The organism is Martinezella miluonensis (genome assembly GCF_900094545.1).
Taxonomy (GTDB): domain Bacteria; phylum Pseudomonadota; class Alphaproteobacteria; order Rhizobiales; family Rhizobiaceae; genus Rhizobium; species Rhizobium miluonense.
On record NZ_FMAH01000008.1, the window covers coordinates 1 to 113,337 of the forward strand.

General features: G+C 59.4%; 114 protein-coding genes, 2 tRNA genes and 4 pseudogenes (1 of these 120 only partly in view). 73 read left to right on the top strand and 47 right to left on the bottom strand.

All coding sequences use genetic code 11. The annotated features are described in order from the left end of the window. The coding region (locus GA0061102_RS33290) for a hypothetical protein (RefSeq protein WP_208858633.1) at positions 1–334 on the bottom strand (334 nt) is incomplete at its 3' end. Between the two features lie 3 nt (positions 335–337). Here GA0061102_RS33290 and virB5 point away from each other — a divergent pair. The 8 genes and pseudogenes from virB5 to virB11 all read left to right on the top strand — a co-directional run. Next, positions 338–880 (top strand): annotated as a pseudogene (virB5, locus tag GA0061102_RS09620) (P-type DNA transfer protein VirB5); the annotation flags it as partial. Continuing rightward, entirely contained in the window at positions 877–1,107 is a 231-nt protein-coding gene (locus GA0061102_RS09625) for an EexN family lipoprotein (RefSeq protein WP_092846310.1), read from the top strand. The pseudogene virB5 and the gene GA0061102_RS09625, both read left to right, overlap by 4 nt. Before the next feature lie 3 nt (positions 1,108–1,110). Beyond that, the gene (locus GA0061102_RS09630; RefSeq protein ID WP_092846312.1) at positions 1,111–2,043 is read left to right on the top strand and encodes a TrbL/VirB6 family protein; all 933 of its coding nucleotides are present in this window, start codon (positions 1,111–1,113) and stop codon (positions 2,041–2,043) included. 39 nt (positions 2,044–2,082) lie between these two features. Continuing rightward, positions 2,083–2,367, top strand: a complete 285-nt coding sequence (locus tag GA0061102_RS09635) for a hypothetical protein (RefSeq protein WP_092846314.1) — start codon at positions 2,083–2,085, stop codon at positions 2,365–2,367. Position 2,368: 1 nt separating this feature from the next. Beyond that, entirely contained in the window at positions 2,369–3,040 is a 672-nt protein-coding gene (locus GA0061102_RS09640) for a VirB8 family type IV secretion system protein (protein ID WP_092846316.1), read from the top strand. Beyond that, a complete protein-coding gene (gene virB9, locus GA0061102_RS09645) occupies positions 3,037–3,894 on the top strand; it encodes a P-type conjugative transfer protein VirB9 (RefSeq protein ID WP_092846318.1) in 858 nt (285 codons plus the stop codon). The genes GA0061102_RS09640 and virB9 overlap by 4 nt, the downstream gene beginning before the upstream one ends. Positions 3,895–3,902: 8 nt before the next feature. Beyond that, positions 3,903–5,078 carry a type IV secretion system protein VirB10 gene (virB10, locus tag GA0061102_RS09650; RefSeq protein ID WP_092846320.1) on the top strand — a complete coding sequence of 392 codons (1,176 nt, stop codon included), beginning with the start codon at positions 3,903–3,905 and terminating at the stop codon, positions 5,076–5,078. Between the two features lie 8 nt (positions 5,079–5,086). Beyond that, positions 5,087–6,097: a P-type DNA transfer ATPase VirB11 gene (gene virB11, locus GA0061102_RS09655; RefSeq protein ID WP_092846322.1), complete on the top strand. Its 1,011-nt coding sequence runs from the start codon at positions 5,087–5,089 to the stop codon at positions 6,095–6,097. 255 nt (positions 6,098–6,352) lie between these two features. On the opposite strand, the gene traG is transcribed toward virB11, so the two are convergent. The 4 genes from traG to GA0061102_RS09675 form a co-directional block, all read right to left on the bottom strand. Further along, positions 6,353–8,272 carry a Ti-type conjugative transfer system protein TraG gene (gene traG, locus GA0061102_RS09660; protein WP_092846324.1) on the bottom strand — a complete coding sequence of 640 codons (1,920 nt, stop codon included), beginning with the start codon at positions 8,270–8,272 and terminating at the stop codon, positions 6,353–6,355. Continuing rightward, positions 8,263–8,505, bottom strand: coding sequence for a conjugal transfer protein TraD (locus GA0061102_RS09665; RefSeq protein WP_092846326.1), 243 nt, complete (start codon positions 8,503–8,505; stop codon positions 8,263–8,265). The genes traG and GA0061102_RS09665 overlap by 10 nt, the downstream gene beginning before the upstream one ends. A gap of 140 nt (positions 8,506–8,645) precedes the next feature. Continuing rightward, positions 8,646–9,035: an SMa0974 family conjugal transfer regulator gene (rctB, locus tag GA0061102_RS09670; protein WP_208858630.1), complete on the bottom strand. Its 390-nt coding sequence runs from the start codon at positions 9,033–9,035 to the stop codon at positions 8,646–8,648. 272 nt (positions 9,036–9,307) lie between these two features. Continuing rightward, positions 9,308–10,294 (bottom strand): class I SAM-dependent methyltransferase, encoded by a 987-nt coding sequence (locus GA0061102_RS09675; protein WP_092846328.1) that lies wholly within the window; start codon positions 10,292–10,294, stop codon positions 9,308–9,310. Here GA0061102_RS09675 and GA0061102_RS09680 point away from each other — a divergent pair. From GA0061102_RS09680 to GA0061102_RS09695, 4 genes are all read left to right on the top strand, one after another. Continuing rightward, a complete protein-coding gene (locus GA0061102_RS09680) occupies positions 10,293–10,487 on the top strand; it encodes a hypothetical protein (RefSeq protein WP_092846330.1) in 195 nt (64 codons plus the stop codon). The genes GA0061102_RS09675 and GA0061102_RS09680 overlap by 2 nt on opposite strands. 65 nt (positions 10,488–10,552) lie before the next feature. Then, positions 10,553–11,443, top strand: coding sequence for an AraC family transcriptional regulator (locus tag GA0061102_RS09685; RefSeq protein WP_092846332.1), 891 nt, complete (start codon positions 10,553–10,555; stop codon positions 11,441–11,443). 49 nt (positions 11,444–11,492) lie between these two features. Continuing rightward, complete coding sequence (locus tag GA0061102_RS09690; protein WP_245297960.1) at positions 11,493–12,809, top strand: MFS transporter; 1,317 nt, start codon at positions 11,493–11,495, stop codon at positions 12,807–12,809. Continuing rightward, the gene (locus GA0061102_RS09695; RefSeq protein WP_092846334.1) at positions 12,806–14,215 is read left to right on the top strand and encodes a hypothetical protein; all 1,410 of its coding nucleotides are present in this window, start codon (positions 12,806–12,808) and stop codon (positions 14,213–14,215) included. The genes GA0061102_RS09690 and GA0061102_RS09695 overlap by 4 nt, the downstream gene beginning before the upstream one ends. Positions 14,216–14,355: 140 nt before the next feature. Here the strand turns inward: GA0061102_RS09695 and GA0061102_RS09700 are convergent, their stop codons facing one another. Both GA0061102_RS09700 and GA0061102_RS09705 read right to left on the bottom strand, forming a co-directional pair. Then, positions 14,356–14,595 carry a helix-turn-helix domain-containing protein gene (locus GA0061102_RS09700; RefSeq protein WP_208858631.1) on the bottom strand — a complete coding sequence of 80 codons (240 nt, stop codon included), beginning with the start codon at positions 14,593–14,595 and terminating at the stop codon, positions 14,356–14,358. Between the two features lie 235 nt (positions 14,596–14,830). Then, entirely contained in the window at positions 14,831–15,097 is a 267-nt protein-coding gene (locus GA0061102_RS09705) for a helix-turn-helix domain-containing protein (RefSeq protein WP_092846338.1), read from the bottom strand. A gap of 161 nt (positions 15,098–15,258) precedes the next feature. Between GA0061102_RS09705 and GA0061102_RS09710 the strand changes: the two genes are divergently transcribed. Continuing rightward, positions 15,259–15,738 (top strand): helix-turn-helix domain-containing protein, encoded by a 480-nt coding sequence (locus tag GA0061102_RS09710; protein ID WP_092846340.1) that lies wholly within the window; start codon positions 15,259–15,261, stop codon positions 15,736–15,738. A 331-nt stretch (positions 15,739–16,069) separates the two neighbouring features. Here GA0061102_RS09710 and GA0061102_RS09715 read toward each other — a convergent pair whose 3' ends face one another. The 6 genes from GA0061102_RS09715 to GA0061102_RS09740 form a co-directional block, all read right to left on the bottom strand. After that, entirely contained in the window at positions 16,070–17,317 is a 1,248-nt protein-coding gene (locus GA0061102_RS09715) for a type II toxin-antitoxin system HipA family toxin (RefSeq protein ID WP_092846342.1), read from the bottom strand. Next, a complete protein-coding gene (locus GA0061102_RS09720; protein ID WP_092846344.1) occupies positions 17,310–17,645 on the bottom strand; it encodes a helix-turn-helix domain-containing protein in 336 nt (111 codons plus the stop codon). Before GA0061102_RS09720 ends, GA0061102_RS09715 begins: the two co-directional genes overlap by 8 nt. A gap of 434 nt (positions 17,646–18,079) precedes the next feature. Beyond that, the gene (locus tag GA0061102_RS09725) at positions 18,080–19,315 is read right to left on the bottom strand and encodes a CapA family protein (protein ID WP_092846582.1); all 1,236 of its coding nucleotides are present in this window, start codon (positions 19,313–19,315) and stop codon (positions 18,080–18,082) included. Positions 19,316–19,420: 105 nt separating this feature from the next. Next, entirely contained in the window at positions 19,421–20,266 is an 846-nt protein-coding gene (locus tag GA0061102_RS09730) for a transporter substrate-binding domain-containing protein (protein WP_092846346.1), read from the bottom strand. A 16-nt stretch (positions 20,267–20,282) separates the two neighbouring features. Further along, positions 20,283–21,080 (bottom strand): ABC transporter permease, encoded by a 798-nt coding sequence (locus tag GA0061102_RS09735; RefSeq protein ID WP_092846348.1) that lies wholly within the window; start codon positions 21,078–21,080, stop codon positions 20,283–20,285. 12 nt (positions 21,081–21,092) lie between these two features. Further along, positions 21,093–21,752 carry an ABC transporter permease gene (locus tag GA0061102_RS09740; RefSeq protein ID WP_092846350.1) on the bottom strand — a complete coding sequence of 220 codons (660 nt, stop codon included), beginning with the start codon at positions 21,750–21,752 and terminating at the stop codon, positions 21,093–21,095. A 286-nt stretch (positions 21,753–22,038) separates the two neighbouring features. On the opposite strand from GA0061102_RS09740, the gene GA0061102_RS09745 reads away from it, so the two are divergent. Continuing rightward, positions 22,039–22,947, top strand: a complete 909-nt coding sequence (locus GA0061102_RS09745) for a LysR family transcriptional regulator (RefSeq protein WP_092846352.1) — start codon at positions 22,039–22,041, stop codon at positions 22,945–22,947. 213 nt (positions 22,948–23,160) lie between these two features. Here GA0061102_RS09745 and GA0061102_RS09750 read toward each other — a convergent pair. The 3 genes from GA0061102_RS09750 to GA0061102_RS09760 all read right to left on the bottom strand — a co-directional run bounded on the left by GA0061102_RS09750 (position 23,161) and on the right by GA0061102_RS09760 (position 24,662). Further along, a tRNA-Gln gene (locus GA0061102_RS09750) sits at positions 23,161–23,234 on the bottom strand. A gap of 239 nt (positions 23,235–23,473) precedes the next feature. Then, the gene (locus GA0061102_RS09755; protein WP_092846354.1) at positions 23,474–24,109 is read right to left on the bottom strand and encodes an NrsF family protein; all 636 of its coding nucleotides are present in this window, start codon (positions 24,107–24,109) and stop codon (positions 23,474–23,476) included. Next, positions 24,096–24,662, bottom strand: coding sequence for a sigma-70 family RNA polymerase sigma factor (locus GA0061102_RS09760; RefSeq protein WP_092846356.1), 567 nt, complete (start codon positions 24,660–24,662; stop codon positions 24,096–24,098). Before GA0061102_RS09760 ends, GA0061102_RS09755 begins: the two co-directional genes overlap by 14 nt. 242 nt (positions 24,663–24,904) lie before the next feature. Between GA0061102_RS09760 and GA0061102_RS09765 the strand changes: the two genes are divergently transcribed. The 5 genes from GA0061102_RS09765 to GA0061102_RS09785 all read left to right on the top strand — a co-directional run bounded on the left by GA0061102_RS09765 (position 24,905) and on the right by GA0061102_RS09785 (position 27,822). Beyond that, positions 24,905–25,171, top strand: coding sequence for a BufA1 family periplasmic bufferin-type metallophore (locus tag GA0061102_RS09765; protein ID WP_092846358.1), 267 nt, complete (start codon positions 24,905–24,907; stop codon positions 25,169–25,171). Between the two features lie 46 nt (positions 25,172–25,217). After that, the gene (locus GA0061102_RS09770; protein WP_092846360.1) at positions 25,218–25,502 is read left to right on the top strand and encodes a BufA1 family periplasmic bufferin-type metallophore; all 285 of its coding nucleotides are present in this window, start codon (positions 25,218–25,220) and stop codon (positions 25,500–25,502) included. A gap of 82 nt (positions 25,503–25,584) precedes the next feature. Beyond that, positions 25,585–26,439, top strand: coding sequence for an MNIO family bufferin maturase (gene bufB, locus GA0061102_RS09775; protein WP_092846362.1), 855 nt, complete (start codon positions 25,585–25,587; stop codon positions 26,437–26,439). Positions 26,440–26,449: 10 nt separating this feature from the next. Then, positions 26,450–27,205: an HvfC/BufC N-terminal domain-containing protein gene (locus GA0061102_RS09780; RefSeq protein WP_092846364.1), complete on the top strand. Its 756-nt coding sequence runs from the start codon at positions 26,450–26,452 to the stop codon at positions 27,203–27,205. 131 nt (positions 27,206–27,336) lie between these two features. Then, positions 27,337–27,822 carry a DoxX family protein gene (locus GA0061102_RS09785; RefSeq protein WP_092846366.1) on the top strand — a complete coding sequence of 162 codons (486 nt, stop codon included), beginning with the start codon at positions 27,337–27,339 and terminating at the stop codon, positions 27,820–27,822. 58 nt (positions 27,823–27,880) lie between these two features. On the opposite strand, the gene GA0061102_RS09790 is transcribed toward GA0061102_RS09785, so the two are convergent. Then, positions 27,881–28,837 (bottom strand): phytanoyl-CoA dioxygenase family protein, encoded by a 957-nt coding sequence (locus GA0061102_RS09790; RefSeq protein WP_092846368.1) that lies wholly within the window; start codon positions 28,835–28,837, stop codon positions 27,881–27,883. Positions 28,838–29,306: 469 nt separating this feature from the next. Here GA0061102_RS09790 and GA0061102_RS09795 point away from each other — a divergent pair, with 469 nt between their 5' ends. After that, the gene (locus GA0061102_RS09795; protein ID WP_092846370.1) at positions 29,307–30,227 is read left to right on the top strand and encodes a DUF1003 domain-containing protein; all 921 of its coding nucleotides are present in this window, start codon (positions 29,307–29,309) and stop codon (positions 30,225–30,227) included. 49 nt (positions 30,228–30,276) lie between these two features. On the opposite strand, the gene GA0061102_RS09800 is transcribed toward GA0061102_RS09795, so the two are convergent. Further along, positions 30,277–31,467: a TCR/Tet family MFS transporter gene (locus GA0061102_RS09800; protein ID WP_092846372.1), complete on the bottom strand. Its 1,191-nt coding sequence runs from the start codon at positions 31,465–31,467 to the stop codon at positions 30,277–30,279. Between the two features lie 74 nt (positions 31,468–31,541). Between GA0061102_RS09800 and tetR the strand changes: the two genes are divergently transcribed. After that, a complete protein-coding gene (gene tetR, locus GA0061102_RS09805; RefSeq protein WP_092846374.1) occupies positions 31,542–32,168 on the top strand; it encodes a tetracycline resistance transcriptional repressor TetR in 627 nt (208 codons plus the stop codon). Positions 32,169–32,197: 29 nt separating this feature from the next. Here the strand turns inward: tetR and GA0061102_RS34180 are convergent, their stop codons facing one another. Further along, positions 32,198–32,602, bottom strand: a complete 405-nt coding sequence (locus GA0061102_RS34180) for a flavin reductase (protein WP_483423564.1) — start codon at positions 32,600–32,602, stop codon at positions 32,198–32,200. Further along, positions 32,538–32,858, bottom strand: a complete 321-nt coding sequence (locus GA0061102_RS33445; protein ID WP_245297961.1) for a hypothetical protein — start codon at positions 32,856–32,858, stop codon at positions 32,538–32,540. Before GA0061102_RS33445 ends, GA0061102_RS34180 begins: the two co-directional genes overlap by 65 nt. Before the next feature lie 199 nt (positions 32,859–33,057). Here GA0061102_RS33445 and GA0061102_RS33870 point away from each other — a divergent pair, with 199 nt between their 5' ends. The 6 genes and pseudogenes from GA0061102_RS33870 (at position 33,058) to GA0061102_RS09840 (ending at position 37,255) form a co-directional block, all read left to right on the top strand. After that, positions 33,058–33,192, top strand: coding sequence for a hypothetical protein (locus tag GA0061102_RS33870; RefSeq protein WP_280949815.1), 135 nt, complete (start codon positions 33,058–33,060; stop codon positions 33,190–33,192). Between the two features lie 263 nt (positions 33,193–33,455). Continuing rightward, positions 33,456–34,040 carry an IMPACT family protein gene (locus GA0061102_RS09820; protein ID WP_092846376.1) on the top strand — a complete coding sequence of 195 codons (585 nt, stop codon included), beginning with the start codon at positions 33,456–33,458 and terminating at the stop codon, positions 34,038–34,040. A gap of 285 nt (positions 34,041–34,325) precedes the next feature. Then, complete coding sequence (locus GA0061102_RS09825) at positions 34,326–34,784, top strand: GyrI-like domain-containing protein (protein WP_092846378.1); 459 nt, start codon at positions 34,326–34,328, stop codon at positions 34,782–34,784. A gap of 232 nt (positions 34,785–35,016) precedes the next feature. Beyond that, on the top strand, positions 35,017–35,412 hold the full coding sequence (locus GA0061102_RS09830; RefSeq protein ID WP_092846380.1) for a cupin domain-containing protein: 396 nt from the start codon (positions 35,017–35,019) through the stop codon (positions 35,410–35,412). Positions 35,413–35,757: 345 nt separating this feature from the next. Then, positions 35,758–36,030, top strand: a complete 273-nt coding sequence (locus GA0061102_RS09835; protein WP_092846382.1) for a helix-turn-helix transcriptional regulator — start codon at positions 35,758–35,760, stop codon at positions 36,028–36,030. Next, a pseudogene (locus GA0061102_RS09840) lies at positions 36,027–37,255 on the top strand (HipA domain-containing protein). Before GA0061102_RS09835 ends, GA0061102_RS09840 begins: the two are co-directional and overlap by 4 nt. 384 nt (positions 37,256–37,639) lie before the next feature. Here GA0061102_RS09840 and GA0061102_RS09850 read toward each other — a convergent pair. Next, positions 37,640–37,729, bottom strand: a tRNA-Ser gene (locus GA0061102_RS09850). Between the two features lie 304 nt (positions 37,730–38,033). Between GA0061102_RS09850 and rplU the strand changes: the two genes are divergently transcribed. The 11 genes from rplU to modC all read left to right on the top strand — a co-directional run bounded on the left by rplU (position 38,034) and on the right by modC (position 47,638). Next, complete coding sequence (rplU, locus tag GA0061102_RS09855) at positions 38,034–38,351, top strand: 50S ribosomal protein L21 (RefSeq protein WP_004127263.1); 318 nt, start codon at positions 38,034–38,036, stop codon at positions 38,349–38,351. 32 nt (positions 38,352–38,383) lie between these two features. Beyond that, positions 38,384–38,653, top strand: coding sequence for a 50S ribosomal protein L27 (gene rpmA / locus GA0061102_RS09860; RefSeq protein WP_092846384.1), 270 nt, complete (start codon positions 38,384–38,386; stop codon positions 38,651–38,653). A gap of 128 nt (positions 38,654–38,781) precedes the next feature. After that, positions 38,782–39,417, top strand: a complete 636-nt coding sequence (locus GA0061102_RS09865) for a GNAT family N-acetyltransferase (RefSeq protein WP_092846386.1) — start codon at positions 38,782–38,784, stop codon at positions 39,415–39,417. Next, on the top strand, positions 39,414–40,001 hold the full coding sequence (locus GA0061102_RS09870; protein WP_092846388.1) for a GNAT family N-acetyltransferase: 588 nt from the start codon (positions 39,414–39,416) through the stop codon (positions 39,999–40,001). Before GA0061102_RS09865 ends, GA0061102_RS09870 begins: the two co-directional genes overlap by 4 nt. Positions 40,002–40,268: 267 nt before the next feature. Next, a complete protein-coding gene (gene obgE, locus GA0061102_RS09875; RefSeq protein WP_092846390.1) occupies positions 40,269–41,363 on the top strand; it encodes a GTPase ObgE in 1,095 nt (364 codons plus the stop codon). After that, the gene (proB, locus tag GA0061102_RS09880; protein ID WP_092846392.1) at positions 41,360–42,529 is read left to right on the top strand and encodes a glutamate 5-kinase; all 1,170 of its coding nucleotides are present in this window, start codon (positions 41,360–41,362) and stop codon (positions 42,527–42,529) included. The genes obgE and proB overlap by 4 nt, the downstream gene beginning before the upstream one ends. Further along, complete coding sequence (locus GA0061102_RS09885) at positions 42,522–43,805, top strand: glutamate-5-semialdehyde dehydrogenase (RefSeq protein ID WP_092846584.1); 1,284 nt, start codon at positions 42,522–42,524, stop codon at positions 43,803–43,805. Before proB ends, GA0061102_RS09885 begins: the two co-directional genes overlap by 8 nt. Positions 43,806–43,842: 37 nt before the next feature. Beyond that, positions 43,843–44,424, top strand: a complete 582-nt coding sequence (locus tag GA0061102_RS09890; protein ID WP_245297969.1) for a nicotinate-nucleotide adenylyltransferase — start codon at positions 43,843–43,845, stop codon at positions 44,422–44,424. Between the two features lie 556 nt (positions 44,425–44,980). Next, positions 44,981–45,778 carry a molybdate ABC transporter substrate-binding protein gene (modA, locus tag GA0061102_RS09895; protein ID WP_092846396.1) on the top strand — a complete coding sequence of 266 codons (798 nt, stop codon included), beginning with the start codon at positions 44,981–44,983 and terminating at the stop codon, positions 45,776–45,778. Positions 45,779–45,866: 88 nt separating this feature from the next. After that, positions 45,867–46,568 carry a molybdate ABC transporter permease subunit gene (gene modB / locus GA0061102_RS09900; RefSeq protein ID WP_092846586.1) on the top strand — a complete coding sequence of 234 codons (702 nt, stop codon included), beginning with the start codon at positions 45,867–45,869 and terminating at the stop codon, positions 46,566–46,568. Then, positions 46,565–47,638: a molybdenum ABC transporter ATP-binding protein gene (gene modC, locus GA0061102_RS09905; protein ID WP_092846398.1), complete on the top strand. Its 1,074-nt coding sequence runs from the start codon at positions 46,565–46,567 to the stop codon at positions 47,636–47,638. The genes modB and modC overlap by 4 nt, the downstream gene beginning before the upstream one ends. A gap of 7 nt (positions 47,639–47,645) precedes the next feature. Here modC and GA0061102_RS09910 read toward each other — a convergent pair whose 3' ends face one another. Next, entirely contained in the window at positions 47,646–48,017 is a 372-nt protein-coding gene (locus GA0061102_RS09910; protein ID WP_092846400.1) for a winged helix-turn-helix domain-containing protein, read from the bottom strand. Between the two features lie 173 nt (positions 48,018–48,190). Between GA0061102_RS09910 and GA0061102_RS09915 the strand changes: the two genes are divergently transcribed. From GA0061102_RS09915 to GA0061102_RS09950, 7 genes and pseudogenes are all read left to right on the top strand, one after another. Then, positions 48,191–48,490 carry a DUF1330 domain-containing protein gene (locus tag GA0061102_RS09915; protein WP_092846402.1) on the top strand — a complete coding sequence of 100 codons (300 nt, stop codon included), beginning with the start codon at positions 48,191–48,193 and terminating at the stop codon, positions 48,488–48,490. A gap of 162 nt (positions 48,491–48,652) precedes the next feature. After that, a pseudogene (rsfS, locus tag GA0061102_RS09920) lies at positions 48,653–49,095 on the top strand (ribosome silencing factor). Positions 49,096–49,380: 285 nt separating this feature from the next. Then, a complete protein-coding gene (gene rlmH / locus GA0061102_RS09930) occupies positions 49,381–49,863 on the top strand; it encodes a 23S rRNA (pseudouridine(1915)-N(3))-methyltransferase RlmH (RefSeq protein ID WP_092846408.1) in 483 nt (160 codons plus the stop codon). Positions 49,864–50,052: 189 nt separating this feature from the next. Then, positions 50,053–51,471 carry a murein hydrolase activator EnvC family protein gene (locus GA0061102_RS09935; RefSeq protein ID WP_245297962.1) on the top strand — a complete coding sequence of 473 codons (1,419 nt, stop codon included), beginning with the start codon at positions 50,053–50,055 and terminating at the stop codon, positions 51,469–51,471. Then, positions 51,461–52,789: a S41 family peptidase gene (locus GA0061102_RS09940; protein ID WP_092846410.1), complete on the top strand. Its 1,329-nt coding sequence runs from the start codon at positions 51,461–51,463 to the stop codon at positions 52,787–52,789. Before GA0061102_RS09935 ends, GA0061102_RS09940 begins: the two co-directional genes overlap by 11 nt. Positions 52,790–53,016: 227 nt before the next feature. Beyond that, positions 53,017–54,201 carry a divergent polysaccharide deacetylase family protein gene (locus GA0061102_RS09945; RefSeq protein WP_092846412.1) on the top strand — a complete coding sequence of 395 codons (1,185 nt, stop codon included), beginning with the start codon at positions 53,017–53,019 and terminating at the stop codon, positions 54,199–54,201. Between the two features lie 16 nt (positions 54,202–54,217). Further along, positions 54,218–54,757 carry an RNA pyrophosphohydrolase gene (locus tag GA0061102_RS09950; RefSeq protein ID WP_092846414.1) on the top strand — a complete coding sequence of 180 codons (540 nt, stop codon included), beginning with the start codon at positions 54,218–54,220 and terminating at the stop codon, positions 54,755–54,757. Between the two features lie 46 nt (positions 54,758–54,803). Here the strand turns inward: GA0061102_RS09950 and bfr are convergent, their stop codons facing one another. The 5 genes and pseudogenes from bfr to GA0061102_RS33450 form a co-directional block, all read right to left on the bottom strand. Next, a complete protein-coding gene (bfr, locus tag GA0061102_RS09955; protein ID WP_034511054.1) occupies positions 54,804–55,289 on the bottom strand; it encodes a bacterioferritin in 486 nt (161 codons plus the stop codon). Further along, positions 55,255–55,647, bottom strand: a pseudogene (locus GA0061102_RS09960) ((2Fe-2S)-binding protein). Before GA0061102_RS09960 ends, bfr begins: the two are co-directional and overlap by 35 nt. Before the next feature lie 60 nt (positions 55,648–55,707). Then, complete coding sequence (locus tag GA0061102_RS09965) at positions 55,708–59,175, bottom strand: error-prone DNA polymerase (protein WP_092846418.1); 3,468 nt, start codon at positions 59,173–59,175, stop codon at positions 55,708–55,710. Then, the gene (locus GA0061102_RS09970) at positions 59,172–60,599 is read right to left on the bottom strand and encodes a Y-family DNA polymerase (protein ID WP_245297970.1); all 1,428 of its coding nucleotides are present in this window, start codon (positions 60,597–60,599) and stop codon (positions 59,172–59,174) included. The genes GA0061102_RS09965 and GA0061102_RS09970 overlap by 4 nt, the downstream gene beginning before the upstream one ends. A gap of 40 nt (positions 60,600–60,639) precedes the next feature. Beyond that, the gene (locus GA0061102_RS33450; protein WP_245297963.1) at positions 60,640–61,605 is read right to left on the bottom strand and encodes an ImuA family protein; all 966 of its coding nucleotides are present in this window, start codon (positions 61,603–61,605) and stop codon (positions 60,640–60,642) included. A gap of 163 nt (positions 61,606–61,768) precedes the next feature. On the opposite strand from GA0061102_RS33450, the gene GA0061102_RS09975 reads away from it, so the two are divergent. Then, positions 61,769–62,206 (top strand): metallopeptidase family protein, encoded by a 438-nt coding sequence (locus GA0061102_RS09975; RefSeq protein WP_004127318.1) that lies wholly within the window; start codon positions 61,769–61,771, stop codon positions 62,204–62,206. Positions 62,207–62,273: 67 nt separating this feature from the next. Here GA0061102_RS09975 and GA0061102_RS09980 read toward each other — a convergent pair whose 3' ends face one another. Next, positions 62,274–62,480: a DUF1737 domain-containing protein gene (locus tag GA0061102_RS09980; protein WP_092846422.1), complete on the bottom strand. Its 207-nt coding sequence runs from the start codon at positions 62,478–62,480 to the stop codon at positions 62,274–62,276. A gap of 24 nt (positions 62,481–62,504) precedes the next feature. Further along, a complete protein-coding gene (locus GA0061102_RS09985; RefSeq protein ID WP_092846424.1) occupies positions 62,505–63,434 on the bottom strand; it encodes an HpcH/HpaI aldolase/citrate lyase family protein in 930 nt (309 codons plus the stop codon). 111 nt (positions 63,435–63,545) lie between these two features. On the opposite strand from GA0061102_RS09985, the gene GA0061102_RS09990 reads away from it, so the two are divergent. The 10 genes from GA0061102_RS09990 to GA0061102_RS10035 all read left to right on the top strand — a co-directional run bounded on the left by GA0061102_RS09990 (position 63,546) and on the right by GA0061102_RS10035 (position 72,884). Further along, positions 63,546–63,782 carry a hypothetical protein gene (locus tag GA0061102_RS09990; protein WP_004127322.1) on the top strand — a complete coding sequence of 79 codons (237 nt, stop codon included), beginning with the start codon at positions 63,546–63,548 and terminating at the stop codon, positions 63,780–63,782. A 197-nt stretch (positions 63,783–63,979) separates the two neighbouring features. Next, positions 63,980–64,588, top strand: a complete 609-nt coding sequence (leuD, locus tag GA0061102_RS09995; protein ID WP_092846426.1) for a 3-isopropylmalate dehydratase small subunit — start codon at positions 63,980–63,982, stop codon at positions 64,586–64,588. A gap of 508 nt (positions 64,589–65,096) precedes the next feature. Continuing rightward, a complete protein-coding gene (locus GA0061102_RS10000) occupies positions 65,097–65,915 on the top strand; it encodes a sugar phosphate isomerase/epimerase family protein (protein ID WP_092846428.1) in 819 nt (272 codons plus the stop codon). Positions 65,916–66,095: 180 nt separating this feature from the next. Continuing rightward, positions 66,096–67,208, top strand: coding sequence for a 3-isopropylmalate dehydrogenase (gene leuB / locus GA0061102_RS10005; RefSeq protein WP_092846430.1), 1,113 nt, complete (start codon positions 66,096–66,098; stop codon positions 67,206–67,208). A 203-nt stretch (positions 67,209–67,411) separates the two neighbouring features. After that, entirely contained in the window at positions 67,412–68,155 is a 744-nt protein-coding gene (lpxE, locus tag GA0061102_RS10010) for a lipid A 1-phosphatase LpxE (RefSeq protein ID WP_092846432.1), read from the top strand. An 89-nt stretch (positions 68,156–68,244) separates the two neighbouring features. Continuing rightward, a complete protein-coding gene (locus tag GA0061102_RS33455) occupies positions 68,245–68,646 on the top strand; it encodes a winged helix-turn-helix domain-containing protein (protein ID WP_245297964.1) in 402 nt (133 codons plus the stop codon). A gap of 159 nt (positions 68,647–68,805) precedes the next feature. Further along, positions 68,806–69,555 carry an SDR family NAD(P)-dependent oxidoreductase gene (locus tag GA0061102_RS10020; protein WP_092846434.1) on the top strand — a complete coding sequence of 250 codons (750 nt, stop codon included), beginning with the start codon at positions 68,806–68,808 and terminating at the stop codon, positions 69,553–69,555. 297 nt (positions 69,556–69,852) lie between these two features. Continuing rightward, positions 69,853–70,362, top strand: a complete 510-nt coding sequence (locus tag GA0061102_RS10025) for a Dps family protein (protein ID WP_092846436.1) — start codon at positions 69,853–69,855, stop codon at positions 70,360–70,362. A 377-nt stretch (positions 70,363–70,739) separates the two neighbouring features. Continuing rightward, positions 70,740–71,774: an aspartate-semialdehyde dehydrogenase gene (locus GA0061102_RS10030; protein ID WP_092846438.1), complete on the top strand. Its 1,035-nt coding sequence runs from the start codon at positions 70,740–70,742 to the stop codon at positions 71,772–71,774. 288 nt (positions 71,775–72,062) lie between these two features. Continuing rightward, a complete protein-coding gene (locus tag GA0061102_RS10035) occupies positions 72,063–72,884 on the top strand; it encodes a lytic murein transglycosylase (RefSeq protein ID WP_092846440.1) in 822 nt (273 codons plus the stop codon). A gap of 177 nt (positions 72,885–73,061) precedes the next feature. On the opposite strand, the gene GA0061102_RS10040 is transcribed toward GA0061102_RS10035, so the two are convergent. Both GA0061102_RS10040 and pdxY read right to left on the bottom strand, forming a co-directional pair. Further along, positions 73,062–73,703 (bottom strand): carbonic anhydrase, encoded by a 642-nt coding sequence (locus GA0061102_RS10040; protein ID WP_092846442.1) that lies wholly within the window; start codon positions 73,701–73,703, stop codon positions 73,062–73,064. Between the two features lie 72 nt (positions 73,704–73,775). Further along, entirely contained in the window at positions 73,776–74,651 is an 876-nt protein-coding gene (gene pdxY, locus GA0061102_RS10045) for a pyridoxal kinase PdxY (RefSeq protein WP_092846444.1), read from the bottom strand. 294 nt (positions 74,652–74,945) lie between these two features. Between pdxY and GA0061102_RS10050 the strand changes: the two genes are divergently transcribed. Next, the gene (locus tag GA0061102_RS10050; RefSeq protein WP_092846446.1) at positions 74,946–79,736 is read left to right on the top strand and encodes an NAD-glutamate dehydrogenase; all 4,791 of its coding nucleotides are present in this window, start codon (positions 74,946–74,948) and stop codon (positions 79,734–79,736) included. 49 nt (positions 79,737–79,785) lie between these two features. Then, a complete protein-coding gene (locus tag GA0061102_RS10055; RefSeq protein WP_092846448.1) occupies positions 79,786–81,177 on the top strand; it encodes an MFS transporter in 1,392 nt (463 codons plus the stop codon). 66 nt (positions 81,178–81,243) lie between these two features. Here the strand turns inward: GA0061102_RS10055 and purH are convergent, their stop codons facing one another. The 4 genes from purH to htpX form a co-directional block, all read right to left on the bottom strand. Further along, complete coding sequence (gene purH, locus GA0061102_RS10060) at positions 81,244–82,860, bottom strand: bifunctional phosphoribosylaminoimidazolecarboxamide formyltransferase/IMP cyclohydrolase (protein ID WP_092846450.1); 1,617 nt, start codon at positions 82,858–82,860, stop codon at positions 81,244–81,246. 95 nt (positions 82,861–82,955) lie between these two features. Next, complete coding sequence (locus GA0061102_RS10065) at positions 82,956–84,659, bottom strand: heparinase II/III family protein (protein ID WP_092846452.1); 1,704 nt, start codon at positions 84,657–84,659, stop codon at positions 82,956–82,958. 192 nt (positions 84,660–84,851) lie between these two features. Continuing rightward, positions 84,852–86,267 carry an RsmB/NOP family class I SAM-dependent RNA methyltransferase gene (locus GA0061102_RS10070; RefSeq protein WP_425348524.1) on the bottom strand — a complete coding sequence of 472 codons (1,416 nt, stop codon included), beginning with the start codon at positions 86,265–86,267 and terminating at the stop codon, positions 84,852–84,854. Further along, the gene (htpX, locus tag GA0061102_RS10075; RefSeq protein ID WP_092846456.1) at positions 86,258–87,244 is read right to left on the bottom strand and encodes a zinc metalloprotease HtpX; all 987 of its coding nucleotides are present in this window, start codon (positions 87,242–87,244) and stop codon (positions 86,258–86,260) included. Before htpX ends, GA0061102_RS10070 begins: the two co-directional genes overlap by 10 nt. A gap of 110 nt (positions 87,245–87,354) precedes the next feature. Between htpX and GA0061102_RS10080 the strand changes: the two genes are divergently transcribed. After that, positions 87,355–87,573 (top strand): DUF1674 domain-containing protein, encoded by a 219-nt coding sequence (locus GA0061102_RS10080; RefSeq protein ID WP_092846458.1) that lies wholly within the window; start codon positions 87,355–87,357, stop codon positions 87,571–87,573. A gap of 130 nt (positions 87,574–87,703) precedes the next feature. Here the strand turns inward: GA0061102_RS10080 and acs are convergent, their stop codons facing one another. Then, complete coding sequence (gene acs, locus GA0061102_RS10085) at positions 87,704–89,662, bottom strand: acetate--CoA ligase (protein ID WP_092846460.1); 1,959 nt, start codon at positions 89,660–89,662, stop codon at positions 87,704–87,706. Positions 89,663–89,886: 224 nt separating this feature from the next. Between acs and GA0061102_RS10090 the strand changes: the two genes are divergently transcribed. Continuing rightward, entirely contained in the window at positions 89,887–90,594 is a 708-nt protein-coding gene (locus tag GA0061102_RS10090; RefSeq protein WP_092846462.1) for a DUF1013 domain-containing protein, read from the top strand. Between the two features lie 67 nt (positions 90,595–90,661). On the opposite strand, the gene GA0061102_RS10095 is transcribed toward GA0061102_RS10090, so the two are convergent. Then, on the bottom strand, positions 90,662–91,321 hold the full coding sequence (locus GA0061102_RS10095; RefSeq protein ID WP_092846592.1) for a YggS family pyridoxal phosphate-dependent enzyme: 660 nt from the start codon (positions 91,319–91,321) through the stop codon (positions 90,662–90,664). A 199-nt stretch (positions 91,322–91,520) separates the two neighbouring features. Here GA0061102_RS10095 and leuS point away from each other — a divergent pair, with 199 nt between their 5' ends. From leuS to holA, 3 genes are read left to right on the top strand one after another with little or no spacing between them, the layout of a single operon-like run. Then, entirely contained in the window at positions 91,521–94,151 is a 2,631-nt protein-coding gene (gene leuS / locus GA0061102_RS10100) for a leucine--tRNA ligase (RefSeq protein ID WP_092846464.1), read from the top strand. Beyond that, a complete protein-coding gene (lptE, locus tag GA0061102_RS10105) occupies positions 94,141–94,662 on the top strand; it encodes an LPS assembly lipoprotein LptE (protein WP_092846466.1) in 522 nt (173 codons plus the stop codon). The genes leuS and lptE overlap by 11 nt, the downstream gene beginning before the upstream one ends. A gap of 13 nt (positions 94,663–94,675) precedes the next feature. Further along, positions 94,676–95,713 carry a DNA polymerase III subunit delta gene (gene holA / locus GA0061102_RS10110; RefSeq protein WP_092846468.1) on the top strand — a complete coding sequence of 346 codons (1,038 nt, stop codon included), beginning with the start codon at positions 94,676–94,678 and terminating at the stop codon, positions 95,711–95,713. Positions 95,714–95,735: 22 nt separating this feature from the next. Here holA and GA0061102_RS10115 read toward each other — a convergent pair whose 3' ends face one another. From GA0061102_RS10115 to hemE, 8 genes are all read right to left on the bottom strand, one after another. Then, a complete protein-coding gene (locus tag GA0061102_RS10115; protein WP_092846470.1) occupies positions 95,736–96,620 on the bottom strand; it encodes a ParB/RepB/Spo0J family partition protein in 885 nt (294 codons plus the stop codon). A 30-nt stretch (positions 96,621–96,650) separates the two neighbouring features. Continuing rightward, the gene (locus GA0061102_RS10120) at positions 96,651–97,448 is read right to left on the bottom strand and encodes a ParA family protein (RefSeq protein ID WP_004127412.1); all 798 of its coding nucleotides are present in this window, start codon (positions 97,446–97,448) and stop codon (positions 96,651–96,653) included. A gap of 21 nt (positions 97,449–97,469) precedes the next feature. Continuing rightward, positions 97,470–98,087 (bottom strand): 16S rRNA (guanine(527)-N(7))-methyltransferase RsmG, encoded by a 618-nt coding sequence (gene rsmG / locus GA0061102_RS10125; protein ID WP_092846472.1) that lies wholly within the window; start codon positions 98,085–98,087, stop codon positions 97,470–97,472. 27 nt (positions 98,088–98,114) lie between these two features. After that, a complete protein-coding gene (mnmG, locus tag GA0061102_RS10130; RefSeq protein ID WP_092846474.1) occupies positions 98,115–99,995 on the bottom strand; it encodes a tRNA uridine-5-carboxymethylaminomethyl(34) synthesis enzyme MnmG in 1,881 nt (626 codons plus the stop codon). A gap of 108 nt (positions 99,996–100,103) precedes the next feature. Next, positions 100,104–101,423: a tRNA uridine-5-carboxymethylaminomethyl(34) synthesis GTPase MnmE gene (gene mnmE / locus GA0061102_RS10135; protein ID WP_092846594.1), complete on the bottom strand. Its 1,320-nt coding sequence runs from the start codon at positions 101,421–101,423 to the stop codon at positions 100,104–100,106. Positions 101,424–101,575: 152 nt separating this feature from the next. Beyond that, positions 101,576–102,841 (bottom strand): transcription termination factor Rho, encoded by a 1,266-nt coding sequence (rho, locus tag GA0061102_RS10140; RefSeq protein ID WP_028753790.1) that lies wholly within the window; start codon positions 102,839–102,841, stop codon positions 101,576–101,578. Between the two features lie 200 nt (positions 102,842–103,041). Continuing rightward, positions 103,042–103,581, bottom strand: a complete 540-nt coding sequence (gene hemJ / locus GA0061102_RS10145) for a protoporphyrinogen oxidase HemJ (protein ID WP_092846476.1) — start codon at positions 103,579–103,581, stop codon at positions 103,042–103,044. A gap of 5 nt (positions 103,582–103,586) precedes the next feature. Next, positions 103,587–104,621: a uroporphyrinogen decarboxylase gene (hemE, locus tag GA0061102_RS10150; RefSeq protein ID WP_092846478.1), complete on the bottom strand. Its 1,035-nt coding sequence runs from the start codon at positions 104,619–104,621 to the stop codon at positions 103,587–103,589. Between the two features lie 400 nt (positions 104,622–105,021). Here hemE and GA0061102_RS10155 point away from each other — a divergent pair, with 400 nt between their 5' ends. Genes GA0061102_RS10155 through dnaQ form a run of 5 tightly spaced genes read left to right on the top strand, consistent with a single transcriptional unit; the run spans position 105,022 to position 108,660 of the window. Further along, a complete protein-coding gene (locus tag GA0061102_RS10155; RefSeq protein ID WP_092846480.1) occupies positions 105,022–105,843 on the top strand; it encodes a pyruvate, water dikinase regulatory protein in 822 nt (273 codons plus the stop codon). Between the two features lie 33 nt (positions 105,844–105,876). Next, complete coding sequence (locus GA0061102_RS10160) at positions 105,877–106,476, top strand: Maf-like protein (RefSeq protein ID WP_092846482.1); 600 nt, start codon at positions 105,877–105,879, stop codon at positions 106,474–106,476. Beyond that, positions 106,469–107,326: a shikimate dehydrogenase gene (locus GA0061102_RS10165; protein ID WP_092846484.1), complete on the top strand. Its 858-nt coding sequence runs from the start codon at positions 106,469–106,471 to the stop codon at positions 107,324–107,326. Before GA0061102_RS10160 ends, GA0061102_RS10165 begins: the two co-directional genes overlap by 8 nt. A gap of 1 nt (position 107,327) precedes the next feature. Then, positions 107,328–107,927 carry a dephospho-CoA kinase gene (gene coaE, locus GA0061102_RS10170; protein ID WP_092846486.1) on the top strand — a complete coding sequence of 200 codons (600 nt, stop codon included), beginning with the start codon at positions 107,328–107,330 and terminating at the stop codon, positions 107,925–107,927. Between the two features lie 16 nt (positions 107,928–107,943). Continuing rightward, on the top strand, positions 107,944–108,660 hold the full coding sequence (gene dnaQ / locus GA0061102_RS10175; protein ID WP_092846488.1) for a DNA polymerase III subunit epsilon: 717 nt from the start codon (positions 107,944–107,946) through the stop codon (positions 108,658–108,660). A gap of 80 nt (positions 108,661–108,740) precedes the next feature. On the opposite strand, the gene secB is transcribed toward dnaQ, so the two are convergent. Both secB and GA0061102_RS10185 read right to left on the bottom strand, forming a co-directional pair. After that, the gene (gene secB / locus GA0061102_RS10180; protein ID WP_004127443.1) at positions 108,741–109,223 is read right to left on the bottom strand and encodes a protein-export chaperone SecB; all 483 of its coding nucleotides are present in this window, start codon (positions 109,221–109,223) and stop codon (positions 108,741–108,743) included. Positions 109,224–109,317: 94 nt separating this feature from the next. Beyond that, on the bottom strand, positions 109,318–109,836 hold the full coding sequence (locus GA0061102_RS10185; protein WP_092846490.1) for an FxsA family protein: 519 nt from the start codon (positions 109,834–109,836) through the stop codon (positions 109,318–109,320). Between the two features lie 146 nt (positions 109,837–109,982). Here GA0061102_RS10185 and GA0061102_RS10190 point away from each other — a divergent pair, with 146 nt between their 5' ends. From GA0061102_RS10190 to gyrB, 5 genes are all read left to right on the top strand, one after another. Continuing rightward, positions 109,983–110,684, top strand: a complete 702-nt coding sequence (locus GA0061102_RS10190) for a Tim44/TimA family putative adaptor protein (protein WP_092846492.1) — start codon at positions 109,983–109,985, stop codon at positions 110,682–110,684. After that, entirely contained in the window at positions 110,681–111,799 is a 1,119-nt protein-coding gene (mltA, locus tag GA0061102_RS10195; protein ID WP_092846494.1) for a murein transglycosylase A, read from the top strand. The genes GA0061102_RS10190 and mltA overlap by 4 nt, the downstream gene beginning before the upstream one ends. Beyond that, positions 111,799–112,383, top strand: coding sequence for a Smr/MutS family protein (locus GA0061102_RS10200; protein WP_092846496.1), 585 nt, complete (start codon positions 111,799–111,801; stop codon positions 112,381–112,383). The genes mltA and GA0061102_RS10200 overlap by 1 nt, the downstream gene beginning before the upstream one ends. After that, a complete protein-coding gene (locus GA0061102_RS10205; protein WP_092846498.1) occupies positions 112,380–112,745 on the top strand; it encodes a helix-turn-helix domain-containing protein in 366 nt (121 codons plus the stop codon). Before GA0061102_RS10200 ends, GA0061102_RS10205 begins: the two co-directional genes overlap by 4 nt. A gap of 147 nt (positions 112,746–112,892) precedes the next feature. After that, positions 112,893–113,337: the beginning of a DNA topoisomerase (ATP-hydrolyzing) subunit B gene (gyrB, locus tag GA0061102_RS10210; protein WP_092846500.1), read on the top strand. 1,991 nt of this gene lie beyond the right edge of the window; the window shows 445 of its 2,436 coding nt (coding positions 1–445); the start codon lies at positions 112,893–112,895; the stop codon falls past the right edge of the window.

The following is a 113,337-nucleotide window of genomic DNA, read 5'->3' on the forward strand; positions in this document are numbered from 1 at the left end:
TTCCCATTCCCCCCACAAAGGCAGCCTGACGAAGGGGCGCCAAATACAAAGGAGAAAGGTTTAATTCCATCACGCTGCTTATTGTTGGGCGTGGCGGCCGGTCAGGGCAACCCTCGTTGTGATTCTGCGAGCCTGAAACGGCAACACGCGCCATGTGAGACAGAGGAAGGCCCGAGACGAACCACGGTCCTGCGGTATTCAACCCGCGCATCAGAGTCTGATCAACCGTCGTCTCAATGCCGCCGCGTCCTGCAATAGGCAGCATATTTGTCCCTCGTCGACGCTGAAAAAGGCGACGCGAAAAACCTATGCCCAAACTCTTGAAAACGGACATGAGAATCAGCAGCTCCAACAGGCACAGCAGCTTTATGGTTCGCTGAACAAGATCACCAACATGGCCGACGTCGCCAGTCTGCTGAACGATCCTTCAATCCGCCATGCGCTTCCGCAGGACTTCAATGCCATCGAGGGCCTGTTCAAAGGCTCGGGGACCGGTGTCTTCGGTACCTCCGCCTCGAAATTCCTCCAAGACAATTCCACCTATCGGACCGACGCGAATGATTTCTATGCACAGGAGCTATCGCGCATCCAGAACCAGAACGCCGGACAAATGAGCCTTGGCCGGCAGATCTATGACGCCGCCACCAAGCGCATCGACGGCATCGACCAGCTTCGCCAGCAGATATCGAGTGCCGCCGATGCCAAGGATATCGCCGATCTGCAGGCGCGCCTACAGGCCGAAACCGCCTTCCTGCAAACCGACGTCCTTCGCATGCAGGGCCTGCAGATGGTCCAACAGGCGCAGGTCCAAGTCGACGAGCAGCGGAAGGCCGAGGACTGGCGCCAGCGTATGGACACGATGGGAGCGGCACTCAAATGAAGTGGTTTGTTTTCTGCGCTATGGTGCTTGCGCTATCGGCCTGCTCTCCTGGCGACAAGGTTTACACCGTCGATGAACTTGTCGGCGATGAGGTTTTGCTGACGAAGATCATCGGCGAATGCCGCAACAATCCTGGCGAGCTGCGGGATACCCCCAATTGCCGTAACGCCGAGGCCGCCGACGGGAAGCTCCGTCTCGAACGCATGCGCAAGTCGCTCGGAGGCTGACCAATGTATCAGGTGTTCAGCTTCGTCGACGGGCAATTCAAGGCACCGCTTGAAAACTTCATCTCCTCCGGCACCTCGAACATCGCCAATTGGGTAGCCGGCCCACTGACGGCGGCGCTGACGCTCTATGTCGTCCTCTACGGCTATCTGGTGTTGCGCGGCTCGGTGCAGGAACCGATCCTCGAATTCGCCTTGCGGGCGATGAAGCTCGCCATCATCGTCATGCTGGTGAGGAACGCCAGCGACTATCAGACCTACGTCACCAACGTCTTTTTCGACATCCTGCCAAAGGAGATTTCGCAGGCGCTGAATTCCGGGACGGCGCCGAGCGCATCCACCTTTGATAGCCTCCTGGACAAGGGTCAGAAATGCGCCCGTGAGATTTGGTCCCGCGCCTCGTGGCCAATCGATATCGTGACCGGGGTCGGTGGCCTGCTTGTCATCGGCGCGAGCTTCCTTGTCGCCGCGATCGGCTACATCGTCTCGCTCTATGCGCGCCTCGCGCTCGCCATCGTGCTCGCGATCGGTCCGATCTTCATCGCTCTCGCCATGTTCCAGTCGACGCGGCGGTTTACCGAATCCTGGATCGGTCAGCTCGCGAACTTTGTTATCCTCCAGGTGCTGGTCGTGGCTATCGGCTCCCTGCTGATCACCTGCATCGACACCACTTTCACCGCGATAGAGGGATACAGCGACGTCCTGATGCGCCCGATCGCACTCTGCGCCATCTGTATCGCCGCTCTCTACGTCTTCTATCAATTGCCCGGCATCGCCTCCGCGCTTGCCGCAGGCGGCGCATCCCTGACCTACGGTTATGGCGCAGCTCGTGATGCGCATGAAAGCACGCTCGCCTGGGCTGCCTCCCATACGGCCCGGGCGGTCGGTCGCGGAACTCGAGCCGTCGGCCGCCGGCTGACACCGAGCCGGACGGAGTGACAGCCTCGATATCAATGGAATTGGACAGGTTATTTTTAGATGATCCGTATGCTTTTGTCGCTTTTGCTGACCGCGAGCCTCGCTGGCTGCAGCTCGATCTCCCATCCTCTGCCTAAGTGTGACGGCTACTCCCGTCGTCCGCTGAACCGCTCCATGTGGCAATGGCAAGACAACGGAAAAACGGATCGGTCAGCCACCGGCGCCGTCGACCCGGGTCCAACAAACCGTGCCGCCTCCTTTGCAGAGGAACCGGCCACCACAATGCCTGCTGCCTTTGCGCAGTTCGACATCGCCGGCTCCTATCGTCCATGCGAGGGCAAATGACATGGTGAGCACCGATAGTCTGAAGAGCTATTTCGAGAAGGCCCGCCGGTTCGATCAGGACCGGCTGATCCAGGTCGAGCGCTCCGCTCGCATCGCCTGGTTCGTCGCCATTTGCGCCAGCATCATCGCCGTCGTCTCGGTCTTCGCCATCGCCGGCCTCACGCCTTTGAAGACGGTGGAGCCCTTCGTTGTGCGGGTCGACAATTCGACGGGGATCGTCGATGTCGTCTCCGCGCTGACCTCGACCGCTGGCACCTATGATGAGGCCGTGACGAAATATTTCGCGGCAAAATATGTGCGCGCCCGCGAAGGCTATGTGTCGAGCGAGGCCGAAGACAATTTCCGGACCGTGGCGCTGCTGTCGACCCAGCCCGAGCAGACCCGGTTTGCCGCCGCCTACCGCGGCAGCAATCCGGATTCGCCGCAGAATATCTATGGCAGGAGCTCAACCTCGCGGATCAACATCGTCTCGATCTCGTTGATCAACGCCAATGTGGCTTCCGTCCGATACATGCGCACCGTCACGCGCGGCGACGACGTGCGCACCACGCATTGGGTGGCGACGCTCACCTTTTCCTATGTCAACGCTCCGATGTCTTCCACAGACCGGCTGGTCAATCCCCTGGGCTTCGTCGTTAGTGACTATCGCGCCGATCCGGAGGCCATCAATTGAGAGCGCATTTCCTCATTTCCATTGCCCTGGCTGCTGGGACTTTTTCGCCGGCGCTTGCGCTCGACACGCCGCGTAGTGCCTCACAGGATAGCCGCGTCCGCTTTGTCGACTATCAGCCCTACAACATCACGAAGATCGTCGGCACGCTCAGATCGTCGGTGCAAATCGAGTTTGCAGCTGACGAGGAGATCGCTCATGCGGCGCTCGGAAACAGCGTCGCATGGGAGGTAGCGCCGGCAGGCAACATCCTGTTCCTCAAGCCCAGGGAAAACCAGCCAGTGACGAATATCTCGATCGTAACGACCAGACGCGACGGCTCCACCCGCAGCTACCAGATGGAACTCACTGTCCGGGACGGAAGCGTCGAAGCCGGGCAGAACACCTACTTCTATGTCAAATACCGTTATCCAGCCGATGAAGCGGAGCGGCGAAAGCTGGAAGCCGCCGCCCGCGTCCAGGCAGCGCAAGCCGGAGAAGCCGATCGCGTCCTTTCCCTGCACGAGGCCCATGGACCGCGCAACTGGCGATACTCGGCGCAAGGCGCGCAGGCGCTTGAGCCGCAAGCCGTCTACGACAACGGCAAGGTCACGACCTTCGCCTTTGTCGGCAACCAGGAAATGCCGGCGATCTACATGGAGAATTCCGACGGCACCGAAAGCCTGGTCCCAAAGTCCGTCGACGGCAATCTCGTACTGGTCCACGCGATCAGCCGTAAGTTCATTCTGCGCCGGGGTGGCGATGTTCTTTGTGTCTTCAACGAGGCCTATGACCGCATCGGCATCGATCCTGAGACGAATACGACGTCGCCGTCGGTCGAACGCGTCGTCAAGCCAGAGCCCCGTGCGGCGCAATAGGAGGTGTCATGGCCGAGGAAGAAATCACCCAGATTCCTGGCGAGCGCGCCGAGACATCGACCGGTCGACGCCTCGACAACAATCCGATCCTCAAGCGTGGCGCCGTCGCTGTAGCGATCGTTGCCTTTGTCGCCTTTGCCCTCTGGTCGATGCGCGGGCAGAACAAGCCATCCGACGGCACACAGCCGGAGCGGGTCGTCATCCGTCAGACATCAGATTTCGAGCCGGCCAAGGAACCGGTCCAGCCGGTAACGGCGCCGGCGGAGGTCCAGCTTCCGACACCTGGCGTCAGCGAGAAGGCGCCCACCAAGGACGACAAGCTGCTGGACGCCGCGCGTCGCGCCCCTGTCATGGCCTATGGCGCGGAAAAGACACCGACCGCCAGACGACAGCGGGATGATGCCAGTACCGACCCCAACTCGAACTATGTCCCGCTCGGAAACACGCCAAGCAGCTTTACGGGGCAGGGCGAAAACGAAGACCAGCGGTTCAACCGCATGCTGACGCCGACGCAATTGCAGGGGTCGCGCGCCGGCACGCTCGGCAATCGCGACTTCATCGTCGCAATGGGGACCTCCATCCCTTGCGTGCTCGAGACGGCGCTCTCCTCGGATCAGCCCGGCTTTACCAGTTGCGTCATCAACCGCGACGTCCTGTCGGACAATGGCCGCGTCGTGCTGATGGAGAAGGGAACACAAGTCGTCGGCGAATATCGCGGCGGTCTCCGCCGTGGCCAGAAGCGTCTGTTTGTCCTTTGGAACCGGGCCAAGACGCCGAAAGGGGTGATCATCACCCTGGCCTCGCCCGCAACCGATGCTCTTGGTCGCGCCGGCGTCGATGGCTATATCGACACGCATTGGTGGGAGCGCTTCGGCAGCGCGATCCTTCTGTCGATCGTCGGCGACGCCAGCTCTTACGCCAGCAGCCAGCTGCGGGATAGCAATGTCGAGGCACAGAATACGACGAGTGCCGGTCAACAGGCGGCGGCCGTCGCCGTGGAGCAATCGATCAACATTCCGCCAACGCTCGCGAAGCACCAAGGCGAGCTTGTTTCCATCTTCGTGGCACGCGATCTCGATTTCTCCAGCGTCTACCGGCTTCGGGTCACGGAACCCCGCAATCGCATCTACGATCGCGCGGCGCTTGGCGATTTTAGCCCAGCTTCGACGCTTGTGACAAAGTAGGGACCGCGATGACTGAGGCTGCAGACTCCGGCGTCGTGCGAGAATTGTTGCTGCCGTTCTCGCGGTTCCTTCGCGACAAAACGCTTTATGAGATTATCGTCAACCAGCCCGGTAAGGTCGTAACTGAGGGATCGGACGGATGGCAAACCCACGACGTGCCGGACCTATCTTACGACAGGTTGATGCGCCTTGCGCGTGCGGTCGCGAGCTTCTCGAACCAGTCGATCGATGAAGTCAGGCCGATCCTCTCCGCGACCCTGCCCGATGACGAGCGTATCCAGGTCGTGATCCCGCCGGCGACGACGAAGGGTACCGTCAGTATCACTATCCGTAAGCCGTCGTCCGTATCGCTCAGCCTCGAGGACCTCGATTTCGGAGGGTTGTTTGCCAAGGTCTCACGCGCGGCAGGCAAGAACGAGAGGACGGATCAGAAGCTGTTGGAGTTCTATCGGATCGGCGCCTACAAGCAGTTTCTTCGGGAGGCAGTGCTTGCGCGGAAAAACATCATCATCTCCGGCGCGACGGGATCGGGCAAGACGACGCTATCCAAGGCGTTGATCCGGTATATCCCGGATAACGAGCGGATCATCTCTATCGAGGATACGCCGGAGCTGGTAATCCCGCAGCCCAACCATGTCCGGCTCTTCTATTCGAAAGGTGGCCAGGGAACGGCAAAAGTCGGCGCCAAGGACCTTCTCGAATCCTGCCTGCGCATGCGGCCAGATCGGATCCTTCTGCAGGAGCTTCGCGACGGAACTGCCTTCTACTACATCCGCAATGTGAACTCCGGGCATCCCGGCTCGATTACCACAGTCCATGCTGACTCTGCGCGCCTCGCCTTCGAGCAGCTGACATTGCTGGTGAAGGAGTCGGAAGGCGGCGGCGGCCTCGAACGGCACGACATTCGTGAAATGCTGACGATCGCAATCGATGTCATCGTCCAATGCGGACGGATCGACGGACGGTTTCGGGTGACCGAGATCTATTTTCGGGATGCAGTGGCAATCGATAGCGCTTAATCCGGGCTCTGACGCAGATTGTAGATTTAAAGCCCTTGACGCAACTGCGCCGAATAGAGAAGAGCCTTATTTTGATCCCTTCAAATGGCTAAACTCACGCAAAAAAAATAGTCTGCTATTCCGCAACTGTCAGAACCTCCACGATGTCGCGTGCTCTTGGTGCTCACGTTAATACATTGCAGTGGAATGCGACTGACCTTCCCACAAAGTGGCCGACCCAGCCCGAATACAACATCACCGAGCGGGCCTGACCCGTTAAGGATCGAACTTGACGAAGCGGTTGGCCTTGGCGGCCGCATTCATGTCTCTTCGCCGAAAGTAGATCGCCCTCCCGCAGCGGATCGGGCTATGTCCTTGCAGGATGATAATCTGCTCATCCTTACGCATCGACTGAGTGATCTCGTGCGGCATAATCAACGGCCGACGCTGAAAGCTGAGGCTCTCCGATTTCCGCGACGCGCTGTTCTTCGTGTTCCAGCCGATGTTGCGGGAACTCCCCTTCACCTCCACGGTCATCTCGCCGCATTGCGCCGACACGTTGCGGGCCGTGTCGAGCGCCTTGATCGCCGCGTAGGAGGCGAAGGCGCAGCCATCGATCCAGGACGTTGCGCCGCCCTTCCCGAAATGTCGTTCCAGCTGACCGACCGACTGGTACATCAGCATCATGGAGATCCCGTACTTGCGGCCGCGGTCGCGTGCCTCCTCCAGAACCCGCATGTAGCCCAGCAGATCGACTTCATCGAGCATGAACAGCGCCCGACGCCTGAACGCGCCATCAGCCTGGATCATGGCATTGATCAGAGCACCGATAATGACCCGGCCGATGCCCGGATAGGACCGCAGGATCGATGCCGGGATATTCAGGAACACGTCCTTTCTCCCAGCGACGATATCGCTTGACTTGAAGGCATTGCCGCAGACCAAAGCCGAGTAGCTGTCGAGCGAAAGCCATTGCGTATCCTTCGACGCCGTCGAATAGACGCCGGAGAACGTCTGCTCGGTCATGTTGGTGAATACGCCCAAGGTTTCGCGGATAAACGCCGACGCCGAGTTCTCCTGAATGTCACGCAGCATCGCCAGTACTGACGGCTCGGGCTCGGACACAATCTGGCGCAGGCTGCGTAGGTTTCGCCTTCCGGCATATTCCGGCGATAACATGACGTGGGCGAGCAGTCCTGTCAGAAGATTGTGCGCCTGGCTCTGGAAGTATGAGCCGGTCGAGCTTTCGAAGCGCACGCTCTCGGACAACAGCATGTGGGCAACGCCGACGATGTCTTCTTCTTTCTGTTTCGAGGTCTCGATCCCGTCGAGCGCGTTGAAGCCCATGATCGGGTTCGTCGGATCGAGCACCATGACCTCGCGCTTCAGGACGCGGCTGCGATACTCGACCACCATTGGCGCGACCTCGGTTGACGGATCGAGGCAGATCAGCGGACCGGTGTAGCGCAGCGCCGTCGGCACGACATTGCTGGTGGTCTTGTATCCGCCCGATCCGGCAAAGAAGAGCATATGGGTGGAATCGAAATCCTGCCTGTAGGTAAGCAAAGGCGCCTTGCCACCCTGTCCCCAGGTCGACGGATCGTTCGGATCGAAGGGTAGCTCATGGACGATTTCCTTGTCGACGCGATAGCGCTCGCCGACAACGATCTCGCCATCGGCCGGAAAGAGTTTCCCCGCCGCTGACATCGAAAGCCAATCGGCGTCGCCGAAGGTCGCGCGCCGTGCGCGTTTGACCTGTTCGGGAACGACGGTAGAGATGCGCGCCGAGACCGCCACCGCCAAGAAGCCGCATAGACCGCCGATCACGACAACCATGTCGAGATACGACAGGGCATAGTCCCAGGTGACGACACCGCGCCGTACGGACGGAGCAAGCCGTCCATATTCTCTGAGGCCATAGAAAACGATGACGCTCAAAAAGCACAACAGGCTTGCCATGGCGACCGGCCGTCGGCGATGCATAGGCAAGGCCCAAACCGCCAACAGTCCGGCGAGCGGCCCAAGCAGAAGGGCCGGCAAAGGTGCTGCACGCAGGAACCAATATTCGGTCTTGCCCGGCATGCCGGCGGCCAGCTCCGCCCATCGCCAGCCGACGGTGTAGACGGTGATCGCAGTTGCCGCGATCGGCACAAGGGCGAGCAAGAGGCTCGGATGCAATTTTCCCTTCATTGCCATACCAGCATCTCCTCGGCATGCGTGACCTCACCATCCAGCGAAGGCGCCTTGAACGCATCTTCGCCGATATCGCGCAGCCGCCGGTGTTCCGGCGAGTCTGACACCACTCTTGCCAGTTCGAGCAGACCGCCGAGAAGAAATGCCCGGTCGGCCTGCGACAGACCTGCTTTCATGAGTATGCAGCCGAGCAGGAATTTTTCGCGGGCTTCCTGTTTGCGATCAGCCCGGAGCAGGGCGCGACGTTACGCCATGTCCATGAGCAGGTCCGCCCCATCCAGGATCGAACGGTACGGCAGAGTCGCAACCAAGCTCAGACCAACCAGCTCGATATCCGGCGGTAGTCTTCGGAAACGTTTCTGATGGGCTGGCTGAACTACGGTTTTTTCATCCTGCCGTGTCCGTAGGTCAAGCGCTTGTCGACTGCACGAAATGGAATGCCTTTCGCGAGAAGCCACTTGATGGATCTCGCGGAACTGGAGGCGAATTTCCACAAGCTGCCCTCGATGAGCGTCCGAATCCCATAGACGGTGACGAGATCCCGAGCGGAAACCCGAAAGAACAGACCGTCGGCGGTCAATCTGATGTTTGCGCAGCCGTCCTTAAAAGTCAGAAGCCGGTCAGATCCCTCAGTGCCTATTGCAATGCTGAAACCGGCGATCCGCGTGCAGATCTTATCCGCAACAAGCGGTGCGTTGGCGACTGCGACGAAGGCTTCGGCAACATATTGGTACATTTGAAATCCCTTTCGGTCGCCCTCGCGCAACTTCGTCTTCAATCTTGGTTCTCGGAAAGGCGCCCGGCGTATGTGGGTAGCTATTCGAAAGCTTTTGTCTTCAGACGCATTCGGGCCAGGACGTGCAGTGAAATCTCGAAAATTCCGCAGTACATTGGCAATTCTTGATAGCCGTCGGTTTGCCTGAGCTCATCATGTTCGGTGTCAGCACGCACATGAATATGCATCATGCTAAGATCGCTAATCTCTGGATACTCCATTCCGGATGACACTATCTCTAGGTGATTGGGTACCCGGATCTCTTACTTCTTCTCTTCGTCATTGACGAGAAGAAGGGGCAGCGTTTCATAGACATATTCTGTGGGGATCGCTGGTTTGATCAGGCCCGACATGAAGCGTTCGATGTTCGATAGGCTGTTGCTCGCCACGAGTGTGCAAAAATTCCCGCTGTTCCAGGTCACGTAACAGTGGCGAAAACAGCGCTTGACGGCATCCGACATCGCCGCAAGCGTAACCTCGTTCCGGTTCATGACGGTCAGCACTTTCGCCTTCTTCGCCATGATTTCGATTGGGTCGAAGAAGCGTGCCTTGAAGCCATGATCTTTCTGCAGTTCGCGGCGCTGATATTCATCGATTTCAGCGTTTTTGAATTTTTCGACGAAGAGGAACAGGCCATCATCCTTCAGATGCTGCGAGACGAATTCGATCTGATCGGGCCGATTCGGCGAATACATCTGGAACGTCGTATCCTCGAGAATGACGTCGAAGCCGGAAGCGAACTTGGCCAGATCCCGTCGCGAACGCAGCAGATCTCTCCTTAGACGATGGAAGGGGCCATGAAAGAAGGCGGCATGCGGCGGATCGCCGTAGGCCATGAAGCTTTGATGATTCTCGACATTGGGGCTGCATGACAGGCTTTCGACATGCCCTTCAGCCAACTCGGAGATCGTCCGCGCCATTGTGCCTTCGGCTGTGCCCAGCGAATAAAGGTTGAGCGGTTCGGACATGTCCTGCCCATATCGGAGGATCGCGTGTCCAAGACGGCATTCCTCCTCCAGCCGGTAGGGAATACTTGCATGGTAATGCTGGTCGAATGGTCCGCGGCGCTGTTCATGTAGGCTGATGAAGCGGTCGAGAGCCTTGTCATTGCCCAGTAGTCTCCGGTCGACCTGCGGCTGAGTGATCGGATTTCCCGACCGGCCGGCAGCCGTGGCCGCAAAGAAGCCGGAGAGTTCGTTCAAACGCGGACCGCGTTCGCATTCTTCGAAGAACAAGGAGAAGTCCCGCATGTCGTGCTCCATTGGTTCGGCACGCATCGATGCTCCTGCTTCAAAAGCTGATGGCTGCTCCATAGAGAAGAACGAGCATCGTGCCGGGGTACAATTGCAGGAGGCTTCGCCTCCCGCCGTCACAATCCTGCTGTTCTTTCAGAAACTTGGCATGAAATTTTACGTTGCAGAAGAAATGAAAATCCCACCATAATTTAGGGTAGTAGATGCCACCGGTGAGCGCGCGTTCGTGCGCCTATCGATTGAAAGGAGTTTTGGATGGTCGGTCCTGCAGCGTTTGACCCTGGCACAATCAGACGCGCAGACCATTCCGCATTTTCCCATGAGTATGGCTGTTGGCGATCCGTGCGCGCGGACCTCGTCCGCAGGAGCGGCGTTGGGCGGCAGGAAACAAACATTACCGCGGACAACTATGCGATCCTCCTGAACATCCTCGGTGCCACAAAAGAGGGCGAAGATTATCTGGATGGCCGCAGGGTCGCATTTACGCAAAGGCAGGCCGGATCGCTGTCGTTTATTCCGGCAGGCCATAGCTGGAGCGGTTGGGACGATGGCGATCCGACGGCGTCCTACCTGTTCATCACCATTGGTAAGAAGTTTATTTTGGATCACTTCGAGAGTATGCCCGGAGTGGATCTTGATCGGCTCGTGCCGGCGCTCGGTTTTGAGGATCCGTTGATCCAATATGCCGCCAGAAGCATCCGCTCTGAGATTGGCCAGCGGGATCCCTTGAGTCATATGATGGTCGAGAACCATGCGAGGACGATTTTCGGGCGCCTGTTCCGTCGCTCGGGTCAGAGGGGGCACTATGTCAAAGGCGGGCTTTCCCCCGCGGTCCTGAAGCGTTTGATCGACAGGATAGAATCCTCATTGGACGGTTCTTTGAGCCTAACCGAACTTGCACAGCAGGCGGGTTTGAGCGAGCATTTTTTGTCGAAAGCGTTTCGGCTTTCGATGGGTTTACCACCGCATGCATTCATCATTCGAAGACGATTGGAGCGGGCAAGCGAAATGCTTCGATACTCCAGCCGTCCGATAACCGAGATCGCCTATGCGTGCGGGTTTTCCAGCCCCAGCCATCTTGCCGCGGCCTTCCGTCGTGTGATGGGGATGACGCCAAAGCAATATAGGGCCGACTGGAAGATATAAGTCCGCCAAAGCATCCGAGCGGATTACAGCAGGATTTTGAAAGTGCCGTTTGACGGCATCCTCTAACTTCGCCGCCGCGCAAGCGATGCGTCTCCATTTTGGCGGCACCCACATGAATCAAGATGCCAACATTGCACCGGACCTCGGCCCAGGCCGCAGCGGATCGCGCCCCGCGCGGCGCTTCTTTCTGCTGAGCGCATTCTTTGCGGCAACAGGGCGCAACGCCTACTATGTCGGTGCAATTTGGATGCTAGCGGCATCGGGCGGCAATGCCGGCTCCATTGCCCTACTCCTGGCCCTCGGTAGCATCTCGGAGTTTCTGGCGAGTGCGCCGGCCGGATATCTCGTCGATCGCTTTGATCGCCGGCGACTCTGTATGGTGAGCGACGGGCTCAGGATCGCAATCTTGCTGATGACATCCGCTGCACTTGTCCTGCACGAGCCCGACTACGCTCTTTATGGCTCAGTGATTTTCTACGCGATGGCCGACAGGCTGTATCTTACGGCCTCTTCGGCAATCGTACCGTCGATTACGCGATCCGAGAGCCTGGTGGCCTTCAATTCACTGGCGTATGTCGCTATGCAGGCAGGCAACATGATGGCAGCAATAGCGGCTGGTTGGCTGCTCAGTGTCGCGCCTGAGACATCGTGCTTTCTCTTTGCTACCGGCACATTTGCGATTTCGATGTTTTGCATGTCCCGGACCGCTATACCCTTTCGAACCGTGCCGGTCGATCATTGCCGCCCTATGCAAGCTTCCATGGAAGCGGCGGAAGGCGAGGAGACAAGCCACGTGCCGCCGCGTCTTGTTGTCAGCTATGTGTTGATCTACGCGATGGGCATGCTGGTCAGCGCGCTCATCTCGGAGTTTGTGCTCGAGGAACTCCAAGGGACATCCCTGGCGTTCGGCATGCTGGAATTCTGCTGGTCAGCCGGTGCGATCATCAGCATGCTGATCTTGACGCTCGGGCGGTTCAGCAAGGCCAGTGGCCGTGTCATTCCGATCATCGTTCTTTTGTCGGGCGCGGCGATGGCAGTCTTCTATCCAACGCGGAATCTTGACGTTGCCATCGTATTGATGGCGCTCCTTGGCGCCGGCTATAATTTGTCGCGAGTCCTGATCGATGTCGAGATACAAAGGCTGGTATCAGGCAGGAAGCTGGGGCGAGCGAAAGGGTGGGTGCACGCCGCCTGCATGGGCTTCAGTCTACTTGTCTATGCAGGTCTTGCCGTTTCCGGAAATACGCTAACTCCGTCGGCGGTATTCCTTGCTTTTGGGAGCGGAATGATCGCGGTCATTGCCGCCGGCCATGTACTGATTTTCGTGAAAAATAGAGCCTCATCACGCCGGAGAGTGCCGTCATGACCGAGCCAATGGATGCTGAGGTCCCGCAGCTTACAAAGCATGTTGTGTTGGAATTGATTGGTGAACTTTTTCCATGGATCGCCGAATACCGGCAACGGAGCCTGTCGGACTATGCTCGGGCGGCGTTCGATGTCGAACCACGTCCAAACAACTGTGCTGTCCGACGCCACGCGATGTTGCTTCTTCAGCGATGTATCCGCAGGGCGGCCAGAAATGCGGGATTTGCAGACGACCGTGCCCGCCTCATTGCGGCAGAAATCGCGAATGCCCCGGTCATGCAAGCCGGCCCGCACCTGCATTTGTTGATCGAGCCGGATGCCTATTACACGCATCTCTTCAGCCTGATGGGGCTGAACGCGCACCGTCGTTCGGCCTATGTCTCTTATGCAGTATCGACGGTCAAATTCGTCGAGAGAGGTCGAAAGGGACCCGGTTGGCTAAAACTCGGCGATGATGCGATCAACGTCTTTGGGCTCAGCCGGAGCCAGATGATCCCCTACAGCATTCTTGCACAAAATGGCCCTTATCGCTTTGCTCTTAAAAACGTCGATCGTGCGGGGGATGATGGAGATCTGGTTGCGCGGCTCCGGTCCATACTGCCCCAAGGTGAGTTTGCGTCCGCCGCGGTCGCGATCAAGCAGGCCAATGCAGAATTGTGGTGCCGATATTTCGACCGAGGTATCGATTTCCTGCAGATCGATGATGAAGATGTGGTCGACCTCGTGGTCGAACATCTTCAGGATAAATCATCCTGGCTGGCTCGAAATCTGTTTGAGGAAACTGGATTCGTGCAGTGTGTGCTCTCCTCCATCGAAGCCCTTGCAGGTGGTCACTGGCAGGGCTGGCTCAAGAATGCCACAGACCTGTTTTGGGGCAGCGATCGCGGCCGCCTCTTTCCCTTGCGGCTGGCGGGTTCCCGGCTTGAGGCAAGAGGGCCAGAGGACTTTTCGCTTGAGTTTGTGGCGGATGCTGTGATCGAGGCGCTGCAGGCACGCAAGATCATCCCGAACCTTTTTTTGATGTTCATCGTCACGGCCATATTGCCGGGCATACGTGTCCTCGGTGGTAGTCGGCACATCGTGTACTACCCTCTCATGCGCTATGTCTTTTGTCGCGGACTCGATATGAACCGAGATGAGGAACTATCCGCGACGATTGCCGCTGACCAAAAGCCGGGCATCTGGGGACATCGCGTACTTTTGGAGGATGCCGAGCCCTTCTCGGAACTCGATATGCTGGGGTCGGGCAATATCCAGGCGGCGCTGAGGAAATATGGCAGGCTGCCACTCGAGGGAGCCTGCGGTACGCTCGAAAGTTTTGCTGGCGATTCCTTATGGGCCTCGCTCAAGGCTCGCCATGATGAAGGGGCAGTGGGCGCGAACAATCCTGAGTGGGCTTTTTCGTAGCGTACTTCATCCTCAACGGTTAGCTTCAGTTTTCTGCGTCATCTATAATAAGCATCCATAAGCCAATACTTCGGATATAAGCCTATGCGGCTGGCGCGTGATGTGCGTGCAACGAGGTCTAATGCCGTCTCGAGAACGGCCTATTCAAAACGCGATATGGTCCACAGGGCTTTGTAGGGATCGAAATCTAGAATCTCCGACAGTTCCAAGAATTCTATGACATCAACTCTGCGTTGGCCGCTCTCCAGCCGAGCTACGAAGGACTGATATTCTCCAAGTTTTCTGGCAAGCTCAAGCTGCGTCAGGCCTGCAGCTTCACGCTTTTCAGTTAAGAGCGCAATGAGCGCTTTATGCCGTTCCGTGCCGAGTGTCTTCGCCACGTGTTCCACCCACCAGCGATTGAGATGGGCTCTTTCGTTATATCTGATTTTCAGTTATCTTAAATTCAGATATTTTGGACCTGCTCTGTGGCATTAGGCGCGGCCAGCTTTGCTGCTGGATGATGCCTGCGTCGCTGGTCGCATAGATCAAGGAATCATGTGCGATGCATGATCGAGTAAAAACCGTAGGCGAGAACGTGCCGTTATACTTAGCAAGACTGCAATCTCGAAGGGTTCAGGTAACCTTTCGCTTCCGCCCAGAACGAAGAGACGGCGGTCGCGCGCTTTTGGGGTCAACCTCCGCAAAAAGCTCAGAAACATTTACTGACAAAACTCTTGCGAGGGCTTCCAACGTCGCAACGGTGACGTTCTCTCTGCCTCTCTCGACTCGACCAACGTATGAACGGTCGATTTCTGCTTCTAATGCCAAGCGCTCTTGCGAGAGGCCTCTATCCACCCGAAGTCGCCTAAGATTCCAGCCGATGGTCCGTCGCACGTCCATCGTGCAACAGATGCATATTGGAGGCTTGACAATCGACGGACTGATAGTCCCTAATTAATTCTAGCTGGGCGCGAAATTTGCCGAAGATTGGTCTTAGTTCCGGCGAAGAACGCAATCGGCGTTGCAATGCATGAGACTCTCTAAAGTGGAGATACACAGCAATGCATGACCGGGTGGCAAAGAGGTCCGCGAGCAACTCTCGGGGCAACGCGTTTCGGGCTGGAGCGGAGAGCAATCAAGCGTCGCACCCGGTCGACATCCATGTGGGGCAGCAGCTTCGCATCAGGCGAGTTCATTCCAACCTGTCGCAAACCGAACTTGGTCAGAAAGTTGGCCTGAGCTACCAGCAGGTGCAGAAATATGAGAGTGGCAAGAACCGCATAAGCGCGTCGATGCTCTACGATATCGCCAGCGGTCTGAATATGCCGGTGCGCTGCTTTTTCGACGGGCTGCCGCAACCGGGTTCAGGGGAGGGGGCGACGATCGCTCCCGAGGCGGATGAACGGATTGCCTATCTCGCCACCGCCGAAGGGCGCCGCTTTGTCGAGGAGATACTTCGTCTGCCGCCAAAGCTCAGAACCCGGACGTTGGCGGTGATCAGGGCGATCGCTGGAGATGAAGACAACGGCGAGAGTGATTGAAGCGGCTCATCAAGGAAGCTGCTTCTGAAAGGTGATTGAGAAGGAATGGTTCGGGCCTATCCAAGGGTAACCGTGACCCCGCGACCTTGTGCAGTGACATTGATCCGTCCGGCTTGAGCCCATGTTCGGTCAACTGCTGGCGGCCGCCGATCGAGATCAATCGTTCGGCTGCCGAGATTGGGTGAAGGTCGACTACGTACCGTTGGTTGCGCCCGAAGTCTACAGCGCTTCCCGAATGCCAGCATCCTCGATGTCTGAAACGTCCAGATCGACGGTGACACCGGTGATGAGGCTCTTTATCACTGGCCCAAGCTGTGAAGGAAAGTCCTCGTCATAGCGCCAGCGCCCGTGTGAGGTCGTTGTGCTCGAACGCGCTGGCCATGCGGGTTATTTCGGCTGACCGGGCGCCAACTGCTTTTGCGGTTTCGCGCCAAGTCGCGGTCACCATCGCAACTTCTTTGATGACCGCGCGGGCCTGAGTCAGTGTGAGCGCGAAATACTCCGACGCCTGTTCGAGCAGATCGAGCGAGCAGGTACCCTCGTCGAGGTCGATGTTCGTCGTCAGCACACGTGCCTTGAGATCTGTCGGCACTGGATTGAGGTCGTAAGCAGGCGAGAGGGACCATCCAGCCTTGCCGAGCCAGAGGAAGCCGTGGTTGCGCAGATGATCGTCGATGTTGGAGATCAGCACATTGAAGACAACGCGCCGATAGCGCGCGTGGGCGTCCGTCTTTCCCCGCGCGCCATACTGCGCCAAGGCGTCGACAATCTCGGGGTAGCTGCCACGGTCATCATCCTTCGCGCCCAGCATCGCCATTGCGGACAAGAACGGGATGCGGATCGCGCCATCGCGATCGAAGCGTCGCGCGAGCATCAACGACTTGCCGGCGACTTCGACAAGTTCGTGTTGCGGGGTGGCGATGCCGGCTTGGCCCGCCAGCCTCAGCGCAATTTCCTCCCAGGTTTCCATGCTATAGTCGTCGGTCTCCTTCGGAAACTTCGCGATGGCGAGATGGCCATGTTGGTCGATGACCGACGCCTTCGGCCGCGCACCGCCGAGGGAGGAGCCGGGCGCAAAGATGAGTTGAAGGTCTTCGTCCGTTTCCTCGTCCCGGAGAATCCGCTCGGTGATCTGAAGCAGACGACCAAGCTCAATCAAGGCTGGCACACCGGCCCTTATCGGCGCCTGGAAGGTCTCATCGCCGACCAAGCGGAACCGTAGCGCGCCGAGCCGCGTTTCATCTGCCACCCCGAGTAGGTAGTCACTTTCTGCGAGCGTACGAACGGTGCGGTTCTCGCGTTCGGCAAGACGACGCTCGGCGCGCTGCATGAGGCGGCGGCCCCAGGTATCTGGTGCGGAGTCCCCGATCGAACCGAAGGTGGTCAGTCCGGCAGGAGGAGCGAAGGCGCCACGCGTCAAAGCAAGTGCTGGTTCGAGCGAGAAGCGATGCGGATCCTCAAGCCATGCACTGTCGTACTCGAAGAGAATTGTTTCCGCGCCGCGGACGCGATTGCTTCTCGCCAATCCGATCGGGCGCGTGCGGCCGTGCAGATCAATATGCACCTCGAAGTCAGCCATCGCGGGACGATCCGGCTGGTCGTTTAAGATGAACGTGCTTGGGCAGATCGGCATTAGCCAGCGCCTGTCCGACGCTGTCGTTACTGATGTCGGCCAATTGGCTCAGACCTTCGAGCAGACCGAGAGCCTGAAGCACACCTGCATAGATGCCGATACTGACATTGGTGTCACCGGCTTCGACCCGTTGCAGGGTAGAGCGGGATGTGAAAGCACGCTCCGCCACGACCGCCATAGGCAGCTTGCGACGGCGGCGGGCGTCGTGGATGTCCGCGCCGAGCTTCCGCAAGGCGCGGCGTACGGCTGCCGGTGGGGTATGTGGAGTAGGCATTTGCTACCTTCGCACTACAGATTAGACGAATATGTAGCACGAAGATTACAATCTATCCAGCCCAGACTAAAGTCGGTCCCGATGTTTACTAGCAGCGGGACTAATGGTTCCGCCAGAAAGCTAGCGGCAAAGCGTAGGGGCTGTCGACGCGCCCGAGTCCACCTCTCCAGCACGGCATCGTGCTGGAGTCCGCTAGCAACATCTGAGGCGACCACGACCAATGGGCAGGAATTCTCAATCGGGCGCGTGAAATCCGCTATAGAGAGATGACGGTATTTTTCGGCGGGCCGCAGAGCGACATTAGGCAGCCGAAAACCCGTTTCGATAGGCGATCGACTTCGATAGATACCGAAACCGCGCACAAATATTTCGTGCTTTTTCCCTTTAGGTGCGGCATCTCTAAAGCAGTCGAAACCCGTGCTCTATACCTGCTCTCAGCCAACGCAAATTCTGCCCAACGGACCATCGCGCTTGATGAGGGTGCCAAATGCAGCCGAGCGTTCGGCGAGATCGTCGATGATCTGCGCTCCTGTCTTGCCGCACGCCACCATCGGTGCATGCCGCTCATGGAAGTCCAGCTCTTCGAGCTGTTCCTCTCCACCGAGTACGATGGGTAGAAGGTCGATCTGCAACGATCCTGTCGGGCCGAAGATACAGGTGGCGACCACGCTCTTCCAGACGTCCGGCGAGCTCCATTCGGTTTCACCCTTTTCGGTGTGGAAGAAGAAATTCCCAAGGCCGAAGAAGATCGGGGCGCGTTTGTAGATCTCGATTGGCTGCAGGACCGGTGTCCCGTGGCTGACGAAGGCGCAGGCACCGGCGTCAATACAGGCATGGGCAAACGCCCTGACCCAGTCCGGCACGTCGCGCCAGTTCGGCTCCCAGTGATGATGATGGAGATAGGCGATGACGAATTGCCCGCGAGATCTGGCCTTCGCAATTGCCGTCAGCTGATTGGAAGCACTATCGGGATCAATGGTGATTACACGCCGATTGCCGTTGGATCGACGGAAAACGGTGCCGTAGAAATCGATTTCCCTGTCATCCTCGAGGACCGGAGGGTCGTCGGGCTGGGCATAGTTGGCCCGCTCCAGCGTGGAGCTTTGAAACGTCGCCTGAATTGTCTCCAGCATGTTGAATACGGCGTCATCCGCCTCGAAAATCCTGGTCACATCCAATTGATTCACACCGGGTTTGGCCGGCCGGCGGTAGCGTGCATTCTCCGCATACATGTTTCGAGGTCCGGGGCCGGCATCCATTGCCACCAAGGCTACAAGACGGCGGCCGAAGGCGGCCGCGCCCGGCGCCGCGGCATGATCGCGGTCAAGTCCAATACCGGCGTGGAGGAAACCGCGCGTACGAACCTCCTCTATCGTAGACAGGATGCCCGGTGGACCAAGATCGAAGGCATGATTGTTGGCGAGCGCCAGGGTATTGAAACCTGTTTGTTTCAAGGCATCCAGGACAAAGGGGTCTGAACACCCGAAATATGAACCTTTCATGGGAGAGCCACCGTGGCGCCCCAGAATGGTCCCTTCGAAGTTGGTGAAGGCGACATCGGCCTTTTTCAGGATTTCCACGATTTGTAGAAAGCCGGGATCACGGCAAATTCTGATGTCACGATGGATGAGCGACTGGCCGGTCATGGCCACGGTAAAAGGGGAGGGCATCGGTTTACCTGCGATGTTCAATTAGGATTTCAACCGGGAACTCTGATGTCCTGATCCAGCAGTTGGCCGCTGACAGGACTTCTCGTTTCAATCAGTCGCGCCGTCTCACGGCGTCGCCGATGGAGAAATATCGATCCCGAACCATTTCAGGCTGAGCGCCTTCAGTGTTCCATCTTTGATGCAGTCATCGACGGCTTTGTCGAAGGCCGCGACGAGATCGGCATTCTCTTTGCGGATGCCGACCCCGACGCCTGGACCCCATAACCCGCCCGACAGTTCCGGGCCATAAAAGGCAGCCGTCTCACCATCCTTGCCGTCGAGAAACGTCTTCCATGTGAAATAGTCGGCAAGACCGCCATCAATGCGGCCGGCGGCGAGATCCAGATGAAGATTGTCCTGGGTATCATAGCTGCGGATTGTTGCAACTTTACCGAAGAGCTCGTTGAGGACGGCTTCCGAATTCGAAGACCTGAGCACGCCCAAAGTCCTGCCGGAAAGCGCCGATTGGAGCTGCCCGAGGATTGCCTGCTGCGCGGCGCCAATGCTTGTGAGGTTGATTTTGGCTTTGGTGTCGGTTGCGGGCAGCTGCAGGTCCTTTCGCATGACCAACTGGTTGAAGCCGCCGGCATAGGGTTGCGAAAAGGCGATCGACTTCTTGCGCTTTTCCGTGATCGCCATGCCGGACATGATCGCATCGAACTTGCCGACGGTCAGCGCCGGGATCATCCCATCCCAATCCTGCGCGACGAACTTGCATTCGACCGCAATGCGTCGGCACAATTCGTTGCCGACTTCGATGTCGTAGCCGACCAGCTTTCCTTCTGTATCGATCATGTCCCAGGGCGGAGAGGCGCCCTCGGTCGCAATCGTAAGGACTTTGCGATCCATGGCATGGACGGCGGTCTGGCCCATGAGAGCAATGAGCGATGCTAAGAGAATGGATTTGAGCATTTGCTGTTTCCCTTTTTTATGGTGAGTTGGTGGATGGCTGATTGCCGTGTTTCGTGTGGGCTCGCCTGCTCATCGCCTTTCTCAGGCGCAAAAGCCTCGAAGCCATCGGGCCGGCGATGATGTTCCTTGAATTGCTGGTGGGCGACCGGGCGAGATGCATCTCGAGCATTCGGAAGAATGCCGAAACGATGAAGTTCAAGAGCAGATAAAGAAGACCTGCCGCCAGGAAGACTTCGTAGGGAGCGAATGTCTCCGAGACCATCCGGCGGGCCAGTCCCGTGATTTCCAGGAGTGTGACGGTGCTTGCCAGCGAGCTCGCCTTGACCAAGCCGATCACTTCGTTCGCATAGGAGGGGAGCACGGTCCTGAAGGCCAAAGGGAATATGATCAGCCGGATCTGCATCAGTCGTGACAGGCCGAGGGCCTGGGCGGCTTCGACGATGCCGCGTGGAACCGCCAATATGCCGGCCCTGAATACTTCGGTGGTGTAAGCGGTGCTGTTCAACGAGAAGGCGGCGAGGGCGCACCAGAACGGTTCGCGCAGCAACGGCCAGAGGATGCTTTGCCGGACGACCGCCAACTGGCTGAGGCCGTAGTAGACCAGGAAGAGCTGTACCATCAACGGTGTGCCGCGGAACACATAGGTGTATGCCAGCACCGATCCCGAGAGGGCTCTATTCGGCGATGCCCTGAGAAGGCTGAGTGGCACCGATAGAATGAAGCTGATCACGAGCGACAGAAGTGTCAGGGCAAGGGTGAGGAAAACACCATGCGCAAGCACGGAAATACTTTCGACGATCAGGTTGATGTCCATGTCTACACTCCCTCAGTGACCGGGGATCTGGATGCGCCGCTCCAGGGCGCGAAACGACGCGAGCGACAGGCTGGTGAGGGCGAGATAAAGTGCCGAGGCCATCAGATAGAATGTGAGCGGTGCCCTCATCGATCCCGCCCCGATAAAGGCCACGCGCATGATGTCGGTCAGTCCGATGACCGACACGAGGGATGTATCTTTCACGAGGGAAATCCAGAGATTGCCGTAAGCGGGCAGGGCGACGCGCATCATCTGCGGCAGGATGACGAACAGCCAGATCTGCCATGGTTTCAGGCCCAGACTGCGCGCGGCTTCCGCCTGTCCTTGCGGAACACTCAGGATCGCACCGCGGAAAATCTCGGCGCAATAGGCGCCGAAGACGATCATCAACGCCGCCACGCCGGCGGCAAAGGCATTGATTTCGACATAGCGACCAGTCAGCGCAGTGATGGCCGCCGTTCCTCCGAAATAGACGACGAGAATGACGAGCAGCTCAGGCAGGCCGCGCACGATCGTCGTATATGCCTGTCCAACGAGGGCTGAGACACGCAGCTTCGATAGTTTGACCACGGCGACAAGCAGACCAAGAAGAGAGCCGAGCAGGCCGCTGACGAACGCCAGTACAACGGTGATCTGGAGACCATTGAAGAATTGAAGCGCAAAGCTAAGCACGCAGATCCTCTCCGCCTTAAGTCGGAGTGCTGCCGAAATAAGGTCGCCTTATATCTTATTTTCTCATCTAGGATGCGGATACTACCGGAAATAGTATTTTAAATACTTATAATCCTAAGTAATATTTACATATAACCAAGATTTATACTTTAACTGTCCGGCGTCAATCTATAAGGTTCTCTTAATTAACATAAGCCCAGCTTATATGCCGTTGCCCGCCAGCGTTGGGGAACCTCACTTCGACGGCGACGACGTTCGGGTCGGCCAAAACGACGGGACCGGAAAGATGGTAGCCAAAACCACGACGGGCGTGACGCTCCGGCAGCTACAGATTTTTCGTGAGGTTTTGCGCACGGGATCGGAACGGCACGCCGCGAAGATCCTCAAGATCACCCAGCCGGCCGTCAGTCAGCAGATCAGGCAGCTTGAGCTTGAGGTCGATCTCGCGTTGTTTGCGCGGGAGAATAATCGGCTGGTACCGACGGACCGTGCCTGGGATCTGTTGCGCAGCGTCGACGGAGCCCTGCAGAGCGTTGACCGGATCGAGAAATCGATTGCTGCCTTGCGTAACGAAGAGGCGGGCTCATTGAGCCTGGCTGCTCCGGGCGTTTTCTGCCTGAACGCCATCCCCCAGGCTATTAAGGCCGTCCGCAAGAGCAATCCCCTGTCGTTTCAAATCAGGTCCGGCAGCTATCAGCAGATCGCGGAACACGTTCTCAATGGCAGGGCAGATCTGGGAGTTTCGCGCCTGCCGCTCGACGAGCGTGCCTTCGAGTGGGCACCGGCCGCCACGGCCAGGAACGTCTGCCTGTTCCAGGCGGGACATCAGTTGGCCGCCAAAGACGTGATCACGCCGGAGGACATTATCGGCGAGGCATTGGTGGATATAGAACCCCAGTTTGCGGCCCATCAAATGAATATCAATGCCTTGCGATATCGGGGCGTGGAGCCGGAGCTAGCTGTTGAATACGACGCCAACGGTCATGACGTAGGCTTCGTCGCGGCCGGCGTCGGAATTTCGATCATCAATAGCCTGATTGCCCAGGAATATCGGCAATTCGGCCTCGAGTTCAGGCCGTTCGAACCTGGCGCCGTCTATCATTACGTGGTGTTCTGGCAACGAGGGCGCCAATTGACCGGCGGCATGCGACAAACCGTCGATGAGCTGCTCGTCGCGTTCGGAGCGTCGGTCTAAATATGTTTAAACGAGCGGGCGTCATAAACACCGACTGTTGCGCTGAGAGGTGACCCCAAGGGGTGAAATCACGACGCAAATGAACAGTCTCTTGATTGACACTGTCCCGTCCGAGACCTGGATGAAACAGCACGCAACACAGCGCAACATGAAAACAGCGAAATCGCCAAATTTTCAATTACCTAAGCTACTGATTTTCTTAAGGAAAGTGATTGGCTGGGGAACCTGGACTCGAACCAAGATTAACGGAGTCAGAGTCCGTCGTTCTACCATTGAACTATTCCCCAACGGCTGCCAAGCGATTGAGCGTTAGCAGCGAAGGTTGCGCCTCTATAATCGAATTTGCCGCGGATGCAAATACTTTAACGCGGACAAGTCCAATTTTTTGAAAGTGAGTCGGCAGCGTCCGGGATAGTCAGTGGATGCGCACGCTCTCAAGGGATTAGGCGAATATCATCGCCTGCGTCGCTTGGGGCGTCTGATCCGAAATACGCGACGTCTCGTCAGCCTCGCATACGCCGTCAGCTCACCAGCGCAGGATACGCTTGCCGAGGATATAGCCGATTCCCGTTACGATCGCGATCGCGATCGGATACCAGAGCAGCACGAAGAGCGGGCTGTCGTCCGTGCAGTTGGAGGCGTAGAAGGTCGCGGCGATGCCGCTAGCGGCAAGTCCGGCGACGGCTCCGGCAACGCCTGGCCGCTCCGGCGCTCCTTGGCGCAAGGCAAACAGGAAGCAGGCAAGTGGGCCGATCGACAACAGCGGAATAAGCGTCAGGCAGAAGCGGGCATTGTGCCCGATCATGCGAGCTCCCCAGCTATCAGCCGGCATGACGGCCAGTTCGGCGGCAACGGCCGCAAGCAAGAGTATCGGCGCCGCCAGAAGCATCCAGCCCCAAAGGCGCAGGGGGGCGCCTGGCCGGCCGATGCGGAAGACGACGGCACAGGCGGTCACAGCGAGCGCGATCGTCACGACGAATTTGAACAGGAAGCGGACGGTCGCCATCGCGGTGTCGATGTCGGCGCGAAAGCCGATCATGGCGAAGAAAAGACCGCCGCTGATCAGCACGCCCGCGATGACCGCCAGAGTCAGGGCCTTGCCGATCCGCATGCGGACCGGCGCGTCCTGCGCCAGAAGATTGATTAGGTCATCGGTTTTCACTGGTCTCACTCCGATAAAGGGCTGCAAGCGCCTTCAACGCGCGGTGCAACGCCACACGCACCGCCCCTTCCGTCATCTTCAGCCGATCCGCCGTTTCCCGGACGCTGGTTCCCTCGACGGAAATCGAGCGCACGATCGTTTTCTGCGGATCTTTCAACTGCTCCAGCATGCGATCGACATCGAACCGATCCAGGGCATCAGTATGCTCTTCTGCCTCCAGGAAATCGATCACGTCGTCGATCGGTACGCTCATATGTCGTCCACGCCGCCTCAGGCTGTCGATGAGCTTGTTACGCACGATCGTCGACAGCCAAGGTCCGATCGGACGCGAGGAATCCCATGTGCCGCGCTTCAGATGGATGGCCAGCAGCACTTCCTGAACCACATCCTCGGCCTCGCTTGCCGGCGTCCCCAGCCGATCGCAGCGCCTTCGCGCCATGGCGCGCAGATGCGGCGTCACTGCGGATAGGAAACGGTGATATGCCTGCGCATCGCCGCCGATGGCGTCGCGCATCCATACTGCCCATTCCTCTTCGCGCGCCGAATGATTCACCCGACATCTCCTCTACGCAGGACCGCAGGATTTCGTTACCGGCAATGGCCATTCTTTTTCAAGTCTTTTCGGTTTCAGGCAAAAGTCGTCGTGCCGCAGGCTGATCGAGCGAGACATATAGCCGGCGCAGATTATTTCAGCGCCGATAAAAAATTTCGCGCCGGCTGTAACATCGCGGCGACAGGCTCCGTAGACCCTGATGCAAGCCAATGACGGCTCGCATCCATTTAGGAGACAGATCCATGAAGAACAGCATCATCACCCTGGCTATCGCAGGCTCGATCGCATCGGCACTTGCATCCATCGCCGTCCCGGCATCGGCAGCCGACTCCAAGGAAAAATGCTACGGCGTTGCCCTCAAAGGTCAGAACGATTGTGCCGCCGGCAAGCATGATTGCGCCGGCAAGTCGGCCATGAGCTATGATAAGATGTCCTTCAAGCTCGTGCCGGCCGGCACCTGCACCTCCATGAAGACCCCGCAGGGCCATGGCTCACTGACCCCGGCCTGATCTGAAGTCCGATCACCGATCAATTAGCTGATGTAAGGAGTTTGTCATGAGCAGGATTTCCGCAGTCGCCCTGGCCGCATCGGTCGCAGCGGCGGTGACACTGGCCGCCGGCGTCACCACCGCTTCGGCCGCCGATGCCAAGGAAAAATGCTACGGCATCGCCCTCAAGGGCCAGAATGATTGCGCCGCCGGCCCCGGCACGACCTGCGCCGGCACATCGAAGATCGATTATCAGCGCAACTCGTGGAAGCTCGTTCCCGCCGGAACCTGTGAAGCGATCAAGACGCCAAACGGCCATGGCACGCTGATGCAAGGTCCGGCGCCTGTCTGATCGAATGCGGTGACGCAGGGCGGCGCATGGTCCCCGCGCCGCCCTCCTTCCAGGATCGAGCTTATCCAAACGGAGGCCTGCCATGAAACCGTCAGAACTTCCCCGCCGTGCCGGGGTCGGCTTCAAGCCGGAACATTTTGCGGCGATCAACGTCGCCAGCCAGCCGATCGGCTTCTTCGAAGTCCATGCGGAAAACTATATGGGCGCCGGCGGCCCACCGCATGCCCAGCTCGGCAAGCTGCGCCAGGATTATGCTTTGTCTATCCATGGCGTCGGCCTTTCCATTGGCTCGATGCAGCCGTTGGATACGGAACATCTCGCCCGCCTGAAGATCGTCTGCGATCGCTATGAGCCTGAGAGTTTTTCGGAGCATCTCGCCTGGTCGACCCACGACACGACCTTTCTCAACGATCTGCTGCCGCTGCCCTATACCGAGACGACCCTTGCGCAGGTTTGCGCCCATATCGACCGGGTTCAGACCATGCTCGGCCGCCAGATGCTGCTCGAGAATCCGGCTACCTATCTGCTCTTCGAGGAGAGCACGATTGAGGAGACGGAGTTTCTGGCCGAAGTCGCCCGCCGTACAGGCTGTGGCCTGCTGCTCGACGTCAACAATGTTTTCGTCGCCGCCACCAACCATCACATGGATCCGCGGGCCTATCTCAAGCGCTTCCCGGTGCAATGGGTGCGCGAGATACATCTGAGCGGCCATTCGGAGACCATAGACGATGCAGGCGCGCCTCTGCTGATCGACAGCCACGATACGCCGGTGAAGGATCCTGTCTGGGTGCTTTACGAGGAGCTGATTGGCCAAACCGGGCCGATCGCCAGCCTCGTCGAGTGGGATAACGACGTGCCGGAATGGCCGGTTTTGAGAGCGGAGGCGGAGGCTGCCGAGGCCATCTTGAAACGCGCGGCCGAACGCCGGGCAGCCTGAGGAGAAGACCATGTCGCTCGCCACGCAAAGCCGATTCGCTGCAGCCCTCATCGATCCGGACCTCGCCGTTCCCGAGGGGCTGACGGCCTGGAATGGCCCTAAGCCTGCACGGCGCTTCGGCATCTATCGCAACAATGTCGCCATCGGCCTGATCGGTGCGCTCGCTTCGCGCTTTCCGGCAGCGGAAAAGATCGTCGGCGAGGAATTCTTCGCGGCCATGGCACATGAATTCGTCCGGCTGCATCCGCCGCGATCGCCTCTGTTGCTGGCTTATGGCGATGACTTCCCCGACTTCGTCGAGAGTTTCGAGCCGGCGGCGGAAATCCCCTATCTGCCCGACGTCATGAGATTGGAGGCAGCCCGGGGCCGAGCCTATCACGCAGCCGATGCAACACCGCTCGATGCAGCCTTGCTGGCGACCGTCGAGCCGGCGGGCTTGGCTGAGCTGGCCTTCGTGCCGCATCCTTCCGCCTCCATAACTCGCTCCGCCCATCCGGTCGTCACCATTTGGGCAATGAACACCGGCGAAATCGAGCTTGCGGATATTGCCGATTGGACTGCCGAGGATGCCCTCGTCGTCCGCCCGCAGATGATCGTCGAGGTGCATCGTCTACCGCCGGGCGGCGCGACCTTTCTGGAACAGCTCTTTGCCGGCGCCGATCTTGGCCAAGCCTTCGAGGCGGCGCTTGCCGACGCTGCCGATTTCGATCTTTCCGCCAATCTTGCCGGTGCACTCGCCGCCGGCGCCTTCTCGGACATTCACTGAGCACTAGAGCCGGATGATTTCAGGTCGAACCGACCTAAAATCTGAATCCGCTCTAAAATCAAAGAAGTAGAGCATGATCTCGTCCGAAAACCGCTGACACTTTTCGGCATCGTGCTCTAAGGAGAACCGACATGCAAAACCGGATGACGACGGCTGCCACGGCCGAACGCGAAACCATGGCTGAAAGGCTCTATCGCGCCCTCAGGCTTCTCGACCATATTCCGCATGACCTGATTGCGCTCGTCGCGCGCCTCTCGATCGCTGCCGTCTTCTGGCAGTCGGGCCAGACCAAGGTGGATGGCTGGCATGTGACCGACAACGCCGTCTATCTCTTCCAGACGGAATATAAGCTGCCCTTCGTCGATCCGTGGATCGCCGCCCATATAGCCGCCTTCAGCGAGCATTTCTTCCCCGTGCTGCTGATCATAGGCTTTGCAAGCCGGCTCTCGGCCCTGGCATTGCTCGGCATGACGTTGGTGATCGAGATATTCGTCTATCCCGATGCCTGGCCGACGCACGGCACATGGGCAACCTGCTTTCTGGTGATCATCGCCGGGGGACCTGGGCGCATCGCGCTCGATCATCTGATCGCCAAACGGTTTGGCCGCGCGTCCTGAGTTGAGAAAGGTAGGAGCGCCGCCGCACGGCGCTCCTTAGCGTACGGCTAGGCGGGGCTTAGCGCAGCACCGGCTCCCCGTGGAAGCGACGGCGCGAAGGTGCCGAAACCCCGAAGCCAACCTCCATCATCAACCGAGGCTTCTGCGTGGGCACGGTGCCCATATGGAAGCCGAAGGGATCTTCGACAAAGCCGGACCCAGCCTTGCCGGTCAGCGTCAGCGCATTCGCCTGACCATAGTAATCGAGCACCTCGTTTGCCGGGTGCCCTACAAGCAATGTCAGCTGATGCCGGACCCGGCGGCGCTTGTGGCTTCCCTTGATGAAAACGTGCGGGCCAGTGCCCTCATCTACGTCGACCAGATTGAAGAAGAATTTCAGCATTCGCCAATCGTCGAGGTCGAAATGGTATTTGTCGAGCGAAGCGAGGCTTCTGTCTGCCTCAGAAGCCTGCGTTGGAAAACTCCACCAGATGCGGGTGGTGATCACTTTGGCTTGCCCGCCGAGATAGTGTCGGGCGACATCGATCAGCAGTGGATCGCGCTGCACCGCCATGACGGCATCGCAATCCAGCGAACGCTCAAAGAAGTGCCCGCTCAGGATCGGACGCTCGAAGCGGGATTCCGCTTCTTTGTGGTCTCCCGCGACGAATTCGAGCTTGCGGCTGAAATTGCCGAAGCAACCGGTGATGCGCGCAAACTCGGCGATCTCGCGATGGATATGGTCGGGTAGCATCAGGCTCGGATAGATCCCGTCCGACCGCAATGCGTCGACGACATCTTCGCGCTCGACCCCGGCAAACATCGAGGTGCCGGAAGCGGGAAGCGTAACGCGTCGCTTGGTGGCAAACCAGTGCATGCGCCGAAACGGCAGCGTTCGCGCGAGGAGGAACATCGGCAGCCAGGCCGGGTTTTCTCTAAGATCGGTTAGGTAGGTGGGTATTCTGACTGCCATGCGCTTGAAGCGGCCACCTTGCCGGGCGACGGACTCCAAGTCTCCTGCTGGGAAATTGTGCATAGTTATCCTCTCTGCACATGTGCAAGTTGCGGCAACAGGCCCAACACTCTGTTGTATTAAATCATTGAGACTTCAGTATTTATTCGCAGCAGCGAATGTGCTGTGCAGCGCAGCAAATAGAAGCCCGCCGCCTTCGGTCAAGAGGGGTGGGAGCTCATAAATCGCGGTAAGTCGATAGAAACTGCCGTATCGACACGCTGGGCTTTCGGAGATGCTCCAACATCGTGGGATGGTTGTTTTCTGAGAGGATGGCCGGGGCAGCGCAAACGGAGGCCGGAACGACCCATCCCATTTGCCGTTAGTTAGGACAATGGCATTATAAGACATTTAACGGCTTCAAATAGAACGGCGGCAACGAAACCTCGCGACAACGCTTGATGGCGACTTCGATTTGACAGTCTTGTAACAGTCACATTCCTGTTGGCATTGTTGGCTAAATGAGCAGGAATACACGGAAGAGGTCCCCTATATGACAGACCCCAAGACCCTCGATCCCACGGAAGGCATAGTCGATTTCGATGCTGGCGAGGGCGAAGCCGCGACCATCGTGGAGATGGACGACTATACCAAAAGCCTTGCCCTGGCGAAGGCCAAGTCTGTCAAGCTCGTCGATGCCATTACCGGCCAGGCGCTGAAGAAGAAGGATGCGGTGCACGTCGACGACCTCCGCCCCTCGCTCGCGGATTTCATGCGGCTGAAGCATCCCGAGCTTCGAGCCGACGACTATGTCAGTCGCAAGGTCATGGACGACTATCGCGCCCAGTATATCGCCGAGCTGCTGACGGTGGAGCGCGGCGAGCTTTCCAACCTCGAGGACGAGGTCGTCGAAAGCCTGAAGACGCATGATACGCTGGCCGAAAACATCGAAGAGGATTATGAGGACCACCGTTCCATCGGCGACCGGATGGCCGATGGCGTCGCCTCTTTCGGCGGCAGCTGGGTCTTCATCATCTCTTTCTGTCTGTTTCTGGCCGTGTGGATGGCGGTCAACGTCGTCATGGGCGAAAAGCAGGCATTCGACGCCTATCCCTTCATTCTCCTCAATCTCGTCCTGTCGACGATCGCCGCGCTGCAGGCGCCCGTTATCATGATGAGCCAGCGGCGCCAGGAAGAGAAGGATCGCCTGCGTGCGCTCAACGATTACAAGGTCAACCTGAAGGCCGAACTGGAAATCCGCCATCTGCATGAAAAGGTCGATCACCTCCTCAACCGCCAATGGGAGCGACTGACCGAAATCCAGCAGATCCAGATCGAGATGATGCTGGAACAGGCCAAGGCCGCGACGCGGGCGATTAAGGCCAACAAGGCAACGAAAGCCAAGACCAGTGCCCTGAAGAGCCTCTTCGGCAAGGTCAAGGATGATCCCGAGCCGGACGATTCGGTGAATTGATCCGACGGGCAGGCGCGGCGCGAAGAGCCCTCTTCTTGCCGCCTGCAACTCACGCCTCTGCCGGCTTCCTTCGGGCCGCGAGCAACATCGGCACGCAGGCGAGATAAAGCAGCGCGCCGAGAATCCAGATCAAGCCGGGAAATACGGATCTGGACGCAAAATAGATCTCGCTGATCGCCAGGGGCGCGATGACGGATGCAAGGCTCGTCAGACTGCCCAACACGCCCTGCAGGCGCCCCTGATCGTCCGCGCTCACGCGCTGCGTCACTAGAGACAGCAATGCGGGCTGGCCGATCCCGCCGAGGCAAAAGAGCGGAAAGAGCAGGAAGGCAATGAAACCGCGCGTGGCGAAGGCAATTGCGATATAGGCGGCGCTGTCGCAGACGATTGCGACGATAAGCGCACGCCGCTCGCCCCAGCGCTCGCTCAAGGGGCCGGCAACGAAGGCCTGGGCGAGCGCATGGAAGAAGCCGAAACCGGCCAATGACAGGCCAACGGTCGCCATATCCCATCCGAACTTGTCCTGGCCGTAGAGCACCCAGACGGTGCCGCCGATCTCGCCGATCATGCTGAGAATGACGGACATGAACAGCAGCGGCAGCAGCGGCAGCAGCGCCGGAAACGCACCGATCCAGCGCAAAGGCGCCAGCGGATGAAAAGCGGCCGGATCGATGCGCTCCGGCTTGAGGCTGCGCGTCTCCGGCAGTGCGATGAACGCGAGAATGAAATTCAATAGGACAAGCACGCCGGCCGCCACGAACGGCGCGCGAAGGGAGATCGCGCCGAGCACGCCGCCGATGACCGGCCCGAGAATGAAGCCGATGCCGAAACAGGCGCTGAGGAGCCCGAAGGCGCGGGTGCGTTTATCCGCTGGGGTGATATCCGTCAGGCATGCCGCCGCAACGGAGGCGTTGGCGGCCGTCAGGCCCGCAACGGCGCGTCCTAGGAACAGCCACCAGAAATCCGGCGCCCATGCCATGAAGGCATAATCGATCATCCCGCCAGCCAGCGAAACAAGCAGCACCGGCCTCCGGCCATAGCGATCGCTCAATGTTCCGAGGATGGGAGAAGCGAGAAACTGCAGGGCTGCATAGAGCGACAGGAACGCACCGTAGCGCCAGCCGAGATCGGGCGTATGCGCCACGCTCCTGAGAAGCTGCGGCAGGATCGGCATGACGAGGCCCGTGCCGGCGGCATCGAGAACCACGACAGCCAGAATGGTCAAAAGCATCTTGTTCATTGCGAAAATTTATCGTTGATAAGTGACTTTATCGCCGATAAATTATGCGAGCGGAACTGTCAATCGGAGAGTCCATGAAAATCGACCGGAACCAGATCGTCGATACGGCGCTGACCATCTTGAACGAGGTGGGTATCGACGGCCTGTCGACGCGGCTGATCGCCCAGCGCCTCGGCGTTCAGCAGCCGGCGCTCTATTGGCACTTCAAGGGCAAGCGGGCTTTGCTTGCGGCTATGAACACCGAGATGCTGAAGCGAAGCCATACGCGCCGCGCGCCGCTTGCCGGCGAAACCTGGCAGGAATTCCTGCGCGCCAACGCCCGCAGTTTCCGCTCGGCCTTGCTGGCCTGGCGCGATGGCGCGCGCGTTCACGCCGGGACGGAAGCAGATCCCTCCGATCTGGAGACGATCGGGGCCCAGCTCGACTGTCTGTGCAAAGCCGGCTTCGCGCCGGGCCAGGCCCTGGAAATTCTGATCGCCATCGGCCGCTATGTCGTGGGCTGCGTGCTGGAAGAACAGGCCGACGCGGCAGAGGCATCGGACCGATCGGATCTCAACACCGCGGCGGAAAGCCATCCGAATCTGGCTAAGGCAATCGTGCATTATCGGGTAAGCGGGCATGAGGCATTTTTCGAAGCGGGCCTGGAGCTGCTGATCGGCGGCGCCGAAGTCGCACGCCGGCAGCTCAAAGCGCCCGGATGAAGGCGACGAATACCGAACCGGCAATCTCATCACGCCTCTGCCTTGAAGGTGCGGCCGAGATCCGGCCCGATACCGAAATAATGCCGGAACACATAGAGCAGCGGGCTCCACCGACCGGTATCGATGTGGTTCGTTCCCGGTATGACTATATCCCTATGCGCATGAACCCGGATCACCCTCGTTTCGATGATCCAGAACGCCTCCTGCCGCTCCGCGGGCCATTCGCCGGGTGCGTGCGTGGCGACGACCTCCGCTTCAAGTTGGATCGGACATTCGGCTATGCGCGGCGGCCGGACAAGGTCCGACGCCTGCGGCGTAAAGCCGGATACATCGAATTTATCAGCCTCGAAGCGATAGCCGATTTTTTCCTTATGGGGGGGGAACGGGGTTGCGGCCAGTAGTCGGAGCCAGAGCCTCGATCTTCGGCCAGAGATCCGGAGAAGGGAAGTTCAACACCAGCTGCCGCTCGCGCATGGCATTTTCCCGCCCCTTGCTGGTGGATGTCAGGCCGAGAACCATGCGGTCGAAAAGCGCCCAGGCCGAGGACATGGGCGAGATATTCGTGGTGCCGTCCGGATTGATGCTCGTGATCAGCGCGACGGGCGTGCCGACATAAAGCACGCTGGGCTTGATGACGATATGCTCCCGATCATCTGCGGCTAACGTGAATTCGGCTGTATGGGTCATCATTGCAAAATCTCCTTTTGGAGCTGCAGTGTAACCGAGCAGGTGCATGCAATAGTTCGGCCATGGCCGAACTATGAGGCATCGAGATCAGATCGCCAGAAAGGCAGGACGACAATTCTTTAGGGACACATGCTTGGCTCGCTATAGCCTATAACCTGATGGCATTGACCGCGAGTAGGCAGCCCTGAACGAGGGCCTGCTTTTGCTCAAACAGGCACCGGTGCCTTGCAGCAAATTCGTCTTCGCGCTGACCTCGCGCGAACTCGTCGCCTCAATCGTACTGGCGCCCGTCGGCGTGCAGACCATTGCGACCTTCATCTGGCGGCAATTCGAGTAGGGATCGATCGGCCTCGGCATGGCCCTCGTGGCGATCATCATCGCCACGCTCATTCCGCTGACGTTCCTCGCACTTCTGCTCCGCAGCGGTTTCGTCTCCGAATGGCGAGGCTCGCTCGATTTGTGATTTGCCGGCTACCGGATTGCAGGCACTTTCTCCGCCGGCGGGCGGCATGACGCTATTCGGGCGCCCACCGCATCTCACTATAAATCGCCAGAACCCGCCCGTCGGAAAATTGACATTTTTGCGCTAAGGAGCAGTTCATGTTTACGCTCGCGACCGCCATCAGCCATTCCCAGGACATCAAACGCAGCCGCTTTCTCGCGATAGCCGGGCCTGCGTCGGACGAACAGGCGGCGAAAGACTTTATCGCGGCGCACGCGGCCACCGACGCCAACCACAATTGCTGGGCATGGCGGATCGGCCAGAACTATCGGTTCAACGACGACGGGGAGCCGAGTGGCACCGCCGGCAAGCCGATCCTTCAGGCGATCGACGGACAGGAGCTGGACTGCGTTGTCGTCATGGTGACGCGCTGGTTCGGCGGCATTCTGCTCGGCAGCGGCGGGCTGATCAGGGCCTATGGTGGCACCGCCGCCCTCTGCCTTCAGGCTGCGGAAAAGACGAAGATCGTACCCATGGTCTCCTTCGCCATAGAGGTGCAGTTCTCCGATCTCGCTTTGCTGAAATCACGCCTTTCCTCGCTGCCGGACACCGTCATCACGGCAGAACAATTCGTCGCCACCGGCGCCCTGCTGACCCTGAGCATCCCAGCGGCAAACGCCGACGACATCCTGCGGATGGTAACGAACCTCACGAGCGGCCGCGCTGTGATCGACAGGGGCTGATGGACCATGGGTTCGAACGCCCGGTGCGTCGGAACGGGAAGTGCAAAGCAAACGACAGCTTCCCTTAAACGAAATGGCAGATACCGCGAACGATGACGGCGGGCAATTTCCTTACGCCGTGGCCCTGTCGTTACTATCGATCAGGAAACAAGGTAAGCATTTCTCCAAAAGACACCATTTCCCTCCATCTTTAGCATTTCATTCCGGTTTTCGATTTGCAGGCTTCCCTTTATCGGCCTACCTCACCTGAGCTCTTCTTTACCTGACATCTCGAAGGAAGGTGTGATGGAAATCAAGGAAACGCCTGATCTGTGGGTGCTGCGCGCCAAAAGACGCTTGCGCATTCCCGATATCAAACAGGCCGCGATTGAATATGCTCCGCAATTCGAGAAGCAGATCGCCGAATCCGGGCTAAGGGTCGCCGGCCCATGGCTGTTTGTCTCACACAACCTTCCCAGGGATAGCAAGACGTTCTTCGATTGGGAAATATGCCGTCCGGTGGAAAAGCCCGAACGCTATGACGGCGCGATGGAGCTCCACCATTTCGAGCCGATCATCGTTGCGAGCAAGGTGCATCATGGATCGTTGAGGACCCTGTTCACACAGGGCTATGTCCCTTTGGTGGCCGAAATCGAGATGTCCCGCCACATCTTTTCGGGCGAGAGCCGGGAAGTCTACCATGGATGGAACGGCCCCGGAGCATCTTACCATCAGGTCGAAATTCAGTTCGGCCTTGCGCGCTGATCTCTTCAGTTGCCGCAGGATATCGACGATTTCAGGCGTGCCCGGTTCTCCACACCAGTTCTCTACGGAAGTGGCGGAGCGTGGGATTTCAATCCGCGATATCCTTGCAGGCATGCTTCATTTCGAAGTGCGGTGCGTTCAGACACGCCGCCAGCCGATATCAGTCCGATTGACATTCTCTGTCGTTGTGACACCGTTCGGCATCGTTGCTGACTCAGTGTTTTGAGGCAAAATGACAAAACGATCGCAAGCAGTTATCACCACGGCCGAAGAGCGCCCGCGTGACGGATGGAATGACCCTCTCCATGGCTCCATCTTCTGGCACACGCTCTTGAGCAGCGACATCACCCCCACCGATAGCATGAGCGCCGGCATCGCGGACCTTGCACCCGGCGGCGAGCTCAAACCGCATCGGCACGATCCATCGGAAATCTATTTCATCTTCGAAGGAACCGGCATCGTCCGGATCGACGGCCTGGAAACCACGGTCAAAGCCGGCACAACGGTCTTCATCCCCGGCAATGCCGAACACGGCATCCGCAACGAATCATCCGCCAACCTGAAATTCTTCTATGTCTTCCCAACGGAATCATTTGCGGACGTGCTCTATCGATTTCCGGAAAATTGAGGCGCTTTTGAGCTGATTGCCAGCGAATCTGCTTGCTCGACCGGCCCGCAATAAAGGCCAAAATGGCGGAGAGGGTGGCACTCTCTGCCAATTTGGCTCGCGATACCTGAGAAAGCTGGGTTTTCTCTAACCCGCTGCTCTCATTCTGAAAATTACGATACCAGCAGGTGTACCACGCGCGATACCCGGATCTCAAGGACCTCGGTTTTCGACAGGGTGCGGACGCGCGAAACTTCCCGACCGGGGTGATTTTTAAGCCTATCGAGATTTGCTTCCCGTTCGGTAAGGTTAGCGTTGATTGCCGAGAAATCTACCTTTACGGTAAGCCGTCTCGGGAGATGTTTCATGTTCAGGTCCGCACGTGATTTCGGCGCCGCCATTCGGGAGAAACGCAAGGCCCTCGGCTGGACCCAGACCGAGCTTGCCGCCCGTTCCGGCACTGGTGAGCGCTTTATCGTCGAGCTCGAATCCGGCAAGCCAAGCTGCCAGCTCGAAAAATCCCTCATCGTGGCGCGCACCGTGGGGATCGAGATCGGTGACCTCAAGGCGGTCCGATCTGTTCCGGCATCACCGGATGACGACCTTGGCTTCCTGCCGAACTTCGGTGACGGGCGATGACGACGATCTTTTACGAGAGCCTGCCTGTCGCTCATCTGACCTTCGAAGGCGAATGGCGGCTTGATTATGATCAGACCTGGGACGCGCGTCACTCGGCGTTTCCGGTGTCACTGACCATGCCGTTGCGCTCAGGCCCTGTTACGGCCGACAGGCTGCTGCCCTGGCTCGCCAATCTGCTTCCGGAAACGCATCTCGCCGAAATTGGTCAGCGGCTGAAAGTCTCGCCCCAGGATATCGTCGGTCTGCTCAGCCATATCGGGCGTGACACAGCCGGCGCATTGTCGATTGGCAACCCCCGTAAGCCCGGTATCCACCTGCAGCCCGTGCCGGATGCGGCGGCGTTGGAGCATATCCTGGACGAGCTTCCTGCAAAACCCTTCCTCGTCGGTGAACGCGGTGTCTCGATGTCTCTTGCGGGTGTTCAAGAGAAGCTGCCGGTCTTCGTGGATGAGGGCGGTGCGATCTCCATTCCGGTCGATGGAACACCCTCAACACACATTCTTAAGCCGGACACGAAACGACTTGCGGGCAGTGTCGAGAATGAAGCCTTCTGCCTTACCCTTGCGCGCGCCTGTGGTCTGGAGGCGGCCGAAGCGACGATCGGTGTCGCCGGCAACCGGCGGTATCTGCTGGTTAAGCGCCATGATCGCTTTACTGATCTGCAGGGCGAGATCCGTCGACTGCATTTTGTCAGCTCACGGGCCACTTCCCATCGCAGAAATACGAGCGCCCCTCCACAGGACGTGGCGTGACGCTGAAAATGATGTTCGACGCCGTCAGCGACTTAGTTTCGCCTGCCGAGCGCTTGAAGCTGCTCGATGCGGTAATCTTCAACGTGCTGATCTGCAATTCGGATTCGCACGCCAAGAATCATTCGGTCCTGCTTGGTGCTGGCGGCTCGGCAAGGATGACGCCGCTCTATGACCTGATGTGTGCAGCGGTTTGCCGCCAGGTTGACCAGAGCCTGCCGCAGGGGATTGCAGGTCGGTTTAACGCTCCAGATCTCCGGCGGGCGGACTGGCAGACGCTGGCCGATGAGATTGGATTGAGCGGTGCATCGACCATGAGACGCGTCGAGGAACTTGCCGAGCGTGTCAGCTCTACGTGTGAAAGCATCGCGCCGGATTTCGGTCATATGGCTGGGGATCCATCGAGAGTGGTGGAAAAGATTACGCACTGCATTCTAAAGCGGTGTCGACGAATTCAGGCGCAGTGCCGCGGATAGTCACGGCTGATTGGGTATTGCCGCTGCTCGCCCCTTCAACTCAGCGAGCGATCTGTACGCGGCGGCGAGTGCCTTGAAAACTTCGATGGTTTCTAAGCCACGAGGCGATGTCAGATCGGGAAGCTGGTAGGACGGATTTAACATGTGCGACCCGATATGTTAAAAAAGCTGGATTTCTTTAACATGTCCGTCGCAACATGTTAAATCCGCATCCATGGTTGTCAGTGCAAGACAATCCAAGATCTGAATTGAATTCTAAGAAGCAGATTCGCCGGCCAGCGCCTTCAGCGTGGCCCTGTGATCAATCGTGATCGCAGACAGTCAAAACCCGCGACACTTGTCACAGGCATAAACAGCGTAAATTTATGATAACACGCATGTTTATGGCGGAGAGGGTGGGATTTGAACCCACGATACCCTTGCAGGTATGCCGCATTTCGAGTGCGGTGCATTCGACCACTCTGCCACCTCTCCGGTTATGCTGGTCGGCGCGTTTTGAGCGCGGGCTGTCTCATAGCGACAGAAGAGGGGGATGGCAAGGGCGAATATGAAAGCTTTTCATCCTTTTGCCTTGACAGATCAGGGACGCTTATATATCCCGTGCGGCGCAATAGGTGTGGATAAGTCCGCGCCTTGCCAGCCCAGCTTCCAGCAGGGCTTCACCGGCAGACCTTTTTGAAGGCTAAGGCCTTTGGATCCCTGCTAAACCTAGACTGATAAAAAGACGGCCGCTCGTCCTCTTGGCGAGAGAGCCGGAACGAACATGAAAGGATAAAAAATGTTCGCAGTCATCAAGACCGGCGGTAAGCAGTACCGTGTGGCAGCCAACGACGTGCTGACCATCGAGAAGCTCGAAGTCACCGCCGGCGGCACCGTAGAATTCACCGAAGTCCTCGTTATCGGCGAAGGCGCCGACGCTGCGATTGGTGCTCCCTTCGTCAAGGGCGCTTCCGTCAAGGCCGAAGTGGTCGAGCACAACCGCGGCAAGAAGGTCATCGCCTTCAAGAAGCGCCGTCGTCAGAACTCGAAGCGTTCGCGCGGCCATCGCCAGCACCACACTGTTGTCCGTATTACGGACATCGTGGCTGCCAAGTAAGTAACGGGATCAGGGTTTAAAGGAGAACTCCAATGGCACACAAAAAAGCTGGCGGTTCCTCGCGCAACGGTCGCGATTCCGAATCCAAGCGCCTTGGCGTGAAGAAGTTCGGCGGCGAAGCCGTCATCGCAGGCAACATTATCGTGCGTCAGCGCGGTACGCAGTGGCATCCGGGCACCAACGTTGGTCTCGGCAAGGATCACACGATTTTTGCGCTTACGGCGGGCAACGTGAACTACCGTACGAAGGCCAATGGCCGCGTGTACGTATCTGTAATGCCGAAAGCGGAAGCAGCGGAATAAGCCGGTAGCGCTCTAAAACAGCCGGCGTCTCATCGACCCGGCTGAGCGCATCAGGTTCAGTCCAGAAAAAGGGGAGATGGGGCGCCATCTCCCCTTTTTCTTTACCCTCAACCAAGGAGGACTGAACCATGCAAGGCGAATTGTTAAGGGAAGACCAATCGAGGTCTCCCGAAGAACGGCTGAGGCCGGATAGGTTAAGGACCGATTGCCCCGTCTTACTGTCGGAAAGGCTCGTTCTGCGCGCGCCCCACGAAGAAGACATCGACGCCCTTGCCCATCTCGCCAACAACGCCAATGTCGCTACTATGGTATCGCGTATGCCGCACCCGTATACGACCAATGATGCCGCCGATTTCGTGCGACGCACGAAGCTTGGCGAGATTGGCAAGTGCGTCTATGCGATTACGAAAGCCGACAACGGCGCCTTTCTCGGATGCTGCGGCGTCGAGCCGACGGCCGATCCGAACACCGTCGAGATCGGTTATTGGCTGGGCGAACCCCATTGGAACCGGGGTTATACGACGGAAGCCGCCCATGCGCTGATCGACATGGTCTTCCGTACCCGCGAGAACGTCGCCCAGATCGATGCCCGCTGCAGGGTCACGAACGTCGCTTCGAGGCGGGTCGTGCAGAAGTGCGGCTTCCAGTTCCAGGGGTCCGGCCTCGCCGCTTCCCTGGCGCTCGGCAGCACCGTATCGGTCGAGTGGTACAGGCTCGATCGCAAGACCTGGATATCCTTGCGTAGCTGGGGAGGCATGAGATGAACGCGCTCGCCCTCAACCGCCGCAACGATCGGATGCTGACGCCCGGCCCGACGGCGGTCATCCAGACCGGACGGCTGACCCTGCGCCCGCACCGGCTCAGCGACGCCGACGCGATCGCGGAATCGCTGTCCGATTTCGCGATCACCCGCATGCTGGCCCGGGTGCCGGCGCCCTATGACCGGCAGGATGCGCTGGACTGGCTGGTCCAGCACACCTCCGGCCTCGGCATCGATTGGGAACTGGCCATCACCGAGCGGGATGATGTCCACATCGGCTGCATCGGCCTCGAGCTCCGGCATGGCCGCTGGCATCTCGGCTACTGGCTGAACCGCTATTACTGGCGGCAAGGCATCATGACCGAGGCGGTCAAGGCAGCGCTTGAGCGCTTTGCCCGCCGCATGCCCGATGTCGCCGTCCATTCCGGCGCCTTCGCCGACAATCCGGCGTCATTGAAGCTGCAGCAGAAGCTCGGTTTCGAGATCATCGGATGCTCGGAGCTCTACAGCTTCGCTCGCAACACCATGGTTCCGCACATCGAAACCGTGTTGAGGCCGGGCGCGCTGCGGCTCTCGCAGGCGGCGTGAAACCTTGAAACCTGCTATCGTCGGTCTCGCCGGCGATAGCACCGCATCAATCGCGTTGTTCTTGATGTTCTGGCATGCAGACAGCACGATATTCTTTGACCTAAGCCCGAAGCGCCTATATCGAAGGCGACATGACGGGTAAACAGCCGGCCGGTGTGCGTCCACGGATGCGCAAAGGGCGGCGGAAATCGATAAAGAGCGCATAGGCTTTTCCGACTCCCATTCGATCCGAAGGGATATGCGCCGACACCGGGTGACGGACGTAAGATGAAATTTCTCGATGAAGCAAAAGTCTATATTCGCTCAGGCGATGGCGGCGCGGGCAGCGTCTCCTTCCGGCGCGAGAAATTCATCGAATTCGGCGGCCCGGATGGCGGCGATGGCGGCCGCGGCGGCGATGTCTGGGTCGAGGCCGTCAACGGCCTCAACACGCTGATCGACTTTCGCTACCAGCAGCATTTCAAAGCCACGATCGGCATGCACGGCATGGGCAGGAACCGCGCCGGCGCCAAGGGTGCGGACGTCACGCTGAAGGTTCCTGTCGGCACGCAGATCTTCGAGGAAGACGGCGAAACCCTGATCTGCGATATCACGCAGGAAGGCCAGCGCTTTCGCCTGGCGCCGGGCGGTAATGGCGGCTTCGGCAACGCCTATTTCAAATCCTCGGTCAACCAGGCGCCGGACTGGGCCAATCCCGGCCTGCCCGGCGAAGAAAAGACCCTCTGGCTGCGGCTGAAGCTGATCGCCGATGCCGGCCTTGTCGGCCTGCCGAATGCCGGAAAATCGACCTTTCTTGCTGCCGTCAGCCGCGCGCGGCCGAAGATCGCCAACTATCCGTTCACGACGCTGCATCCCAATCTCGGCGTCGCCACCATCGACGGCCAGGAATTCGTGCTGGCGGACATTCCCGGGCTGATCGAGGGCGCGCATGAAGGCGTCGGCATCGGCGACCGCTTCCTCGGCCATGTCGAGCGCACCCGCGTGCTGCTGCATCTGGTCTCCGCCCAGGAAGAAAAAGTCGGCAAGGCCTACAAGACCGTCAAGCACGAGCTTGAGGCCTACGGCAACGACATCCCCGACAAACCGGAAATCGTCGCGCTATCGCAAATCGACGTGGTCGACGAGGAAACGCTGAAGAAGAAGACGCGCGAGCTGGCGCGCGCCTGCGGCAGAACGCCCTTCCAAATTTCCGCCATCACGGGGCGTGGGATGACGGAAGTGCTGCGCGCGCTGCGCGACGTCATCGTCGAAGCCAATTCAGGCGAGGCCGACAAGCCGGCCAAGGCGCCCAAGGTGCGGCACCGCGACATGCAGCTCTCCGACGACGTCGGTGAGGATGAAGACGAGGACCAGCAGGGATGACTGCCCGCAAGCCGCTCGACCGTTACCGCCGCATCGTCATCAAGATCGGCTCTGCTCTTCTGGTCGATCGCAAGACCGGCTTGAGGAAATCCTGGCTCGACGGCATGTGCGCCGACATCGCGGCGTTGAAGGCCAAGGGCATCGATGTTCTGGTCGTCTCCTCGGGCGCCATCGCGCTCGGCCGCTCCGTGCTCGACCTGCCGTCCGGCGCACTGAAGCTGGAGGAAAGCCAGGCGGCCGCGGCCGTGGGCCAGATTTCGCTGGCCCGCGCCTGGTCGGAAAGCCTGTCTCATGACGATATCGTCGCCGGCCAGATCCTGCTGACGCTCGGCGACACAGAAGAGCGCCGCCGCTACCTCAACGCGCGAGCCACCATCAACCAGCTTTTGAAGATCGGCGCCGTGCCGATCATCAACGAGAACGATACGGTCGCGACAAGCGAAATCCGCTATGGCGACAATGATCGCCTCGCTGCCCGCGTCGCCACCATGACCGGCGCCGACCTTCTCGTGCTGCTCTCCGACATCGACGGGCTCTATACCGCACCGCCGCATCTCGATCCGCAGGCGAAGTTCCTGGAAACCATCGCGGAAATCACGCATGAGATCGAAGCCATGGCCGGCGGCGCCGCTTCCGAGCTGTCGCGCGGCGGCATGCGCACGAAGATCGATGCCGGCAAGATCGCCACTGGTGCCGGCTGCGCCATGATCATCGCCTCCGGCAAAACCGACCGCCCGCTGCACGCCATCGAAAGCGGCGCCCGTTCCTCCTGGTTCGCGCCGTCTGGGACACCCGTCACCGCGCGCAAGACCTGGATTGCCGGACAGCTGCAGCCAGCCGGCGAATTGCATGTCGACGAAGGTGCCGTCACCGCTCTCGGTGCCGGCAAGAGCCTGCTGCCGGCCGGCGTGCGCAATGTCGTCGGCCATTTCGGCCGCGGCGATACGGTGGCCGTCATCGGGCCATCCGGCCGTGAAATCGCTCGTGGCCTTGCAGGCTACGACGCCGAAGAGGCTCGCCAGATCACCGGCCGCAAGTCGGCGGAGATCGAGGCAATCCTCGGCTATGCCGGCCGCGCCGCCATGGTGCATCGCGACGACCTCGTCATGACCGCGTCCGTCAAGGCGAAGGCCGAGAAATTGAAGAAGGATGAAGCTCATGCTTGATGCTGTCGCACAAAGCCCCGACATCGATGCGCTGATGAACGATATCGGCCGCAAGGCCCGGGCTGCGTCGCGACCGTTAGCCTTTGCTTCAACCGAAAGCAAGAACAAGGCATTGAATGCCATGGCGGACGCCATTCTGGCCCGCAAGGATCATATCCTTGCGGAGAACGCCAAAGATTTGAAGGATGTCGAGGGCACGGATATGCTCGCCTCCTTCGTCGATCGCCTGACGCTGAACCACAAGCGCGTCGCCGAAATGGCCGAAGGCATTCGCGCCATCGCCGCCTTGGCCGATCCGGTGGGCGAAGTCATCGCCGCCTGGGATCGCCCGAACGGGTTGAAGATCGAGCGCGTTCGCACGCCGCTCGGCGTCATCGGCGTCATCTTCGAAAGCCGGCCGAACGTGACGGCCGATGCAGGTGCACTGTGCCTGAAGGCCGGCAACGCCGTGATCCTTCGCTGCGGCAGCGATTCCCGCCACTCCTCGCAGGCAATCCATGATTGCCTGGTCGAAGGCTTGAAGGCTGCGGGCCTGCCGGAATATGCCATCCAGCTGGTACCGGTCAGCGACCGTGCCGCCGTCGGCGCCATGCTGCGCGGCCTGGAAGGCAATATCGACGTCATCGTCCCGCGTGGCGGCAAGAGCCTTGTCGCTCGCGTACAGACAGAGGCTCGCGTACCGGTCTTTGCCCATCTGGAAGGTCTTTGCCACCTCTATATTGATGCCTCGGCCGATCTCGACATGGCAAAATCCATCGTCGTCAACGCCAAGATGCGCCGCACGGGCATCTGCGGCGCGGCCGAAACGCTGCTGGTCGATTCCAAGGTCGCCTCCACCCATCTGAAGCCGCTGCTTGACGGACTTGCCGCGGCGGGCTGCGAAATCCGCGGCTCTGCCGATGTGCTAAAGCTTGAGCCCAACGCAACGCCGGCAACGGAAGAGGATTGGTCGACGGAATATCTGGCGCCGATCATCTCGGTCGCGCTGGTCGATGGCATCTCCGGCGCAATCGCCCATATCGGCAAATATTCGTCGAATCATACCGAAGCCGTGATCGCTGAGGATCCAGCTGTCGTCGAGCGTTTCTTCACCGAGATCGATTCGGCAATCCTGCTGCACAATGCTTCCACCCAATTTGCCGATGGCGGCGAATTCGGCATGGGCGCGGAAATCGGCATTGCCACCGGCAAGATGCATGCGCGCGGGCCGGTCGGCGTCGAGCAGCTCACCTCCTTCAAATATCGCGTGCGCGGCACCGGACAGATACGGCCCTAACGTGCTGAAAGAAGAAGTCGATCAACGCTATCTGCGCATGCCCCATGCCGAGCGCGGCATGGTGGTCGGTCTGTTCGGCGGCTCGTTCAATCCGCCGCATCGCGGCCACGCACTGGTGGCCGAGATCGCCATTCGAAGGCTCGGCCTCGATCAGCTCTGGTGGATGGTGACGCCGGGCAATCCGCTGAAGAACCACAATCACCTGGCGCCGCTCGCCGAGCGCATCGCCCTCAGCGAACAGATGCTGCACGATCCGCGCATCAAGGTGACGGCATTCGAGCAAAGGCTGGGTATGAGCTACACGGCCAATACGCTGGCTTATGTGAAGGCCCGCAACAGCCATGTCCACTTCATCTGGATCATGGGCGCCGATAGCCTGAACACATTCCATCGCTGGCAGAAATGGGAAGAAATCGCCCGCACCTTCCCGATCGCCGTTATCGACCGGCCAGGATCGACTCTCTCCTACCTCTCGGCCAAGATGGCCAAGACCTTCCACTATGCCCGCGTCGACGAGGATGACGCCCGCGTGCTCTGGAAGAAGCGTGCGCCCGCCTGGACTTTCATCCATGGACCACGCTCGGCGCTCAGCTCGACAGCCTTGCGCGCCGCACAATAACCAACTGATTTTTCGGGAAGATCAAAAAATAAAAAGCCCGACGCGGGAGGAGGATGCGTCGGGCTTTAAACCTGATCAGCAACTGGGAGGAGGAGGGTTGCTGATCCATATCGAACGGCATTGGGAGGAGGAGATCGCCGTTTCGATGATTATGTTTTACCAGATTTTACCGATTGATAAACGGCCGATTTCGCAATGCAGCAATGCATAAATTGCATAACAATGAAATCCTTCTGCCCAAAAAACGCTTCTTTGCAGATATGTCGCGCTCTGATTTTCAAGTGCTTGAGCAGCATAAGTGGCGCAATGTGCCATAAACGCACGGTTCGTAACGTTGCTTCTCACTTCGTGAGCGTTCGCCAATTCGATGGGCGAATCCAGTCATGCATTTTCGCAATAGCCGTACCGTCTCATATGTGATGTAGAACTGAAAATCCATAAAATTCGTAGGGTTAGGTGGCGATATCACGCTATATTTTTAGAAACACATCCCTAGCCAAGCCTCGCGCATCGTTATATCTCTCGAAACATGTCGACATCTTTGGGGAGATATTAGATGGCCAACAATCGCCGCCGATGGATCAAGCTTGCAACCGCCGCCCTTTCTGCCGCTTGGCTCGGCCTTTCGGTCACGCCTACACCGGCCCTTGCCGCCGAGAAGATCGTCGTCTTCGCCGCTGCTAGCATGAAGAATGCACTCGACAATGCCGATGCCGCCTTCACGAAGGAAACCGGCAAGGAGGTTACCGTCTCCTTTGCCGCAAGCGGACCACTCGCCAAACAGCTTGAAAACGGCGCACCGGCCGACATCTTCATTTCCGCCGACACGAACTGGATGGACTATGTCGCCGGCAAGAAACTGATCAAGGACGAAAGCCGCGTAAACCTGCTCGGCAACAAACTCGTTTTGGTCACCGCCAAAGACAAGGCCAAGCCGGTCGAGATCAAACAAGGCCTGGATCTTGCCAGCCTGCTCGGCGATGGCCGCCTGGCGATCGGCCAGCCGGAATCGGTGCCGGCAGGCAAATATGGCAAGGCGGCGCTGGAAAAGCTCGGCGTTTGGGCCTCCGTTGAAAAGAAGGTCGCCGGCGCCGAAAGCGTGCGCGCCGCACTCGCGCTGGTTTCGCGCGGCGAAGCGCCCTATGGCATCGTCTATCAGACCGACGTCTCGGCCGACCCGGGCGTTACGGTCGTCGGCACCTTCCCGGCAGACAGCCATCCGCCGATCGTCTATCCGATCGCCATCACCAGCAGCAGCAAGAACCCGGACGTGCAAGCCTATTTCGACTATCTGAAATCGGCTAAGGCTGTTCCCTTCTTCGAGCATGAGGGCTTCACTGTTCTGAAGCGATAAATATCATCGCAACGCATCCGGTATAGGGAAGACAGGAACCCAGGCTCGCCGGTCCATGGCGGGCCTGACTTGTTTCAAGGGGCGGGAATTGGACGCATTGGGTTTGAGCAGTGACGAATGGACGGCCATAGAGCTCAGCCTGCGCGTCTCCATTGTCGCCATGCTGGTGAGCCTGCCCTTTGGCATCGCAGCCGCGTATCTGCTCGCGCGTGGCCGGTTCTGGGGCAAATCGATCCTCAACGGCGTCATTCATCTGCCGCTGATCCTGCCGCCTGTTGTCACCGGCTTCATCCTGCTCATCCTCTTCGGCCGCAAAGGGCCGATCGGCTCGCTTTTCGAGCAATATCTCGGCCTCGTCTTCTCGTTCCGCTGGACGGGGGCCGCTCTTGCCTGCGGCGTCATGGGCTTTCCGCTGATGGTTCGAAGCATCCGCCTGTCGGTCGAAGCCGTCGACCGCAAGCTTGAAGAAGCCGCCGGCACGCTCGGCGCCAGCCCCGTTTGGACCTTCGTCACCGTAACCCTGCCGCTGATCCTGCCCGGGATCATTGCCGGCATGATCCTGTCCTTCGCCAAGGCGATGGGGGAATTCGGCGCCACGATCACCTTTGTTTCCAATATTCCCGGCGAAACCCAGACCTTGTCTTCGGCCATTTACACCTTCACCCAGGTTCCCGGCGGCGATGCCGGCGCCATGCGCCTGACCATCGTCGCCATCATCATTTCCATGGTGGCCCTGCTCGCTTCGGAATTCCTTGCCTATCTCGCCGGCCGGAGGGTGGATTTCGAATGACGCTCTCGGTCGATATCCGCCACCGCCTCGGTGCCTTTTCGCTGGAGGCCGCATTCACCTCCGATGGCGGCGTGACGGCCCTTTTCGGCCGCTCCGGCTCCGGCAAAACCTCGATCGTCCGCATCATTGCCGGCCTCACCCGGCCCGATCACGGCCGTGTCAGCCTCGGCGAAACGGTGCTGGCCGATACCGAGAGGCAGATTTTCATTCCCCGCCACCGCCGCCGCTTCGGCTACGTCTTCCAGGAAGCGCGCCTGTTTCCGCACCTCTCCGTGCGGCAAAACCTCAATTACGGCCGCTGGTTCGCCCCGAGAAACGAGCGTAGCGAAAGCTTTGACGGCGTCGTCGATCTTCTGGGCATTTCGGCCCTGCTCGACCGCCGGCCGGCAAAACTCTCCGGCGGCGAAAAGCAGCGCGTCGCTATCGGCCGTGCTCTTCTATCGTCGCCACGCCTCCTGCTGATGGATGAGCCGCTCGCCGCACTCGACGAAGCCCGCAAGGCGGAAATCCTTCCCTATCTCGAGCGGCTGCGCGACGAGACGAAGGTGCCGATTATCTATGTCAGCCACTCCATCGCCGAAGTGGCGCGCCTCGCCAACCGCGTCGTCGTCATGCGCGACGGCAAGGTCGAGACGATCGGTGCTGCCGTCGACATCTTCAGCCAGCTATCCGGTCCGTTGGCGGCAGACCGCCGCGAAGCCGGCGTATTGCTGGAGGGTCAGGTCGAGCAGCTTGACGGCCAGCATAGGCTGACGGTCGTGGCTTTAAAGACTGCAAAGCTCGTCGTGCCGGGACAGGCAGCCGGTGTCGGCAAGACAGTGCGCGTCCATATCCCTGCCCGCGACGTGATGCTGGCCACAGCAAAGCCCGAGGGCCTGAGCGCGTTGAACATCATCGAAGGCGTGGTGCGCGATATCGGCATGGCGGCCGATGGAACAGCGGAGGTGACGGTCGATTGCGGTGGCAACATCGTGCTTGCACGCATCACGCAATTCTCAGCCGAGCGATTGGGGCTTCGGGCCGGCATGCCGATCCATGCGGTCATCAAGACTGTGGCGCTTGAACACTAGAGATCGATCAGGATGGATCGGCCGGGCTGCGATTGACCTCAAGCCAGTTCAGATCGTCGGCTATCGCGGCGCGCAGTGTCGCTTCCATGCTGCGAAAGCGCCGTAGTAGCTCCTCGCCAAAGGGAGTCAACGCCGCTCCGCCACCCTTCTGCCCGCCACGCTGCGATTCCACGACCGTCTCCCGGAACATGTGGTTCAATTCGCTGACGAGCAGCCATGCCCGGCGATAGGACATATCCATGGCGCGGCCTGCGGCCGAAATCGAGCCAGTCTCCCGGATATGCTCGAGAAGCTCCATCTTGCCGCGCCCAAGCCGATCCTGCTCCGAAAAGCTGATGCGGAGGATGGGCTTCAACGATGGCTGCGGAGCGTCTGTCATGGCATCTGTAACGATTTGGTCTGCATAGTGTATACGCGGCCTTCGTGCGGCTGTACATGCCGACGGGAAATGGACAAGCAGTAGAGTCGACCTATCTGATCTTCAATATAAAAGCGCTTTCGCGCGCCGCGCTAGGAACGCGCGAGCCTTGATCGTAAAGGATTGGAGACACGATGCCGGCCTATATCATTTCCGATATCACTGTCAGGGATGCCGAAGCCTTCCAGATTTACCGGACCCGCGCGGCCGCCTCCATCGCCCAATATGGCGGGCGCTATCTTGTCCGCGGCGGCCCGATCGAGCAGTTAGAGGGCGATTGGTCGCCGCGAGCGATTGTGATCGTGGAATTTCCGGACTTGGAACGGGCGAGAGCCTGGTATCGTTCGCCGGAATATGCACTCGCTCTCGAAGTCCGCGATCGGGCACTCAGCCGCAATCTCATTCTTGTCGACGGAGTGAGCCAGGAAGGCTGACTTTAGCCTTCGGCGCAGATATTCACCCATATTTGGTGCAAAAGAGCCCTATTCAGACACAAATCCTTGTCTTCAACGCCTCAAGATGGCCGTCTGCGTCTTGAAACCTTTATACAATGATGCCTATCTTTATGGCGTGATCGACTCAGATCGCGTATGTGCATGTTCTGTTACTCAAGGAAGGAAGAGCACTGACAACAGTACACGCCAAGGGAAGAACGCCTGTCGTTATCCCGAAGAGCCCGGAACGTGGCGCCGATGCCGCTGCCCGCGCCCTGCAAGCCGTCCTCGTAAGCCTCGAGGACTCCAAGGCCGAAAATATCGTCACCATCGACATTGCTGGCAAATCTGCGCTTGGAGACCACATGGTCGTCGTCTCCGGTCGATCGAGCCGCCATGTCTTGGCGATTGCCGACCATCTCATGACCGATCTTAAGGACGAGGGCTTCGGCAATGCCCGCGTCGAAGGTCTGGATGGTGGCGACTGGGTGTTGATCGACACCGGCGACATCATCATTCATGTCTTCCGACCGGAGATTCGCGAGTTCTACAACATCGAAAAGATGTGGGCAGCACCCGATCTCGACGAAGGCACGCTGCACTAGAGCCGGATAATTTTAGGTCTGCTCGACCTAAAATCTGAATCCGCTCTAGAATCGAAAAAGTCGAGCATGATGTAGTCCGAAAACCGCTTACACTTTTCGGCATCATGCTCTGGCCGAGCGACTGCATTTCCAGGAAAAGTGCGCAGCGGTTTTCCGTCCGGAATGCGAAAATGCTCCAAGGGCGCTTTCCCGGCCCTGGTTGGCAGCTTCACATCGCCGGAGATGAACCTCCGGCAAGAGTTTCGTTTTGTGCCGCCATGACGGCGGATATGCTTGGGAGCGGGAATGCGGATAGGTCTTTTTGCGGTGGGACGGCTCAAAGCCGGCCCTGAAAAGGATCTTGCGGCTCGCTACCTCGACCGTTTCGCCAAGGCCGGGCCGGCCATCGGCCTGGAAATGGCGCGCATGACCGAGGTTGCCGAAAGCCGCGCTTCCAATAGCGAGACCCGCAAGCGCGAAGAGGCGGGCCTGCTGCAAAAGGCGCATCCGGAAGGCGGCATCCTCATCCTTCTCGACGAACGCGGCAAGGCGTTGGACAGCGAAGCCTTCGCCGCCATGCTCGGCACGTTCCGCGATCAGGGCAAGCGCGATCTGACGATTGCGATCGGCGGCGCCGACGGCCTCGACCCATCCCTTTACGACAAGGCCGACATGACCGTTTGCCTCGGCAAGCTGACCTGGCCACACCAGCTCGTGCGCATCCTCATTGCCGAGCAGCTCTACCGTGCCGTTACGATCCTTTCCGGCCACCCCTACCACCGGGTGTGACCGCCTTATCCGGCTTCGAAAACAGTTTGGCTTTCGATCTTTTTGCGTTAACGAAACGCTCACACAGGCGTGTTTTGATTCCCGCCCTGAAAATGACGATGCTTCCTAGCTGATCGCGGCAAATCAGCCTATTTTCACGCGATCTGAAGTGACCAGGCCCGAACCGACTGGATGAAAAAAGCCCCGCCCATGCTTTCGCGTCTCATGCTGCCAGCTTTGGCGGCATCTCTCGGCATGGGCGCTTATATGGCTGGTCCTTTCTCCTTGAAGGACGTGGCCGTCGCGCAGGAAGCTGACGCCAAAGCGCCAAAAGCGCCCGACGATCGCCCCTCGGCGCAACAGGCGCCGGATCCGGCAGCGGACCTTGCCCGCAAGCGCGATGAAACGCGCAGCCAGCTGGAGCAGCTGTCGAAGACGATCAACCTCTCGTCCGACAAGACGAAGGAGCTGGAAGACAGTATCGCCTCGCTCGACAAGAACACCGCCAGCCTGCGCCAGGCTCTGATCGACAGCGCCGCCCGCCGCAAGGAGCTGGACCGCGAGATCCAGCAGAGCGAGAAGACGCTGACGGATCTTGCCGTCAAAGAAGACAAGATCCGCGCATCCCTGCACGAGCGCCGCGCCCTGCTGGCCGAGGTTCTCGGCGCGCTGGAGCGCATGGGGCGCAACCCGCCGCCGGCGCTGCTGGTGACACCGGACGATGCGCTCGGCTCGGTGCGCAGCGCTATTCTTCTCGGCGCCGTCGTGCCCGGAATGCGCAAGGAAACGGACAAGCTCATCGCCGACCTCACGGATCTCAGCAAGCTGCATGCGGACGTAGCCGCCGAGAAAACCAGCTTCACCACCACCATGACCAATAGTCTGGAGGAGGAGCGGCGCATGGATCTGCTGATTGCCGAAAACGACAAGCACAATAAGGAGAATGCCGCCCAGCTCGGGACGGAGCGCAAGCGTGCCGAAGAGCTGGCGGGCGAGGCGACCAGCCTGGAAGGGCTCGTGGCCTCTCTCGAAAGCCAGATCGGCTCGGTGCGCGATGCCGCCGCCGCTGCCCGCGCGGAAGAGGCACGCCGGGCGCAGATGACCGATCAGCAGCGCGAGCAGGCGAAAGCCCTCGCCGACAGCGGCGTGCCCGATAAAAACCGCATTACGCCCGCATATGCCTTTTCTGACCTGAAGAAAAAGTTGGAGCTGCCCGTGGCGGGCGATACTCTCCGCCAGTTCGGCGACGACGACGGCACCGGCCATACCGCGATGGGATTGACCATCGCGACCGGCCCGGATGCGCTCGTCACAGCTCCCGCCGACGGCACGGTCGTCTATGCCGGCGCGTTTCGCAGCTACGGCCAGATGATCATCTTGGATACGGGCGACGGCTATCACATGGTGCTGTCAGGAATGGACGCGATCAAGACGCGCCCCGGCAGATTCGTCTTCGCCGGCGAGCCACTGGCCACAATGGGCCAAAAAAGAGTCGCGAGCGCGACCGCATTGGCGCTGGAAACGGATCGGCCAACGCTTTACATTGAATTCAGAAAAGATGGGAAGCCGGTCGATTCTCGACCGTGGTGGACCTCCAAAGACACTGGAAAGGCACGCAATGATACGTAGGGCTTCTCTTGTTCTCGTCGGCGCATTGATGGGTGCGACCGCGATGAGCGTTATCTACTCGGCGGTGGCGCCGGCGGAAGCCGCAGGAACTTCCACCTACAAAGAGTTGTCGATTTTCGGCGACGTCTTTGAGCGCGTCCGTGCCCAATATGTGACGCCGCCCCAGGAAGACAAGTTGATCGAAGCAGCCATCAACGGCATGCTGTCCTCGCTGGACCCGCATTCGAGCTATATGAATGCCAAGGATGCCGAAGACATGCGCACCCAGACCAAGGGTGAATTCGGCGGCCTCGGCATCGAAGTTACGATGGACAACGACCTCGTCAAGGTCATCACCCCGATCGACGATACGCCCGCCGCCAAGGCCGGCGTGCTGGCTGGCGACTACATCACCGCCATCGACGGCCAGTCCGTCCGTGGCCTGAAACTGGAAGACGCCGTTGAAAAGATGCGCGGCCCGGTCAAGACCCCGATCAAGCTGACGCTGCTGCGCAAGGGCGCGGACAAGCCGATCGAGCTCACCATCATTCGTGACGTGATTGCTGTTGCCGCCGTCAAGTCGCGTGAGGAAGGCGGCAATGTCGGCTACATCCGCATCATCTCCTTCACGGAGAAGACGACCCCGGACCTCGAAGCCGCGATCGCCAAGATCAAGAAGGATATCCCGGCCGACAAGCTGAAGGGCTATGTCCTCGACCTGCGTCTCAATCCGGGTGGTCTGCTCGACCAGGCGATCAACGTTGCCGACGACGTGCTCGAGCGCGGCGAAATCGTTTCGACCCGCGGCCGTAACCCGGACGAAACCCGCCGCTTCAACGCCACTCCGGGCGATCTGACCGATGGCAAGCCGATCATCGTGCTCACCAACGGCGGCTCCGCTTCCGCTTCGGAAATCGTCGCCGGCGCCCTGCAGGATCTGCGTCGCGCCACCGTTCTCGGCACGCAGTCCTTCGGCAAGGGCTCCGTCCAGACGATCATCCCTCTGGGCGATGGCAATGGCGCGCTGCGCCTGACGACGGCGCTCTACTATACGCCCTCGGGCCGCTCGATCCAGGGCACCGGCATCACGCCTGACATCAAGGTCGACCAGCCGCTCCCCGACGATCTGAAGGGCAAGCTGACGTCCGAAGGCGAATCCAGCCTGCCGGGTCATATCAAGGGCCAGAGCGAAACCGACAAGGGCTCCGGCTCCTCGGCCTATATGCCGCCGGACCCGAAGGACGATATCCAGCTCAACTACGCGCTCGACCTCCTGCGTGGCGACAAGACGGATCCGGCCTTCCCGCCTAACCCGGAAAAGGCGGTTTCCTCCAAGTAAGGATATGGCGCCGGGCTGGAAACAGACCCGGCGCTTTCATAAGAAGTGAGCGGAACTTGCGTATCGTTCCGCTCGCCTCGATCGAACGGGCGTGCTTTCGTTCGAAAACTGTTTCGTTGATGTTTTGATACTTTGAGCCTGAAGCCCGATTTTCCATTGTGGTGACAACGGGAAAGCGGAATGCTCAGCGCCGGAACAAATTCCCGTTTTTGGGGTGGATACGGACTTTGGGAACGGATTTGCATGCACCGCTGGGACAGAATCGCGGCCCCGGCCGTCAGCGGAGACTCCCGCCCTTCGGGCGCATTCTCGGCGGTCTCTGCCTGATCGCGATTGCCGGCTTTTCTCTTTATTCGGCGCTGCTGCGCGACGATCTCAAGAAAACCCAGCCTATCGAAACGGCCAAGAAGGAAGATCCGGCTCCGCCATCTGAAACCAAGCCGGCCGCGGCCGGCCATACGGGTCTGACGCAGGTGGATCCGCAGTCCGGCGCCAATACCACCCGCGTCGTCACCGACGACGGTTCCGTCGTTACCATGTTCAGCCCCAACAATCGCGATGGCAATGGTCCGGTCTTGATCAACGCCAATCAGGTAGGCCAGGATCCCCGCATGGCGGCAACGCCGAACGACAGCCTGCTGGAGGATTCACCCTTCGGCAAGTTGCCGATCACCGGGCCGAGCGGCCTGCGGCCGATGGACCAATATGCCAGGCTGTGGTCCGGCGCCCGCGGCATCCGCGTCGCCATCGTCGTCAGCGGTCTCGGTCTCAGCCAGACCGGCACGCAGCGCGCCATCGAGAAGCTGCCGGAAGAGATCACGCTCGCCTTTGCCGTCAGCGGCAACAGCTTGCAGCGCTGGATGCAGGATGCGCGGCGCGGCGGCCACGAAATCCTCATCCAGGTCCCCTTCGAGCCTTTCGATTATCCCAGCAACAATCCGGGACCGGACACGCTGCTGACCTCGCTGTCATCAGCAAGGAATGTCGAAAACCTGCACAAAGCGATGGGCAGGATCACCAATTATACCGGCGTGATGAACTATCTCGGCGGTCGGTTCCTTGCCAACGCCAACGCCATGGAACCGGTGTTGCGCGATATCGGCAAGCGCGGCCTGCTTTTCCTCGACGACGGCTCTTCGGCGCAATCCAAGTCGGGGACACTCGCCAAGACGCTGGAAGTGCCGCACGCCTTTGCCGACGTCCAGCTTGACGGAGAATTGCAGCAGGACGCCATCCTGAGGAAGCTCGATGAGCTGGAGCGCATTGCCCGTCGTAATGGCTCTGCGGTCGGCGTCGCTTCCGCTTTCGACGAGAGCGTCGACGCTATCAGCAAATGGAGTGAGGAAGCTGCCATGCGCGGTATCGAAATCGTCGCGGTCTCGGCACTTGCGGATGACCCGAAACGTCCCTGATTCTTTGGAGAACCAAATGAGCACGCCCCAAGCGCCCGTAAAAGCCGAAGACCTGCCCTATCGCCCCTGTGTCGGCATCATGATCCTGAACCGGGATGGCCTGGTCTGGGCCGGCCGGCGTATCCCGGACGGCAATTCCGAATATGACGGCTCGCCGCAGCTTTGGCAGATGCCGCAAGGCGGCATAGACGACGGCGAAGACCCTTTGAAAGCAGCCTATCGCGAGCTCTATGAGGAAACCGGGATGAAGACGGTGACGCTGCTGGCGGAAGCGAAGAACTGGATCAACTACGATCTGCCGCCGCAGCTGATCGGCATCGGCCTCAAGGGAAAATATCGCGGCCAGACGCAGCGCTGGTTCGCCTTCCGCTTCGACGGCGACGAAAGCGAAATCGCCATCAACCCGCCGCCGGGCGGTCATGAACCGGAATTCGATGCCTGGGGATGGAAGCCGATGGTTGAGCTTCCGGATCTGATCGTTGCCTTCAAGCGATCGGTCTATGATCAGGTTGTCGCCGAATTCCAGCATTTGGCAAGCCTGAAGGCTGAAGACTGAACGAGAAGGATCCGGCCGTCGAAAGGACGGCCGGATCGGCAATTCACTATTCGGCGGAGTCCGCAGAATCGGCGTTGAGCTGGCCATATTTGGCTTCGCCGATCTTTCCGAGCAGTTCAAGCTGGGTTTCCAGGAAGTCGATATGGCCTTCCTCGTCTGTCAGCAGCTCTTCGAACAGCTTCATCGAGACATAATCGCCTGCATCGTGACAGATATCGCGTGATTTCTTGTAGGCGGCGCGGGCGTCATATTCGCCTGCAAGATCGGCCTCCAATACTTCCTTGACATTCTGGCCGATGCGCAGAGGCGCGAGCGTCTGCAGGTTCGGGTGCCCTTCGAGGAAGATGATGCGCGCAACCAGACGGTCCGCATGCTGCATCTCTTCGATGGATTCCGCACGCTCCTTCTTGGCAAGCTTGGTGTAGCCCCAGTCCTCGAGGAGCCGGTAGTGAACCCAATATTGGTTGACTGCGCCAAGCTCGAGGAACAGCGCCTCGTTAAGCCGCTCGATGACTTTTTTGTCGCCTTTCAACGTCCGCTCTCCTGTTTTCTTCATGGAATTTTTTCAGGCGGGACATGAAATCAAATATTTCTGCTTCCGTCGAGTGGCGACGGGCATGATAATCCTCGGTTGTCTGAATAATAATATCAACCACATTCGGGAAGCAGCCGCAGCAGCGACCGCGCTTCGACATGGCGTGATAGACTTTTGCCGGAACGATAAGCTGCCAACAGTCCTGATCGAGGAGTTCGGTGATGACCTCCCGGATTTCCTTGTCGGTGATGTAATTACAACTGCAAACCAGCATTCTTCGCTCAGCCCGCCAAACATGACATCCGCTGTCTTGTTATCTGCTAAAGAAGACGCTCTTTGTCAAGAAAGAAACGATTCGTTTTGATCCACCCAGGGGCAGCCGGCTTTCCGCCCCTGAGATATCAAACACGGATTCCTAATGAAAATTGCGGCCTCGCGGTATGACTCTCGCCGTTTCCACGCCATTGCTGCGACCTTCCGCCTCGGCCTCGGCACCGGATGCACGCAAAAGCAAGGCCGGTTTCTTCTTCTGCCTGTGATCCATGGTCGGCCGTAATGCTTCATCTGCCCGGTCGCTGACACCGAAACGCCTTGCCTCGCGCTGGAGAATGCCGAGTGCCGGCGTCATGTCCTCGATATGATCGGCCACCACATGGATGACGCCGCTTTCGCTCTGCAGGCGGCCACGGATTTTCACCAGTCGCGCCCCCATGACGATGGCGCGGTATTTCTCGAACTTTTTCGGCCAGACGATCGCGTTGGCGACGCCGGTCTCGTCCTCCAGGGTCATAAAGATCACCCCATTGGCCGATCCCGGCCGCTGGCGCACCAGCACCAATCCGGCAATCGTCACCATCCGGCCACTCGCGACATTGGGCAGATCCCGGCTCTGCACGATGCCCATGCGCGCGAAATCGGCTCGCAGGAAGGAAACCGGATGTGCCTTCAGGGATAGCGACAGATAGCGATAATCCTCGATGACCTGCTCGCCGGGCAGCATTTCAGGCAGCGTAACGGCCAGCTCGACCTGCAGCTCCGTGTGATCGTTGAGATCGAAGAGGGGAAGTTTTTCGGCGGCACTGCCGGCATCGAGCGCCCGCACCGCCCATAGCGCCTCACGCCGGCTGAGACCGATCGAGCCGAATGCATCCGCATCCCCCAGGCGCTCGATCTGCGCCTTGGCAAGCCCGGAGCGCAGCCAGAGATCGCGCACGGATCGATAGCCATCGCCACGACGCGTGACAAGCAGTTCTATCTCCTTATCCGATAGGCCTTTAACCTGCCTGAAGCCGAGACGGACTGCACATTGCGTCTTGATATCGTCGCGCATCGACGCGTGGCGCCGCTCGATCGCACCCGGATCGAAACGCGCCTTCTCCAGCAGGCAATCCCAACTCGAACGATTGATATCCACCGGCCGAACCTCGACGCCATGCTCGCGCGCATCGCGCACCAGCTGCGCCGGCGCATAAAAGCCCATCGGCTGGGCATTCAGGATCGCCACACAGAAGACGTCGGGATAATAGGTCTTGAGCCAGGAAGAGGCGTAAACGAGAAGAGCAAAGGAAGCCGCATGGCTTTCGGGAAAGCCATATTCGCCGAAGCCCTTGATCTGCTCGAAGCAGTTCTTGGCGAACTCACGGTCGTACCCCTTCGCGGCCATGCCTTCGACCATCTTCTCTTCGAAGGTGTGGATGGTCCCGGTGCGCTTAAAGGTCGCCATGGCTCGTCGCAGCTTGTCCGCCTCCGCAGGCGTGAATCCGGCCGCCGTAATGGCGATCTGCATTGCCTGTTCCTGAAACAGCGGAACGCCTAGCGTTCGCTTCAGTACCTCCTTCAGCTCCGGGCTCGGATAGTCGAGCTCCTTTCCCGCCCGCTCGGCCTCACGTCGCTTGAGATAGGGGTGCACCATATTACCCTGGATCGGGCCAGGCCGAACAATCGCCACCTCGATGACCAGATCATAGAATCTGCGAGGCCGTAAACGCGGTAACATGCTCATCTGCGCCCGGCTTTCGATCTGAAAGACGCCGATCGTATCGGCACGGCAGATCATGTCATAGACCGGTTTGCCGTCGGGATAGTTGGCATAACCAAGATCGGCGAGCTGCTTCTTCACATCGTAATGCAGCAGCAACAGATCGAAAGCCTTGGCAAGACAGGTCAGCATGCCAAGCGCCAACACGTCGATCTTCAATATGTTGAGATTGTCGAGATCGTCCTTGTTCCACTCGATCATATAGCGACCATCCATCGCCGTATGCATGATTGGTACGACCTCATCCAGCCGATCCCGGGTGATGACAAAACCGCCGACATGCTGAGTTAGATGCCGCGGAAATCCCATCAGCGTCGATGCATAGGAAAGGACATTCCGCGTCGTCTTGTCGGTGAGATCGAGGCCGGCAACCTTCGCTTCGCGCTCGGACAGTTCCTCCGTCGACCAGCCCCAGACGCCGCTTGCAAGAGCTGATTGCACATCCTCCGACAGGCCGAAGGCCTTGGCTACTTCGCGGCCAGCGGAACGCGCCCGATAGCTGGTGACCGCCGCCGTCAGCCCGGCATGTTCGATTTGGTAATGGTCATAGATAAACTGAATGACCTCTTCACGCTTCTCATGCTCGAAATCGACGTCGATATCAGGCGGCTCCTCGCGCTCCGTCGAGATGAAACGCTCGAACAGGAGCATCGTAATCTCCGGATTGACCTCAGTAATCCTGAGGCAGTAGCAAACCGTCGAATTGGCAGCTGATCCACGCCCCTGGCACAGGATATTCTCACTGCGGGCAAACTCCATGATCCGATGCACCGTCAGGAAATAGGGCTCATATTGCCGCTCGCGGATGAGCTTGAGCTCATGCTCGATCTGCTTTGAGACCTTTTCGGGAACCTCCCCGGAATAACGCCATTTCGCGCCCTCCCATGTCAGCCTCTCCAGCGTTTCCGAAACGGTTTCGCCATCGGTGCTTTCGTCGGGATAATTGTGCTTCAACTCATCCAGTGAGAAAGAAAGCCGGCTAAAAAACTTCTGCGTATTGGCGATCGCTTTTGGGTAATCCCTGAAAAGACGCGCCATTTCCGCAGCATCCTTCATATAGCGTTCGGCATTAGCCGCCAGCTTGAAGCCGGCCTCGGCAATCGGCACATGCTCGCGGATCGAAACGACGATATCGGCAAGCGGCTTGCGTTCGGTCGTATGATAGAGCGGCTGGTTGCTGGCGATCAACCGCACCCCGTTGCGCAGCGCGATGGTGGAGAGCGTGGCAAAGACCAGCCGATCCCGGCCGTCATAGGTCGGCGACAGGACCATATGCAGCTTCCGGCCGAAGCGCATCCATAGCCGCTTCAGGCATTGCTCCAGCTTTTCCTGCCCCTCCTGCGTCTCGACGCTTTCCGCATCTGGAATGAGCGCCAGCATTATCTCGTCGCCCCATTTCTCAAGGTCGCTTTCCTTGAGAACGCAGACACCTTTTTCGCCGCTCAGATTGCCGGCACTCAACAGCCGACAGAGATGCGCCCAGCCTGTGCGGTTCTCCGGATAGGCAAGAATATCCGGCGTGCCGTCCGAAAACACCAACCGAGCACCGGGCTGGAAAGGGACCGGCTTTAGGAGCGGTTTTTCCGGCTTGCCCGTAGCTCGAAGCTCCAGATTCTTCTTAGCGGCCTCTTTGTATTTTTCCGAGAGAACTTTGGTATGCGCATGCGCCTTGACCACGCCGGCAACCGAATTGCGATCGGCAATTCCAAACCCGGACAGTTTCACGATAGCGGCTTGCGCCACGATCTCTTCCGGATGCGAGGCGCCTTCGAGAAAGGAGAAGTTCGTTCTCACCCCGATCTCGAAGAAAGGGGGAGGTTCGTGAAAGCTCGGGCGCGCGTTCATGCGAAGACCCCGTGCATATACCAATCCGGTCCCGTTCCGCTTCGGCCGTAGAGACCCTTGCGGAACAACCAGAAGCGATGGCCCTCTTCATCCTCGATCTGAAAATAATCGCGGGCAGGCTCCTCCTTTTCCTCAAGCCACCATTCCGCCGAAAGCCGTTCCGGCCCCTCGGCCCGCTGCACGCGATGCATGACCCGCCGCCAGCGGAATTGCCGGGGAGGACCGTCGGGCACCTCGGCAGCGACAGTTTCGATCAACTCCGGCATACGAAATAGCCGCAGCGGCCGCTCGCCGCGGAAAAAGCCGTGGCCGGCATAGTCGCTGCCCGTCCGTCTATGAGCGGCAAGAACATGCATGGCCGGCACCGACCGGGAGGCCCGCTCGGGAATATGGCTCTGCCGCAATTCGACCCCCTGCAGGCAATCCGGCCCCAGCCGGGCGGCCACCCGATCGACAAAGGCGGCAAGCGAGCTGTCCTGTCGGCCTTCTCCGACGAAGTCGCCTTGCGTTGCATCGAAGGCCGCATGCTGCAGTACATTGAGACGGACGATCTCGAAACCATAGCCGACATCGAGATCGTCATGGATGGCGGTGAAGCGCTCCGTAAACAGGCTGGCGATCCGCCTTGGCTCCCGCAGCGGCTGCGATGCGCCGGCGGCAATGCGGAAGACCTCGCCATCCACTCTGAAGAGCAGAAGCTCGAAGGAACGGCCGCCGACACCGCGTGCCTCCAGCCCCGGCTTCAGGGTTTCGGCGAGCTGCCGGGCGAGCTCCAGAAGATCGGCTTCCGCTTGCACCGGCTCGGCAAGCCGGCGCTCGGCCGACAATTGCGCCACTGGCCGACGCGGCGAGATCGGCTCCTCGACGAGACCAACGGCCTGATCGAGCCGCAATAGCAGCTGCGTGCCGAAACGACGGGCAAGCGGCGCACGCGGCGCGGCCAGAAGATCGCCCGTCTGCTTCAAGCCCATCTTCTGCAAGGCCGCAACGGTCTCCTCGCCGAGCCTCAAGGACGCCACAGGCAACGGCGCCAAGGCCTCCTCCATGGCCTCCGGAGGAACGACACGACTGTCGTCAAAGCGGGCTACGGCCCAAGACAGACCCGGCGCGGAGGAAATGGCGCCGCGCACATCGAGCCCCAACCGGGAAATCCGGATCAAGACGTCTTCGAGCAGCGCCTCTTCGCCGCCGAAGAGATGGGCGCAGCCGGTAATATCCAGAAACAGGCCGTCCTTGCCGTCGATCGCTACCAGCGGCGTATAGCGGTCGCACCAGTCGGCGATCGCTTCCAAAAGCTTGCGATCCGCTGCCGGATCCTCCTCGACGATATCAAGGATAGGGCAGATCGCCTTGGCCTCGGCCACGCCCTGGCCCGGCTTCAGGCCGATCATCTCCGCCCGCTCGTTGAGCGCGGTCAGCCGCATGGCGTTGTTGAGCTTGCCGGCGCAGACGAGCGGCGGCGTTTCAAGCCTGCCTGTCGAACGCCAGGACAGGCCCCAGCGCTTGCGGGCGATGCGGTCGGTCGGCAGATGCGGGAAGGTCAGCGCCAGAATGCGCTGCGTGTTCGCCGGGAAAGGCAGGGCATTGAATGTCGGAGACAGGGGCAAAGCGGCGGTCATGGGCATTCCACTCCAGGGTTATGGAAAGAGGCGCCGGGTTGCGGCTCTTTTCCAAGGTCAGACGAAAGGCCGGGTGACCGATGCTGCCGCTAAGCACCGATCCATCCGGCAGGGGCCGCGCCTGCGCCGGCGCGGGTTCGACGGAAAAGCGGAAGAGGGCGCTGCTCGCCTCCTCCTCGCCTCCCTGTCGCAACAGAAACAAGGGCCGTCCTGCCGCCTTGGCCCTTAACGCCAGCCGCCGGCTTTCGGTCAGGCCGAAACGAGCCGGATTGCCACGCACTTCCAGAATGACAACCGCAAAGGCCGCACTGCTAAGCGCTGCCTCCGCCAGCCAGAGTGCTTCCTCCAGCTTGCGCGGCGAGGCCTGCAGGAAGGCCGACGGCGCCAGTCCGAAATCCTGAAGACCGATGGCGTAGGGCAGGCCCGCCTCCATTGTGGCGACCGTATCGCCGATCCACAGGATCGGAGAGATGGCCGCGTCTGTGCCTGACGCCTGTGCATGCAGCCGCGCGGCTAGCGCAAGGGTAAAGCCGCTGGCCGACCCGGCATCGCGCAGGCCGAGCGAGCGGATTTCCGTCAGCGCATCGAGCGCCACGCCGCCCTGCATCGCGGCATCGAGATCGTCGACCCCGACCGCAAGAAGCGGCTGCTCGGGCAGGGGCTTCGCAAGACCTGCCGACCTCGTGGCCGGCTTGTCCGCCAGCGCTTCATGCGCTGCCGCGGCCAGTGCCGGGATCGGCCTGCCTTCCAGTCGGGCAATGGTTTCACGCAGGGCAAAAAGCGTTTCCCGCGCCACGGCAGCCTCGGCCATGACGTTCACTCCAGATCGATAATGTTCCTGTTATGTTCTTATGGATTCCAGAGCTTGGTGAAAGAGTCAACACCATTTCATAAGAAAATATTCCTTCGCTTGAATCCGCTCTCGTAAAAGCTGCGCAAAGTCTCTATATGACCAGCCAAGGAAGGAAGCATTCATGGCTCGCATTGACCAGAGCGAGGATTGGCGGGACCGCCACGCGCCCTCAATCAGCACATTCGAATCTCTGGCCATGGAGGCTTACAGCCACCTGCCGGACGAATTCCGCTCGCTCACCGGCAACCTCATCATTCTCATCGAGGATTTTCCCGATGACGAAGTGTTCGAGGATATGGCGCTGGAAACCCCTTTCGACCTGCTCGGCCTCTTCGAAGGCCGCGGCATCTCGGAGCGTTTCACCGCCCAGACCGGGGATATGCCGAACAAGATCCGCCTCTACCGCCGGCCGATCATCGATTATTGGGCTGAGAACGAGGAAACCCTCGGCGATATCATCACCCATGTCCTGATCCACGAGATCGGTCACCATTTTGGCCTGAGCGACGAGGACATTGAGCGCATCGAGGCGAGCGCCGAAGAAGCGACGGATCGGTGATATCGGCCCTGACCGCAAGACGGTCAGGGAAAGGCATCAGACCTTCGATAAAGCAATTACTTCCGGCTTATTGCTCGGAAAGCTTCATATCAGGATCGTAATCCTTGCCCGCCACTTCCTTGATGACGGCCTGGCCGCACTGCATCTGGCCGGTCGCAGCATTGAAGGCATAGGTCGGCGAGCCCGACAGCTCCCAGCCCTTGTTCAGCGCCGCACTCACCTTGTGGCAGAAGGATGCGTCGTCAGGGCCGGTGAGGAAGCGGTAGAGTTTCATCAAGGCATCTTTCTTGTTTTTCAGTCAGACGTCGGTGCGAGGCGTTGCAGCCGCGCCAGGACGCTGCTCGATCAGGCGAGCTTTATGGACGAGTCTCTCCGCCTGGACAAGGTGCAGCCGCTCCACCATCCGCCCGCCGAGGTTCACGACATTGAGAGTTTCGGCGCCCGGTTCGGCAAAGGCTGATATGATGGCTTCGGCCTCGGCAATGGCAGCTTCATCGGGACCAAAGTGCCGGTTGGCCGCCTCGATCTGGTTCGGATGGATCAGCATCTTGCCGGCAAATCCCATGATGCGGCCCTGGCCGCATTCGGCGTCGAATTCCTCGGCATTCTTGAAGTCGTTGAAGACGCTGTCGATAGCCTCGAGCCCATAGGCGCTGACCGCCAGCACCACCTGCATCAGCCAGGGCACGACATAGGTGCGGCCGGGTTGGGGCAGAACACCCGTTTCCTTTCTGAGGTCGTTGAGGCCGACGACGAAGCAATCGAGCCGGCTGCCCGCCGTGCGCCCGGCCTCGGCGATCGCAGCTGCATTCAGGATGCCGCGCGGCGTCTCGATCATCGCCCAGATGCGCAGGCCCTCCGGCGCATCGGCTTCCGCGAGCCGGTCGCTGACACCAGTCACGTCCTGCGGCTCGTCCACTTTCGGCAGCAGCACCGCATCCGGTTCCAGCTCCACGACCAGCTCCAGATCGCCAGCGCCGAAATTGGAGGAAAGCGCATTGATGCGGATGATCCGCTCCTTGCCGGGAAGTGGGGACGCGGCGAAAAAGGCGCGCAAATTCTCCCGCGCCTCGGCCTTCTTCTCCGGCGAGACGGAATCTTCGAGATCGAAAATGACGGCGTCGCAATCGAGGCTCGAAAGCTTGTCCAGCGCGCGGCGGTTGATGGCGGGAACGCTCAAGACCGAACGGCGCAGGCGGGCGGGGCGGGAAGGGGAAAATTCGCTCATAGCGCCGTTTTGCCGCGCTTTTAATCGACAGGCAAGTCAACAAAAAGCCACGCTCCTCTTGCAGATGAGAAGGAAGAGGACCACATTGCTGGAAGTAGAGAGGTCTCGACCATGCAGAATATCCGTTCCCTGTTTATCGCGCTTGCCGGTGTTACTGTGTTTGCAGCCATGGCGCTGTTTACCGTTTCGCTCACGCTTGCCGTCGGCGGTATCCTGACCGTGCTCATGGTAGCCCGTGCGATTTCGCTGCGCATGAAGCCTGCGCCGGTGCGCGCCAAGGCGAAGACGAACAGCCAGCGCGAAATGCGCATCTGGAACGACGGTCGAGGCACGATCATCGATCTCTAAGGTCGAACACAGGATAGGGGCGGCCTGCTATGCCGGCTGCCAAACCTGTTTGCCCGAGATTCAGGCCTCGTCCTGATTGGCAAGGGCGACCAAAGCGCCGCGTTTTAGAGCACATCCAAGATTCTCCTTCATTTCGGGCCGGATTTGCTCTATTGGCAGGATAATTCGTGCTTAGACGAGAATGAAGGCAGGACCCCATGGACAAGTTCGTGAAGTTGACCGGTGTCGCGGCACCCCTCCCGGTCGTCAATGTTGATACCGACATGATCATCCCGAAGGATTATCTGAAGACCATCAAGCGCACCGGCCTCGGCAAGGGGCTCTTCGCTGAAGCCCGCTACAACGAAGATGGTTCGCCGAACGAAGATTTCGTGCTGAACAAGCCCGCCTATCAGAACGCCAAGATCCTCGTCGCCGGCGACAATTTCGGCTGCGGCTCCTCGCGTGAGCATGCGCCCTGGGCACTTCTCGACTTCGGCATTCGCTGCGTCATCTCGACCAGCTTCGCCGACATCTTCTACAACAACTGCTTCAAGAACGGCATTCTGCCGATCAAGGTCAGCCAGGAAGATCTCGACAAGCTGATGGACGACGCCTCGCGCGGCTCCAACGCCATCCTGACCGTCGATCTGGAAAACCTCGAAATCACCGGCCCAGACGGCGGCTCGCTGAAGTTCGAACTCGACGAGTTCAAGCGCCACTGCCTGCTGAACGGCCTCGACGATATCGGCCTGACGCTGGAAAAGTCCTCCGCGATTGACAAGTTCGAAAAGTCGAACGCCGCCGCTCATCCCTGGGCCGCCTGATCGATTTCATCATCACATTTGCGTGTCAAAGCCGGGCTGAAAAGCCCGGCTTTTTTCATACTGAGGACTCCCTCTCCCCGCTTGCGGGGAGAGGGCTGGGGTGAGGGGCCGCGGGCTATCGACTTGATGAGGGGAGTTACGATTTGTTTCGCACAGGAAGAGCTGTAAGGCAGGCGCCTCGACCGCCTCCGCAAGTCATTCATCGCAAATAGCGACAATGGTTTCCAGAACTGGTGGCATCGCCGCTAGAGCGGCGGCGAGACCACGCAATTACCGCCTTCGCAAACAGCCCCTCACCCTAACCCTCTCCCCGCAAGCGGGGAGAGGGGACTATCCCGCAATTACACGCTCAAGAACCGGGGAGCGCAAATCTCGGAAAACGGGTCAGGCACCATCTTTTCCACCCGCTGTAATATGCTCGACAAAAACGGGGATCATACAGCCTCTGCGGAACCCCCTTGGGCTTCCTCCGCCCCCCGATTCTCCTCCTCCCTACTGGAGCCTCTCCATGACCTCCCTTCCCATTGTCGGCGCCGCCATGACGCTTGACGACGTCGAAACCCATCGCAACTGGCTGCTCGAAAAGCCGCGCGACCTCGAACTGCAGAGCTTCGTCGAAGCCGACGTCCTGAACGGTGATTGGCAGCCGCTTGCCGAGCGCGCCCGCAAGCTGCTCGACGGCCATCAGGGTCGCCTCGGCATCCATGGCCCGTTCTGGGGCTTCATCATCGCCTCGCAGGATCCGGACATCCGCGCCGTCGTCTCCAAGCGCCTGCAGCAGGCGCTCGACGTCTGCGCCAATATCGGCGCCACGCAGATGGTCATCCATAGCCCCTATACGTCGTGGTCCTACAACAATCTCGACAACAACAAGGGCGAGCGCGAAAAGATCATCGAATATACGCACCTGACGCTGAAAGAGGCCGTCAAGCGCGCCGAAGACATCGGTCTGACCATGGTCATCGAGAATATCGAAGACAAGGATCCCCATATCCGCGTCGGCCTTGCAAATAGCTTCAACTCGCCCGCCGTCGCCGTGTCGATCGACACCGGCCATGCCCATTATGCTCATGGCTACACCGGCGCTCCGCCGGTCGATTACTATGTCCACGCCGCCGGCAACCGCCTGCAGCATATCCACCTGCAAGACGCGGATGGCTATGCCGACCGCCACTGGAGCCTTGGCGAAGGCAATATTCACTGGCGCGCCGTCTTTGCCGCCCTTGCCAAGCTCGACAGCAATCCGCGTTTGATCATCGAGATCAAGGACAAGTCGAAGATCCCGGCATCGGCAACCTATCTCGCTTCGCTGGGTCTCGCCGAGTAAGCAATTTCGGCACAAGCTGCCAAAGACAACCGCTCGCCCTCCTCGCTAGTTTCGAACGGAGGGCGAGTAGTGACACCGCAAAAGCCCGAAAACCGTACCGTTTCGGCCGCTTCCTCGCTTGAAAAGCCGCATTTGCAGGTCTAAAAACCCCGCAACTTTTTCTTTCGCGGAGGCTTCCCCATGACAGTGCGCAATCTCTTCCTTCTGCCGGGCGACGGCATCGGTCCCGAAGCCATGGGCGAAGTTCGCAAGATCATCGCCTACATGAACGAGGCGAAGAATGCCGGCTTCGTCACGGACGAAGGCCTTGTCGGCGGCAGCGCCTATGACGCGCATGGCGCAGCGATCTCCGATGCCGATATGGCCAAGGCGATGGCGGCCGACGCCGTGCTCTTCGGCGCTGTCGGCGGCCCGAAGTGGGATGCGGTGCCTTACGAAGTGCGCCCGGAAGCGGGCCTGCTGCGCCTGCGCAAGGATCTCCAGCTGTTTGCCAACCTGCGCCCAGCCATCTGCTACCCGGCGCTGGCATCGGCCTCCTCGCTGAAGCCGGAACTGGTCGAAGGCCTCGATATCCTCATCGTGCGCGAACTCACCGGCGGCGTCTATTTTGGCGAGCCGAAAGAGATCATCGATCTCGGCAACGGCCAGAAGCGCGGCATCGACACCCAGATCTACGACACCTACGAGATCGAACGCATCGCCGGCGTCGCCTTCGAACTGGCGCGCACCCGCAACAATCGCGTCTGCTCGATGGAAAAGCGCAACGTCATGAAGTCGGGCGTGCTCTGGAACCAGGTCGTCACCGCGACGCACAAGGAAAAATATGCCGACGTGCAGCTCGAGCACATGCTCGCCGATGCCGGCGGCATGCAGCTCGTGCGCCAGCCGAAGCAGTTCGATGTTATCGTCACCGACAACCTGTTCGGCGACATGCTGTCCGACGTCGCCGCCATGCTGACCGGTTCGCTCGGCATGCTGCCGTCCGCTTCGCTCGGCGCACCTGACGCCAAGACCGGCAAGCGCAAGGCACTCTACGAGCCCGTGCACGGTTCCGCACCGGACATCGCCGGCAAGGGCATTGCCAACCCGATCGCCATGATCGCTTCCTTCGCCATGTGCCTGCGCTACTCCTTCGGCCTGGTGTCCGAAGCCGATGCGTTGGAAAAGGCGATCGCCAACGTGCTCGACAGCGGCATCCGCACCGGCGACATCATGTCGGCTGGCAGCCGCCAGGTGGGCACCGCCGAAATGGGCGATGCCATCCTCGCCGAATTCAAGGCTCTGTCGGCATAATCTTCTGCATAAATCGCCTGCTATATTTCACGTGAAACACAAGCCCCGTTCTTCACCGAAGAGCGGGGCTTTTTGCTACTGCGGCCAGGCTTGCACGCGCCATGATCAATCACCTGCCTCGGCGTCACAATTCTTTAGAAGAGTTGTAACAAGTCGCTGTTAAGCGTCATCTTTGATTGGATATAAAATATCAGGCGGTGGGTATGCAGGAGATCTTGGCGTCTCTCGATAGGCGTTGGCGGCGAAGCCATGCTGCGCTTGCGCCATGCCATTGGAAAACCTGCCTGTTTCTGACAGCCAATATTGTGCTGCTCTCTGCTCTCCTGTTCGATTGGCCCGTCGGCGCAGCCCTGAAGAGCCTCTCGCCCTCTATTCGCTTTTTCGGCGGAATGCTGACCGATTTCGGCGATTCCGGCTGGATCATCATCGTCAGCGCCTTCCTGTTCATCGAAGGCTGGGCCGGTAGCCGTCTGCTGCGCTCGCCGCGTTGCCGCTGCCAGGCAATGCGCATCTGCCAGATCGGTGCTTACCTGCTGACGACGATCGTGCTTTCCGGCCTTCTCGCCAATGTGCTCAAGCGCGCCATCGGCCGCGCCCGCCCGACGCATTTTGCCGATTGGGGGCCTTTCGGCTTCTCGCCCTTCAACGGCCGCGCCAGCTTCGAGAGCTTTCCGTCTGGCCATGCGACCACCATCGGCGCCCTTTTCGTGGCGCTTGCCTTTATCTTCCCGCGCTACCGTTACATCTTCGCTGCCTGCGCTCTGTGGCTGGCGATCACGCGCGTCATGGTCGGCGCCCATTATCCGAGCGACGTCATAGCCGGCCTGGCGCTCGGCGGCTGGTTTTCCTTCATGACGGCGATCGTCTATTCCCGTTACGGCCTGCTCTTTCGCATCGACCCCGCTGGCTGGCCTGTAACGAAATGGCGGCTGCTGAAGAGCAAATGACGCTCTGATTAGACCATGTGCAGCTAAGTCGCCGTGTGCAGCCGGTAAGGCGAGGGCATACTCGTACACGTCCGCCTTTGAGCACAACAATGCATGGCCAGACCGCAAAGGTTGCCAAGGCCGTTCTGCCTTCATATATCTGGCAATGGCGTGATCGCGAAAGCGGTCAACCCGATTTCGTTTCCACTGCGATGAAAATCATGGATGCCGGGCCGATACGTTTGAGCGAAAGGCAGATGGGATTGATCTCCCGGGCGCTTGCCGAGCCGCGACGCGTGCAGATCTTGAAGGAGATCGGCTCACGAACCGAACCCATGCCCTGCAGCACCCTGAACGAGTGCCACACCGTCAGCGCCGCGACGATGTCCCATCATATCAAGGAGCTCGAAAACGCCGGGCTCATCGAGATCCAGCGTGAGGGCAAGTTCGCAAACCTCATGCTGCGCCGCGATACGCTGAACGCCTATATGGCGGAGCTTTCCAAGATCTGACGATTTCGTCCATGCCATCAGCATTTTCTGTTGCCGCTCTTGTATCAATTAGATGATTATCTAAATATCAAAGTGACGCCGCGAAACGGTTTTCGGGTCGCATGCGCCAAATGGTTTGATGATTATAAAACCGTCTAACATTTTCCGAAGGAAAATCACATGAGCAAGCTGACAGGCAAGGTCGCAATCGTGACCGGAGCATCCAAGGGCATCGGTGCTGGCATCGCCAGGGCAATGGGCGAGGCGGGCGCAGCCGTCGTCGTCAACTATGCCTCGAGCCGCGAAGGCGCCGACAAGGTGGTGGCCGCGATCACGGCCAAGGGCGGTAAGGCGCTCGCCGTCCACGGCGACGTTTCCAAATCCGAAGACGTCAAACGGCTCTTTGCCGAAACCAAGCAGGCCTTCGGCCGCGTCGATATCCTCGTCAACAATGCCGGCGTCTACCAATTCGCGTCGATAGAGGAGTTCACCGAGGAAGAATTCCATCGTGAATTCAATATCAACGTGCTGGGCACACTGCTGACCACGCGGGAAGCCGTCAAATATTTCGGCTCAGAAGGCGGCAATATCATCAACATCGGCTCAAACGCCGTCAGCATGAACCTGCCGACCGCATCGGTTTATACGGCAACCAAGGCTGCCGTAAACTCCATCACCCAGATCCTCGCCAAGGAGCTCGGTCCGAAAAATATCCGGATCAATAATCTCGCGCCGGGCGGCGTTGAGACTGAAGGCGTCGTTGCGGCAGGCGTCATCGGCAGCGACTTTGAGAAGCATCTCGTCTCGCAGACGCCGCTCGGCCGCCTTGGCCAGCCGACCGATATCGCCCCGGTGGCTGTCTTCCTGGCTTCGCAGGACGCCGCCTGGGTGACCGGTGAAACCATCTATGTCGGTGGTGGCCTGAAATAATCACCCAACGCAGAGCCGCCCTTCGACAGAAGGGCGGCTTACCGGCGCGGCATAGCCGTACACTGCGCCTATACATTAGCGAACAATTGCCAAACCGCTTCATTTTCCTATTTAGTGTGGATATCCGGGTTTTCCGCATGCCATCGCAGTCGTTCGTGCCGCGAAGCGGCATCTCGTCCGCGAAATTTCGAAACAGATCCTGTCTTCAATGCGATCCAACGCAGCAGCGAATGTCATCGAGCGCTCCTATGATCCGCCGGCGATCGCTGTCGTGAAAAACAAACGGAGGACGTCTTTATGAATAGCGCCAATACCAAGTCGAAATTAGGCACTCGCACCAATCTCAGCGAGGAAGCGACCCGCGATATTTCCGCAGCTCTGAGCGCGCTGCTGGCCGATGTCTTTGCCCTCTATCTGAAGACCAAGAATTTTCACTGGCATATGAGCGGACCGCATTTCCGCGATTATCACCTGCTTCTGGACGAACAAGGCGATCAGATTTTCGCGATGACCGATCCCATGGCCGAGCGCGCCCGAAAGATCGGCGGAAACACGCTGCGCTCGATCGGCCAGATCGCCAAGCTGCAACGCATCCCGGACAACGACGCGGAATATGTCGACCCGCAGGACATGCTCGCCGAACTGGCGGATGACAATCTCAAGCTTTCGGCCGAAATGCGCGCTGTTCACGGCGTCTGCGACGAATATGGCGATGTCGCCACCGCCAGCCTCCTCGAAAACTGGCTGGACGAGACCGAACGCCGCACCTGGTTCCTGTTCGAAATCACGCGCAAGTCCAACCGCTGACACTCGAAACGGAGGGCCTTCGAACACGATAGGTTGAAGGCACGTTTCAACGCCCCCGATTTCCTCGCTCCCGCAGCGATGCGAGCGAGGAAATCCTTGACTCCTGTGGAAAACCTCTTAGAACCGGCGACGGAAAAGGAAGACTTCCATGCTTCGCTTCGAACAGATCGATAGCCACAGTCACCCGGCGGAATATGCCGGGCAGGATGTCTATTTTCCGGTTTCTTCCAAAACCATGGCCAAAACGACGACGAAAACCGTCTGACGTCTCTGGCCTGCCGCTCTCTCCCCGGCTCGGCTGGGGACAGGAACCGGTCGTAATGGCTGCGGTTCCCCCCCTTCGCCCAAGAGGAGAGAAGAGAAAGAGAGCTTGAGAAATGGGTTTCAAAGTTGCAGTAGCGGGCGCGACCGGGAATGTCGGCCGCGAAATGCTCAACATCCTGGCTGAACGCGGTTTTCCGGCCGATGAGGTCGTGGCGCTCGCATCCGCCCGCTCGCAGGGAACCGAAGTTTCCTTCGGCGACCGGACGCTGAAGGTTTCCAACCTGGAGAACTACGACTTCTCCGACACCGACATCTGCCTGATGTCGGCCGGTGGCGAGGTCTCGATGAAGTTTTCGCCGAAGATCGGCGCCCAGGGCTGCGTCGTCATCGACAACTCCTCCGCCTGGCGCTACGACGCCGACGTGCCGCTGATCGTGCCGGAAGTGAACCCGGATGCCGTCACGCAGTTCACCAAGCGCAACATCATCGCCAACCCGAATTGCTCGACCGCGCAGCTCGTCGTGGCGCTGAAGCCGCTGCATGATTTCGCCAAGATCAAGCGCGTCGTCGTCTCGACCTACCAGTCCGTTTCCGGTGCCGGCAAGGACGGCATGGACGAGCTGTTCAACCAGACCCGCGCCGTCTTCGTCGCCGACCCGATCGAGGCGAAGAAGTTCACCAAGCGCATCGCCTTCAACGTCATTCCACATATCGATAGCTTCATGGAAGACGGCTACACCAAGGAAGAGTGGAAGGTACTGGCCGAAACCAAGAAGATGCTCGACCCGAAGATCAAGGTCACCTGCACGGCCGTTCGCGTACCCGTGTTTATCGGCCATTCCGAATCGGTCAACATCGAGTTCGAAAACGAGATCACCGCAGACCAGGCCCGTGACATCCTGCGCGAAGCACCGGGCTGCCTCGTCATCGACAAGCATGAAAACGGCGGCTACATCACGCCTTACGAATCCGCCGGCGAGGACGCGACCTATATTTCGCGCATCCGCGAAGACGCGACCGTCGAAAACGGCCTCAATATGTGGGTCGTCTCCGACAACCTGCGCAAGGGTGCCGCCCTCAATGCCATCCAGATCGCCGAACTGCTTATCAATCGTGGCCTGATCAAGCCGCGCAAGCAGGCTGCATAAGATTTCGTAAACCAATTTACGGTTTATAAATCTTCGCTAGCTAAGCAGGATTGAACTAAAGCCTCGCCATTTCGGATGAAAGGCGAGGCTTTTGCAAATATATTTGGCGGTTATGTTTTACGTGAAGCGAAAATACTGACCGCTAAAATGTGATAATGACATGATGGTCGGATGCTGGCATGGTCCAGTGACGACTAGACCGCGCATAAGCCTGGTGATTGGCGGGTTTATGCGCCTTCCAAAAACGGTTACCGCGTTCGCATCGCGGTAAGAATTCGGGGACACTGAATGCGGATCACAAAGTCTGGAATGGCGGCTCTCGTCGCGGGCGGGCTGCTGCTCGCCATGCCGATTACGGCAAACGCTGCATCCTGCGGCAACACTTCCGCAGGTTTCGAGAATTGGGTGCAGGAATTCAAGCGCGAAGCGCAGGGACAGGGCGTCAGTTCCTCCGTCCTCGACAGGGCCTTCGCAAACGTTCATTACAACCAGCCCACCATTCGCGCCGACCGCGGCCAGAAGAGCTTCAAGCTTTCCTTCGAGGAATTCATGAAGAAGCGCGGCGGCCAGACGATCATCAGTCGCGGCCGCAACATGAAGCAGGCGAACGCGGCATTGTTTGCCAAGATCGAGAAACGCTTCGGGGTTCCCGCAGGCCCGATCATCGCCATCTGGGGCATGGAAACCGGCTTCGGCAGCTACATGGGCGACCAGCACACGCTTTCGGCCGTCTCGACCCTTGCCTATGACTGCCGCCGTTCCGCATTCTTCACCGAGCAGCTCTATGCCGCCCTGAAGCTCGTTGGCGAAGGCTATCTCAGCACGTCCGCACGCGGTGCGGCCCATGGCGAAATCGGCCAGACGCAGTTCATGCCCAAGAACGTCGTCGCCTTCGGCATCGACGAAGATGGCGACGGCAGGGTCGATCTTGTCGGCTCGCGCGCGGATGCACTCGCCTCGACTGCCAACTTCCTGCGCGGCCATGGCTGGCAGCCCGGCGCCGGCTATCAGCCCGGCGAATCGAATTTCGCCGCTATTGCCGGTTGGAACGACGCCAAGGTCTATCAGCAGGCGATCGCTTATATCGGCCAGCAGATCGACGGCAGGTAAGACAGATTCATGAATCAAAAAAGCGCTGCGGCTGGATGGCTCGCAGCGCTTTTTCATTTGATCTGTTTTCCGCGCTTAGAGCGGTTCATTTTTTCACGGAATCTGAGAGCCGCTCTAACTTATTGTTTTTACGCAATTCCGGACGGAAAACCGCTGCGCATTTTTGCGCGACATGCGTTAGACGTCCGGACGGATGAAATCGCGGGTATCGGGGTCCATGATCCAGAGCTCGCCGGTCGAAATATCGAACCATGCGCCATGCAGGCGCAGTTTGCCCTCTTCCTCGCGCGCCTTGATCTCCGGGAAACTGCGGAGATTGTCCAGCGAGTTGCGGATCGAAATACGCTCCAGTGCCGTCTGACGTTCGGTCTGCGTCATGATGTCGTTACTCTGGATCTGTTCGGCCGCCGGCTTCAGCAGGGCCATCCACCGGCCGATGAAGTCGCCCGGCGACAGCGGCTCGGCATCGGGATCGAGTGCAGCACGAATACCGCCACAGCGGCCGTGGCCCATGACAACGATGTCGGAGACCTTGAGCGACAGAACCGCGAATTCAAGCGCCGACGAGGTCGAATGGAAATTACCATCAGGCTCATAGGGCGGCACCATGTTTGCGACGTTGCGGATGACGAAGAGCTCGCCTGGGCCGGCATCGAAGATGATCTCCGGCGCCGAACGGGAGTCACAACAGGCAATCACAAGTGTCGACGGGTTCTGGCCGATCTCCGCCAGAGTGCGATAGCGTTCGCGCTCATCGACGTAACGCCCGCTCATGAAGCTGCGATAACCGTTCAGAAGGGTGTCGGGAAAGCTTTGCATGACATTGAATTACAGCGCACCGGGACCGATGGCAACTGCTGCGCTGCAAAAAGCGTTAACCCCTGCGGGCCGCTATTTTTTCCGCCGTTGTGCCGGGTGAACGAGGTGCCGCAGCTGCACCATCGCCATCGGCGTCGACAGGCTCGCGGAATCGACGGCGAGTGTCAGCTCGTTGCTGCCGCGTTTGACGGCGCGCGCCAGCACTTCATAGACGCTGGCCGTCGTCAGCTGCAGCGCCCGTTCCTCATCCATGCCGGAAAGCAGGCGTGAGAGGAACAAGGCACAGAGCAGATCGCCGAGCCCGTTCGGCGCACCCTCTATGCTGCGATGCTCGGCAAGCAGCGCGCTCCGGCCGCTGAGATAGAGATTTCCGATGCCGCCGGCCATCATCGGCACCGCCGAGGTCACCAGCATGCGCGACGGCCCAAGCGCGAGTGCCGCCTCCATAATAGCGTTGTTGTCCTCGAGCGGCGCACCGGCAAGCCAGGCAAGCTCATAGCGGTTCGGCGTCGCCAGAGAGGCTAGCGGAATAAGATGGTCGCGGATCGCTTCGGCAGTCGCCTCGGGCACATAGAGCCCGCCGGCATCGCCGATGACAGGATCGCAGGCATAAAGCAGATCGGGGTTCTTTTCCCGCAATGCCGCCACCAGCCGGGCAACGGAACGCGCCTGCGCAGCATTACCAAAGTATCCGGAGAGCACCGCTTTGACCTCGGAAAGCCAGGGCGCCGCAATGAGATCGTCGATTGCGTGATCGAAATCCGCCTCGTTGAAGGTCAGCCGCGTCGAACGGCCGTGGCCGGGATGCCATGGCAGAACGATGGTCGGCAGGGCCCACACGGGATGGCCGAGCGTTTCCAGCGCGAAGACGGCGGCGCGATTGCCTACGGAACCTCTGACGACATGGCTGGAGATGACGATAACGGCGCCGGCCGACACTTGCGACATGATGCTTGCTTTCAAGTTCAGGGCTTCAAACTGCAATGACGCCGTTGATGATCCCTTTGGCGGCACTCTGTCAACGGCACTTCACAGAGTCATGAAACCCTCTGTTGACGAAGTGATTCCGCCAATTTCACCCCAGCGATATCTGCTTTGTGCTGAGATCGAGCATTCTGGCAAGATTTTTAAAAAAACGAGCCAAAATCAGTCCAAAAGCAACCGAATTCGCATTCTTTTTGCCAGTTTTTTCGCTAAACCTTCTGCTAATGTGGTCAGAATTCGAAAATCGGGAGGAATTCCATGGCGCCCAAAAGCAATCCGAAACGGGAAAAACAGATCGAAGCGGCACGAAAGATAGCCGCAACGACGGGCGAGGCGCACCTCGATCCCGAAATCCTGTTCGGCCGGGCCAGCAACGACGACATGGAGCTTTACAGCCCTGAAATGCTGGCCCTTGCTGCAACGCACGCGGCCAAGGAGCTGGCGGCCTGGAATGGCACCGCTCCGCGCGTCAGCATCGATCAGGTTGCCAATATAGAGCCCGATGGCGTTGCCGTATCGATCCTGTCGATCACCGACCACAACATGCCCTTCCTCTACGAATCGGTCATGGGCGAGGTGACCAGCAGCTACCGCGACCTCTATATGGCCGTGCATCCGATCCTGGTCATCGAGGGGGGCAAGCAGCCGAGCCTCTATTCCGCCGAGCGCCCGAGCGACCCTGCCCATCGCGTCAGCCATATCCAGCTACACCTCTCGCCTTTGACGGCGGCACAGGCAGCGGACCTGACCAGGCGGGTGCAGACCGTGCTCGATCAGACGCATCTCGCCGTTTCCGACTGGAAGCCGATGCTGTCGCGCCTGGACACCGTCATTTCCGAGCTTTCCACCTATGAAGCAGCCGGCCGCCGCAAGAACGACCGCGACGAGGCGCTCGCCTTCCTTGCCTGGCTACGGGACGGCAATTTCACCTTCCTCGGCATGCGCGAATATGTCTATTCCGGCAAGGGCGCCAACGCCAAGGTCGAGCGCGACCGCGGCACCGGCCTCGGTATCCTCTCCAATCCGGATGTCCGCGTTCTCAGGCAGGGCCAGGACGCCGTCACCACGACGCCGGAAATCCTCGCCTTCCTCGATGGACCGGATTTACTGATCGTTACCAAGGCCAACGTCAAATCGATCGTTCACCGCCGCGCCTATATGGATTATGTCGGCGTCAAGCGCTTCGACGCCGATGGCAATGTGACGGGCGAGCTGCGCATCGTCGGTCTCTTCACCTCCACGGCCTATACCAGCACTGCCGCCGAAGTGCCGCTGCTGCGCTCGAAGGTGCAGAAGGTCAAGGATCATTTCGGCTTCGATCCCACAAGCCATTCGGGCCGCATGCTCGAAAATACGCTGGAATCCTATCCCCGCGACGACCTCTTCCAGATCGATACGACCTTGCTGGCAAGCTTTGCCGAACAGATCAACGATCTGACCGACCGGCCGCGCGTGCGGGCATTGCCGCGCATCGACCAGTTCGACCGCTTCGTTTCGGTAATCGTCTATGTCCCGCGCGAGGAATATGATTCCGTCGTCCGCGAGAAGATCGGCAACTACCTGAAGTCAGTCTATGACGGCCGCGTATCCGCCTATTATCCGGCCTTCCCGGAGGCCAGTGTGGCACGCGTGCACTTCATCATCGGCCGCAGCGCCGGCAAGACGCCGCATGTTCCACAGGCTAAGCTCGAAGAGGCGATCCGCGCCATCACCGCCCGCTGGGACGAGCGTTTCGTCACGCTGGCAGGCCCGAAGGCGCCGAGCATCTCCATCAGCCAGGCCTTCCAGGAAGCCTTTTCGCCGGAAGACGCCTTTGCCGATCTGCCGGACATCACGGCGACTGCCGGTGCCGAGCCGATCCGCATCGGCTTCTATATCCGCAAGGACGAGGCAGGCGACATTCTTTCGCTGAAGATCTTCCATGGAGACGGCAACCTTGCACTGTCGCGCCGCGTGCCGCTCCTGGAAAATCTCGGCTTCAACGTCATCAGCGAGCGCACCTTTGACATCTACGTCACCGCCAAGGGCGGCTCGACCGGCCATGTCGTGCTTCACGACATGGAGCTCGAGGCCCGCAACGGCCTGACGATCGATCTTGCCCGCCACGGCGCCGCACTGGAAGAAGCCTTCCTCGCTGCTTTCGGCGGCACCATCGACAACGACGCCTTCAACCGGCTGATCGTTTCTGCCGATCTCTCCGCCCGCGAAACGAACGTATTGCGCGCCTATTCCCGCTATCTCCGGCAGGCAGGCATCGCCTATTCGCAGGACTATATCTCTTCGACGCTAGACAAATATCCGCATGTCGCAGGATCGCTCTTCCGGCTGTTCCACGACACGCTCGATCCAAAGCTTAACGACAAGAACCGCACGAAGAAGCTCGCCGAGCTGCATGCAGCCATCGAAACCGAGCTTGCCGACGTTCCGAGCCTCGACGACGACCGCATCCTGCGCCGCTATGTCAACGCCATCGACGCAACGCTGCGCACCAACTATTTCCAGAAGAATGCCGACGGCACGCCGAGGGCGATGCTCGCCTTCAAGCTCGATCCGAAGCTTCTGGATGGCCTGCCCGAGCCGCGGCCCTTCCGCGAAATCTTCGTCTACGGCGTCGAGGTCGAAGGCGTGCACCTGCGCTTCGGCAAGGTGGCGCGCGGCGGCCTGCGCTGGTCCGACCGTGCCGAGGATTATCGCACCGAAGTACTCGGCCTGGTGAAGGCGCAGCAGGTCAAGAATGCCGTTATCGTGCCTGTGGGCGCTAAGGGCGGCTTCTATCCGAAGAAGCTCCCGATCGGCGGCAGCCGCGACGAAGTCTTCAATGCCGGCCGCGAGGCCTACAAGACCTATATCCGCACGCTGCTGTCGATCACCGACAACATCTCCGGCGCAGATATCATTCCGCCGGCCGATACCGTGCGGCTCGATGGTGACGACCCCTATTTCGTCGTCGCTGCCGACAAGGGCACAGCCACCTTCTCCGACACCGCCAATGCGCTGGCGCAGGAAGCCGGCTTCTGGCTGGACGACGCCTTCGCCTCGGGCGGCTCGGCCGGCTACGACCACAAGAAGATGGGCATCACCGCCCGCGGCGCCTGGGAAACCGTGAAGCGGCATTTCCGCGAGATGGATATTGATATCCAGACGACGCCCTTCAACGTCGTCGGCGTCGGCGACATGTCCGGCGACGTCTTCGGCAACGGCATGCTGCTCTCGCCAAAGATCCGCCTGCTCGCCGCCTTCGACCACCGCGACATCTTCATCGATCCCGATCCTCACATGGAAAAGACGCTGGCCGAACGGCAGCGCCTCTTCAACCTGCCGCGCTCGAGCTGGCAGGATTTCGACAAGTCCATCCTGTCGAAGGGCGCCATGATCATTTCCCGCTCGGCGAAGTCGGTGACGCTGACGCCGGAAGCTGTCGCTGCCATCGGCATCGGCAAATCAGTCGCCACGCCGTTCGAGATCATGACGGCGATCCTCAGAGCGCCGGTGGACCTCCTGTGGTTTGGCGGCATCGGCACATATGTCAAGGCACCGGCCGAAACGGATTCGGAAGTCGGCGATCGCGCCAACGATCCGATCCGCATCACGGCCGAGGAAGTTCGCGCCAAGGTGATCGGCGAGGGCGCCAATCTCGGCGTCACCCAGAAGGGCCGCATCGCCTATGGCCTCAAGGGTGGACGTTGCAACTCGGACGCCATCGACAACTCCGCCGGCGTCAACACCTCTGACGTCGAGGTCAACATCAAGATCGCGCTGGCATCTGCCATGTTCGCCGACCGGCTGACGCGCGCCAAGCGCGACACGCTGCTCGCCTCCATGACCGATGAAGTGGCCGTGCTGGTATTGCGCAACAACTATCTGCAATCCCTGGCGATTTCGCTGACGGAGCGCAAGGGCACCGGCAACGGCCTGGAACTCAGCCGCTTCATGAGCGTGCTGGAAGCGGCAAAGCAGCTCAACCGCAAGGTTGAGACCCTGCCTGACGACCAGACCTTCGCCGAGCGTTATGCCAACGGCCGGCCGCTGACCCGCCCGGAAATCGGCGTGCTGCTCTCCTATGCCAAGATCGTCCTCTTCGACGCGCTGGTCGCAAGCGACCTGCCCGACGATCCCTACTTCGCAGCAACCCTCAGCCGGTATTTCCCGGCCAAGATGCAACGCTCAAATGCCGCCGATATCGACACTCACCGCCTGCGCCGCGAGATCATCGCCACAGCGCTCGCCAACGAGGCGATCAATAGGGGCGGTCCGGGCTTTGCGGTCAGCATGATGGATGCAACGGCGGTATCGGCTGCCGAGGTGGTCAAGGCAGCTGTGGTTGCCCGCGACGGCTTCGATCTCGACCGGCTCTGGAACGAGACGGATGCGCTGGATGGCAAGGTCGGCGGTCAGATGCAGAACCGCGTCTACGGCGAGATCACAGAGGTCTACACGGTGTTGACCCGCCTGCTGCTGAAGACCGGTGCTGCCAAGGGCGACATCGAAGAGACGGTTAGCCGGCTTCGGGCAGCCTTGAAGAAGCTGCGACCCGTCTTCCTTAGCCAGATCCCAGCAGATTTCGCAGCCGAGATCGCCACGCGTGAGGCGGACTATCTGGCCGCCGGCCTGCCGGAAAAGCTGGCTTCGGAGATCGCCACGATCTACGCGCTCGTCCTCGTGCCTGAGATCATGCAGATCGCCGAGCGCACCGGCGACACGCTGAACCGAGCGGCCGAAAGCTACTTCACGGTCTCGCAGACCTTCCGCGTCGGCCGCCTGCTGCTTGCCGGCAGCAGGATCGTCACCGGCGACCACTACGAGAGCCTCGCTTTGGCGCGCAGCCTCGACCAGATCGCCGGCGCGCGCCGCGATATCGTCATCTCCGCTCTGTCCAATCATCCGAAGGACAAACAGCCGGTTCAGGCATGGCATGCGGAAGACCGTATCCGCATCAATCGCATTGCCGAAGAGCTCGGCGGCCTCAGCGAAAGCGGCGATCCGAACCTCGCTCGCATTACCGTTGCCGCCGGCCTGCTCAGCGATCTTGCGAACGGCCGGGCAAGGTGACACAGTCCGCCCCGACCCGGCAAACGGGTAAGGGATTGAGGGGCTGAACTTGGTGACGACTGAAATTGACAATGGCGTGCCGGCAAAAGTGCCGGCACGAGGCATCTGGGGCTGGATGTTCTTCGACTGGGCGGCCCAGCCGTTCTTCACCGTCGTCACCACCTTCATCTTCGGCCCCTATTTCGTCGCGCGACTGACGACCGATCCGATCTCCGCACAGACGACATGGAGCAACATGGCGACGATCTCCTCGGTGATCATCGCCATCCTCTCGCCGGTCCTCGGCTCGATCGCGGATCAATCCGGTGCTCGCAAACCGTGGATCGCCTTCTTCGCCGTCATCAAGATCGCCAGCCTCTTCTGCCTCTGGGGCGCCGCACCCGGATCGCCGGTGATCTATCCGGTAATCTTCATGATCCTGGCTTCGATCTCGGCCGAATTCTCGATCGTCTTTAACGATTCCATGATGCCGCGGCTGGTCGGCAAGGATGATGTCGGTAGGCTGTCGAATGCAGCCTGGGGGCTCGGCTATCTCGGCGGCATGATCGTGCTGATCACTGTCGTTGCGCTGCTCGCCGGCAATCCGCAGACCGGCAAGACCATTCTCGGCCTGACGCCGCTCTTCGGCCTCGATGCCACGCTCGGTGAGGACGCGCGCATCACTGGGCCGATTTCCGCCGTCTGGTACTTTCTCTTCATCTTGCCGATGTTCTTCTTCACGCCCGACGCCGCCCGCGGCCTGCCGCTTCGTGCCGCCGTTCGCTCGGGCCTGCACGAACTCACCATGACCTTGGGCGAGCTGAAGCGCCGACGCGGCATCAGCCTCTTCCTCATCGCGCGCATGGTCTATCAGGATGGCGTCAACGGCCTGCTGATCCTCGGTGGCACCTTTGCGGCAGGCATGTTCGGCTGGGCGACGATCGAGATCGGCATCTACGGCATCATCCTCAATGTCATCGCCATTTTCGGGTGCTTCGCCGCCGGCTATGTCGACCGCTGGCTGGGCTCGAAGACGACGGTCATGATCAGCCTGACGCTGCTGCTCGTCGCCACTTTCGGCATCCTCTCGACTGGACCGGGCTTCACGCTTTTCGGCCTTGTCCCGCTCTCGACGGTCAGTTCCGGCGGTCTGTTCGGCACCGCGGCGGAGAAAGCCTATATCGGCTATGGCCTCTTGATCGGCATCGCCTTCGGCCCCGTACAGGCCTCCTCGCGCTCTTATCTCGCCCGCAGCGTCAGCCTCTCGGAAGCCGGGCGTTATTTCGGCATTTATGCACTCTCGGGCCGCGCCACCAGCTTCATGGCGACGCTGTTCTTCTCGCTGGTAACCTACTGGAGCGGCTCGGCCCGCCTCGGCATGGCGACGCTCGTCATCTTCCTTGCCGGCGGCCTCTTGCTTTTGCTGCCGACACCCTATCCGGCCGATAGGGTGTCAAAATAGACAAAGAAAATCCCGGCGGGCGAACCAGCCGGGATATAAGATTTTGCAATCGCGTATATCCGCCGATCAATGGCGGAAGTGGCGCACGCCGGTAAAGACCATCGCGACATTGTGCTCGTTGGCCGCGTCGATGACCTCCTGATCGCGCATCGAGCCGCCTGGCTGGATGACCGCCGTGGCGCCTGCGGCAATCGCCGAAAGCAGACCGTCCGCGAAGGGCAGGAAGGCTTCGGAGGCGACGGCAGAACCGCGGGTCAGCGGCTCGGCAAGCCCTATGGCCTTGGCGGCTTCCTCGGCCTTGATGGCAGCGATCCGGGCGGAATCGACACGGCTCATCTGTCCCGCGCCGATACCCGCCGTCTGGCCGTCCTTGGCGTAAACAACGGCATTCGACTTCACATGCTTGGCGACGCGGAAGGCAAACTTCATGTCTTCCAGCTCCTGTGCCGTAGGCGCACGCTTGGTGACAACCTTGAGCTCCATATCCTCGACCAATGCGTTGTCGCGGTTCTGGACCAGCAGGCCGCCGGAAACGGTCTTTGCGGTCAGGCCGGCAGCGCGCGGATCGGGCAGGGCGCCGACCGAAAGCAGGCGAAGGTTCGGCTTGCGAGCGATGATCGCCTTGGCTTCCTCGGTGACGTCGGGCGCAATGATGACTTCGGTGAAGAGCTTGACGATCTCCTCGGCGGTTTCCGCATCGAGCAGGCTGTTCAGCGCGATGATGCCGCCGAAGGCCGAGACGGAATCGCAGGCAAGAGCCCGCTTATAGGCCTCCACGAGGCTCGGGCCGGTGGCAACGCCGCAGGGGTTGGCGTGCTTGATGATCGCGCAGGCCGGCCCGTTTTCCGGGAGGAACTCGGCAACGAGTTCATAAGCCGCATCGGTATCGTTGATGTTGTTGTAGGAAAGCTGTTTGCCCTGGAGCAGCGTTGCCGTGGAAACGCCCGGGCGATTTTCGCCTGTCACGTAGAAGGCGGCCTTCTGGTGCGGGTTTTCGCCGTAGCGCATCTCCTCGCGCAGGACGCCACCGATGACGCGGTGGCGCGGCGCGGCGATATCGAGCGCTTCGGCAAACCAGTTGGAGATCACCGCATCATAGGCAGCCGTGCGGGCAAAGGCCTTGGCGGCCATGCGCTTGCGGAAATCGTAGCTCGTCTGTCCGGCATCGGCAGACAGTTGGGCCAGCAGCTCGGCATAATCAGCGGGATCCGTGAGTGTCGTCACATAGGCATGGTTCTTGGCCGAAGCGCGGATCATCGCCGGGCCGCCGATATCGATATTCTCGACCGTCGTCGGGTAATCGCCGCCGGCCTTGCGAACGTCCTCGAAGGGGTAGAGGTTGATAACGGCAAGGTCGATGGCCTCGATGCCGTGCTCCTTCATAGCCGCCTGATGCTCGGCATCGTCGCGGATGGCGAGCAGGCCGCCATGTACCTTCGGATGCAGCGTCTTGACCCGGCCGTCCATGATCTCCGGAAAATCCGTCACTTCGGATACGTCGGTGACGGCAAGGCCAGCCGCGGCAATCGCCTTATGCGTGCCGCCTGTCGACAGCAGGCGCACGCCCTGTTCGCTGAGCGCGCGCGCCAACTCGACGATGCCGGTCTTGTCGAAGACGGACAGAAGCGCGGTTTTTACCTTCACCTTGTCGGGAGCGGGGATTTTCTTGGAAACGACGGCCATGGGCTTTCTCCGGTCTAGCATAGGGAGATGACACGTCCGGCGGAAATGGCGCGGGACGATGATGCCGCCCCGTTAGCATAGCTGACGCGCTTAGCCTATGGCCGATGGGACAAAAACCAGCGGATTTCCGGCTTTTCGGTAATCCGGAAGACGATCTCGAGCTGATCGGAAGAGCGCATGCCCGAGGGATCGGCAAAGAAGATATCTTCTGCCACCAGCACCTCGTTGCCGGGCGAGGAGAAGACCCAGGTCTCGCCATCGGGCGCGATCAGCAGGGCAGAATCCGTCTCGGTCTGCAGCAGGCTGATGGAGGGATGGATATGGAAGCGCGCCGAGGCGATGCCGTCGCCCTTCGGCGCCTGCTTCCTGCCCTCCGGCACGAAGAAGCGGTCGCGGCCGGCCAGGATAGTGCCTTTGGCGTTGAGGCTCAGCTCGCGCTCGTGAACATAGCCGAAAGTCGAGAGATAACCGTCATGCGCGGCTCTGACATAGTCGCGCCCGTCCTCGGTCTCGGCGCGCTCGATGATAACCTTCTTCACGCCGCCGACCATGATCGGCCCCAAATGCTTGGATTTGGAGAACTGAGACGACGACGTGTCGTTGAGCGCGACGGCCGAATGCGCAGCGGTCGCCCGCGCGGCCTGCACGTAGCGGTCGCCGGCAAATTCCGGCGATCCGGAATTGATGATGAAGCGCGTCTTGCCCGACGACATTTCGAAGGAGAGACAGCCCGCATGCGCCGTGCGGCTGAGATCGGCCGAGGCAGGAGCGCCGGCATCGATGATGACGACGGCCTGGCCGGCGGCCAACCGGTGATATTTCGTGTGCGGCAGCGCCTTGAAGATCTGCCCCGCCGTTTCGTCGTAGCGCAGCACAGACATGAGTTCATTGGCAAGCGTCGATGTTGCGCCGTTGAAAAGCGCCAGATCGCCATCCTGATGCCGGAAGAAGCGCAGCGCGGGATACATGCGATCGATGCCGGGAATGAGCCGTATCGGCACGTCGTGGCCGAGATTGACGTAGGTCTGACGCAGAGGCAGCAGATCGAGCAGCAGCTCCAGCGACACCCGCGGATTGCGGGAGATATGGCCGCCGTCTGCCAAGATCTGCCGGTCGATTTCACGATCGAGCGCCTGACCCGCCCGCTTCACCGCTAAGGCACCGTTCGGCATGGCAACCGACGACATCGCAAGCGCGATTCGCACACGAAAACGGGTCGTGCCATCCCGCGCCGACGACGCCATCCGGCGCAAAAAGCGGACATGGAGCACAAGCACGCGCATGAAACGGCGATAGAAGCCGCTATCCGTGCCGTGCAGAAGCACGGGTGAATGCGAAAGGAGAGCAATGAGCCGCTGTGCGGCGATATCGGGTGCCCAGGCAAGCCCATGAAGGCGGCGACCGTGAACGGCAATCCAATCCGTGAGGACGGAGCGCGCCATGGCCGAGGCCTGATCGCTCTTCTCAGCGCGCAGATGCCGCAGCCAGCGGAAATTGTGCAGCCGCGCCGCAAACGCCCGTGATGGCAGCTCTAGCGAGAAAGGGGAGGCGCCTTGCGTTTCGAGAACCCTGCCGGCCAGCAGGATGCGGCCGTTCAAAAGTTCCTCGACAAAAAAAGGATCGATGCTACGGAGATCCGTCGGCGCCACGATGAGGCGTTCCGGCACACGCATCGTGTGGCGGGTGAGACGCAATCGCGTCAACGCCGCGCGGCGAGACATCCGCCGCCATGCTTCCCGCATGTATGAACTCACAAAACCCTGCCGCAGACCTGCATATTTGCTTCTGCTTACTCTCATTACCCGTAGTTAAAAAGAGGTTACAAATATACCAATTAAGAACAGGTTACCGGCTTTTGACCCATTCCCGAAAGCCTGTGGAAACCACGACTATCGCGATTCCGCTGTTCTTCGAATCGCGAAAGCACTCTCTCTTCTTGTTTCGCACGCATTCCGGCCGGAAAACCGCTGCGCACTTTTCCTGGAAATACTCTATGAAAGGCGCCGAAGAACGACTGCGTAGAAGCCGTCCAGGCCGGAGGCAAAACCATCGGCAAGCGTCAGCATGTCAGGCGTGGTGCGGAAGGCACCGAGCGGCGAAATCGCCGCTTCGAGGCCCGGCCAGTCGCCCGCCGCGATCGGAACCCGCTCGACGCTGTCGGTATCGGCAAGAAGACGAGCAACGAGATCTTCGCCCTCCTCTGGATCGAGCGAGCAGTTGGAGAAGACCACGAGGCCGCCGGGCTTGACCAACGTCAGGGCGTGACGAAGCAGCCGCTCCTGCAGGCCGGCAAGCTTGGCGATATCCTCCAGGCCCTTGGTCCAGAGCACATCGGGATGGCGGCGCGTGGTCCCGGTCGAGGAGCAGGGCGCATCGAGAAGAGCGGCATCGAATAGTTCGTCGGGCCGATATTTACTCATGTCGGCGACGACGGTTTCAGCCTCGAAACCGAGGCGCGCCAGATTGCCGGACAATCTTTTCAGCCGGTTGGCAGACTGGTCGAGAGCCGTGACCTTGGCGCCTGCGAGAATGAGCTGCGCCGTTTTGCCGCCAGGGGCCGCACAGAGATCGACGACCCGCTTGTCGGCCAGCGGGCCGAAGAGCTTAGCCGGAATGCTGGCAGCTGCATCCTGCACCCACCATTCGCCTTCACCGAAACCCTCGAGCGATGGGATGGATCCCTCGAAGGCGGCGAGCCGCACCCCACCGGTCGGCAGAACCACGCCGTTGAGCCGTTTCGCCCAGCCTTCCGCGTCGGATTTTACTGTAAGATCGATTGCCGCTGGCTCGAGCTGCGTCTGGGAAATTTTGAGCGCGGCCGAAGCGCCATAGGCGGCCTCCAGGCGGGTGAGAAACCAGGCCGGCATCGCGGGCACGCCCGCGACCTGCTCGAGAATGTCCTGCTTCTCCCGGCCTATGCGGCGGAGAATGGCATTGACCAGCTTGGCAAAGCGGCGATTGCGGGGATCGCGGTTGGCCTGCTCGACGGCAAGATCGACGGCAGAATGGTCAGGCACATCGAGATACAGCATCTGTGCGGCACCAACGACAAGTACATGATGGAGCGCGCGAGCGCCTTCCGGCAGCGGCGAATCGAGCAGGGACGATATCGTCGCCTCGATACGCGGCAGATGCCGCAGCGCGCTGTTGAGGATGGCGCGCACGAGCGCCCGGTCGCTTTCGCCAAGCGCCTTGTAGGCAGGGTTGCCGCCTTCAGCATCCAGCATGCCGTCGAGCGGCGTCTTGCGATCGATGACGGCGGCAAGGATCTTCGTCGCAGCGGCGCGCGCCGCAGAACCTGGCTTCGCCGGCGCCGAATCATGCAATCTGGAATCAGTCGGCCTCTTGCCGGATCTCTTTCCGTCTTTGTTGAAAGCTTTGTTTTTCGTGTCAGAACTCAAGACCAGGGACCCTTCGGCGGTTGCGAACCACCGCGACCCGTATTCGGCACGGAGCGCGATTTCCGCTCCGGATTAGCAGTCAAGACCGGTCCCGTCGAGCCAAAGCCCGCAGATGGCGCCATGGGCGAGGCGCTGCCACCGCCATAACGAGCCATGTCATGCAGCGCCGCGATGCGGTTTTCCGTGTTCGGATGGGTCGAGAACAGATTGTCCATGCGTTCACCCGACAGCGGATTGATAATGAACATATGCGCCGTTGCTGGATGGCCCTCGGCCTCTTCATTCGGAATATGCTCCGCACTGCGGGCGATCTTGCCGAGCGCCGAGGCCAGCCAAAGCGGGTTGCCGCAAATTTCTGCGCCGCGGCGGTCGGCGGAGTATTCACGCGTGCGGCTGATCGCCATCTGCACCAGCATCGCCGCCAGAGGCGCGACGATCATCGCCACCAAGACGCCGACCATGCCGAGCGGATTGTTGTTGTCGCGGCGACCACCGAAGAAGAAGGCAAAATTGCCGAGCATGGATATGGCGCCGGCAAGCGTCGCCGTAATCGTCATGGTCAGCGTGTCGCGGTTCTGCACATGGGCCAGCTCGTGCGCCATCACGCCGGCCACCTCCTCTGGCGTCAACGCATGTAGCAGACCGGTGGAAGCAGCTACGGCGGCATTTTCCGGATTGCGGCCCGTCGCGAAAGCATTCGGCTGTGGGCTGTCGTAGAGATAGACCTTCGGCATCGGCAGGCCAGCATTGCGAGCGAGATCGCGGACGATACGGTAGAATTCCGGAGCGCTGCGCTCATCCACCTCCTGCGCACCATAGGTGGAAAGCACCATTCGGTCCGAATTCCAGTAGGAAAAGAAATTCATGCCGGCAGCGACGACAAATGCGATCAACATGCCGGACTGACCGCCGATCAGATAGCCAACACCCATGAAAAGGGCGGTCATGAAGGCGAGCAGCATCGCGGTGCGCATGAGATTCATCGAGGGGTCTCCAACACATATGTCGCCCAAACCTTTTTCTTTGTGGCCGGACGCATTATGATTTGGCTATTCCTCCCCTCATTTCAATATTTCGGAGGTCATGCGAGACCATGCAAACAGCAGATAACGACAATAAAATCGAAACCGAAGCCGGTGAAATCATCCGCAAGCCGCTTTCCCCTGCCTCCAAACGCGCCCTTGCCGAAGCCGAGGAGCGCCGCCAGGCGCAGGCCCAGGCCGACCTGCCCCCCGAAACCGGCGGCCGCGGCGGCGCAGACCCCGCCCGCTTCGGCGACTGGGAAATCAATGGCAGAGCGATCGATTTTTAAGAGGTAACGGCCGAAAAATCTCATGCCAGACGCATTTTAGATGCGCGATCCAGAGGTGAGCAGTAAGTGCTCGAACTTCCGAAAATACTTTAAAAAGGCGCCGCACCCATCGACACGGCGCCTTGAAACATCAAGCAGCATCCGCCCTGTTCTGGCGGTTGGCGATGAGGTCATCGACGACAGCCGGATCGGCGAGCGTCGAGGTATCACCGAGCGCGCCGAAATCGTCCTCGGCGATCTTGCGCAGGATGCGCCGCATGATCTTGCCGGAGCGGGTTTTCGGCAGGCCGGGCGTGAACTGGATCTTGTCCGGCGAGGCGATCGGGCCGATTTCGGCGCGAACGTGTTTCACCAGCTCCTGCCGCAGCGCATCCGAACCTTCCTGGCCGACCATCAGCGTCACATAGCAATAGATGCCCTGGCCCTTGATCGAATGCGGATAGCCGACGACAGCCGCCTCCGACACATGTTTGTGCGAAACAAGCGCCGATTCGACTTCAGCTGTACCGAGACGGTGGCCCGATACGTTGAGCACGTCGTCGACGCGGCCGGTGATCCAGTAATAGCCATCCTCATCGCGACGGCAGCCGTCGCCGGTGAAGTACTTGCCCTTGTAGGTGGAAAAGTAGGTCTGGATAAAGCGCTCGTGGTCGCCATAGACCGTGCGCATCTGGCCCGGCCAGCTGTCGGCGATGACGAGATTGCCGTCGGTGGCGCCTTCCAGCACGTTGCCTTCATTGTCCACCAACTGCGGCTGCACGCCAAAGAAGGGCAGGGTCGCTGAGCCAGGCTTCAGATCCGTCGCGCCCGGAAGCGGCGTGATCATGTGACCGCCGGTTTCCGTCTGCCACCAGGTATCGACGATCGGGCAGCGGCTGTCGCCGACCACCTTGTAATACCATTCCCATGCTTCCGGATTAATCGGTTCGCCGACCGTACCGAGCAGGCGCAGGCTGGAGCGCGAGGCGCGCTTGACGAAATGATCGCCGGCACCCATCAGCGAGCGGATCGCCGTCGGCGCTGTGTAGAAGATATTGACCTTGTGCTTGTCGATGACATCCCAGAAGCGGCCCTGATCCGGGTAGTTCGGCACGCCTTCGAACATCAGCGAGGTCGCAGCATTCGCGAGCGGCCCATAGACGATGTAGGAGTGGCCAGTGACCCAGCCGACATCGGCCGTGCACCAGTAGATATCGCCGGGGTGATAGTCGAACGTATATTCATGCGTCATCGCCGCATAGACGAGATAGCCGGCCGTGGTATGCAGCACGCCCTTCGGCTTGCCGGTCGAACCGGAAGTGTAGAGGATGAAGAGCGGATCCTCGGCCTTCATCTTTGCCGGCGGACAATTCGGCTTCGCCTTGGCGGTTTCCTCGTGATACCAGAGGTCGCGGCCGGCTTCCCAGGCGATCTTGCCGCCGGTGCGGCGCACGACGAGAACATTCTTGACGGCAACCTTCTGCTTGGCGGCGATCTGGATCGCCGTGTCGGTGTTGTCCTTCAGGGGAACGGATTTGCCGCCGCGAACGCCTTCGTCGCAGGTGATGACGAAGGTGGATTCGCAATCGACGATGCGGCCTCCCAGCGCTTCGGGCGAAAAGCCACCGAAGACGACGGAATGCACCGCGCCGATGCGGGCGCAGGCGAGCATGGCATAGGCCGCTTCCGGGATCATCGGCATGTAGATGGTGACGCGATCACCCTTCTTGACGCCGTGCTTCTTCAGGACGTTCGCCAGCCGGCAGACCTGGTCGTAGAGCTCGTTGTAGGTGACCTTCTTGTCGATATAAGGATTGTCGCCTTCCCAGATGAAGGCAACCCGATCGCCATGCTTCTTCAGATGACGGTCGATGCAATTGTAGGAGACGTTCGTCACGCCATCCTCGAACCATTTGATCGAGACCTTGCCGGTAAACGACGTGTTCTTCACCTTGGTGTAGGGCTTGAACCAGTCGATACGCTTGCCATGCTTGCCCCAGAATTTGTCGGGATCCTCGACGCTCTGCTGATACCATTTCTGGTACTTCGCCTCATCGATCAAGGCATGTTCCTTGACCGATTTCGTCACGGGATGAATCTTTTCCGACATAGTCTCCTCCTTGAAATCCTTACACCCCGACCTGCGATTATCGGTGCGCTTTGCGTGCAATCAATAGCAGGTCAAACTACGACAGCAATTGGACAAAGTGCATTTCATACGCAAAGAATTGCAATTCCGCGACACTATCGCTATATAGAGCCGTATTTCCCGGACATTGTGGTGTTACACCCCGGACCGCGACACCGGCGCGGACTGACAGAAGGACTATATCCATGGCTCAACAATTGCTCATGCCGAAGGCAACTGCCATCTGGCTTGTCGACAATACAGCCTTGTCATTCGACCAGATCGCGCAGTTCTGCAAGCTGCATCCGCTCGAAGTGAAGGCCATTGCCGATGGCGAAGCAGCGCAGGGCATCAAGGGCCTCGACCCGATCTCGACCGGCCAGCTGACCCGTGACGAAATCGCCCGTGCCGAAGCCAACCCAAACCACAAGCTGAAGCTTTCCGAGCCGAAGGTTCGCGTGCCGGAATCCAAGCGCCGCGGCCCGCGCTACACGCCGGTCTCCAAGCGTCAGGACCGTCCGAACGCCATCCTGTGGCTGGTGCGCAACCATCCGGAACTAAAGGATGCGCAGATTTCCCGTCTCGTCGGCACCACCAAGTCGACCATCGAGCAGATCCGTGACCGCACGCACTGGAACTCGGCCAACTTGGCGCCGATGGATCCGGTAACGCTCGGCCTCTGCAGCCAGATCGACCTCGACATGGAAGTCGAAAAGGCCGCCAAGGGCCGTCCGCTGCCGACCGCTGCCGAACTCGGCGCGACGCTGCAACCCGCTCAGGAAACCGAGAAGCTCGGCTTCAGCTATGAGCGTGACGAGCCGAAGGAAAAGGAAATCGATGCGGACGCCGTTTTCGCCAAGCTCAAGTCGCTGAAGTCGACCACGCGCGACGACGAGGACGACGACCAGTTCTAAGATCCGGTCGATCTTCACGAATTTCAAAGCCCTGGTTTCCGACCGGGGCTTTTTGTTTTGACCTCGCCTATCTGGCTCCGAAGATCGCCGAGCCGACGCGAACGTTTGTCGCGCCGAAGGCGACGGCGATTTCATAGTCGCTCGACATGCCCATGGAGAGCTTCTCGACACCCGCTTGCTGAGCAAGCTTGGCGAGCAGGGCAAAATGCGGCCCCGGATTTTCCTCCGCCGGCGGAATGCACATCAGACCCTCGATCGAAAGCCCGAGCTCGTTGCGGCACAAATCGACGAAAGCGACCGTATCGTCAGGGGTAATGCCGGCCTTTTGCGACTCCAGACCGGTATTGACCTGCACATAGAGCCTGACGGCCTTGTCCTGCCGCTTCATTTCATCGGCGAGGGCGCGCGCGATCTTCTCCCGGTCAACAGTCTCGATGACGTCGAACAGCGCCACAGCATCGGCCGCCTTGTTCGACTGCAGCGGCCCGATCAGATGCAGCTCGATCCCGGGCGTTTCAGCCTTCAACTCCGGCCACTTGCCCTGGCTCTCCTGCACACGGTTTTCGCCGAACACGCGCTGACCGGCCGAAATCGCCGGCCGGATCTGATTGGCATCGAAGGTCTTGGACACGGCAACAAGCTGCACGGAACCGGCTTTTCGGCCGGCCTGGCGTTCAGCCCCTGCGATATGAGAACGGACTTCGTTCAGGCGCTCTTGAAGTTCCATCTTTTCGCCTCGATATTTCGCTTGCTTCTCAAACTTTGCAGTAATGAGGCTCGCAGGCTTTGCCAAGGGCGAATGCGCCCGAATCCGGCTTTGCTTTGCAAGATAAGGCACTTGCTGCACCCGCTAAACTTGACGCTTGGGTGGTTTCGTGGTGAAGGTCACGCCTGACTCCCCATGATTTTCTGGAATACAAGATCAGATGACTATCGAACGTTATAATCCGCGCGACGCCGAGCCCCGCTGGCAGCAGAAATGGAACGAAGACAAGGTCTTCGTTACCGACAACGCCGATCCGCGTGAGAAATACTACGTTCTAGAGATGTTTCCCTATCCTTCGGGCCGCATCCATATGGGCCATGTGCGCAACTACGCCATGGGCGATGTCGTTGCCCGCTATAAACGCGCCCGCGGCTATAATGTGCTGCATCCGATGGGCTGGGACGCCTTCGGCATGCCGGCGGAAAACGCCGCCCGCGACAATAAGGTGCATCCGAAAGAGTGGACCTACCAGAACATCGCTTCGATGCGGACGCAGCTGAAGGCCATGGGCCTGTCGCTCGACTGGAGCCGCGAATTCGCGACCTGCGACGTCGATTATTATCATCGCCAGCAGATGCTTTTCATCGACATGATGGAGAAGGGCCTGGTCTACCGCAAGAAGTCCAAGGTCAACTGGGACCCAGTCGACAACACCGTTCTCGCCAACGAGCAGGTCATCGACGGGCGCGGCTGGCGTTCCGGCGCTCTCGTCGAGCAGCGCGAACTGACGCAGTGGTTCTTCAAGATCACCGAGTTCAGCCAGGAGCTGCTTGACGCCCTGGATACGCTGGACCATTGGCCGGAAAAAGTGCGGCTGATGCAGAAGAACTGGATCGGCCGCTCCGAGGGTCTGACCGTTCGCTGGGAAATCGTGCCAGAAACCGCCCCCAATGGCGATCGCGAGATCACAGTCTATACGACCCGTCCCGACACGCTGTTCGGCGCATCCTTCCTGGCGATCTCGGCCGACCATCCGCTTGCCAAGGAAGCTGCAGCCAAGGATCCAGCGATCGAAGCCTTCTGCGAGGAATGCCGCCGCGCCGGCACTTCGGTGGCTGCCCTGGAGACCGCCGAGAAGAAGGGCATGGACACCGGCATTCGCGTCCGCCATCCCTTCGACACGTCCTGGGAGCTGCCTGTTTACATCGCCAATTTCGTGTTGATGGACTATGGCACAGGCGCCATCTTCGGCTGCCCGTCCGGCGACCAGCGCGACCTGGATTTCGCCCGCAAATATGACCTGCCGGTCGTACCCGTCGTCATGCCGAAGGACGGCGATGCCACAAGCTTCAACATCGGCGACGTCGCCTATGACGGTGACGGCATCATGATCAACTCCCGTTTCCTCAACGGCATGAGCATCGAGGAAGCCTTCGAGACTGTGGCCACGAAGCTGTCGGACACGAGCATCGGCAATGCACCGCAGGCCGAGCGCAAGGTGAATTTCCGCCTGCGTGACTGGGGCATTTCCCGTCAGCGCTATTGGGGCTGCCCGATCCCGGTCATCCATTGCGACGATTGCGGCGTGCTGCCAGTTCCGAAAAAGGACTTGCCCGTCCGGCTGCCCGACGACGTCACCTTCGACCACCCCGGCAATCCGCTTGATCGGCACGCCACCTGGCGTCATGTCGCCTGCCCGCAATGCGGCAAGGATGCCCGCCGTGAAACCGATACGATGGATACCTTCGTCGATTCGAGCTGGTATTTCGCCCGCTTCACAGCGCCTTGGGAAAACCAGCCAACAGATCAGGCCGCGGCCAACCACTGGCTGCCCGTCGACCAGTATATCGGCGGCATCGAGCACGCGATCCTGCATCTGCTCTATTCACGCTTCTTCACCCGCGCCATGCGGGAAACCGGCCATCTCGATGTGAAGGAGCCCTTCAAGGGCCTGTTCACCCAGGGCATGGTGGTGCATGAAACCTATAGCCGCAGCAATGGCCTGACACGCGAATGGGTGTCTCCGGCCGATATCCGCATCGAGGAAGTGGATGGCCAGCGCCGTGCCATGCTGCTGTCGAATGGCGAGGACATCACCATCGGCTCGATCGAGAAGATGTCGAAGTCGAAGAAGAATGTCGTCGATCCCGACGATATCATCGCGTCTTATGGCGCCGATACGGCGCGCTTCTTCGTGCTTTCCGATTCGCCGCCAGATCGCGACGTCATCTGGTCCGAAGCCGGTGTCGAAGGCGCGCATCGCTTCACGCAGCGCATGTGGCGCCTCGTCTCCGAGGCAGCCGACGCTCTGAAATCGGTTGAATCGACTCCGGCTAAGGAAGGTGAAGCACTGGCGATTTCGCAGATCGCACATCGCACGCTGAAGGCGGTTCAGGGTGACTACGACAAGCTCGCCTTCAACAAGGCCGTGGCGCGCATCTACGAATTCGTCAATGCGCTGGCGGCGCCGCTGAGCAAGGTGGCGGCAGGTCGGGCTGATGCCACCTACCGCTCCGCTGTCCGCGAAGCCGTCGAGATCCTGATTGCGCTAGTTGCTCCGATCACGCCGCATCTGGCCGAGGAATGTTCGGCGGTGCTCGGCAATAGCAATATGATCGCCACCAGCTCGTGGCCGGTCTATAACGAGGCCCTCGTCATAGAAAATGAGATCGTCTATCCCGTTCAGATCAACGGCAAGAAGCGAGCTGAATTGACAATCGCGCGCGATGCAGATCAGAATGCAGTGCAACAGGCTGTGCTCACCCTGGATGCTGTCAAAAGCGCATTGAATGATCAGGCGCCAAAGAAGATCATCGTCGTTCCACAGAGGATCGTGAACATTGTCGTCTGATAGTCTTTTCAAGTTCGCCCGGATAGCCGGCGTCGCGTCTCTGGCGGCTGTTGCCGGTTTTCTGTCTTCCTGCCAGGTCAAGCCGCTCTATGCCATCAGCACTGGCGTGACACAGAAGCTGTCGGAGGTCTCCTTCTCCGATACCGGCTCGCGTGTCGGACAGGAAGTTCGCAACCAGCTGATCTTTATTGCCGGGCGCGGTGCCGGCGAGACGAAGACACCGAGGTACACTGTTGATCTGAGCGTCTCCTCCGGTACTGGCGGCGTTCTTTACCTACCCTCTTCCGATACATCCGGAGCTGGCCGCACGACCGTCACGGTAGCCTTCACGCTCAAGGAGGCGGGCACCGGTAAGGTGCTGAAATCTGGCAGCCGTTCTGTGACCTCGCTCGTCGATTTCCCAACACAGGAATTCGGCAAGTATCGCGCAATCCTCAACTCAGAAGATCGTGCTGCCCGCGAAGTTGCCCAGATGGTGGCTGCCGACATCGCTGCTGCACTCAGCCGCTGAATAAGAGCCCGGCATGGCGGAAATCAAGTCTCACGAATTTGACGGATTCCTCCAAAATGCCGCGCGCAACTACCGGCTTTTCGTTATATACGGCCCGGATCGAGGCCTTGTTTCGGAGCGTGCCGCTCAGATCGCCGCCAAGACCGGCGTCGATCTGAGCGACGCTTTTTCTCTGATAAAACTCGATGTTGGTGATCTGCAGAACGATGCGGGTCGCCTTCTTGACGAGGTCAACGCCATCGGGCTCTTCGGTGGCGAGAAACTCGTCTGGATTCGTGGCGCCGCCAACGAAAAGGCTCTGGTCGATTCTCTTCAGATCATCTCCGAAACACCCCCGGATGCGAGCTTTGTCATCATCGAGGCCGGCGATCTCAAGAAGGGATCGGGCCTACGCAAGGTCGCCGAACCGGCCCGCACGATCGCAACCATTCCCTGTTATGCCGACGATATCAGAGCTCTTAACGGCCTGATCGACATTGAACTAACAAATGAAGGCCTGCGCATCACGCCGGCAGCCCGCCAGTCTCTCCTGGAGCTTCTCGGAGGAGATCGTATTGCGTCACGCAACGAAGTACGCAAGCTTGCGCTTTATTGCCGGGGGCAGAGCACCATTGAGGAAGAACATGTCCTCGACATTATTGGCGACGCCAGCGCCATTTCCGCCGATGATGCCGTCGACGCTATCCTAAAAGGCGACTCTGAAGGGTTCCTGCGTGCCATGCAGAAGATCGCTTCTTCGAAAACGCCGATGTTTCTCGTGCTGCAGGGATGCCTGAAGCAATTTCAACTGCTTGACACGATGCGGGCCGAAATGGATGAGAAGCGATTGGCACCAGCCCAGGTGATGCAGACGCTCGGGCGCCACCTGCATTTTCGTCGCAAGCCAATCATTGAACAAGCGCTCAAAAGCTGGTCGGCGCCTGCCATCTCTCGCGAAATGAACAGGCTGCAATCCGCCATTCTTCAGACGCGGCAGCGTGCCAGTCTCGAAGAGACCATCGCCACGCAAACTCTTCTGGCAACAACGCTGCAATCAGCCCGCAAGAGCTGATTTTTACGCGTAATGACTGAGCTCAACGCCGCTCCAGCAGGCGGCAGATTTCTTCAAGCTGTTCCAGCGTCTTATAGGATATCCTAACCTGGCCGCCATTGCCTCGGTGGTTGATCGACACATCCAGCCCGAGCGTATCCGAAAGCGTGCGTTCGAGCGCCAGCGTATCGGAATCCTTCTCATCCCTATGCGCGCCGGCCGGGCGAGGGTCGTTTTGCGCCTTGATGTCATTCTGCGCCAATCGCTCGGCATCACGAACGGACATGCCCTTGGAGACGATCGTACGGGCCAAACCGGCCGGGTCTGATGTCGAGACTAGCGCGCGTGCGTGGCCAGCGGACAAGCTGCCGGCGGCAAGCATGTCGCGCACAGGATCAGGCAACTTCAGCAGACGAAGAGAGTTGGCAACATGGCTACGGCTCTTGCCGATGATCTCGCCGAGATCGTTCTGCGTATAGCCGTGCTCGGCGATCAACTGCTCGTATCCAAGCGCCTCTTCCAGTGGATTGAGGTCGGCACGCTGAACATTCTCGACGATGGCAATTTCCAGCGCGGTCTTGTCATCGACATCCCGAACGATAACGGGGATCTCGATCAGTCCTGCCAGTTGCGCGGCACGCCAGCGTCTTTCACCGGCAATGATCTCATAACGATCTACCGAGACCGTGCGAGCGACGACCGGTTGTACGATACCATGCTGCCGTATCGAACTGGCGAGGTCATGCAGCTCGGTTTCGTCGAAATAACGGCGGGGATTGCGCGGATTGCGCGAGATGAATTCGATCGGCACCAGGCGGTCCGGATTGACGGTCGGCCTTCCTGCTTCCACGGGCGTCGGCTGATCCATCTCACCGATGAGAGCCGCTAATCCACGCCCAAGACGCCGTTTCGAAAGATCATCATTCATCACCGATACTCACTCTGGAACAAAACTATGTCAGGCTGCAGCCTTGCGCTGCCGCTCCCGCTGAATCACTTCCGAGGCCAATTGCAGATAGGCCTGGCTGCCCGCACATTTCAGATCATAGAGAATCGCAGGCTTGCCGTAAGACGGCGCCTCGGACACGCGTACGTTGCGTGGAATCAACGTATGGTAGACCTTTTCACCAAGATGGGTGCGAACATCGCTCACTACCTGTTGCGCAAGATTGTTTCGGGAATCAAACATCGTTAGAACGATGCCCTGAATGTCGAGCGAAGGATTGACCGTGCGTCGAACCTGATCGACCGTCTCGAGCAACTGGCTAAGACCTTCCAAAGCAAAGAACTCGCACTGCAACGGCACCAGCACCGAGTGTGCGGCTGCCATGGCATTCATGGTAAGCAAATTGAAAGAGGGTGGGCAATCGACCAGAATGTAGGAGAAGGAGAGAGCGTCCGGGCTATTGAGCGCACGCCGCAGTCGAAACACCCGGTCAGGCTGCTGCGCAATTTCCATCTCGACGCCGAGCAAGTCCATGGTCGACGGCACGATGAAGAGATTCGGAACAGCGGTTTCGAGCACCGTTTCCAGAATCGTATGCGTTCCGGCCAGGAGGTCATAAGACGACTGTTTCCGATCGCGCCGCTCAATACCCAGGCCGGTACTTGCGTTACCCTGCGGGTCAAGATCGACGATCAATACGCGCTCGCCTATGGCGGCAAGCGCCGTAGCCAAATTGATCGCGGTCGTTGTCTTGCCAACGCCGCCCTTCTGATTTGCGATGGTAATAATCCGGTTTCGCTCGCCGATCATCTGCCGCACATCCAATTTCGGTTAAATCAGGTGCCGAATACCACTCAGTTCCAAAATGACGGAATCTCGCTCGACGACACTTCGATGTTTTACCAGATCGAATTCCCAACGACCACGGGCTTTCTGGAGCTCGCGCTCGTAATCCCGGCCTTTATGCAACAATAGGCGCAGATTCTTATTGCGCTCCAGCCAAGGCGCAGAATAGTCCAACAGCAAATCAAGTTCAGCGAGCGCACGCGCCGAAATCGTATCACAATGTTGGATAACTGCGGGCGCCTCCTCGATCCGGATCGCATGAACAGCGCCACGCGCTTCGCATTCGCGCAGACAAACCCGCAGAAAGGCTGCCTTTTTCTGATTGCTCTCCACCAGATCAACATGGCCGGCGCCCCGTTCCGCCAACAGAATCGCGGTTATAATGCCCGGAAAACCGCCACCGCTGCCCAGATCGGCCCAGTGATTCGTTTTCGGCTGAAGCTGGAAAATCTGAGCGCTATCCGCAATATGCCGGCTCCAAAGATCGCCAATCGTCGACGGCGCTACGAGATTGATCGTCTTCGCCCACTTCTGGAATAGCTCCGCAAAGTGCTGCAGCCGCTCCTGTGTTTCACGTGAAACACGTACACCGTTCAATTCCATATTTTTGGACTCTCAAACCTTGTAGTCTTAGGAAACCAGCTTGCGCTCTTCCGAAGCACCGAGCTTCCGCAGATGAGCCAGAAGCAACGAGATAGCTGCTGGGGTCATTCCGTCGATACGAGACGCCTGGGCGATATTCTTCGGGCGAGCCATCGTCAACTTCTGCTTCAATTCATTAGACAGTCCGGAGAGGACGGCGAAATCGAATTCCATAGGAATGACGCGCTCTTCTTCCTTTCTGGCTTGAACGATATCCGCGGTCTGCCGATCCATATAGACGGCATAGGCGGCTTCGATCTCGATGGCTTCCGTCACGCCACGCTCTATCGATTCCAACTCCGGCCAAAGCTTCGAAAGCGTCTTGATCGACTGGCCTGGATGAGACAGTAGCTCATAAGCCGAACGCCGCTGACCATCCTTGTTCAGGTGCATACCGACTTTTTCGGCCTCACTCGGCGTAATCGTCAATTCCTTCAACTGCGCTCTCGTCTGCTCCAGATTCTCCATGTAGCGGCTAAAGCGAGATGCGCGCGCGCTATTGACACAGCCAATCGCGAGGCCAATCGGCGTCAGGCGCACATCTGCATTATCGGCCCGGAGCGATAGGCGGTATTCGGCCCGCGAGGTGAACATACGGTAAGGTTCAGCAACCCCACGCGAGGTCAGATCGTCGATCATTACGCCGATATAGGATTCGGTACGGCTGAACTCGACGGCTTCGCCGCCAGACGCCAGGCGCGCTGCATTCAGGCCAGCAACGAGGCCTTGCGCACCCGCTTCTTCATAGCCGGTGGTGCCGTTAATCTGACCGGCCAGGAAAAGGCCCGGGATCTTCTCCACTTCCAGGGACAATTTCAATTCGCGCGGATCGACGTGATCATATTCGATCGCGTAACCGCATTGCAGGATTCGAACTCGTTCCAGGCCCGGAATGGTTCTGATGAAGGCGTCCTGTACATCCTCGGGGAGAGAGGTCGAAATGCCGTTCGGGTAGATCGTCGTATCGTCCAGGCCCTCCGGCTCCAGAAAGATCTGATGACCATCGCGTTCGCCAAACTTGACGATCTTATCCTCAATGGACGGGCAATAGCGCGGGCCGACACCCTCGATCTGACCGGAATACATCGCAGATCGCCTCAGGTTATCGGCGATGATTTTGTGCGTTTCTGGCGTCGTGCGGGTCACACCACACTCGACCTGAGGATTCACGATAGAATCGGTCATAAAGGAGAAGGGTGTCGGATCCTCATCCGCGCCTTGCCTGCCGACGGAGTCCCAATCGATCGTCGAGCCGTCGAGGCGTGCCGGCGTGCCGGTCTTCAAGCGGCCGAGCGCCAGACCATAGCGCAGCAGAGTCCCCGAAAGCCCGATGGATGGCTCTTCACCCACACGGCCGGCTGGAATCTTTTTATCACCAATATGAATGAGCCCACGAAGAAAGGTGCCCGTTGTCAAAACAACCGCACCGCAGCGGATCACCCTGCCGTCCTTTAAGGTGACAGCCGAGACACGTCCATGTTCAATCGCCAGATCGAACGCATCACCTTCAATGACTTCGAGATTTGCCGTTTCCTCGATCTCGGCCTGCATCGCAAGTCGATAGAGCTTACGGTCGGCCTGCGTTCGCGGACCGCGGACCGCTGGACCCTTCTTGCGATTGAGCATCCTGAATTGTATGCCGGCCGCATCGGCAATGCGTCCCATAACCCCATCTAGGGCATCGATCTCGCGGACTAGATGACCCTTGCCAAGACCGCCGATGGCGGGGTTACAAGACATGACGCCGATGGTGGCGCGCTTATGCGTGACGAGCGCTGTGCGAGCGCCCAGACGCGCAGCCGCGGCAGCGGCCTCACTGCCTGCATGGCCACCACCTACGACGACTACATCATAAATATTGTCGAGCATGATTGCGATCCTCGATGAAGCCGTTTGTTTGGCACATCAATTTCTGGAGTCAAGAAGGTTTCACGTGAAACGTTCTCCGGTCACGTCCAATGACGTGTTTCACGTGAATCATTTGCCGATGCAAAACTCGGAGAAAATCACATCCAATAGATCTTCGACATCGACCCGGCCAGTTATTCGACCGAGGCTGTTGGCGCTTAGCCGTAACTGCTCCGCCCTGATATCGAGACCCAGGCTCTCTGATTCAATTGCTGCGCTCAATGCACCTAGACTCTCGGTGAGGAGCACCCGATGACGCAAGCGACTGGGGAGGGCAAGCGAGAGGGAGGAGGAGCGATCCTGCAGATCCTTGATGATAAGCTGATGTAGTTCCTTCAGCCCGGCACCCGACGTCGATGAGATAAGCAAATCATAATCGCCCGGCGCGGTTCCGTGAACATCCGCTTTCGTGCCTAGCTTAAAGACCTTGCCGGTGAAGCCGACAAAATCAGTTTGAGCGGGCTCACCGATCTCGGCAAGTGAAAGAACCATATCGGCATCCGCCACCGTCTTCAGCGCTCGCCGAATTCCCTCGCGCTCAACGATCTCATCCGTCTCCCTTAGACCGGCCGTATCGTAGAGCCTGACGGCGTATCCTTCAATGTTGAGATCCACATGCAGGACATCGCGTGTCGTTCCGGCGATATCGGTGACGATCGCCACCTCGCGCTTCGCCAGAGCGTTCAATAGGCTGGACTTGCCGGCATTGGGCGGGCCGGCAATAACGATCCGCAATCCGTCTCTGACGATCTCGCCAAAGTCCGCCCCAGACAGATGCGTCGCCAGTTCCGAATGAAGCCGTTCCATGTCGGCCCATACGAGGTCGGAAACAGAGCCCGGCACGTCGTCTTCATCGGCAAAATCGAGTTCGGCTTCGATGAGTGCACGGGCTCGCGTCAAACGATCCGCCCAATTCTCGTACAGGTCTGACAGACCGCCGGCGGCGTGCTCCATAGCGAGCCTTCGCTGCATCTCCGTCTCAGCGCTTATGAGATCGGCGAGACCTTCGACCTCTACGAGGTCCATTTTGCCATTCTCGAGGGCGCGCCGTGAAAATTCGCCATGCTCAGCAAGGCGGCAGTCTTCGAATGTCGCGATCTCCGCCAAGAGCGAGGCGACCACAGCCTTGCCGCCATGAACGTGAATTTCAGCGCAGTCTTCTCCCGTAAACGAAGCGGGACCTGCAAAGGTTAGAACAAGACCGCGGTCGAGGATAAGACCGTTACGAGTCCGAATCGTTTTCAATACTGCATGGCGAGGTGCCGGTACGGAACCCACAAGCGATTCCACAGCTGCCATCGCCTGCTTGCCGCTGATGCGAATAACCGCGACACCGGCGGGAAGGCTGCCGCTGGAAAGAGCATAGATCGTTTGGTTCGCTGCGTTCATAAAATTGATCCGCTTCCGAATCGATTCTGATCGGATTTCATGTTCAAGGAGCTCATCGAACTCCGCAAAATGAAAATCGGGCCGCACTAAGCGACCCGATCATACCATTTCATGGTCTCTCTCAAAGAGACGCCGCTAAAACTAGCTAATAGTTACGTATTCATCGACTCGAAGAAATCCGGATTGTTCTTCGTCTGCTTCAATTTGTCGATGAGGAACTCGATCGCGTCGGTCGTGCCCATCGGCGCGAGGATACGGCGCAGAACGAAGATCTTCTGCAGGTCCTGACGCGGCACCAGCAGGTCTTCCTTACGCGTACCGGACTTGAGGATATCCATAGCCGGGAAGATGCGCTTGTCGGCGACCTTGCGGTCGAGAACGATTTCCGAGTTACCCGTACCCTTGAATTCTTCAAAGATGACTTCGTCCATGCGGCTGCCAGTATCGATGAGCGCCGTCGCGATAATGGTCAGCGAACCGCCTTCTTCGATATTACGGGCGGCGCCGAAGAAGCGCTTCGGGCGCTGCAGGGCGTTGGCGTCGACACCGCCAGTCAGAACCTTACCGGAGGAAGGGACGACGGTGTTGTAGGCGCGGCCGAGACGGGTGATGGAATCGAGCAGGATGACAACGTCGCGCCCGTGCTCGACCAAGCGCTTGGCCTTTTCAATAACCATCTCGGCGACCTGCACGTGGCGAACCGCCGGCTCATCGAAGGTCGAGGAGATGACTTCGCCGCGCACGGAGCGCTGCATGTCGGTCACTTCTTCCGGACGTTCGTCGATCAGAAGCACGATCAGGTAGCAATCCGGATGATTGGCGGTGATCGAATGAGCGATATTCTGCAGGAGAACGGTCTTACCGGTACGGGGCGGAGCGACGATCAGGCCGCGCTGACCCTTGCCGAGCGGCGCCACCAGATCGATGACGCGGGGAGAGAGATCCTTCGAGGTGGGAACATCGAGTTCCATGCGGAAACGCTCGTTCGGATAGAGCGGCGTCAGATTGTCAAAGTGGACCTTGTGACGGATCTTTTCCGGATCGTCGAAATTGATGGTGTTGACTTTCAGCAGCGCGAAATAGCGCTCGCCTTCCTTCGGTCCGCGGATCGGTCCCTCGACCGTGTCGCCCGTCTTCAGCGAGAAGCGGCGGATCTGGGAGGGAGAGATGTAGATGTCGTCCGGGCCGGGAAGATAGTTCGCGTTAGCAGAGCGAAGGAAACCGAAGCCATCCTGCAGAACTTCGACGACGCCCTCGCCGATGATTTCCACGTCTTGGCTCGCGAGCACCTTTAGGATGGCAAACATCAATTCCTGTTTGCGCATAGTGCTGGCGTTTTCGACCTCGAGCGATTCGGCAAAGGCCAGGAGGTCGGTCGGGGATTTATTTTTCAGTTCCTGAAGCTTCATTTCAGCCATGAAGGGAATTACTCATTTTTTAGAAGGGGAAAGGCAATGTTGCTCTTATTCAGAACCGCGATAGGGGGCGCTCGCGGGCGACAGAATGGATACATGCCACGAAGAGAAGATGGCGGGAAAATAGCGACTCACTTTCTGAACCGCAAGGGGGGCATGCAAAATGAAGGAAATTTAACGTCCCTACCAAAAATGGCCCGATCTCACGCGAACGGCTTCACCACCACCAGGATGACGATCACGATCATCAGAAGTGTTGGCGCCTCGTTCATCATTCGCCAATAGCGTGCCGAATGCTTGTTCTGGTCTCGGGCAAAGGCGCGCACGGCGCCGCTGAAATGGCCGTGAACAGCGGACAGAAGCACAACGAGCCCGATCTTCGCATGCAGCCAGCCGCCCTGGAAATCATAGACCGACCAGGCGAGATAGAGCCCGAAAATCCAAGTCAGGATCATGGCCGGGTTGATGATATAGCGCAGAAGACGTTGCTCCATCACCTTGAAGGTTTCCGATTGCTGCGAACCAGGCTCGGCGTCGGTATGATAGACAAAAAGCCGCGGCAGATAGAACATTCCGGCCATCCATGAGATGACGGCGATGATATGAAGCGCCTTGATCCAGAGATAGAGATCGACCGGATGCCAGGCGAATAATCCTATCGCCAGCACAGCAAAAGCCAGGATCATGAAATAGGCCCGTCGTCCGGCCCTCTGGCCGGGGGCCGTATCGGTCTGCTTCTCCATCGTCGTCAGCCTCTCCATCCGCGCACGCGTTCGACGAGCGCAGCAACATTGGCTGGGTCTGCCTGCGGCGTTATCCCGTGCCCAAGATTGAAAATTAGCGGGCCGTTACCGAGCTGCTGCAAGATGTCGTCGATACCGTCCTCCAGCGCCTTGCCGCCGGCAACGACGCGCATCGGATCGAGATTGCCTTGCACAGGGCCTTCCTGCTGCAGGTCCCGCGCGAATGCCAGTGGTACCGACCAGTCGAGACCGATCGCGTCCGCACCCGTCTTCTGCCGATAGGTTTTCAGCTGGTATCCAGCGCCCTTGGCGAAGGCGATGATCCGCGCGTGCGGTCGCTGTGTTTTTACGGAAGCAATCATTCGCGCGACCGGCTTGACGGCATAGGCCTCAAATTCCTTCTCACCGAGCACACCGGCCCAGGAATCGAAAATCTGTACGGCATCGGCGCCGGCATCGATCTGCGCCACGAGATAATCGGCGGATATATCGGCAAGCAGCATCAGGAGATGCTCGAACGCCTTGGGGTGGCGATAGGCAAACAGACGGGCAGGAGCCTGGTCAGGCGTGCCGTGTCCGGCAATCATATAGGTCGCAACGGTCCAGGGCGCGCCGCAGAAGCCGAGCAGCGTCGTCTCCAGGGGCAAGCCCTGCCGCAGCCGCCGAACCGTCTCCATCACGGGCGCAAGGTGCGCAATCACCCCATCCGGCTTCAGGGCCAGAATTCCAGCCTCGTCGATCGGATCCATCTCCGGCCCGTGTCCCTCGGTGAAACGAACATTGCGCTTCAATGCATCGGGGATGACGAGAATATCCGAAAAGAGAATGGCCGCATCGAAGCCATAGCGGCGGATCGGCTGCAGTGTCACTTCCACCGCATGGTCGGGCGTATAACAGAGATCGAGAAAGCTGCCGGCCTTGGCGCGTGTCTCGCGATACTCCGGCAGATAGCGACCAGCCTGGCGCATCAGCCAGAGAGGGGGAGGGGAAAGCGTCTCTCCGCTCAGCACCCGCATGATCTTCCGGCGTTCATCGGTCAAAGACGTCGTCCTATATAAAACCAAACATATATCTAAGGTTTCTATTTCTTAGAGTCGGTGACTATCAAGGATTAAAGTTCATCCAGTACCTGTCCAATTTGTCGCGGCTTGACGGCAAACGGGCAAACAAATCGGTGTCATCAATGGATATGTGGAAAGAGAACAGGATCTTTCAATCTTTTGAATGGCTTGTCGGAGGCTTCGCTTTGACCCCGCCTGGGGATAAGCTGGGGAGCTCTCGACCTCAGTTCAATTTGTCCACATTGCCCACAGCCACCGCGAAAGCCGTCTCGCGAAAATTCCAAATGTGGAAAACTCGGCGGTTTTCCACTTGCCCTGGATAGGCCGGTTCTCGTACCTCTCTTTTCTCCCGAGATATCAACAGGCGATGGAAAGTAGCGTGGAAAACCGAACGAGCTTCTTTCATCTGCACCTGATTTCTGACTCAACAGGAGAGACTCTCATCTCCGCCGGCCGGGCTGCTTCCGTGCAATTCCACGCCACACAGCCGATCGAGCACGTCTATCCACTGATTCGAAACCGTAAGCAGCTGCTGCCCGTTCTGGAGGCGATCGATCACAGCCCGGGCATCGTCCTCTATACGATCGTCGATCGCGAGCTAGCAGATTTCATTGCCGAGCGTTGCCGGGATATGGGCGTGCCCTGCGTGAATGTGCTCGAACCGGTCATGAATGTTTTTCAGACTTACCTCGGTACAGCCTCGCGCCGCCGGGTGGGTGCACAGCATGTGATGAATGCGGACTATTTTGCTCGCATCGAAGCGCTGAACTTCACCATGGATCACGATGACGGGCAGATGCCCGACGACTACGATGATGCCGATGTCGTCATCATCGGTATTAGCCGTACCTCGAAAACGCCGACCAGCATCTATCTCGCCAATCGCGGCATCAAGACCGCCAACATCCCGATCGTTCATGGCGTGCCTTTGCCGGAAAGCCTGGCGAGGGCGACGAGACCGTTGATCGTCGGACTGGTGGCAACGACCGATCGCATTTCTCAGGTGCGCGAAAACCGTATCCTCGGCGCGACGCCCGGCTTCGATCGTGGCGACTACACCGATCGTGCCGCCATCTCCGAAGAGCTGAAATATGCGCGCTCGCTTTGCGCGCGGCACAATTGGCCGATCATCGACGTCACACGCCGTTCGATCGAAGAGACTGCTGCGGCCATTGTTGCCCTGCGCCCCAAGCTGCGTTAAGCGCTGCACATCATAATCTCAGAGGCAGATGTCATGACCTTGCCCCTTATCCTTGCGTCGTCCAGCCCGTTTCGCCGGATGCTGATGGAGAATGCAGGACTGCATTTCCAGGCCATCGCCGCCAATATTGACGAGCGTGCCATCGAGGCGCCGCTGGAGCACACTGGCGCCAGCCCAGATGCGGTAGCACTGGTGCTGGCCAAGGCGAAGGCCAAAGAGGTGAGCGATCGCTTTCCGGGCTCGCTGATCATCGGCTCGGATCAGACCATGTCTCTCGGCAGCGAGGTCTTCCACAAGCCGAAGTCCATCGCCGACGCCGAAAATCATTTAAAGACCTTGTCGGCGCAGACCCACCGTTTGAACAGCGCTATCGCCCTGGCGCGCAACGGCGATATCATCTGGGAGCATGTGTCACACGCCAATCTGACGATGCGCGCGCTGTCGACCGATTTCATTCATCGGCATCTCAGCCGCGTCGGCGAGAAGGCATTGTCGAGCGTCGGCGCCTATCAACTCGAGGGGGAGGGTATCCAGCTCTTCTCCAAGATCGACGGCGACTATTTCACGATCGTCGGATTGCCGATGGTGCCGCTTCTTGAAAAACTGCGCGAGTTGGGAGCGATCGATGGATGATTCACGTGAAACACAAGGGCCGAAAGCGTTTGTCACGGGCTACCCGGTCAAGCATTCCCGCTCGCCTTTGATCCACGGCTACTGGCTGCGGCAGCTCGATTTGGCTGGCAGTTATCGCGCCCATGAAGTTTCCGTGGAGGAGTTTGCTTCTTTCATTGCCTCGCTGAAAGATGACACCAGCGGCTTCGTTGGCGGCAATGTCACCATCCCTCATAAGGAAGCGGCGTTCAAACTGGCGGATCGGCCGGATGCCCTTTCGGAAGAGCTCGGTGCTTCCAACACGCTATGGCTTCAGGACGGGGTCCTTCACGCGACCAATACCGACGGCCGCGGTTTCACGGCGAACCTCGACGAGCGCCATCCCGGCTGGGATCGCGGTGATCGCGCTCTGATCCTCGGAGCAGGGGGCGCAAGCCGCGCTATTATCCAGGCGGTTCGCGACCGCGGCTTCAAGGAAATCCATGTGGTCAATCGCACGGTGGAGCGGGCGCAGGAATTGGCCGATCGTTTTGGCGAACGCGTTCATGCCCATCCGATGGCGGCGCTCGGCGAGGTCATGCAAGGCGTCGGCCTGTTCATCAATACGACGTCGCTCGGCATGGATGGCGAAGCGGCACCCTGGATCGACTTCTCACCTCTTGTGCAAGGCGCCGTCGTTACCGACATTGTATATGTGCCGCTGAAAACGCCGCTTCTGGCTCAGGCCGAGGAGCAGGGCTTTGCCATCGTCGATGGTCTTGGCATGCTGCTGCATCAGGCCGTGCCGGGGTTCGAAAAATGGTTCGGACGGCGCCCAGTGGTCGATGAAACCTTGAGAGCTTTGATCATCGCCGACATGGAAAAGCACTGATATGATCAGGATCGGGCTGACAGGATCGATCGGCATGGGAAAGTCGACCTCGGCGAAACTCTTCGCCGAAGCTGGAATCCCGGTGAATGATTCCGATGCTGTCGTCCATGATCTCTATAGCGGCGAAGCGGTTCCGCTGGTCGAGGCAGCTTTTCCAGGCTCGACCAGTGACGGCAAGGTCGACCGGCAGGAGCTCAGCCGAAAGCTTACGAGCGATCCCTCCGGTTTCAAGCGGCTCGAAGCCATTGTTCATCCGCTCGTGCGCGAACGCGAACACCAGTTTCTCGAACGTTACCGGCAGGCCGGCGCTGATATGATCGTGCTCGATATCCCGCTGCTGTTTGAAACCGGTGCGGAAACGAGGCTGGACAAGATCGTTGTCGTCAGCTGTGATCCACAGATTCAAAGAGAAAGAGTGCTTGCCCGGCCGGGCATGACGAAGGAAAAATTCAATATGATTCTCTCCCGCCAGACCCCGGATGCGGAAAAGCGGGCGCGTGCCGATTACATCATCGATACGGGTGGAAGCATCGAGGCGGCTGGCGAACAGGTGCGAGAGATCATCGCGGATCTGCGACGCAAGCAGCAGAGCAAGAAATAGGAAGGCGGAGCACTACATGCGCGAAATCATTTTCGATACGGAAACCACAGGCCTCGACAACAGGGCGGACCGTATCATCGAAATCGGCGGCATCGAGCTCATCAACCATTTCCCGACCGGCAAGACACTGCATCTCTTCATCAATCCCGGCGACCGAAAGGTCCATCCGGATGCGCTAGCCGTCCACGGTATTACCGATGAATCGCTGAAGGACAAACCGCCCTTCGAAACCGTTGCGGATCAAATTCTCGAATTCTTCGGCGATGCCAAATGGATCGCGCACAACGCCACCTTCGATATGGGCTTCGTCAATGCGGAGTTCGCAAGGCTCGGCCGGCCGCCGATCCTGCCGGATATGGTGATCGACACGCTGGCGATGGCCCGGCGCAAGCACCCCATGGGTCCAAATTCGCTGGATGCGCTCTGCCGCCGCTACGGCATCGACAATTCGCATCGCACCAAGCACGGAGCGTTGCTCGACTCCGAACTACTGGCCGAAGTCTATATCGAGATGATCGGCGGCCGTCAGACCGCGCTTGGTCTTGGCAGCGCCAACGGTTCGTCGGCGCGTTCGCGCCAAAGCGATGAAGCGGCGGATGTCGTTGCCGATGTTCTTGCGCGGCCCAATCAGCTGCCTAGTCGGTTGAGCGATGAAGAACTCGCCGCCCATTCGGCGCTGGTCGCCAAGCTCGGCGCGAAGGGAATCTGGTCCAAATATAGCGTGTCCGAATAGGGTGCTTTCCTAAGCGCATAAAAGAAAATGCCCGGACTGTGATCCGGGCATTTTCGTTTCCAGGGTGGAAAAATTCAGACTTAGTTCGGAACGGCCGAGACCTGGGCGCGGGCCTGTTCTTCGGCCATACGCTGCGTGAACATCTGCGCGAAATCGATCGGGTCGATCATCAGCGGCGGGAAGCCACCATTGCGGGTGACGTCGGCAATGATCTGACGGGCGAAGGGGAACAGCAAGCGCGGGCACTCGATGAAGAGCAGCGGCAGCATGTGTTCCTGGGGGAAGCCGGTAACACGGAAGACGCCGCCATAAACCAGCTCGGTGTGGAAGAGAACGCGCTCGCCGTCCTTGGCTTCGGCGTTCAGCGTCAGAACGACGTCGAAATCCTCGTCCGACAACGGGTTGGCGTTGACGTTGACATTGATGTTGATGTCCGGAGCATTTTCCCTGGCCTGAAGCGAGCGCGGAGCACCCGGATTTTCGAAGGAAAGATCCTTGGTGTACTGAGCAAGGATGCTAAGGCTCGGGCTGGCTGCACCGTTTCCGCTGTTCTCGTTGGCCATGGGGGTGTCCTCTCACGTCTCGATGGGTGTCGCCATCTAGCATTTCGAATAGGGGTGCACAACCCTTATGCCCTGCCGCCTTGAGGCTGCGGCCCTAGTCCTCGAGCCGCTTCTGATCCGACCAGGGCGACTTGCGGTTTGGCTCGCGATGGAAATCGCTTTCGTCGAGATCGACCACCGTTCCAGGCTTTTGCGGTCGCCCCTGCGGGCCGCCGCCGGGATACTGTCCGCGTCGAAAGGCGCGGGAATTGCCGACGATAATGATGCGTTTACGCAGCATCGTCCAGGCAAGATCGCGTACGGCCGGAATGAAAAGCAAGAGGCCGATGAGATCGGAGATGAAACCGGGCAGCATCAGGAAGAAAGCGGCGACGACGATCATGGCGCCATGCACCATCTCGCGGCCGGGGTCGCCGCCATTGCGGCTTTCGGCCGAGATGCGCTGCAGGATGCCGATACCCTGAATTCTTAGCAGAACGGCACCGAGCAGTACGCTGAGGATGACGAGCCCCAGTGTCGCCCAGACGCCGATCATCTTTCCGACGATGATGAATCCGGCAATTTCAGCCAGAGGCATCAGGAAAACGAAGATAGGAAGAAGTGATAGGCGCATGTTACGGTGGTCCTGAAAGCGGGTTTCTTCGCGTAAGCGTTGGTTTCTCGCATATAATAAAGAAACTGGTCCGCTATTTGAATGATAGATCGATGCGGACTATATGGGGATTGAAACTTTAATTTTAACGGTGGTTCCAATACGAGATGGGTGCAAACGACTTTGTGACGATCTTTTTCCTGGTGGCGGCGGTGCTGATCTTCTTTCAGTTGCGCAGTGTCCTTGGTCGCCGCACGGGAAACGAGAAGCCGCCGCGCGATCTCTATGGCTCCGCTGATCCGGCAAACGGCCCGACGCCGCCGGATGCAGGCAAGGTGGTGACCTTGCCGCGCCGCGATGCGACCGAAGAGGAAGATCGTTTTGCAGCCGTGGACGCCTTCACGCCGGCCGGCACTCAGCTGAATAATTCGCTGCGCGAAGTCAGCAAGGCCGATTCTTCCTTCAACCCGAAGGAATTCGTCAATGGCGCTCGCACGGCCTACGAGATGATCGTCATTGCCTTCGCCGACGGCGACCGCAAATCTTTGAAGGGGCTTTTGTCCCGCGAAGTTTATGAAGGCTTCGACGCAGCCATCGCCGATCGCGAAGGCAAGGGCGAGAAGGTCAAGTCGACCTTCGTCGGCATCGACAAGGCCGATATCGTCACTGCCGAGGTGAAGGGGACCGAAGCTTTCGTCACCATGCGCATCGTCAGCCAGATGATCTCGGCCACCTATGACAAGGCCGGTGCACTGATCGATGGCGATGCGGAGGCTGTGGCGGAGATCAGCGATCTCTGGACCTTTGCCCGCGATACGCGTTCCCGCGATCCGAACTGGAAACTTGTGGCGACCGAATCCGAACAATGACGAGCCCATCGCAGGAATTCAGGCTGGAGCCGGCAACCTTCGCCGATCTGAAGGGCTGGAAGGACGACGATCCTTCCAGCCTTTTTCGCGCTATGAGGGACTGTCGGACCCATATCCGCAATGTGAAGCCCTATCGCACCGGCACAGCCGGGCTGACGGCCGAGGATCTCCTGACGCTGCTTGATGAGGCGGAAGGAAGCGAGCCGCAAGATGCGGCCGAGGCCCGCGCCTTCTTCGAAGAGCATTGCCAGCCCTTCTTCATCCGTCGCGGCGATGGCGGAAATGGTTTCGTGACGGCATTCTTTGAGCCGGAGATTGAGGTCTCGGCCATACAGGATGAAACCTATCGCTATCCGTTCTATCGGCGGCCGGACGATCTGATCGATCTGGACGATAGCAACCGGCCGGTGGATCTCGATCCGTCCTATATGTTCGGACGCCTCCGCGACGGGGCGATTTCAGCCTATCCGGACCGTGGCGAGATCGATCGCGGCTACCTTGAAGGCAAGGACCTGGAAATTGCCTGGGCGAAATCCAAGGTCGATGTCTTCTTCGTGCATGTGCAGGGTGCTGCCCGTCTGCGCTATCCGGATGGGCAGCTTGGTCGCATCACCTATGCTGCCAAGGCCGGGCATTCCTTCTCGGCGGTGGGCCGTTTGCTGATCGACCGTGGCTTGCTCGACCGCGCAACGATCTCCATGCAAACGATCCGCGACTGGCTTTATGCCCATCCGGAGCAGGTCGACGAAGTCCTCTCGCACAATCGCTCTTACATTTTCTTCCGCGAGGCCGATGTTAGCGATGAGACCCTCGGCCCGATCGCGGCCGCCAAGGTGCCCTTGGTAGCCGGTCGTTCGCTGGCGGTCGACCGGCTGATCCATACCTTCGGTTTCCCATTCTTCATCCGCTCGGAAAGCCTGAAGCATCTCGATGACGGCAAGCCGTTCGCCCGGCTGATGCTGGCGCTCGACACCGGCTCGGCGATCGTCGGACCGGCGCGCGGCGATATCTTTACCGGTTCGGGCTATGATGCCGGGGAGCTTGCCGGCACCGTGCGCAACGACGCCGATTTTTATATACTCATTCCAAAGGCGGCAGCGCGAAGGTTTGGCTGATGGCCCCGGAACGAAAGGACAAGGAGCGTAAGCTCAGCACGGAGGACCGCATCCTCTGGGGCAAGGTTGCCAAAAGCACGCGCCCCATGCCAGGCCGCATGGCGGATGTCGAGGCTTTCGAAGCGGCGCTGGCGGCTGAAGCCGAAGGCGAGGAAAGTGTCCGCGTCGCAAAGGCAAAGATAGCGCCCGTCACCTCGGAGGCGCAGGAAGCTTCGGCACCCGCAAAGCAGCCCGCTGGCCGCCATCATCCGCTGGAACGTCCCGTCAAGCGCAAGATCGCCAAGGGTCGGCTGGCGCTGGAAGCGCGCATCGATCTTCACGGTCTGATCCAGAGCGAGGCGCATGGCATGCTTCTGGATTTCCTTCTGCGAGCGCATGGTCGCGGTCTCCGGCATGTGCTGGTCATTACCGGCAAGGGTAGCTCCATGGGCAGCGAAGGCGCCCTCAAGCGTGCCGTGCCGCTCTGGTTTTCCAAGCCGGAATTCCGTTTCCTGATTTCCTCCTACGAGACTGCGGCTCAGCACCATGGCGGCGACGGCGCGCTCTATATTCGCCTCGCGCGCGCAAAGGGGGAGAAGCCATGACCCCCTTCGGCGAAGCGGTACGAAAGCTGAGATTGCGCAAGGGCGTCTCGCAGAAGCAGATGGCCGCCGCGCTGAATGTGACTCCGGCTTATTTATCCGCCTTAGAACACGGAAAGCGCGGCACGCCGACCTTCGATCTGCTGCAGCGTATCGCCGGATATTTCAACATTATCTGGGATGAGGCCGAGGAGTTGTTCCTGCTGGCACGATTTTCCGATCCGCGCATCGTCGTCGATACATCGGGGCTTGCGCCCGAATACACGGCCTTTGTCAACCGCTTGGCGGGCAAGATTCGTAACCTTGACGCCGCAACGATCCGAGAGCTAGATCGCGTTCTCGAAAATGGCGGGAAAACCGGCTGAAAAGCGCCTTAATCCCCTGCTTTATGCCTGACTTCGGGGCCTTCCATTTGGAAGTTCGGGGTGAAACATCCTATATTCAGGGAAAGAAAAACCGCTGATTCGGCCGCGATCGGCGAGATTCTCTAAACACTGGAAAGACTTCAATAAATGACCGATACATCCGTAACCGAAAACGGCGGTAGCGCCGAATATGGCGCAGACAGCATCAAGGTTCTCAAAGGCCTTGATGCCGTGCGCAAGCGTCCCGGCATGTATATCGGTGATACGGATGACGGTTCCGGCCTGCATCATATGGTCTACGAAGTTGTCGACAACGCCATTGACGAGGCTTTGGCCGGTCATGCCGATATCGTCACGGTTACCCTTAATCCCGATGGTTCGGTCACGGTTACCGACAACGGCCGCGGCATCCCGACTGATATCCACACCGGCGAAGGCGTTTCCGCCGCCGAGGTCATCATGACCCAGCTGCATGCCGGCGGCAAATTCGACCAGAATTCCTATAAGGTCTCCGGCGGTCTGCATGGCGTCGGCGTTTCCGTCGTCAACGCGCTGTCCGTCTGGTTGAAGCTGAAGATCCGCCGCCAGGGCA

Bases quoted from the DNA above. Each gene is read 5' to 3' on its own strand.
- GA0061102_RS09625 (WP_092846310.1), top strand. From the start codon at position 877: ATGAAGTGGTTTGTTTTCTGCGCTATGGTGCTTGCGCTATCGGCCTGC.
- GA0061102_RS09630 (WP_092846312.1), top strand. From the start codon at position 1,111: ATGTATCAGGTGTTCAGCTTCGTCGACGGGCAATTCAAGGCACCGCTT.
- GA0061102_RS09635 (WP_092846314.1), top strand. From the start codon at position 2,083: ATGATCCGTATGCTTTTGTCGCTTTTGCTGACCGCGAGCCTCGCTGGC.
- GA0061102_RS09640 (WP_092846316.1), top strand. From the start codon at position 2,369: ATGGTGAGCACCGATAGTCTGAAGAGCTATTTCGAGAAGGCCCGCCGG.
- virB10 (WP_092846320.1), top strand. From the start codon at position 3,903: ATGGCCGAGGAAGAAATCACCCAGATTCCTGGCGAGCGCGCCGAGACA.
- virB11 (WP_092846322.1), top strand. From the start codon at position 5,087: ATGACTGAGGCTGCAGACTCCGGCGTCGTGCGAGAATTGTTGCTGCCG.
- traG (WP_092846324.1), bottom strand. From the start codon at position 8,272: ATGGCAATGAAGGGAAAATTGCATCCGAGCCTCTTGCTCGCCCTTGTG.
- GA0061102_RS09680 (WP_092846330.1), top strand. From the start codon at position 10,293: ATGTCGTGCTCCATTGGTTCGGCACGCATCGATGCTCCTGCTTCAAAA.
- GA0061102_RS09675 (WP_092846328.1), bottom strand. From the start codon at position 10,294: ATGCGGGACTTCTCCTTGTTCTTCGAAGAATGCGAACGCGGTCCGCGT.
- GA0061102_RS09685 (WP_092846332.1), top strand. From the start codon at position 10,553: ATGGTCGGTCCTGCAGCGTTTGACCCTGGCACAATCAGACGCGCAGAC.
- GA0061102_RS09695 (WP_092846334.1), top strand. From the start codon at position 12,806: ATGACCGAGCCAATGGATGCTGAGGTCCCGCAGCTTACAAAGCATGTT.
- GA0061102_RS09705 (WP_092846338.1), bottom strand. From the start codon at position 15,097: ATGGACGTGCGACGGACCATCGGCTGGAATCTTAGGCGACTTCGGGTG.
- GA0061102_RS09710 (WP_092846340.1), top strand. From the start codon at position 15,259: ATGCATGACCGGGTGGCAAAGAGGTCCGCGAGCAACTCTCGGGGCAAC.
- GA0061102_RS09715 (WP_092846342.1), bottom strand. From the start codon at position 17,317: ATGGCTGACTTCGAGGTGCATATTGATCTGCACGGCCGCACGCGCCCG.
- GA0061102_RS09720 (WP_092846344.1), bottom strand. From the start codon at position 17,645: ATGCCTACTCCACATACCCCACCGGCAGCCGTACGCCGCGCCTTGCGG.
- GA0061102_RS09725 (WP_092846582.1), bottom strand. From the start codon at position 19,315: ATGCCCTCCCCTTTTACCGTGGCCATGACCGGCCAGTCGCTCATCCAT.
- GA0061102_RS09730 (WP_092846346.1), bottom strand. From the start codon at position 20,266: ATGCTCAAATCCATTCTCTTAGCATCGCTCATTGCTCTCATGGGCCAG.
- GA0061102_RS09735 (WP_092846348.1), bottom strand. From the start codon at position 21,080: ATGGACATCAACCTGATCGTCGAAAGTATTTCCGTGCTTGCGCATGGT.
- GA0061102_RS09745 (WP_092846352.1), top strand. From the start codon at position 22,039: ATGGTAGCCAAAACCACGACGGGCGTGACGCTCCGGCAGCTACAGATT.
- GA0061102_RS09765 (WP_092846358.1), top strand. From the start codon at position 24,905: ATGAAGAACAGCATCATCACCCTGGCTATCGCAGGCTCGATCGCATCG.
- GA0061102_RS09770 (WP_092846360.1), top strand. From the start codon at position 25,218: ATGAGCAGGATTTCCGCAGTCGCCCTGGCCGCATCGGTCGCAGCGGCG.
- bufB (WP_092846362.1), top strand. From the start codon at position 25,585: ATGAAACCGTCAGAACTTCCCCGCCGTGCCGGGGTCGGCTTCAAGCCG.
- GA0061102_RS09780 (WP_092846364.1), top strand. From the start codon at position 26,450: ATGTCGCTCGCCACGCAAAGCCGATTCGCTGCAGCCCTCATCGATCCG.
- GA0061102_RS09785 (WP_092846366.1), top strand. From the start codon at position 27,337: ATGCAAAACCGGATGACGACGGCTGCCACGGCCGAACGCGAAACCATG.
- GA0061102_RS09790 (WP_092846368.1), bottom strand. From the start codon at position 28,837: ATGCACAATTTCCCAGCAGGAGACTTGGAGTCCGTCGCCCGGCAAGGT.
- GA0061102_RS09795 (WP_092846370.1), top strand. From the start codon at position 29,307: ATGACAGACCCCAAGACCCTCGATCCCACGGAAGGCATAGTCGATTTC.
- GA0061102_RS09800 (WP_092846372.1), bottom strand. From the start codon at position 31,467: ATGAACAAGATGCTTTTGACCATTCTGGCTGTCGTGGTTCTCGATGCC.
- tetR (WP_092846374.1), top strand. From the start codon at position 31,542: ATGAAAATCGACCGGAACCAGATCGTCGATACGGCGCTGACCATCTTG.
- GA0061102_RS33445 (WP_245297961.1), bottom strand. From the start codon at position 32,858: ATGATGACCCATACAGCCGAATTCACGTTAGCCGCAGATGATCGGGAG.
- GA0061102_RS09820 (WP_092846376.1), top strand. From the start codon at position 33,456: ATGTTTACGCTCGCGACCGCCATCAGCCATTCCCAGGACATCAAACGC.
- GA0061102_RS09825 (WP_092846378.1), top strand. From the start codon at position 34,326: ATGGAAATCAAGGAAACGCCTGATCTGTGGGTGCTGCGCGCCAAAAGA.
- GA0061102_RS09830 (WP_092846380.1), top strand. From the start codon at position 35,017: ATGACAAAACGATCGCAAGCAGTTATCACCACGGCCGAAGAGCGCCCG.
- GA0061102_RS09835 (WP_092846382.1), top strand. From the start codon at position 35,758: ATGTTCAGGTCCGCACGTGATTTCGGCGCCGCCATTCGGGAGAAACGC.
- rplU (WP_004127263.1), top strand. From the start codon at position 38,034: ATGTTCGCAGTCATCAAGACCGGCGGTAAGCAGTACCGTGTGGCAGCC.
- rpmA (WP_092846384.1), top strand. From the start codon at position 38,384: ATGGCACACAAAAAAGCTGGCGGTTCCTCGCGCAACGGTCGCGATTCC.
- GA0061102_RS09865 (WP_092846386.1), top strand. From the start codon at position 38,782: ATGCAAGGCGAATTGTTAAGGGAAGACCAATCGAGGTCTCCCGAAGAA.
- GA0061102_RS09870 (WP_092846388.1), top strand. From the start codon at position 39,414: ATGAACGCGCTCGCCCTCAACCGCCGCAACGATCGGATGCTGACGCCC.
- obgE (WP_092846390.1), top strand. From the start codon at position 40,269: ATGAAATTTCTCGATGAAGCAAAAGTCTATATTCGCTCAGGCGATGGC.
- proB (WP_092846392.1), top strand. From the start codon at position 41,360: ATGACTGCCCGCAAGCCGCTCGACCGTTACCGCCGCATCGTCATCAAG.
- GA0061102_RS09885 (WP_092846584.1), top strand. From the start codon at position 42,522: ATGCTTGATGCTGTCGCACAAAGCCCCGACATCGATGCGCTGATGAAC.
- GA0061102_RS09890 (WP_245297969.1), top strand. From the start codon at position 43,843: ATGCCCCATGCCGAGCGCGGCATGGTGGTCGGTCTGTTCGGCGGCTCG.
- modA (WP_092846396.1), top strand. From the start codon at position 44,981: ATGGCCAACAATCGCCGCCGATGGATCAAGCTTGCAACCGCCGCCCTT.
- modC (WP_092846398.1), top strand. From the start codon at position 46,565: ATGACGCTCTCGGTCGATATCCGCCACCGCCTCGGTGCCTTTTCGCTG.
- GA0061102_RS09910 (WP_092846400.1), bottom strand. From the start codon at position 48,017: ATGACAGACGCTCCGCAGCCATCGTTGAAGCCCATCCTCCGCATCAGC.
- GA0061102_RS09915 (WP_092846402.1), top strand. From the start codon at position 48,191: ATGCCGGCCTATATCATTTCCGATATCACTGTCAGGGATGCCGAAGCC.
- rlmH (WP_092846408.1), top strand. From the start codon at position 49,381: ATGCGGATAGGTCTTTTTGCGGTGGGACGGCTCAAAGCCGGCCCTGAA.
- GA0061102_RS09935 (WP_245297962.1), top strand. From the start codon at position 50,053: ATGCTTTCGCGTCTCATGCTGCCAGCTTTGGCGGCATCTCTCGGCATG.
- GA0061102_RS09940 (WP_092846410.1), top strand. From the start codon at position 51,461: ATGATACGTAGGGCTTCTCTTGTTCTCGTCGGCGCATTGATGGGTGCG.
- GA0061102_RS09950 (WP_092846414.1), top strand. From the start codon at position 54,218: ATGAGCACGCCCCAAGCGCCCGTAAAAGCCGAAGACCTGCCCTATCGC.
- GA0061102_RS09965 (WP_092846418.1), bottom strand. From the start codon at position 59,175: ATGAACGCGCGCCCGAGCTTTCACGAACCTCCCCCTTTCTTCGAGATC.
- GA0061102_RS09970 (WP_245297970.1), bottom strand. From the start codon at position 60,599: ATGCGGCTGACCGCGCTCAACGAGCGGGCGGAGATGATCGGCCTGAAG.
- GA0061102_RS33450 (WP_245297963.1), bottom strand. From the start codon at position 61,605: ATGGCCGAGGCTGCCGTGGCGCGGGAAACGCTTTTTGCCCTGCGTGAA.
- GA0061102_RS09975 (WP_004127318.1), top strand. From the start codon at position 61,769: ATGGCTCGCATTGACCAGAGCGAGGATTGGCGGGACCGCCACGCGCCC.
- GA0061102_RS09980 (WP_092846422.1), bottom strand. From the start codon at position 62,480: ATGAAACTCTACCGCTTCCTCACCGGCCCTGACGACGCATCCTTCTGC.
- GA0061102_RS09985 (WP_092846424.1), bottom strand. From the start codon at position 63,434: ATGAGCGAATTTTCCCCTTCCCGCCCCGCCCGCCTGCGCCGTTCGGTC.
- GA0061102_RS09990 (WP_004127322.1), top strand. From the start codon at position 63,546: ATGCAGAATATCCGTTCCCTGTTTATCGCGCTTGCCGGTGTTACTGTG.
- leuD (WP_092846426.1), top strand. From the start codon at position 63,980: ATGGACAAGTTCGTGAAGTTGACCGGTGTCGCGGCACCCCTCCCGGTC.
- GA0061102_RS10000 (WP_092846428.1), top strand. From the start codon at position 65,097: ATGACCTCCCTTCCCATTGTCGGCGCCGCCATGACGCTTGACGACGTC.
- leuB (WP_092846430.1), top strand. From the start codon at position 66,096: ATGACAGTGCGCAATCTCTTCCTTCTGCCGGGCGACGGCATCGGTCCC.
- lpxE (WP_092846432.1), top strand. From the start codon at position 67,412: ATGCAGGAGATCTTGGCGTCTCTCGATAGGCGTTGGCGGCGAAGCCAT.
- GA0061102_RS33455 (WP_245297964.1), top strand. From the start codon at position 68,245: ATGCATGGCCAGACCGCAAAGGTTGCCAAGGCCGTTCTGCCTTCATAT.
- GA0061102_RS10020 (WP_092846434.1), top strand. From the start codon at position 68,806: ATGAGCAAGCTGACAGGCAAGGTCGCAATCGTGACCGGAGCATCCAAG.
- GA0061102_RS10025 (WP_092846436.1), top strand. From the start codon at position 69,853: ATGAATAGCGCCAATACCAAGTCGAAATTAGGCACTCGCACCAATCTC.
- GA0061102_RS10030 (WP_092846438.1), top strand. From the start codon at position 70,740: ATGGGTTTCAAAGTTGCAGTAGCGGGCGCGACCGGGAATGTCGGCCGC.
- GA0061102_RS10035 (WP_092846440.1), top strand. From the start codon at position 72,063: ATGCGGATCACAAAGTCTGGAATGGCGGCTCTCGTCGCGGGCGGGCTG.
- GA0061102_RS10040 (WP_092846442.1), bottom strand. From the start codon at position 73,703: ATGCAAAGCTTTCCCGACACCCTTCTGAACGGTTATCGCAGCTTCATG.
- pdxY (WP_092846444.1), bottom strand. From the start codon at position 74,651: ATGTCGCAAGTGTCGGCCGGCGCCGTTATCGTCATCTCCAGCCATGTC.
- GA0061102_RS10050 (WP_092846446.1), top strand. From the start codon at position 74,946: ATGGCGCCCAAAAGCAATCCGAAACGGGAAAAACAGATCGAAGCGGCA.
- purH (WP_092846450.1), bottom strand. From the start codon at position 82,860: ATGGCCGTCGTTTCCAAGAAAATCCCCGCTCCCGACAAGGTGAAGGTA.
- GA0061102_RS10065 (WP_092846452.1), bottom strand. From the start codon at position 84,659: ATGAGAGTAAGCAGAAGCAAATATGCAGGTCTGCGGCAGGGTTTTGTG.
- htpX (WP_092846456.1), bottom strand. From the start codon at position 87,244: ATGAATCTCATGCGCACCGCGATGCTGCTCGCCTTCATGACCGCCCTT.
- GA0061102_RS10080 (WP_092846458.1), top strand. From the start codon at position 87,355: ATGCAAACAGCAGATAACGACAATAAAATCGAAACCGAAGCCGGTGAA.
- acs (WP_092846460.1), bottom strand. From the start codon at position 89,662: ATGTCGGAAAAGATTCATCCCGTGACGAAATCGGTCAAGGAACATGCC.
- GA0061102_RS10090 (WP_092846462.1), top strand. From the start codon at position 89,887: ATGGCTCAACAATTGCTCATGCCGAAGGCAACTGCCATCTGGCTTGTC.
- GA0061102_RS10095 (WP_092846592.1), bottom strand. From the start codon at position 91,321: ATGGAACTTCAAGAGCGCCTGAACGAAGTCCGTTCTCATATCGCAGGG.
- leuS (WP_092846464.1), top strand. From the start codon at position 91,521: ATGACTATCGAACGTTATAATCCGCGCGACGCCGAGCCCCGCTGGCAG.
- holA (WP_092846468.1), top strand. From the start codon at position 94,676: ATGGCGGAAATCAAGTCTCACGAATTTGACGGATTCCTCCAAAATGCC.
- GA0061102_RS10115 (WP_092846470.1), bottom strand. From the start codon at position 96,620: ATGAATGATGATCTTTCGAAACGGCGTCTTGGGCGTGGATTAGCGGCT.
- GA0061102_RS10120 (WP_004127412.1), bottom strand. From the start codon at position 97,448: ATGATCGGCGAGCGAAACCGGATTATTACCATCGCAAATCAGAAGGGC.
- rsmG (WP_092846472.1), bottom strand. From the start codon at position 98,087: ATGGAATTGAACGGTGTACGTGTTTCACGTGAAACACAGGAGCGGCTG.
- mnmG (WP_092846474.1), bottom strand. From the start codon at position 99,995: ATGCTCGACAATATTTATGATGTAGTCGTCGTAGGTGGTGGCCATGCA.
- mnmE (WP_092846594.1), bottom strand. From the start codon at position 101,423: ATGAACGCAGCGAACCAAACGATCTATGCTCTTTCCAGCGGCAGCCTT.
- rho (WP_028753790.1), bottom strand. From the start codon at position 102,841: ATGGCTGAAATGAAGCTTCAGGAACTGAAAAATAAATCCCCGACCGAC.
- hemJ (WP_092846476.1), bottom strand. From the start codon at position 103,581: ATGGAGAAGCAGACCGATACGGCCCCCGGCCAGAGGGCCGGACGACGG.
- GA0061102_RS10160 (WP_092846482.1), top strand. From the start codon at position 105,877: ATGACCTTGCCCCTTATCCTTGCGTCGTCCAGCCCGTTTCGCCGGATG.
- GA0061102_RS10165 (WP_092846484.1), top strand. From the start codon at position 106,469: ATGGATGATTCACGTGAAACACAAGGGCCGAAAGCGTTTGTCACGGGC.
- coaE (WP_092846486.1), top strand. From the start codon at position 107,328: ATGATCAGGATCGGGCTGACAGGATCGATCGGCATGGGAAAGTCGACC.
- dnaQ (WP_092846488.1), top strand. From the start codon at position 107,944: ATGCGCGAAATCATTTTCGATACGGAAACCACAGGCCTCGACAACAGG.
- secB (WP_004127443.1), bottom strand. From the start codon at position 109,223: ATGGCCAACGAGAACAGCGGAAACGGTGCAGCCAGCCCGAGCCTTAGC.
- GA0061102_RS10185 (WP_092846490.1), bottom strand. From the start codon at position 109,836: ATGCGCCTATCACTTCTTCCTATCTTCGTTTTCCTGATGCCTCTGGCT.
- GA0061102_RS10190 (WP_092846492.1), top strand. From the start codon at position 109,983: ATGGGTGCAAACGACTTTGTGACGATCTTTTTCCTGGTGGCGGCGGTG.
- mltA (WP_092846494.1), top strand. From the start codon at position 110,681: ATGACGAGCCCATCGCAGGAATTCAGGCTGGAGCCGGCAACCTTCGCC.
- GA0061102_RS10200 (WP_092846496.1), top strand. From the start codon at position 111,799: ATGGCCCCGGAACGAAAGGACAAGGAGCGTAAGCTCAGCACGGAGGAC.
- GA0061102_RS10205 (WP_092846498.1), top strand. From the start codon at position 112,380: ATGACCCCCTTCGGCGAAGCGGTACGAAAGCTGAGATTGCGCAAGGGC.